General features: G+C 69.1%; 104 protein-coding genes, 1 tRNA gene and 1 riboswitch (2 of these 106 running past the window's edge). Of the genes, 66 read left to right on the forward strand and 39 right to left on the reverse strand.

All coding sequences use genetic code 11. The annotated features are described in order from the left end of the window. Positions 1-996, forward strand: partial view of a threonine--tRNA ligase gene (thrS, locus tag Q7J39_RS09540; RefSeq protein ID WP_304823450.1) — the 3' portion only. The gene continues 987 nt to the left of window position 1, outside the view; 996 of the gene's 1,983 nt are visible here — the last part of the coding sequence; its start codon lies beyond the left edge, outside the window; it ends in the stop codon at positions 994-996. Next, positions 993-1,931 (forward strand): glycosyltransferase family 2 protein, encoded by a 939-nt coding sequence (locus Q7J39_RS09545; protein ID WP_304823453.1) that lies wholly within the window; start codon positions 993-995, stop codon positions 1,929-1,931. Before thrS ends, Q7J39_RS09545 begins: the two co-directional genes overlap by 4 nt. Positions 1,932-1,938: 7 nt before the next feature. Here Q7J39_RS09545 and Q7J39_RS09550 read toward each other — a convergent pair whose 3' ends face one another. Continuing rightward, on the reverse strand, positions 1,939-2,838 hold the full coding sequence (locus Q7J39_RS09550; protein WP_304823456.1) for a hydroxymethylglutaryl-CoA lyase: 900 nt from the start codon (positions 2,836-2,838) through the stop codon (positions 1,939-1,941). After that, positions 2,835-4,514: a glycosyltransferase family 39 protein gene (locus tag Q7J39_RS09555; RefSeq protein WP_304823460.1), complete on the reverse strand. Its 1,680-nt coding sequence runs from the start codon at positions 4,512-4,514 to the stop codon at positions 2,835-2,837. The genes Q7J39_RS09550 and Q7J39_RS09555 overlap by 4 nt, the downstream gene beginning before the upstream one ends. 55 nt (positions 4,515-4,569) lie before the next feature. On the opposite strand from Q7J39_RS09555, the gene Q7J39_RS09560 reads away from it, so the two are divergent. From Q7J39_RS09560 to Q7J39_RS09570, 3 genes are all read left to right on the forward strand, one after another. Next, positions 4,570-5,307: a glycosyltransferase family 2 protein gene (locus Q7J39_RS09560; RefSeq protein WP_304823463.1), complete on the forward strand. Its 738-nt coding sequence runs from the start codon at positions 4,570-4,572 to the stop codon at positions 5,305-5,307. 96 nt (positions 5,308-5,403) lie between these two features. Next, positions 5,404-5,832: a hypothetical protein gene (locus tag Q7J39_RS09565; protein ID WP_304823466.1), complete on the forward strand. Its 429-nt coding sequence runs from the start codon at positions 5,404-5,406 to the stop codon at positions 5,830-5,832. Between the two features lie 144 nt (positions 5,833-5,976). Next, the gene (locus tag Q7J39_RS09570) at positions 5,977-6,285 is read left to right on the forward strand and encodes a helix-turn-helix domain-containing protein (RefSeq protein WP_304823469.1); all 309 of its coding nucleotides are present in this window, start codon (positions 5,977-5,979) and stop codon (positions 6,283-6,285) included. Here the strand turns inward: Q7J39_RS09570 and Q7J39_RS09575 are convergent. Further along, complete coding sequence (locus tag Q7J39_RS09575; protein ID WP_304823472.1) at positions 6,282-6,614, reverse strand: hypothetical protein; 333 nt, start codon at positions 6,612-6,614, stop codon at positions 6,282-6,284. The genes Q7J39_RS09570 and Q7J39_RS09575 overlap by 4 nt on opposite strands. 42 nt (positions 6,615-6,656) lie before the next feature. Continuing rightward, positions 6,657-7,274, reverse strand: a complete 618-nt coding sequence (gene phaR, locus Q7J39_RS09580) for a polyhydroxyalkanoate synthesis repressor PhaR (RefSeq protein ID WP_304823475.1) — start codon at positions 7,272-7,274, stop codon at positions 6,657-6,659. Positions 7,275-7,450: 176 nt separating this feature from the next. On the opposite strand from phaR, the gene Q7J39_RS09585 reads away from it, so the two are divergent. From Q7J39_RS09585 to Q7J39_RS09595, 3 genes are all read left to right on the forward strand, one after another. Continuing rightward, a complete protein-coding gene (locus Q7J39_RS09585; protein WP_304823478.1) occupies positions 7,451-8,626 on the forward strand; it encodes an acetyl-CoA C-acetyltransferase in 1,176 nt (391 codons plus the stop codon). 64 nt (positions 8,627-8,690) lie between these two features. After that, positions 8,691-9,416: a beta-ketoacyl-ACP reductase gene (locus Q7J39_RS09590; RefSeq protein ID WP_304823481.1), complete on the forward strand. Its 726-nt coding sequence runs from the start codon at positions 8,691-8,693 to the stop codon at positions 9,414-9,416. Between the two features lie 101 nt (positions 9,417-9,517). Further along, on the forward strand, positions 9,518-10,282 hold the full coding sequence (locus tag Q7J39_RS09595) for a DUF4908 domain-containing protein (RefSeq protein ID WP_304823484.1): 765 nt from the start codon (positions 9,518-9,520) through the stop codon (positions 10,280-10,282). Positions 10,283-10,405: 123 nt separating this feature from the next. Here the strand turns inward: Q7J39_RS09595 and gloB are convergent, their stop codons facing one another. Then, entirely contained in the window at positions 10,406-11,152 is a 747-nt protein-coding gene (gloB, locus tag Q7J39_RS09600) for a hydroxyacylglutathione hydrolase (protein WP_304823487.1), read from the reverse strand. An 81-nt stretch (positions 11,153-11,233) separates the two neighbouring features. Between gloB and Q7J39_RS09605 the strand changes: the two genes are divergently transcribed. The 3 genes from Q7J39_RS09605 to Q7J39_RS09615 all read left to right on the forward strand — a co-directional run bounded on the left by Q7J39_RS09605 (position 11,234) and on the right by Q7J39_RS09615 (position 14,752). Continuing rightward, positions 11,234-11,989, forward strand: a complete 756-nt coding sequence (locus tag Q7J39_RS09605; RefSeq protein WP_304823493.1) for a class I SAM-dependent methyltransferase — start codon at positions 11,234-11,236, stop codon at positions 11,987-11,989. 84 nt (positions 11,990-12,073) lie between these two features. Then, the gene (locus Q7J39_RS09610; protein ID WP_304823496.1) at positions 12,074-12,418 is read left to right on the forward strand and encodes a P-II family nitrogen regulator; all 345 of its coding nucleotides are present in this window, start codon (positions 12,074-12,076) and stop codon (positions 12,416-12,418) included. Positions 12,419-12,799: 381 nt separating this feature from the next. Further along, on the forward strand, positions 12,800-14,752 hold the full coding sequence (locus Q7J39_RS09615) for an FkbM family methyltransferase (RefSeq protein ID WP_304825006.1): 1,953 nt from the start codon (positions 12,800-12,802) through the stop codon (positions 14,750-14,752). Here the strand turns inward: Q7J39_RS09615 and Q7J39_RS09620 are convergent. Next, positions 14,721-14,903 (reverse strand): hypothetical protein, encoded by a 183-nt coding sequence (locus Q7J39_RS09620; protein WP_304823499.1) that lies wholly within the window; start codon positions 14,901-14,903, stop codon positions 14,721-14,723. The genes Q7J39_RS09615 and Q7J39_RS09620 overlap by 32 nt on opposite strands. Before the next feature lie 101 nt (positions 14,904-15,004). Between Q7J39_RS09620 and Q7J39_RS09625 the strand changes: the two genes are divergently transcribed. Together Q7J39_RS09625 and Q7J39_RS09630 are read left to right on the forward strand one after the other, a co-directional pair. Then, the gene (locus Q7J39_RS09625) at positions 15,005-15,637 is read left to right on the forward strand and encodes a hypothetical protein (protein WP_304823503.1); all 633 of its coding nucleotides are present in this window, start codon (positions 15,005-15,007) and stop codon (positions 15,635-15,637) included. Positions 15,638-15,998: 361 nt separating this feature from the next. Then, positions 15,999-16,736: an extensin family protein gene (locus Q7J39_RS09630; RefSeq protein ID WP_304823506.1), complete on the forward strand. Its 738-nt coding sequence runs from the start codon at positions 15,999-16,001 to the stop codon at positions 16,734-16,736. A gap of 14 nt (positions 16,737-16,750) precedes the next feature. Here Q7J39_RS09630 and Q7J39_RS09635 read toward each other — a convergent pair whose 3' ends face one another. Genes Q7J39_RS09635 through Q7J39_RS09645 form a run of 3 tightly spaced genes read right to left on the reverse strand, consistent with a single transcriptional unit; the run spans position 16,751 to position 18,553 of the window. Further along, positions 16,751-17,494: a class I SAM-dependent methyltransferase gene (locus Q7J39_RS09635; RefSeq protein ID WP_304823509.1), complete on the reverse strand. Its 744-nt coding sequence runs from the start codon at positions 17,492-17,494 to the stop codon at positions 16,751-16,753. A gap of 46 nt (positions 17,495-17,540) precedes the next feature. Beyond that, positions 17,541-17,921, reverse strand: a complete 381-nt coding sequence (locus Q7J39_RS09640) for a VOC family protein (protein WP_304823512.1) — start codon at positions 17,919-17,921, stop codon at positions 17,541-17,543. Between the two features lie 14 nt (positions 17,922-17,935). After that, positions 17,936-18,553 carry an RNA polymerase sigma factor gene (locus tag Q7J39_RS09645; protein ID WP_304823515.1) on the reverse strand — a complete coding sequence of 206 codons (618 nt, stop codon included), beginning with the start codon at positions 18,551-18,553 and terminating at the stop codon, positions 17,936-17,938. A 119-nt stretch (positions 18,554-18,672) separates the two neighbouring features. Between Q7J39_RS09645 and Q7J39_RS09650 the strand changes: the two genes are divergently transcribed. Together Q7J39_RS09650 and Q7J39_RS09655 are read left to right on the forward strand one after the other, a co-directional pair. After that, positions 18,673-19,434, forward strand: coding sequence for a hypothetical protein (locus tag Q7J39_RS09650; RefSeq protein WP_304823518.1), 762 nt, complete (start codon positions 18,673-18,675; stop codon positions 19,432-19,434). A gap of 51 nt (positions 19,435-19,485) precedes the next feature. Beyond that, positions 19,486-21,117 carry an NAD(P)/FAD-dependent oxidoreductase gene (locus tag Q7J39_RS09655; protein ID WP_304823521.1) on the forward strand — a complete coding sequence of 544 codons (1,632 nt, stop codon included), beginning with the start codon at positions 19,486-19,488 and terminating at the stop codon, positions 21,115-21,117. Here the strand turns inward: Q7J39_RS09655 and Q7J39_RS09660 are convergent. Continuing rightward, the gene (locus tag Q7J39_RS09660) at positions 21,114-22,457 is read right to left on the reverse strand and encodes a hypothetical protein (RefSeq protein WP_304823524.1); all 1,344 of its coding nucleotides are present in this window, start codon (positions 22,455-22,457) and stop codon (positions 21,114-21,116) included. The genes Q7J39_RS09655 and Q7J39_RS09660 overlap by 4 nt on opposite strands. A gap of 17 nt (positions 22,458-22,474) precedes the next feature. Next, entirely contained in the window at positions 22,475-22,816 is a 342-nt protein-coding gene (locus Q7J39_RS09665; protein WP_304823527.1) for a helix-turn-helix domain-containing protein, read from the reverse strand. A gap of 149 nt (positions 22,817-22,965) precedes the next feature. Here Q7J39_RS09665 and Q7J39_RS09670 point away from each other — a divergent pair, with 149 nt between their 5' ends. Further along, positions 22,966-26,016, forward strand: coding sequence for an autotransporter domain-containing protein (locus tag Q7J39_RS09670; protein WP_304823530.1), 3,051 nt, complete (start codon positions 22,966-22,968; stop codon positions 26,014-26,016). Between the two features lie 10 nt (positions 26,017-26,026). Then, positions 26,027-26,305: a hypothetical protein gene (locus tag Q7J39_RS09675; RefSeq protein ID WP_304823533.1), complete on the forward strand. Its 279-nt coding sequence runs from the start codon at positions 26,027-26,029 to the stop codon at positions 26,303-26,305. 111 nt (positions 26,306-26,416) lie between these two features. On the opposite strand, the gene metW is transcribed toward Q7J39_RS09675, so the two are convergent. Both metW and Q7J39_RS09685 read right to left on the reverse strand, forming a co-directional pair. Beyond that, positions 26,417-27,076: a methionine biosynthesis protein MetW gene (metW, locus tag Q7J39_RS09680; RefSeq protein WP_304823536.1), complete on the reverse strand. Its 660-nt coding sequence runs from the start codon at positions 27,074-27,076 to the stop codon at positions 26,417-26,419. Further along, on the reverse strand, positions 27,073-28,230 hold the full coding sequence (locus Q7J39_RS09685; RefSeq protein ID WP_304823539.1) for a homoserine O-acetyltransferase: 1,158 nt from the start codon (positions 28,228-28,230) through the stop codon (positions 27,073-27,075). The genes metW and Q7J39_RS09685 overlap by 4 nt, the downstream gene beginning before the upstream one ends. Before the next feature lie 111 nt (positions 28,231-28,341). Between Q7J39_RS09685 and Q7J39_RS09690 the strand changes: the two genes are divergently transcribed. The 4 genes from Q7J39_RS09690 to Q7J39_RS09705 all read left to right on the forward strand — a co-directional run bounded on the left by Q7J39_RS09690 (position 28,342) and on the right by Q7J39_RS09705 (position 31,764). Further along, positions 28,342-28,833 (forward strand): histidine phosphatase family protein, encoded by a 492-nt coding sequence (locus Q7J39_RS09690; RefSeq protein ID WP_304823542.1) that lies wholly within the window; start codon positions 28,342-28,344, stop codon positions 28,831-28,833. 1 nt (position 28,834) lies between these two features. Continuing rightward, on the forward strand, positions 28,835-29,176 hold the full coding sequence (locus tag Q7J39_RS09695) for a DUF952 domain-containing protein (protein WP_304823545.1): 342 nt from the start codon (positions 28,835-28,837) through the stop codon (positions 29,174-29,176). Next, complete coding sequence (locus Q7J39_RS09700; protein ID WP_304823548.1) at positions 29,173-30,213, forward strand: quinone-dependent dihydroorotate dehydrogenase; 1,041 nt, start codon at positions 29,173-29,175, stop codon at positions 30,211-30,213. Before Q7J39_RS09695 ends, Q7J39_RS09700 begins: the two co-directional genes overlap by 4 nt. A gap of 66 nt (positions 30,214-30,279) precedes the next feature. Then, positions 30,280-31,764, forward strand: a complete 1,485-nt coding sequence (locus Q7J39_RS09705) for a HAMP domain-containing sensor histidine kinase (protein ID WP_304823551.1) — start codon at positions 30,280-30,282, stop codon at positions 31,762-31,764. 174 nt (positions 31,765-31,938) lie between these two features. Here the strand turns inward: Q7J39_RS09705 and ggt are convergent, their stop codons facing one another. Further along, positions 31,939-33,645 (reverse strand): gamma-glutamyltransferase, encoded by a 1,707-nt coding sequence (gene ggt / locus Q7J39_RS09710; protein ID WP_304823554.1) that lies wholly within the window; start codon positions 33,643-33,645, stop codon positions 31,939-31,941. A 130-nt stretch (positions 33,646-33,775) separates the two neighbouring features. Between ggt and Q7J39_RS09715 the strand changes: the two genes are divergently transcribed. The 3 genes from Q7J39_RS09715 to Q7J39_RS09725 all read left to right on the forward strand — a co-directional run bounded on the left by Q7J39_RS09715 (position 33,776) and on the right by Q7J39_RS09725 (position 37,827). Then, complete coding sequence (locus tag Q7J39_RS09715; RefSeq protein WP_304823558.1) at positions 33,776-34,771, forward strand: P1 family peptidase; 996 nt, start codon at positions 33,776-33,778, stop codon at positions 34,769-34,771. 99 nt (positions 34,772-34,870) lie between these two features. Next, positions 34,871-36,127: a hypothetical protein gene (locus Q7J39_RS09720; RefSeq protein WP_304823561.1), complete on the forward strand. Its 1,257-nt coding sequence runs from the start codon at positions 34,871-34,873 to the stop codon at positions 36,125-36,127. A 50-nt stretch (positions 36,128-36,177) separates the two neighbouring features. Continuing rightward, positions 36,178-37,827, forward strand: coding sequence for a glycosyltransferase family 4 protein (locus tag Q7J39_RS09725; protein ID WP_304823564.1), 1,650 nt, complete (start codon positions 36,178-36,180; stop codon positions 37,825-37,827). Between the two features lie 101 nt (positions 37,828-37,928). Here Q7J39_RS09725 and Q7J39_RS09730 read toward each other — a convergent pair whose 3' ends face one another. Next, on the reverse strand, positions 37,929-38,516 hold the full coding sequence (locus Q7J39_RS09730; RefSeq protein ID WP_304823567.1) for a class I SAM-dependent methyltransferase: 588 nt from the start codon (positions 38,514-38,516) through the stop codon (positions 37,929-37,931). 25 nt (positions 38,517-38,541) lie between these two features. Next, the gene (locus Q7J39_RS09735; RefSeq protein ID WP_304823570.1) at positions 38,542-39,189 is read right to left on the reverse strand and encodes a class I SAM-dependent methyltransferase; all 648 of its coding nucleotides are present in this window, start codon (positions 39,187-39,189) and stop codon (positions 38,542-38,544) included. A 181-nt stretch (positions 39,190-39,370) separates the two neighbouring features. Between Q7J39_RS09735 and Q7J39_RS09740 the strand changes: the two genes are divergently transcribed. From Q7J39_RS09740 to Q7J39_RS09770, 8 genes are all read left to right on the forward strand, one after another. Beyond that, positions 39,371-39,447, forward strand: a tRNA-Arg gene (locus Q7J39_RS09740). A gap of 101 nt (positions 39,448-39,548) precedes the next feature. After that, positions 39,549-40,145 carry a DUF6538 domain-containing protein gene (locus Q7J39_RS20890; RefSeq protein WP_370690038.1) on the forward strand — a complete coding sequence of 199 codons (597 nt, stop codon included), beginning with the start codon at positions 39,549-39,551 and terminating at the stop codon, positions 40,143-40,145. Positions 40,146-40,357: 212 nt separating this feature from the next. Beyond that, on the forward strand, positions 40,358-41,827 hold the full coding sequence (locus tag Q7J39_RS09745) for an alkaline phosphatase (RefSeq protein WP_304823573.1): 1,470 nt from the start codon (positions 40,358-40,360) through the stop codon (positions 41,825-41,827). A gap of 421 nt (positions 41,828-42,248) precedes the next feature. Beyond that, a complete protein-coding gene (locus Q7J39_RS09750; protein WP_304823577.1) occupies positions 42,249-42,416 on the forward strand; it encodes a hypothetical protein in 168 nt (55 codons plus the stop codon). Next, the gene (locus tag Q7J39_RS09755) at positions 42,413-43,933 is read left to right on the forward strand and encodes a thymidine phosphorylase family protein (RefSeq protein WP_304823580.1); all 1,521 of its coding nucleotides are present in this window, start codon (positions 42,413-42,415) and stop codon (positions 43,931-43,933) included. Before Q7J39_RS09750 ends, Q7J39_RS09755 begins: the two co-directional genes overlap by 4 nt. A 2-nt stretch (positions 43,934-43,935) precedes the next feature. Further along, the gene (locus Q7J39_RS09760) at positions 43,936-44,817 is read left to right on the forward strand and encodes a ribose-phosphate diphosphokinase (protein ID WP_304823585.1); all 882 of its coding nucleotides are present in this window, start codon (positions 43,936-43,938) and stop codon (positions 44,815-44,817) included. A 183-nt stretch (positions 44,818-45,000) separates the two neighbouring features. Further along, positions 45,001-47,808 carry a cation-translocating P-type ATPase gene (locus Q7J39_RS09765; RefSeq protein ID WP_370690049.1) on the forward strand — a complete coding sequence of 936 codons (2,808 nt, stop codon included), beginning with the start codon at positions 45,001-45,003 and terminating at the stop codon, positions 47,806-47,808. A 30-nt stretch (positions 47,809-47,838) separates the two neighbouring features. After that, a complete protein-coding gene (locus Q7J39_RS09770; protein ID WP_304823588.1) occupies positions 47,839-50,214 on the forward strand; it encodes a xylulose 5-phosphate 3-epimerase in 2,376 nt (791 codons plus the stop codon). A 70-nt stretch (positions 50,215-50,284) separates the two neighbouring features. Here Q7J39_RS09770 and Q7J39_RS09775 read toward each other — a convergent pair whose 3' ends face one another. Together Q7J39_RS09775 and Q7J39_RS09780 are read right to left on the reverse strand one after the other, a co-directional pair. Then, on the reverse strand, positions 50,285-51,487 hold the full coding sequence (locus Q7J39_RS09775; protein ID WP_304823591.1) for an acetate/propionate family kinase: 1,203 nt from the start codon (positions 51,485-51,487) through the stop codon (positions 50,285-50,287). Next, positions 51,484-52,446, reverse strand: coding sequence for a bifunctional enoyl-CoA hydratase/phosphate acetyltransferase (locus Q7J39_RS09780; protein WP_304823594.1), 963 nt, complete (start codon positions 52,444-52,446; stop codon positions 51,484-51,486). Before Q7J39_RS09780 ends, Q7J39_RS09775 begins: the two co-directional genes overlap by 4 nt. Before the next feature lie 266 nt (positions 52,447-52,712). On the opposite strand from Q7J39_RS09780, the gene Q7J39_RS09785 reads away from it, so the two are divergent. Together Q7J39_RS09785 and Q7J39_RS09790 are read left to right on the forward strand one after the other, a co-directional pair. Next, entirely contained in the window at positions 52,713-53,360 is a 648-nt protein-coding gene (locus Q7J39_RS09785) for a hypothetical protein (RefSeq protein WP_304823597.1), read from the forward strand. A 101-nt stretch (positions 53,361-53,461) separates the two neighbouring features. After that, the gene (locus tag Q7J39_RS09790) at positions 53,462-54,682 is read left to right on the forward strand and encodes a hypothetical protein (RefSeq protein WP_304823600.1); all 1,221 of its coding nucleotides are present in this window, start codon (positions 53,462-53,464) and stop codon (positions 54,680-54,682) included. A 29-nt stretch (positions 54,683-54,711) separates the two neighbouring features. Here the strand turns inward: Q7J39_RS09790 and Q7J39_RS09795 are convergent, their stop codons facing one another. From Q7J39_RS09795 to tauD, 3 genes are read right to left on the reverse strand one after another with little or no spacing between them, the layout of a single operon-like run. Continuing rightward, a complete protein-coding gene (locus Q7J39_RS09795; protein WP_304823603.1) occupies positions 54,712-55,425 on the reverse strand; it encodes a hypothetical protein in 714 nt (237 codons plus the stop codon). Between the two features lie 56 nt (positions 55,426-55,481). Continuing rightward, a complete protein-coding gene (locus Q7J39_RS09800) occupies positions 55,482-55,880 on the reverse strand; it encodes a hypothetical protein (RefSeq protein ID WP_304823606.1) in 399 nt (132 codons plus the stop codon). Further along, positions 55,877-56,755 carry a taurine dioxygenase gene (tauD, locus tag Q7J39_RS09805; protein ID WP_304823609.1) on the reverse strand — a complete coding sequence of 293 codons (879 nt, stop codon included), beginning with the start codon at positions 56,753-56,755 and terminating at the stop codon, positions 55,877-55,879. Before tauD ends, Q7J39_RS09800 begins: the two co-directional genes overlap by 4 nt. A gap of 86 nt (positions 56,756-56,841) precedes the next feature. Between tauD and Q7J39_RS09810 the strand changes: the two genes are divergently transcribed. The 13 genes from Q7J39_RS09810 (at position 56,842) to Q7J39_RS09870 (ending at position 73,381) form a co-directional block, all read left to right on the forward strand. Beyond that, on the forward strand, positions 56,842-57,111 hold the full coding sequence (locus Q7J39_RS09810; RefSeq protein ID WP_304823611.1) for a hypothetical protein: 270 nt from the start codon (positions 56,842-56,844) through the stop codon (positions 57,109-57,111). 31 nt (positions 57,112-57,142) lie between these two features. Continuing rightward, positions 57,143-57,379 carry a carbohydrate porin gene (locus tag Q7J39_RS09815; RefSeq protein ID WP_304823614.1) on the forward strand — a complete coding sequence of 79 codons (237 nt, stop codon included), beginning with the start codon at positions 57,143-57,145 and terminating at the stop codon, positions 57,377-57,379. A 59-nt stretch (positions 57,380-57,438) separates the two neighbouring features. After that, positions 57,439-59,349: a methyl-accepting chemotaxis protein gene (locus Q7J39_RS09820; RefSeq protein ID WP_304823617.1), complete on the forward strand. Its 1,911-nt coding sequence runs from the start codon at positions 57,439-57,441 to the stop codon at positions 59,347-59,349. Positions 59,350-59,573: 224 nt separating this feature from the next. Further along, positions 59,574-62,270: a TonB-dependent receptor domain-containing protein gene (locus Q7J39_RS09825; protein WP_304823621.1), complete on the forward strand. Its 2,697-nt coding sequence runs from the start codon at positions 59,574-59,576 to the stop codon at positions 62,268-62,270. 71 nt (positions 62,271-62,341) lie between these two features. Beyond that, positions 62,342-64,030, forward strand: a complete 1,689-nt coding sequence (locus Q7J39_RS09830) for a CocE/NonD family hydrolase (RefSeq protein ID WP_304823624.1) — start codon at positions 62,342-62,344, stop codon at positions 64,028-64,030. A gap of 83 nt (positions 64,031-64,113) precedes the next feature. Further along, positions 64,114-65,139 carry an aromatic ring-hydroxylating dioxygenase subunit alpha gene (locus Q7J39_RS09835; protein WP_304823627.1) on the forward strand — a complete coding sequence of 342 codons (1,026 nt, stop codon included), beginning with the start codon at positions 64,114-64,116 and terminating at the stop codon, positions 65,137-65,139. A gap of 9 nt (positions 65,140-65,148) precedes the next feature. Continuing rightward, positions 65,149-66,267: a CapA family protein gene (locus tag Q7J39_RS09840; protein WP_304823629.1), complete on the forward strand. Its 1,119-nt coding sequence runs from the start codon at positions 65,149-65,151 to the stop codon at positions 66,265-66,267. A gap of 72 nt (positions 66,268-66,339) precedes the next feature. Next, entirely contained in the window at positions 66,340-66,822 is a 483-nt protein-coding gene (locus Q7J39_RS09845) for a TRAP transporter small permease (protein WP_304823632.1), read from the forward strand. A gap of 8 nt (positions 66,823-66,830) precedes the next feature. Further along, positions 66,831-68,123 carry a TRAP transporter large permease gene (locus Q7J39_RS09850; RefSeq protein ID WP_304823635.1) on the forward strand — a complete coding sequence of 431 codons (1,293 nt, stop codon included), beginning with the start codon at positions 66,831-66,833 and terminating at the stop codon, positions 68,121-68,123. Between the two features lie 2 nt (positions 68,124-68,125). Next, complete coding sequence (locus Q7J39_RS09855; protein WP_304823638.1) at positions 68,126-69,244, forward strand: 2-hydroxyacyl-CoA dehydratase family protein; 1,119 nt, start codon at positions 68,126-68,128, stop codon at positions 69,242-69,244. Continuing rightward, a complete protein-coding gene (locus tag Q7J39_RS09860; protein ID WP_304823640.1) occupies positions 69,241-71,550 on the forward strand; it encodes a CaiB/BaiF CoA-transferase family protein in 2,310 nt (769 codons plus the stop codon). The genes Q7J39_RS09855 and Q7J39_RS09860 overlap by 4 nt, the downstream gene beginning before the upstream one ends. Before the next feature lie 5 nt (positions 71,551-71,555). Further along, positions 71,556-72,866, forward strand: coding sequence for a 2-hydroxyacyl-CoA dehydratase subunit D (locus Q7J39_RS09865; RefSeq protein WP_304823643.1), 1,311 nt, complete (start codon positions 71,556-71,558; stop codon positions 72,864-72,866). 20 nt (positions 72,867-72,886) lie between these two features. Beyond that, positions 72,887-73,381, forward strand: a complete 495-nt coding sequence (locus tag Q7J39_RS09870) for a MarR family winged helix-turn-helix transcriptional regulator (protein WP_304823646.1) — start codon at positions 72,887-72,889, stop codon at positions 73,379-73,381. A 112-nt stretch (positions 73,382-73,493) separates the two neighbouring features. Here the strand turns inward: Q7J39_RS09870 and Q7J39_RS09875 are convergent, their stop codons facing one another. The 5 genes from Q7J39_RS09875 to Q7J39_RS09895 form a co-directional block, all read right to left on the reverse strand. Beyond that, entirely contained in the window at positions 73,494-74,420 is a 927-nt protein-coding gene (locus Q7J39_RS09875) for an aldo/keto reductase (RefSeq protein ID WP_304823649.1), read from the reverse strand. 68 nt (positions 74,421-74,488) lie between these two features. Beyond that, the gene (locus tag Q7J39_RS09880) at positions 74,489-76,885 is read right to left on the reverse strand and encodes a PAS domain-containing hybrid sensor histidine kinase/response regulator (protein ID WP_304823652.1); all 2,397 of its coding nucleotides are present in this window, start codon (positions 76,883-76,885) and stop codon (positions 74,489-74,491) included. A gap of 74 nt (positions 76,886-76,959) precedes the next feature. Then, positions 76,960-77,745, reverse strand: a complete 786-nt coding sequence (gene eutC, locus Q7J39_RS09885) for an ethanolamine ammonia-lyase subunit EutC (RefSeq protein ID WP_304823655.1) — start codon at positions 77,743-77,745, stop codon at positions 76,960-76,962. Next, positions 77,745-79,118 carry an ethanolamine ammonia-lyase subunit EutB gene (locus Q7J39_RS09890; RefSeq protein ID WP_304823658.1) on the reverse strand — a complete coding sequence of 458 codons (1,374 nt, stop codon included), beginning with the start codon at positions 79,116-79,118 and terminating at the stop codon, positions 77,745-77,747. Before Q7J39_RS09890 ends, eutC begins: the two co-directional genes overlap by 1 nt. 186 nt (positions 79,119-79,304) lie before the next feature. Further along, complete coding sequence (locus tag Q7J39_RS09895; RefSeq protein ID WP_304823661.1) at positions 79,305-79,460, reverse strand: hypothetical protein; 156 nt, start codon at positions 79,458-79,460, stop codon at positions 79,305-79,307. A gap of 300 nt (positions 79,461-79,760) precedes the next feature. Between Q7J39_RS09895 and Q7J39_RS09900 the strand changes: the two genes are divergently transcribed. The 6 genes from Q7J39_RS09900 to Q7J39_RS09925 all read left to right on the forward strand — a co-directional run bounded on the left by Q7J39_RS09900 (position 79,761) and on the right by Q7J39_RS09925 (position 86,572). Beyond that, a complete protein-coding gene (locus tag Q7J39_RS09900; protein ID WP_304823664.1) occupies positions 79,761-81,548 on the forward strand; it encodes an FAD-dependent oxidoreductase in 1,788 nt (595 codons plus the stop codon). Then, complete coding sequence (locus Q7J39_RS09905; RefSeq protein ID WP_304823667.1) at positions 81,536-83,383, forward strand: 2-oxoacid:acceptor oxidoreductase subunit alpha; 1,848 nt, start codon at positions 81,536-81,538, stop codon at positions 83,381-83,383. The genes Q7J39_RS09900 and Q7J39_RS09905 overlap by 13 nt, the downstream gene beginning before the upstream one ends. Beyond that, positions 83,380-84,435 carry a 2-oxoacid:ferredoxin oxidoreductase subunit beta gene (locus tag Q7J39_RS09910; RefSeq protein WP_304823670.1) on the forward strand — a complete coding sequence of 352 codons (1,056 nt, stop codon included), beginning with the start codon at positions 83,380-83,382 and terminating at the stop codon, positions 84,433-84,435. The genes Q7J39_RS09905 and Q7J39_RS09910 overlap by 4 nt, the downstream gene beginning before the upstream one ends. Before the next feature lie 97 nt (positions 84,436-84,532). Next, positions 84,533-85,087, forward strand: coding sequence for a UDP-4-amino-4,6-dideoxy-N-acetyl-beta-L-altrosamine N-acetyltransferase (gene pseH / locus Q7J39_RS09915; protein ID WP_304823674.1), 555 nt, complete (start codon positions 84,533-84,535; stop codon positions 85,085-85,087). Positions 85,088-85,332: 245 nt separating this feature from the next. Continuing rightward, positions 85,333-86,046: a hypothetical protein gene (locus Q7J39_RS09920; RefSeq protein WP_304823677.1), complete on the forward strand. Its 714-nt coding sequence runs from the start codon at positions 85,333-85,335 to the stop codon at positions 86,044-86,046. A 61-nt stretch (positions 86,047-86,107) separates the two neighbouring features. Continuing rightward, entirely contained in the window at positions 86,108-86,572 is a 465-nt protein-coding gene (locus Q7J39_RS09925; protein WP_304823680.1) for a hypothetical protein, read from the forward strand. A gap of 7 nt (positions 86,573-86,579) precedes the next feature. On the opposite strand, the gene Q7J39_RS09930 is transcribed toward Q7J39_RS09925, so the two are convergent. Further along, on the reverse strand, positions 86,580-87,275 hold the full coding sequence (locus Q7J39_RS09930) for a glycosyltransferase family protein (RefSeq protein ID WP_304823683.1): 696 nt from the start codon (positions 87,273-87,275) through the stop codon (positions 86,580-86,582). A gap of 46 nt (positions 87,276-87,321) precedes the next feature. Here Q7J39_RS09930 and Q7J39_RS09935 point away from each other — a divergent pair, with 46 nt between their 5' ends. After that, positions 87,322-88,707 (forward strand): AMP-binding protein, encoded by a 1,386-nt coding sequence (locus tag Q7J39_RS09935; protein WP_304823686.1) that lies wholly within the window; start codon positions 87,322-87,324, stop codon positions 88,705-88,707. On the opposite strand, the gene Q7J39_RS09940 is transcribed toward Q7J39_RS09935, so the two are convergent. The 5 genes from Q7J39_RS09940 to Q7J39_RS09960 form a co-directional block, all read right to left on the reverse strand. Further along, entirely contained in the window at positions 88,704-89,243 is a 540-nt protein-coding gene (locus Q7J39_RS09940; protein WP_304823689.1) for an HD domain-containing protein, read from the reverse strand. The two genes, Q7J39_RS09935 and Q7J39_RS09940, sit on opposite strands and share 4 nt — an antisense overlap. Before the next feature lie 224 nt (positions 89,244-89,467). After that, positions 89,468-89,830, reverse strand: a complete 363-nt coding sequence (locus Q7J39_RS09945; protein ID WP_304823693.1) for an MmcQ/YjbR family DNA-binding protein — start codon at positions 89,828-89,830, stop codon at positions 89,468-89,470. Positions 89,831-89,890: 60 nt separating this feature from the next. Then, positions 89,891-90,871 carry an NAD(P)/FAD-dependent oxidoreductase gene (locus Q7J39_RS09950; protein WP_304823696.1) on the reverse strand — a complete coding sequence of 327 codons (981 nt, stop codon included), beginning with the start codon at positions 90,869-90,871 and terminating at the stop codon, positions 89,891-89,893. Continuing rightward, positions 90,868-91,266 (reverse strand): thiol-disulfide oxidoreductase DCC family protein, encoded by a 399-nt coding sequence (locus Q7J39_RS09955; RefSeq protein WP_304823699.1) that lies wholly within the window; start codon positions 91,264-91,266, stop codon positions 90,868-90,870. Before Q7J39_RS09955 ends, Q7J39_RS09950 begins: the two co-directional genes overlap by 4 nt. Positions 91,267-91,601: 335 nt before the next feature. Further along, on the reverse strand, positions 91,602-91,832 hold the full coding sequence (locus Q7J39_RS09960) for a GFA family protein (protein WP_304823703.1): 231 nt from the start codon (positions 91,830-91,832) through the stop codon (positions 91,602-91,604). Between the two features lie 206 nt (positions 91,833-92,038). After that, positions 92,039-92,232: riboswitch (cobalamin riboswitch) on the forward strand. A 153-nt stretch (positions 92,233-92,385) separates the two neighbouring features. Between Q7J39_RS09960 and Q7J39_RS09965 the strand changes: the two genes are divergently transcribed. The 6 genes from Q7J39_RS09965 (at position 92,386) to Q7J39_RS09990 (ending at position 100,526) form a co-directional block, all read left to right on the forward strand. After that, positions 92,386-94,362, forward strand: coding sequence for a TonB-dependent siderophore receptor (locus Q7J39_RS09965; protein WP_304823706.1), 1,977 nt, complete (start codon positions 92,386-92,388; stop codon positions 94,360-94,362). Positions 94,363-94,458: 96 nt separating this feature from the next. Further along, positions 94,459-95,310 carry a hypothetical protein gene (locus Q7J39_RS09970; RefSeq protein WP_304823708.1) on the forward strand — a complete coding sequence of 284 codons (852 nt, stop codon included), beginning with the start codon at positions 94,459-94,461 and terminating at the stop codon, positions 95,308-95,310. Further along, entirely contained in the window at positions 95,310-97,427 is a 2,118-nt protein-coding gene (locus Q7J39_RS09975) for an alpha-galactosidase (protein ID WP_304823711.1), read from the forward strand. The genes Q7J39_RS09970 and Q7J39_RS09975 overlap by 1 nt, the downstream gene beginning before the upstream one ends. Beyond that, a complete protein-coding gene (gene galK, locus Q7J39_RS09980; RefSeq protein WP_304823714.1) occupies positions 97,424-98,557 on the forward strand; it encodes a galactokinase in 1,134 nt (377 codons plus the stop codon). The genes Q7J39_RS09975 and galK overlap by 4 nt, the downstream gene beginning before the upstream one ends. Continuing rightward, positions 98,554-99,558: a UDP-glucose--hexose-1-phosphate uridylyltransferase gene (locus Q7J39_RS09985; protein ID WP_304823717.1), complete on the forward strand. Its 1,005-nt coding sequence runs from the start codon at positions 98,554-98,556 to the stop codon at positions 99,556-99,558. Before galK ends, Q7J39_RS09985 begins: the two co-directional genes overlap by 4 nt. Next, positions 99,555-100,526 carry an aldose epimerase family protein gene (locus Q7J39_RS09990; protein WP_304823720.1) on the forward strand — a complete coding sequence of 324 codons (972 nt, stop codon included), beginning with the start codon at positions 99,555-99,557 and terminating at the stop codon, positions 100,524-100,526. The genes Q7J39_RS09985 and Q7J39_RS09990 overlap by 4 nt, the downstream gene beginning before the upstream one ends. A gap of 3 nt (positions 100,527-100,529) precedes the next feature. On the opposite strand, the gene Q7J39_RS09995 is transcribed toward Q7J39_RS09990, so the two are convergent. Continuing rightward, positions 100,530-101,756: an MFS transporter gene (locus tag Q7J39_RS09995; protein WP_304823723.1), complete on the reverse strand. Its 1,227-nt coding sequence runs from the start codon at positions 101,754-101,756 to the stop codon at positions 100,530-100,532. 169 nt (positions 101,757-101,925) lie between these two features. On the opposite strand from Q7J39_RS09995, the gene Q7J39_RS10000 reads away from it, so the two are divergent. From Q7J39_RS10000 to Q7J39_RS10010, 3 genes are read left to right on the forward strand one after another with little or no spacing between them, the layout of a single operon-like run. After that, positions 101,926-102,819 carry an aldo/keto reductase family oxidoreductase gene (locus Q7J39_RS10000; protein ID WP_304823726.1) on the forward strand — a complete coding sequence of 298 codons (894 nt, stop codon included), beginning with the start codon at positions 101,926-101,928 and terminating at the stop codon, positions 102,817-102,819. Continuing rightward, positions 102,816-103,883 carry an LLM class flavin-dependent oxidoreductase gene (locus Q7J39_RS10005; protein WP_304823729.1) on the forward strand — a complete coding sequence of 356 codons (1,068 nt, stop codon included), beginning with the start codon at positions 102,816-102,818 and terminating at the stop codon, positions 103,881-103,883. Before Q7J39_RS10000 ends, Q7J39_RS10005 begins: the two co-directional genes overlap by 4 nt. After that, on the forward strand, positions 103,880-104,983 hold the full coding sequence (locus Q7J39_RS10010) for a YeiH family protein (RefSeq protein ID WP_304823731.1): 1,104 nt from the start codon (positions 103,880-103,882) through the stop codon (positions 104,981-104,983). Before Q7J39_RS10005 ends, Q7J39_RS10010 begins: the two co-directional genes overlap by 4 nt. Here Q7J39_RS10010 and Q7J39_RS10015 read toward each other — a convergent pair. The 3 genes from Q7J39_RS10015 to Q7J39_RS10025 form a co-directional block, all read right to left on the reverse strand. Continuing rightward, a complete protein-coding gene (locus Q7J39_RS10015) occupies positions 104,976-105,572 on the reverse strand; it encodes a DUF3501 family protein (protein ID WP_304823735.1) in 597 nt (198 codons plus the stop codon). The genes Q7J39_RS10010 and Q7J39_RS10015 overlap by 8 nt on opposite strands. A gap of 3 nt (positions 105,573-105,575) precedes the next feature. Next, complete coding sequence (locus Q7J39_RS10020; RefSeq protein WP_304823738.1) at positions 105,576-106,940, reverse strand: heterodisulfide reductase-related iron-sulfur binding cluster; 1,365 nt, start codon at positions 106,938-106,940, stop codon at positions 105,576-105,578. A gap of 192 nt (positions 106,941-107,132) precedes the next feature. Beyond that, positions 107,133-107,549 carry a rubrerythrin family protein gene (locus Q7J39_RS10025; protein WP_304698448.1) on the reverse strand — a complete coding sequence of 139 codons (417 nt, stop codon included), beginning with the start codon at positions 107,547-107,549 and terminating at the stop codon, positions 107,133-107,135. A 266-nt stretch (positions 107,550-107,815) separates the two neighbouring features. Here Q7J39_RS10025 and Q7J39_RS10030 point away from each other — a divergent pair, with 266 nt between their 5' ends. Next, positions 107,816-109,315: an NAD(P)/FAD-dependent oxidoreductase gene (locus tag Q7J39_RS10030; protein WP_304823741.1), complete on the forward strand. Its 1,500-nt coding sequence runs from the start codon at positions 107,816-107,818 to the stop codon at positions 109,313-109,315. 3 nt (positions 109,316-109,318) lie between these two features. Here Q7J39_RS10030 and Q7J39_RS10035 read toward each other — a convergent pair whose 3' ends face one another. Together Q7J39_RS10035 and Q7J39_RS10040 are read right to left on the reverse strand one after the other, a co-directional pair. Then, positions 109,319-110,014: a universal stress protein gene (locus Q7J39_RS10035; protein WP_304823744.1), complete on the reverse strand. Its 696-nt coding sequence runs from the start codon at positions 110,012-110,014 to the stop codon at positions 109,319-109,321. Between the two features lie 83 nt (positions 110,015-110,097). Beyond that, positions 110,098-110,955 carry a hypothetical protein gene (locus Q7J39_RS10040; RefSeq protein ID WP_304823747.1) on the reverse strand — a complete coding sequence of 286 codons (858 nt, stop codon included), beginning with the start codon at positions 110,953-110,955 and terminating at the stop codon, positions 110,098-110,100. A 113-nt stretch (positions 110,956-111,068) separates the two neighbouring features. On the opposite strand from Q7J39_RS10040, the gene Q7J39_RS10045 reads away from it, so the two are divergent. Both Q7J39_RS10045 and Q7J39_RS10050 read left to right on the forward strand, forming a co-directional pair. Next, the gene (locus tag Q7J39_RS10045; protein WP_370690050.1) at positions 111,069-112,364 is read left to right on the forward strand and encodes an SLC13 family permease; all 1,296 of its coding nucleotides are present in this window, start codon (positions 111,069-111,071) and stop codon (positions 112,362-112,364) included. A 249-nt stretch (positions 112,365-112,613) separates the two neighbouring features. After that, complete coding sequence (locus Q7J39_RS10050; protein WP_304823754.1) at positions 112,614-112,871, forward strand: hypothetical protein; 258 nt, start codon at positions 112,614-112,616, stop codon at positions 112,869-112,871. On the opposite strand, the gene ppc is transcribed toward Q7J39_RS10050, so the two are convergent. Beyond that, positions 112,868-113,079 carry the final stretch of a phosphoenolpyruvate carboxylase gene (gene ppc / locus Q7J39_RS10055; RefSeq protein ID WP_304823757.1) on the reverse strand. 2,473 nt of this gene lie beyond the right edge of the window, so the window shows 212 of its 2,685 coding nt (coding positions 2,474-2,685); its start codon lies beyond the right edge, outside the window — the gene reads right to left on this strand; it ends in the stop codon at positions 112,868-112,870. The two genes, Q7J39_RS10050 and ppc, sit on opposite strands and share 4 nt — an antisense overlap.

The following is a 113,079-nucleotide window of genomic DNA, read 5'->3' on the forward strand; positions in this document are numbered from 1 at the left end:
CTGAAGCCGATGAACTGCCCGGGCCACGTGCAGATCTTCAAGTTCGGCCAGAAGTCCTATCGCGACCTGCCCTTGCGCATGGCCGAGTTCGGCGCCTGCCACCGCTATGAGCCCTCAGGCTCCCTGCACGGCCTGATGCGGGTGCGCGCCTTTACCCAGGACGACGCCCACATCTTCTGCCGCGAGGACCAGATCGAGGAGGAGACGGCGAACTTCATCGAGCTGGCCAGTTCGATCCATGCCGACTTCGGCCTGACGCGCGACCACATCACGCTGGCCACGCGGCCCGAGGTGCGGGCCGGCAGCGACGAGTTCTGGGACAAGGCCGAGGCCCAGATGCTTTCGGCGGCCCGCAAGGCCGGTGTCGAGCCGGTGATCGCGGAGGGCGACGGCGCCTTCTATGCGCCCAAGCTCGACTTCGTGCTGAAGGACGCCATCGGCCGCACGTGGGTCTGCGGCACGATCCAGCTGGACTACGTCCTGCCCGAGCGTCTCGACGCCGAGTATGTGGCCGAGGATGGCTCCAAGCAGCGGCCGGTCATGCTGCACCGGGCCATCTGCGGCTCGCTGGAGCGCTTCATCGGGGTGCTGATCGAGAACTACGCCGGGGCCTTCCCGCTGTGGCTGGCGCCGACGCAGGTGGTGGTCGCCACAATTACGTCCGACGCCAATGATTATGCCCTTCAGGTCGCTCAAGAATTGCGCGCCGCGGGTCTGCGGGTTGAAACCGATCTTCGCAATGAGAAGATCAACTACAAGATTCGCGAACACAGTCTCGGCAAGACCCCGGTGATCGCCGTGGTCGGCCGGCGGGAAGCCGAGGAGGGCAAGGTGGCGTTGCGGCGGTTTGGATCGGACGGGCAGGAAATCCTTTCGCTCGCTCAAGCCGCGAAGACTCTTGCCTTGGAAGCCTTAGCGCCCGATGTTGCCCGCTCCACCACGGGGGCGGCGTCCGTTTCCCCTCGTGAACCGGTCGGGGCCAGGGAGGCTGGATGAACGGCATCGCCGCACCGATCGTCGCTTACGAATCCGCGCCAACGCCTGAATTCGTAAGGCCGCGCCGCAAGGTGTCGGTGGTGATGGTTGTGTTCATGACCGGTGCGGCGCTTGAAGAAAGTGTCGCCTGCGTGCTGGCCGATCCCGCGGTCGATGAGTTCGTCATCGTCGACAACGGCTCGACTCGCATGGAGGCGGCGCGCCTCACCGGGGTCGCCGACCGCGACCGCCGGGTGGTGTTGATCAACGGCCAGGGCAATGTCGGTTTCGCGCGTGGCGCGAATCTCGGCGCCAAGGCCGCCAGCGGCGACGTCATCGTCTTCCTCAATCCCGACGCCTTCCTACAGCCGGGCTGCGTCACCGAGCTGGTGCGGGCTATCGAGGGCCGCCCGGTGCCCTGCATCGTCGGCGGCCGGGTGCTGAACACCGACCGCACCGAACAGCGCGGCGCGCGCCGTGGCGATATCACGCCGATCAGCGCCCTGATGAGCCTCAGCCACCTGGCCAAGCACGTGCCGGCCTGGAGTCGCTACGAGGTGCATTGGGAGAACGACGCCGCGCCCGAGGGCGTGGCCGCCATCCCCACCATCTCCGGCGCCTGCTTCGCCATGCGCCGCGCGGACTTCGACGCCGTCCAGGGCTTCGATGAAGGCTATTTCCTGCACGTCGAGGACGTGGACCTGTGCTGGCGGGTGCGCCGCGCCGGGGGGATCGTGCTGTTCCAGCCCAAGGCCGAGGTGGTCCACCTGGGCCACACCAGCCACGCGAGCCCCATCAAGGTGGAGTTCCACAAGGGCGTCGGCCTGGCGCGCTATTTCCGCAAGCGGGCGGGGAATATCTCCGAGACCCTGCTGGCCTGGCTGCTCTCGCCGATCATCGTCTGCACCGCCGTCGCGCGCCCCATGATGTGGCGCTTTCGAGGACGCACCACCTAGATCGCGCCTAGGCCGGGAACAGCCCCGCCCGCGCCACCGACGAGGTCGGCGGCTTTCCGAGCAGTTCTGACACCCATTTCGCCGTACTGATCAGGCCGGGCAGGTCATAGCCGGTCTCGAACCCGGCCCGCTCCAGCATGTAGACCAGATCCTCGGTGCCGATGTTGCCTGTGGCGTCGGGCGCGAAGGGGCAGCCTCCCAGCCCGCCGCAGCTGGCGTCCAGGATGTCGACGCCGGCCTCCACGCCGGCATAGGCGTTGGCCAGGCCGGTGTTGCGCGTGTCGTGGAAGTGCAGGCGCAGTTTCTTGGTCCCGATCACCGCCTTCACCGCCTCGACCCGGGCGCGCACAGTCCAGGGATCGGCGACGCCGATGGTGTCGGCGAGCGCGATTTCCGCGATGTTCAGGCTGGCGGCTTCCCGCGCCAGGGCCACCACCAGGTCTTGCGACACCTCGCCGTCGAAGGGGCAGCCAAAGGCCACGGAGAAGGTCGCGCTGATGGGCGGTCCACCCTCGGCGTCGCGGCGCGCGGCGATGGCGGCCAAGGCCGCCATCTGCTCCGCCGTGCTGGCGCCTTGGTTGCGGATGCCGAAGCCGTCGGTGGCGCAGACCACCACATTGGCCTCGTCACAGTTGGCGGCCACGGCCCGCTCCCAGCCCTTCATATTCAGCACCAGGCCGATGCGCGAGCGTCCGGTCGTGGTGGGCAGGTCGGCCATAACCTCCTCGGCGCCAGCCATCTGCGGCACGCGCTTGGGATTGACGAAGGAGACCGTCTCCATTCGCCGGGCGCCGGCGGCCTCCAGCCTGCCGATGAAGGCCAGCTTCTGATCGACATCCAGCAGGGCTTTTTCGTTCTGCAGCCCGTCGCGGGGCCCGACCTCGACGATCTCGATGAAGCGGCTCATGGCGCGGGCTCCGGAAGCTGCGGTGGTGGGGCGTAGATGCGCAGGGTGGTCTCGTCGCCGTTGGAATAGTCGAGGCCCTTGATCTCGCCGATCTGCCGGGGCTTCAGGCCGCGCGCCTTGATGGCGGCGTCGAAGGCCTGCTGCTCGCGGCTTTCCACCACGGCGGGTCGATTGTCGGCCAGGGCCTCGGCGGCCTGGTCGGGGCCGCCCAGGTCCGTGGGGGTGCCGAGCGCGAAGACCAGGCTGGGCTCGGCATAGCCCGCCACGGCCACGGGGGCGGGGGCGATCCCCTGGCGGGGTAGCAGGCGGGCCCGGGCCAGGGCGTGCTCCGTGCGCTGCGAGAGCCACAGCGGCTCCAGCCGCGGCGCCAGGCCGGCGGCCAGGGCCGTATGGCCCAGGATTCCCAGGGCGCCCGCCGTGACCAGCGCCGTCACGGCGCGGCGCTTCATCAACAAATAGGCGCCTGTGAAGCCCGTCGCCGCGATCAGCCCCCCCGCCACCAGGGCGGCGGGAATATCGGAGGTGTCGCCGTACTCACGCAGGAGGTAGCCGACGCCGGCCGTCAGCAGCGCCGCCACCAGGGCCGAGAGCGCGGCGCCGATCCAGCGCACCCTCGCTCCCAAGGGCTCGCTGAGGGCCGCCGCCACCAGCCAAGCCAGGGCGCCGTAGGTGGGCAGGGTATAGTGGACCAGCTTGGTGGGGGTCAGTTCGAAGACCAGGAAGGCTGGAACCAGCCAGGCCAGGGCGAATCGCACCCCCGGCTCGGCGCGATGCCGCCAGCCATAGGTGAGCGCCGCCGGCAGCAGCAAGGTGGCCGGGAAGAACAGCAGCAGGGTGGCGAGGGTATGGTAGCCGGGCGGCGCGCCATGGCTTTCCTGGCCGCCGGCCAGCTTCGGCGCCAGGTCCCCCACCAGGGCTGCGCTCCAGAACCCGCCGTCGGTGGCCACGGTCACGGCCCAGGCCCAGGGCCCGATGACCGCGGCGAACAGGATCAGACCCCAGCTCCAGCCCAGGCTCTTCAGCCAGGGCGCCTTGCGGTCCCAGACCCAGAGCGCGATGGCGGTGAGCGCCACCACCATCAGTCCCACCGGACCCTTGACCAGCACCGCGGCCGAGAGGCCCGTCCAGAACAGCAGCCGGGTCAGCCGCCCGGCTGGGGCGCCGTTCAGACTGCCCGCATAGATTCGGGCCAGCGCCGCGACCGCCAGGGTCGTTGTGCCGCACAGCACCGCGTCGGTCTTGGCGATGAACGCCTCCGACGACAGCAGGAAGGTCGAGGCCAGCGTCGCGCCGGCCAGCAAGCCGGTAGGCCCGCCGAAGAACACCGCGGCGCCCCAGGCGCAGGCCGCCGCCGCCAGCATGGCGCCCAACAATGATGGGATGCGATAGGCCCAGATGTCCCGGGCTTCGGCTTCGGACAGCAGGGCCACCGATCCGGCCTGCAGCCAGTAGATGCCCACCGGCTTCTTGAAGCGGGGCTCGTTCTGGAAGCGGATGACCACGAAATCGCCTGTCTCCAGCATCTGGGCTGTCGCTTGGGCGAAGCGTGATTCGTCGCGATCCAGCGGCGGCACGGCGAAAACGCCGGGCAGGCCCGCCAGGAAGGCGATCAGGGCGGCCAGGGCTGGCCCACGCCAACCTCGGCTCCAACGTTCGATGATGCCGTCCAGAGTCATGACGGCTTGATAGCACGATCCTTCCAGGCGCCGACTTTTCCGGTAAGGAGAGACCATGGCCAGACCCGCAGCCTCAGCGCCCGACATCTCCGTGGTGGTTCCCGTCTTCGACGAAGAGGGCGCCGCGCCCGATCTGGCGCGGGAAATCGCCGCCGCGTTTGCGGGGCGACGTTACGAGATGGTCTTCGTCGATGACCGTTCGCGGGACGGGACCGTCGCGGCGCTGACGGCGCTGAAGGGCGACATCCCGCAACTTCGCATCCTGACCCACAGGTCCAATTCCGGCCAGAGCCGCGCCATCCGCACCGGTATCCTGGCGGCGCGCGGCGACATCATCGTCACCCTGGACGGCGACGGACAGAACGACCCCGCCGACGGCCCCAAGCTGGTGGACGCGCTTCTGGCGGGACCCGCGAACCTCGCTCTTGTGGGCGGCGAACGGGTCAAACGCCAGGACAGTCAGGCCAAGAAGATCGCGTCAAAGTTCGGTAACGGCGTGCGCAAACGCATGCTGAAGGACACCGCCAACGACACCGGCTGCGGCCTGAAGGCCTTCCGCCGCGAGGCCTTTCTGAGGCTTCCCTACTTCGATCACATCCACCGCTACATCCCCGCCCTGATGATCCGCGAGGGCTATCAGGTGGACTTCGCGCCGGTGAACCACCGCCATCGCCAGACCGGCGCATCGAAGTACACCAACTTCGGCCGCCTCATGGCCTCGGTCTCCGACCTGCTGGGGGTGATGTGGCTGCAGACGCGGTCACGCAATCCCGGCGGAGCCGACGAAGTCTAGCCGCCCCTGCTCGGTGAACCGTCTTTGCGCTCCGGCCCAAAACGGTTAACCCTTGCGCGTCGCCGGAGCTGCCGGCCGCGTTAGGGGGCTTTCGCGATGTTCGCCGCGTTTCCGCTGCTGGTCCTGCCGGTGCTGGTCTACAATCTGATCGCGCTGACCCTGACGGGAGGCTTCTCCGCCTTCGACGCCTCGACGCGGATGAGTGAGGAGCTCTTCGTCATCCAGATGACCTCGCGGGCCGCCTGGCCGGTCAGTCTGGGGGACCTGCTGCTGGCCGCCGCCCTGGTGGTGCTGTTCATTGAGCTGCTGAAATCGACCACCAGCCGGCGGATCGCCATCGTCAATCACTCGCTGTCGATGATCCTGTTCATCGTCTGCCTGGTGGAGTTCCTGCTGGCGCCGGCCTTTGCGACCTCCACCTTCTTCCTGCTGACGATCATGGTGCTGCTCGACGTGCTCGCCGGCTTCATCGTCACCATCGTCTCGGCGCGCCGAGACGTGGACTTCAGCCCCGACGGGGTCTGAAGGCGGCCTCCGCTAGGTGAGCGCCGTGAAGATCAGGGCCACAACAGCGACGTCGAACATGCGGATGAAAGCGAACATGGGGCGCCCCGTTGGGATGGTCTCCGGGGACTTCAAGCAAGACCGGCGCCAGAGCCGGCGTGGCTGATGGCGCTTTTCTTCGACACCGCCTGGTTTGACGCCCAACTGGCCGAACGCGGCCTCTCACGGCGCGTGATGGCCGCCGCCGCCGGCATGGGCGAGGCCGACCTCACACTGGTGTTCAAGGATCAGCGGGAGTTGTCCGCGGCGGAGGTCGCCGCCTTTGCGGAGCTGCTGGGCGTGGCCCCGACGGAGATCGCCCTGCATGCCGGCGTCTCCACACCGCTATCCGGCGCCGGTCCGGAAGCGCGCATCGCAGGCCTGGAACGGCGGGTGGCGGCGCTGGAGGCGGAGCTTGCCCGCCTGAGGCGCTAGATTTCGGTCTTGCCGATAGAGCCCTTCCGGGCGCGGCGGTCAGCCTTGCCGGACCATTCGGTTGCCCCATAGACACTTCTTGCCGCCCCGAGCGTCTCGGGTCCGCCGCGCAGGCCGCGCTTCTGGCCGTCCTGTCCCATCAGCTGGGCGCTGAACATGCTGGCGCCGTCCGCCGAATGGTCGGGAGTTGGCCGCACGGGCTCGCCCGTGACGATGGCGGGGACGCTGCGGTCCTCGGTGTCGTGCGGGTCTTCACGTTCGTTCACCCGGGCCCGGTGGGTCCGGCGCGCCTGGGCGGCTCTGCGAAGAGGGTCGATGGGCGAGGTCATGAGGTGTGATCCTGACTCCCCCTTCGTTAAAAAACTGAGGCGCTAGGTTTTCGAGATCAGTTTCTCGATCTGCGCCTGCATCTCCTCCATCCGCTGCTTCATCTCGTCCAGGGCCGGATCGGCCGCCGGAACGGGCGCGGGGTCCGGCGCCCGCGGCGCCGGGGTCGTCTCCTCGGTGCGGGCGTAGGCGAAGGGCGAGAACATCTTCATGGCCCGGTCGAACATGGCCAGGTTCTGACGGATCTGGTCGTCATAGACGCCGATGCCGGCGCCTTGGCCAAGGGTCGAGAACTGGGAGCGCATGCGCTCCTGCTGCTCGGCGAAGGTCGACAGCGAAAGCTCCAGATACGAGGGCAGGAAGGCCTGCATGGAGTTGCCGTAGAACCCGATCAGCTGCCGCAGGAACTGGATGGGCAGCAGGTTCTGGCCCTCGCGCCCTTCTTCCTCGACGATGATCTGGGTCAGCACCGAGCGGGTGATGTCCTCGTTGGACTTGGCGTCATAGACCACGAAGTGGACGCCCTGCTTGACCATGTCCGAGAGGTGTTCGAGCGTCACATAGGAACTCGACGCGGTGTTGTAGAGCCGCCGGTTGGCGTACTTCTTGATGACCACCCGGTCTTCGTTGGACTTGCCGCTTTTACCCTGAGCGTCCGCCATCCCAAATCCTTCTTTGAACCCGCCCCCCGCGGCGCGCCCCTATCTTGCGGCGCAGTATCGCGGATGCGAGGGCGTTCGCAAAGCGCGCTCCGGTCGCAGGCAGACGATTTCACCCCCTTGCTCATTCTCCAGCGGTTCTCGATAGATAGACGCTCAAGCGCTTGAAGGAGCCTGCCATGTCCGATGTCGTCATCGTCTCGGCCGCCCGCACCCCGGTCGGATCGTTCAATGGGGCGCTCTCCGCCCTTCCGGCGCATGAACTGGGCAAGATCGCCATCCAGGCCGCCATCGAGCGCGCGGGTATCACCGCCGCCGACGTGGAGGAGGTGATCATGGGCCAGGTGCTGCAGGCCGGCGCCGGGCAAGGCCCCGCCCGCCAGGCCTCCATCAACGCCGGCATCCCGATGGAAAGCCCGGCCTGGAGCCTCAACCAGCTGTGCGGTTCGGGCCTGCGCGCCGTGGCGCTGGGCGCCCAGCAGATCGCCGACGGCTCGGCCGGCATCGTCATCGCCGGCGGCCAGGAAAGCATGAGCCAGTCGCCCCACGCCTCGCAGCTGCGGACCGGCACCAAGATGGGCGACACCACCTTCGTCGACACCATGGTCAAGGATGGCCTGCTGGACGCCTTCCACGGCTACCACATGGGTCAGACCGCCGAGAACATCGCGTCGCGCTGGCAGATCACCCGGGGCGAGCAGGACGAATTCGCCGTCGCCAGCCAGAACAAGGCCGAGGCCGCCCAGAAGGCCGGCAAGTTCGTCGGCGAGATCGCGCCGGTCACCATCAAGGGCCGCAAGGGCGACACCATCGTCGACCAGGACGAATACATCCGCCACGGCGCGACGCTGGAAAGCGTCGCGGGCCTGCGCCCGGCCTTCAACAAGGAAGGCTCGGTCACCGCCGCCAACGCCTCGGGCCTCAATGACGGCGCCGCGGCCCTGGTGCTGATGAGCGCCGAGGAAGCCAAGAAGCGGGGCCTGAAGCCGCTGGCCCGCATCGCCTCCTGGGCCTCGGCGGGCGTCGACCCTGAGATCATGGGCACCGGCCCCATCCCCGCCAGCCGCAAGGCCCTGGAAAAGGCAGGCTGGTCCGTCAGCGACCTCGACCTCATCGAGTCCAACGAGGCCTTCGCCGCCCAGTCGATCTGCGTGGTGCGTGACCTGGGGCTCGACCCGGCCAAGGTGAACGTCAACGGCGGCGCCATCGCCATCGGCCACCCCATCGGCGCCTCGGGCGCCCGCATCCTGACCACCCTGCTGCACGAGATGAAGCGTTCCGGCGCCAAGAAGGGCCTGGCGACGCTGTGCGTCGGCGGCGGGATGGGCGTGGCCATGTGCGTCGAGCAAGTCTAGCGGCTATCGCCGAGCGCCGGATCAACCGCGCGCCGGCCATTTTGAGCTTTAGGGAGATATGGGAATGGCGAGAGTCGCATTCGTCACGGGCGGGACCCGGGGCATCGGCCGGGCGATCTGTGAACGCCTGAAGGCCGACGGGATGAGTGTGGCCGCCGGCTACTCCGGGAACGAGGACGCCGCCGCCGCCTGCGCCAAGGAGCTCGGCGTCATGGTGGTGAAGGGCAATGTCGGGAATTTCGAGGACTGCGAGCGGGCGGTGAACGTCGTGATGGCCGAGCTCGGTCCCATCGACGTGCTGGTCAACAACGCCGGCATCACCCGCGACGGTGTGTTCCACAAGATGAAGCCCGAGCAGTGGTCGGAGGTCATCCGGGTCAATATGGACAGCGTCTTCAACATGACCCGCCACGTGATCGAGGGCATGCGCGAGCGGGAGTGGGGCCGGATCATCAACATCTCGTCGATCAACGGCCAGAAGGGCCAGATGGGCCAGACCAACTATTCGGCCGCCAAGGCCGGGGTGATCGGCTTCACCAAGGCCCTGGCCCTGGAGAACGCCCGCAAGGGGGTGACGGTCAACTGCATCGCGCCCGGCTATATCGACACCGAGATGGTGCAGGCCGTGCCGGAGAACGTGCTGGCCTCGATCATCAGCCAGATCCCCGTGGGCCGGCTGGGCAAGGGCGAGGAGATCGCCGACATGGTGGCCTTCCTCGCGGGCGAGCACGCCGGCTACGTCACCGGCTCGACCCTGTCGTTGAACGGCGGCCAGTACATGGCGGGGTAGGGCGTTTCAGCCACACCTTACAGATCAAGGCGTTCGGAGCTTGGCCCTAGGCCTATTGGCGTCCAAAAAGCGCCCCAGTCGTCGAGCATCACACCCCCCTGATGAGAAGCGAAACCCCGGCGCCTGCCCGCAAGCTCGCCTTCGCCATGGCCCTGGCCGTGACGGGGCTGGTGGCTGAGCCGGCCTGGGCGGGACCGGACAATCTGCGGGAGAGCCTGTTTGGCCAGCCCCCGGCGGCGGGGCGCAACGCGTCGCCCCCCGTGGCCCGCTATGTCAGCCAGGAAGGCGACGTCTTCGTCCTCGACCGCAGCCAGAACCGACCGCTGCTGAAGTTCCAGGACAGCCCCGAGGTCTGGGCCCTGAGGCCCCAGCCCGCGCCGCGCGGCGACATCATCTACAAGAACGACCTGGGCGAGCCGGTGCTGCGCGCCACCCGCCTGGGCGGACTGACTCTGTTCACCGAGGACCGGCCCGGCGGCACGGCGGCGGCCCTGGCCGGGGGCGGTCCCGCCCTGCGGCTGCCGACGTTGGGCCCCCAGCAGCTGCTGGAGCGCCTGGCCCAGGCCAGCGCCCGGGCGACGCGGGCGGCGCGGCGGCTGATCCCCTTCGAGGCCGACGCCTCGCCCTCCTCCTCGGCCCTGGTGGCCGACGCGGCCCTGGTGACCTCCGAGGCGGTGATCCGGATGTCCAAGCGGCCCAATGGCCCGGCGATGATCGCCCGGTTCCGCAAGGTCTCGCTGGTGGAGGGCCACAAGCCCGGCGCCAGCGTCCAGCAGGGGGTCATGAAGATCACCATCACCCCCAACGACGGGCTGGCCGGCCGGCCCTCCTCCGACAGGATCATGGCGGCGGCCGGCGGCCGCTGACATGTTGGTCGCCGTGGAGGGAGGAGAACGCCCTCAACAGGCCGCCTCGCCCCAACGAACCCCTATCTCATAAGGCCCACGGGCGGCCGACATCGGCCGACGGGTGACCGTCGAGGTCCCACGCTATCCCTTGAATGCGTCCTTGGCCGCGCGCACCGCGCCGAAGGCCTCGTGCGGCGCCACCCCCGGCCTCAGCAGGGGCGCGCGCAGGAAGGGGTTGGTGGCCTTCTCCAGGCCGATGGTGGTGGGCACGGTCGGTTCGCCGCGCGCGCGGGCCGCGAAGATCGCTTCGGTGCGGGCCTTCAGCACGGGATCGGAATCCACCGACAGGGCGAAGCGGGCGTTGGACGCGGTATATTCGTGGGCGCAGTAGACAGCGGTGTCATCGGGCAGATCGGTGAGGCGCGACAGGCTGTCCCACATCTGGGCGGGCGTGCCCTCGAACAGCCGGCCGCAGCCCAGCGCGAACAGGGTGTCGCCGACGAAGGCCACCTGGTCGGCGGCGTCGTAGAAGGCGATGTGACCGAGCGTATGGCCGCCGGACTCGATCACCTCGAACCGCGTCTCGCCCAGGTCGACCGTGTCGCCGCCGGCCACCTTGCGGTCGACGGGCGACAGCCGCTCCACCTCGGCGGGACCCACCACCGCGCAGCCGGTGGCGGCCTTGATCGCCGCGTTGCCGCCGGCGTGGTCGGGGTGCCAGTGGGTGTTGAGGATCAGATCCAGCTTCCAGCCCAGCTTGGCGAGCTGCGCCAGGATGGCGTCGGCGTCCGGGGTGTCGATGCAGGCGGCCAGGCCCGTGGCGTCGTCGCGCACCAGGAAGCCGTAGTTGTCCGACAGGCAGGCGAACTGATGGATGGTGACCGACATGGCGACGTCTCCCAGGGTCTCTTGTCCCTCGGACTTAGGTTGGGGCTCGCGATAAGTCGAGGCTGGCCCTAAATCTAGCCCATGCGCCGCGACGTCCTTGAGCTCCGACAGTTCTACGCCTCCAAGCTGGGGCGGGCGGCGCGCGAGATGACCGCGCGCAAGGTGCTGGAGACCTGGGGCGACGGCCACGGCCTGGATATCCTCGGCCTCGGCTACGCCACCCCGTTCCTGGGGTCCCTGCGGCCCACGGCGCGTCGGGTGGTGGCGGCCATGCCGGCCCAGCAGGGGGTGGAGATCTGGCCGGCCGGCGATCGCAACCTGGCGGCCCTGACCGCCGAGGACGCCCTGCCGTTCCAGAACGCCTTCTTCGACCGCATCCTGGCGGTCCACGCCCTCGAGGAGAGCCCCGATCCGGTGGGCCTTCTGCGGGAGGTCTGGCGGGTGCTGTCGCCCTCGGGCCGGGTGATCGTGGTGGTGGCGGCCCGCAACGGCCTGTGGGCCAATGCCGAGGCCACCCCCTTCGGCCACGGCCGACCCTATACCCGGGGCCAGCTGGCCGAACTGCTGCGGGAGGCCGAGCTGGAGCCGTCGGGCTGGACGCGGGCCCTCTATGTGCCGCCGGTCCCCTGGATGACCGGCTGGGCCGAGGGGTTCGAGCAGGCCGGCTCGCGGCTGTGGCCGGGGTTCGCCGGCCTGGTGCTGATGGAGGCGGTCAAGCAGAGCTTCGCGGTCAAGCCCCGCGCCCACCGCGCCCGGGTCCGCGTGGCCCGCCCCGCGCTCAATCCGCTGCCGGCCGGCCGGGCGCCTGTTTCGCGGGCGCCGTCCCAATCTGACTAGAGCCCCCCTTGGAGCGGGAGGCGGTTCGCCCTAGCTTGAGGGTTCAAGCGGCCGCCATAAGACGGCCCAGCTGGAGTTTCGCCCATGAAAATGATCGTCGCGATCATCAAGCCCAGCCGCCTCGACGCGGTGCTGGACGCCGTCACCGAGGCCGGGGCCTCGGGCCTGACCGTCACCGAGGTGCGCGGCTACGGCCGCCAGCGCGGCAAGACCGAGGTCTATCGCGGCGCCGAGTACGAGGTGAAGCTGCTGCCCAAGGTGAAGCTGGAGATCGCCGTCCCCGACGACATCGCCGAGCGCGTCATCGAGGCGGTCTCCCGCACCGCCAACACCGGCAAGATCGGCGACGGCAAGGTCTTCGTGCTGGATCTGGAACAGGCCCTGCGCATCCGGACGGGCGACAAGGATGCGGCGGCGATCGCGGGGTAGGGACGGGCTACCCTCCTGCGGACCGTCAGGGGCGGGCCTGTCCCGATCACCCGTGGTCACGAAGGCTGAGGGAGCGGGCAGATTGGCGGGTGAGATTCGGGTGGTTCCTGGGGGCCGTTCAGTCTCACTGATGTGTCGGACGGAAGACCTGGAATCGCCAACCGCACGAACGTCGCCAGCGCCGCGCCGACCCGAGCCTAGCCCATCCACCCCAGCGCCAAGAGAATTGCTCGACGGAATTGCCGTGTTCGAAACACAGATCCGAATATTGTATCGGTTTGCTGACCTATTTCTCCGCCGATACGCGCCGCCGCGAGCTTCCTATGTCTCGCCATGTAATCCAATGTTTCTAGAATTGGAGGATGCGCTGTGGTGAAACTGATGGATAGCGGAAGAACCTCTGAGCAGGACATTGCGTTTCTTCAGCGCCTGAAAGAGCCTGACACCTATCGTGCGCTCCAGCTGCTCAAGCTATCGAGATCCCAGCTGCGGCAGGATCTATTTGCGCTCGCTGAGAGCGAATTCAAGCGAGATGGGTACTTCGTCGAATTCGGCGGAACGAACGGATCTGACCTCAGCAATACATACCTTCTGGAAACAAGCATGGGCTGGCGCGGGATTGTCGCCGAGCCGGCAAGGTGTTGGCATGAGGCTCTGAGAATCAATCGGAAATGCCATATCGAAACTCAATGCGTGTGGAGCGAGTCGGGGCTCTCCGTAAATTTCAATGAATCCGAACTGGCCGAACTCTCCACTATAGAGGAATTTTCTACATCCGATTATCACTCAAAGAGCCGGCAGGCCGGGACCCATTACGAGGTTTCGACCATTTCCCTCGTCGATTTGCTGAAGAAATATGATGCGCCACGGCGCATTGATTATCTTTCAATCGATACTGAAGGAAGCGAGTTTGACATACTCAACGCCTTTGATTTTGATGCCTATGATATTCAAGTCATTACGTGCGAACATAACTTCACACCAAATCGCCGTAAGATATTCGATCTGCTTACGTCCCGCGGATACGTCAGGAAGTATGCGAGCCTATCCAGCTTTGACGATTGGTATGTGAAGTCTGACATTTCGCCGCGGCGCGGAACGTCCAAGCCAAATGCGAAAAAGCCTCGCGACGACGGCGCAAGGCAGCGCGCCGCAAGCTCTGCTGACGCAGATCATCATGTCGCGATCGTAGAGCCCATGTTGAACAGCCAATCAGGACATTGGCTGAGACAGATCGAGGCGACAGCTTCCCTCTTGCCGGATACCCGTGTTGTGGCCCATGTTCACCGGCTGTTCATGGGCGTCTCAGAGGTGGACTCTATTGAGATAGATCCATTATTTCCAAGGACGGTGTATTCGAGTATCGCGCCGGAATGGAAATCCTGGGGGAAATACAACGACCTGTTCATTGGCGAGATCGTGGATGGTCTCTCCCCCAGAGATCACCTGTATGTTCCGGGCGTAGATGTGGATGTCGCGGCCTCGTTGTTGAGGTGTGTGCGGGATCGTGGCCTTCATGCAATGCCGGCGCTGAACTTGAGGTTCTACGCCCTGGCTCAGACCATAATTACGCCTGAGCATCCGACCTCCACTGTTATGAAGGCCTTGGCTGCAGAGCCAGGCGCCGCAAGCCGCCTGCATGTGCTCACCGAACTTCCCGAACAGCTGGCCTATGTGCGCGAGGCCTGGGGCATCGAAGGGGAGTGGTTCCCCTACGTTCAGCCCACCCTCCTGATGGACGTCCAAGGCGCCGCCCCCTTCGAGGCTCCGGCGAGATACCGGATCGGGGTTTTTGGTAGTGGACGGGCCGAGAAGGGACTGAATCGGCTGCCGGCGATCATCACGTCGTTTCGCCAACGCGAGCCGGACCTGGCGGACAGGGTGACCTGGGTGGTGCAGTCCTCGGGAACGACCCCAGACGCCATACTGGCGCTGAAGCCCGTGATCGAGTTCGCCAAGGAGAACCCTGGCCTGATCGAGCTCCATAGCGACACCCTCAGCAGCGCCGACTATGATGCGCTCCTGGAAAGCACCGACATCCTGCTCCTCCCGTACTTGGCGGGGCTCTATCGCCTTCGGGGCTCGGGTGTGGCCGCCGAGGCGATCTCTTCCGGCAAGCCCTTTGTGTATTCGAAGGGCTCCATTCTGGGATCCATGGCGGGGGAGTCGGCCTTGCCTGCGGGCAGTGCGTTCGGATTTGCCGATGCGCTGGCCCGCATGTGCAGAGAGCTGAATGATTTCAGGGCCAAATCGGCGGTAGCGAAGGCCGCGCTGCGCGACGTCATCCAACAATCGACATTCATCAGGCGTCTTTCGGCGCCCGCCCAGGGGTGAATGATCGGGCCGCCGCCGCCGGCAGGGCCGCGATGTCGTCGAAGATGGCGCAGGGCTCCAAGGGGCTGGTCGCGCAGGCGCCATCGCAGCGTGACGCCATCTGGGTGAGCGTCGCCTCCAGCTTCTCAAGCTCGACGCGTCTGCGCCTCATCTCCTCCGCGTGGGCCGGCAGAAGATCGCGGGCGTCTCCGCAGACCGACCGATCCCCGTCAAAGCTGCCGAGTCGCTGAATTGCGGTGACAGTGCACTCAAGTGAAACGGCAGGCGCTTGCGAACGATTACGGCGTCGGGGCGATCGAGGGCGCAGCCATCGCAATTCGACTTTGCGACCGCCTTGTCTCCCGCCGCCATCCGCGGAAAATAGCGCGCCATGAGCAGCCGGTCGCCCAGGCCCTCGGTCCCGAACCCCAGAGCCGTCCTCCTGGCCGAGGTCTGGCGTTCGTGAGATCGGCGTCGGTCTGCCCCAGCGTCCTGCGGATCGCGCTCGTCGGCTCGCTCGCCACCGGCAAGCCTGTCCCCAAGGATGCCGACGTCCTTATCACGCTTGAGGACGGCGTGGACCTGGGACCCCTGGCCAGCGTCGGGCGGCGTCTGAAGGGCAAGGCCGGGAGCATCAATCTGGGCGCGGACATTTTCCTGTGCCGGCCGGACGGTCGCTACTTTTGCCGCATCTGTGGATTCAGAGAGTGCCATCCGCGGGTGGCCTGCCATGCCCGCCACTGCGGCGGGCGCGACCACCTTTGCGATGACCTCGACATCCTGACCCTGTCATCAGAGCTCATCCTGGCGCCGCCGCTGGTCCTTTGGCCACGCCTTGAGCGGCGCGCCGTGCTGCCAGACGATGTAGAGCAGCTGCTGGTCACGCCTCTGGCGGCGGAGGGCTGACGCGCCGCCTCGCCAATCCTGTTCCGCCTTGCGGGCGTCACGGCCGGAAGACTTGGAACCCCACGAACCCCACGAACGGTGGGCCGACCTGGGATGCTGATGGACCTGGGACCGCAGCCTTAAGCGGAGTGGACAACGGCTGGCGACGGCGATGTCGCGATCGCGAGCGCGGTCACGGAATTCCGTCCGTCATCCCGGACGCCGATAGGCGAGCCGGGACCCAAGGGCCCAGCCCGCCGCCCCTCGGTCCCGGCTCGCCGCTGCGCTTCGGCCGGGATGACGATGTGGGGCCTCCAGGTCGGGGGGCGGCGCTCCCTTGACCGCAATTACGCCGTCCTCCCGAGGGAGGGGGTTGGGCGTCATGAAGTTCGTGTTGCCCGTCCTGACGCCGCCCTCCGCCGAGGCCCAGGCCCTTGCGGGGGTCAGCTCGCTGCTGCTCGACATGGCGCTGGTGGCCGTGCTGCTGTTCATGGTGGTCGATCGGACGGCGCCGCCGCAGGACCTGCCCTGGAAGCCCTTCTCCCTGGACCAGCCCCTCGGCCTGGCGACGTCGGGCAAGCTGGCGCGGATCGCCGCCGACCCGGTCCGCTGCAAGGCGGCGCTGGCGGCCGGTGGGGTCGAGTTCACGGAGACGCCGGCGAAGCGGGACGGCTTCTGCTCGACCCTTGACGCCGGCCGGGTGGGCGGCGCCGAGCTGTCGCCGGCGGGGCCGGTGATGACCTGCCGGCAGACCCTGGCCTTCACGCTCTGGAAACGGCAGGTGCTGCGCCCGGCGGCGCGGGACATTCTCGGCGCCGAGGTCGCGGCCATCGACCACTACGGGACCTATGCCTGCCGCCGGGTCTACGGCCAGGGCGAGGGCCGGGTCAGCGAACATGCCCATGCCAACGCCCTGGATTTCGCCGGGGTCCGGCTGCGCGACGGCCGCCGGGTGACCGTCGCCGCCCATTTCGACGAGGAGGGCGCGCGCGGCCGGTTCCTGCGCGCGGTGCGCGACGGGGCCTGCGAGGTGTTCCGGGTGACGCTGAGCCCGGACTACAACGCCGCCCACCGCGATCACCTACATCTGGACATGGGGCCCTTCCGCACCTGCCGGTGAGGCGGGGCGCCCGCCTAGGTCTTCACGGCCTCGATCAGGAAGCGGGTGTAGGTGAACCGCAGGGGCTGGCCGGCGCGGGCCTGCAGGGCAAGGAGCGGCTCGAGGTGGCGCTCGAGGTCGAAGCCGCTCACCACCCAGGGTATGGCCTTGAGGAAATAGACCACGGCGCCGACGTCGGCGAAGGTGACGGGGCCGCGCCAGACCTCGGCGCGCCGGACCCCGAAGCCCAGGGCAGTGAAGGCCTCGGCCACCCGCTCCAGGGTATTGTCGGGATAGGGCAGGTCGGCCCCGAAGGCGGCGGTCAGGTCGGCCAGGTTGTCGCCGCCCACCTGCTGGCTGAGGAAGACGCCGCCCGGCTTGAGGATGCGGGCCATCTCGGCGGCCCGGAAACCCCCATGGCGATTGAGCACCAGGTCGAAGGCGCCGTCGGCGAAGGGCATGCCGGAGCCGGTATTGCCCTGGAACACCGGGACGCCCAGGGGCTCCAGGCGGCGCCGGGCCACCGGCAGGTTGGGGACAAAGCCCTCCACCGCCGTCGCCCGGGCGGGGAAGGGCGCGAGGCTGGCGAAGATCTCGCCGCCGCCGGTGGCCACGTCCAGGATGTCGAGGGCGGCCCCGGCCGCGGCCCTGGCGAGGGCGAGATAGTTCCAGGGCGGCTCGGCCTCCTCGAAGCGGCCCGCCAGATAGGAGAAGTCCCATCCCTCGAAGGGGGCGGCGGCGTCCTTGCGCCACTGGGCCAGGTGTTGATCGGCGGTCATGGCCAAGTCTCGCGGTCGCGGCGCGGATCCGCAAGGGGCGGCCGCCCTAGCGGGGGGCGTCCTGCGACTGATACATTGAGACCATGTGCCCATCCGGATCGGTGAAATCCGCCGTCCATCCGCCGGGCGCGTGGCTGACCGGCGTGACGATGGTGGCGCCCTGCTCGGCGAGGCCGGCGACAATGGTGTCGATGCCGCCGTCGGCGAGATCGAACACCAGGATCGGGGAATTTCCGGGCCGGCTCTCGGTCTGGAAGAAGATCAACTCGACGTCGCCGGCCGTCTTGGCCGAGAGCCAGTCCTTGCCGGACCCGTCGTCGCCCATGTTGGTGACCTCCAGGCCCAGGACGTCCCGATAGAAGGCCTGGGTGCGCGCGATGTCGGTGACGTAGAAGCAGACGCTTCCAATGCGTGTTTTGCCGAACATGTCTCTCTCTCCGTTTAGCTGCTGACCCCACCCTGTTGCCGCGGCCCGCCGAATTGTGAGGACAGGACGATCAGGTGGCCGTCAGGATCGTGCGTTCCAAGGGCGACGCCGTCTGACCGGACGAGCCGGATCAGCGCCTGGCGCAGAAGGCCGAAGGCGAGCTCGCCTTGCAAGGCGCCGTCGCCCGGCAGGGTGCGCAGCCCCGACCGGCGCCAGCGCTGGCGAATCTCGCTGATCCGCTTGCGGAAGGCGGCCTCCGACAGGCGCAGCAGCCAGGCGATCTCCGCTCGGGTGTGGCCGGTCACCACCAGCAGGGCCGTCGTGCGAAGGGCGGGCGGCAGGGCCGAGACGAACCCGCGCCACTCCGCCGGCGCCTGGGGATCCTGCACGGCGATGGCGGCGGCGTAGGCGGTGTCGCGCTGTCGCCGGCGCACCGCCGAGCGCGCCTCGCGCAGGGCGTGATTGCGCAGCACGCCCCCCAGCCAGCGGCCGTTCTCTTCGCGGGCCATGTCCGCCCGCCCGGCCTCCACCGCCGCCAGCAGGGCGGTCTGTAGGAGATCCTCCGCCTCGCCGGCCCGCCGCGTTCGCCGACGGGCGGCGCGCAGCCATCTCAGATAGGTCTGCCTGTCCATCGTCTCCCAGCCCCGATGAGGCGCGGCCGCCCCGCGGTCGGCCAGCCTGTTCTTAGAGCCTTTCGGGATCCGGTGGAGTCCCCTGACCCGTTCCGACCTCGGCCGTGTAATCTCCGCCCATGGACGGAATCATCGAGCCACGTCGCGAGACGGCCGAGCGGCTGCGGGGCTATTTCGAGGTTCAGCTGCGGTTCGCCGAGACGATCAGGGCGCGCACGGCGCGGCCGCTGGCCGACACGCTGCGGGAGGTCACCAACCTGCACCGGCGGTTTGGGCTGGGCCGGGCCCAGGCGGGGCCGGCGTCGGAGGGGTGGGCGCGCTATGCCGCGGGCCTGGCGCGGTGCGGGTCCGCCGCCGAGCGGCTGGACTGGACGGTCGGCTTCTTCGCCGACGCCCCGCCCGAACCGCGCGGCGCGCGCCGGTTCGGCTGCTTTAGCTATGAGCTGCAGGACGAGGATCAGGTCGTGCGCATCCATTTCAGCAACCGCGACAGCGGAGGCGATCTCGGCCCGCTCGCCCGGGCCAAGGCCGACCGGCGGAGGTCGGAGTTGCGGGAGATGTTCGGCCATGTCCGGGCGCACCATGAGCGGGCCCGGGCGGTGCGGGGTGGGTCCTGGCTCTATAACCTGGAGGCCTATCGCCGGCTGTTTCCGCGCGACTACGGCGCGTCGGCCTTCGAGCCCGAGCGGGTCCGGCTGGATGGAACCTCCAGCTGGGGCCAGCTGCTGGACTTCCGGGGGACCGTGAAGCCCGCGGTGGCGCAGGCCCTGCTGGACAATATCGGCCATGGGGACATCGCCGCGCCCTGGAGGGCGTTTCCGCTGCGCGCCCTCAGCGTGGAGAGCCCGATCGCGCCCTTCTACCGGCTCTACGGGGTCTAGTGTCGGCGCCGCACAGGTGCGCGCGCCGCCGGGAGGCGCTAGAAACCGGCCATGCTGCGGATCTCCGAACTCAAGCTGCCTCTCGACCATCCGCCCCAGGCGCTGCCGGCGGCCATCGCCGCGCGGCTGGGGGTGGGGGAGGGCGACCTGCTGTCCTGGTCGGTATGGAAGCGGGCCCACGACGCCCGCAAGAAGGCGGCGATCCTCAAGGTCTATATCGTCGACGTCGAACTCGCCGACGAGGCCGGGGTGGTGGCGCGGATGGCGGGGGATCCGCACCTGCGGCCGACGCCGGATACGTCCTACAGGCCCGTGGCCAGGGCGCCGGCGGGCGCGCCGAGGCCGGTGGTGATCGGCGCCGGGCCGTGCGGGCTGTTCGCCGCCCTGATCCTGGCGGAGATGGGGTTTCGCCCCATCATCATCGATCGCGGCAAGGCCGTCCGTGAGCGGACGAAAGATACCTGGGGCCTGTGGCGGCGCGGCGAGCTGGACCCGGAGTCCAACGTCCAGTTCGGCGAGGGCGGGGCCGGGACCTTCTCCGACGGCAAGCTCTACAGCCAGGTCAAGGACCCGCGCCACCTGGGCCGCAAGGTGCTAACCGAGTTCGTGGCGGCCGGGGCGCCGGCGGAAATCCTCACCGAGGCGCACCCGCACATCGGCACCTTCCGCCTGGTGACCATGGTGGAGTCCCTGCGCGCCAAGATCGAGGCCCTGGGGGGCGAGTACCGGTTCGGCCAGCAGGTGACCGACGTCGAGATCGAGGCGGCGGCGGACGGGACGCGGCGTCTGCGCGGACTGCACCTGAAGGGCGGTGAATTCGTGGCGGCCAGCCAGGTGGTGCTGGCGGTGGGCCACTCCTCGCGCGACACTTTCGCCATGCTCCACGACCGGGGCGTCCACATCGAGGCCAAGCCGTTCTCCATCGGCTTTCGGATCGAGCATCCGCAGTCCTGGATCGACAAGGCCCTGTTCGGGCCCTGCGCCGGCCATCCGGACCTGGGGGCGGCGTCCTATTCGCTGTCGCACCACTGCGCGAACGGCCGCACGGCCTACAGCTTCTGCATGTGCCCGGGCGGGACGGTGGTGGCGGCGACCTCGGCGCCCGGCCGCGTGGTGACCAACGGCATGAGCCAGTATTCGCGCAATGAGCGGAACGCCAATTCCGGCTTCGTGGTGGGGATCGATCCCGCCGACTATGGCAGCGACCACCCCCTGGCCGGGATCGCCCTGCAGGACGAACTGGAGCGCGCGGCCTTCACAGCCGGCGGCGGCGGCTATCACGCGCCCGGGCAGCGGGTGGGGGACTTCCTGGCGGGCCGGGCCTCGAGCGACCTGGGCAGCGTGGTCCCGAGCTACAAGCCGGGCGTGGCGCCCACCGACCTGGCGGCCCTGATGCCGGACTATGTGGTGGTGGCGATGCGGGAGGCCCTGCCGGTCTTCGGCCGCAAGATCCCGCGCTATGATGATCCCGACGCCCTGCTGACCGGGGTGGAGACGCGGACCTCCTCGCCGATCCGCATCACCCGGGGCGCCGACTTTCAGAGCCTGAACCTGGCGGGGCTGTTCCCGGCCGGCGAGGGGGCGGGCTATGCCGGCGGCATCCTCTCGGCCGCCATCGACGGCATCAAGGTGGCCGAGGCCGTGGCGCGGGCGATGGTGGAGACGAAGGCCTCGGTCTCCTAACCCAGGAAGTCGCCGGGCGGCGGCGGGGCGTGGCTCACGCCGGTCACCGTGATGTCGGCGGGTGGGCTAGAGTCAGGCTTAGGGTCGGGGCGCGCGCCGCCGCCGGCCAGGTGGCTGAGCAGGCCCGCGACGCCCGTGCCCGCCACTGTCAGGAAGCCGTCGCCCTGGTTGTCGCCGTCGAGGTCGACTTCCACGCGGAAGCCGGGGACTGGGGGCGGCAGGCGGCCGGGGAAGGTGAAGCCGCGCACGCTGCTGAGCACGTCGTCCTGGGCGGTGGCGTTGAGCAGGTTGATCGCGTGGCCGTTCGCGGCTGTCAGCCGGTCGCCGAGGGTGAAGTCGAGGATCGTGCCCAGCGAATGCTGCGGCGGCGCGGCCTCGGCCCTGGCCTCGCGCGGGACCTCGATGATGAAGGTGTCGTCGCCCGCGCCGCCGATGGCCACGACCTGGGCGCCCAGGTGGAGTTGGTCGTCGCCGGCCCCGCCCTCCAGCAGGTCGACCTGGCCCGCGCCCGCGCCGCCGCCTGAGAGGGTGTCGTCCCCGGCGCCGCCCTCCAGGTGGTCGGCGCCGCCGCCGCCATCGAGGCTGTCGTCGCCCGATCCGCCCGCCAGTTCATCGTTCCCGTCGCCGCCCTGAAGGGTCTCCTGGGCGGCCGCCTGCGCCACCAGGGTCGGTTCGGCGGTCCTGGTCGCCTCCGAGCCGGTGGGGATGTCGGTCGGCTTGATCTCGTCCTGGGACGCCTGGGCCTTGGGGGCGTCCTCCGTGGCGGTGACGGCCGCCGCGTCGCCGGGGGATGTGTCGTCGGCCGGGGCGGCCAGGCGCTCGAAGCGCTGGTGTTCCTCGGCGCTGGCGGCGGGGGCGACCAGGGTAGCGGCGACCGCGAAGGCGGCCAGCATGTCGGCCGGGGTGTCCTGCTGGCCCGCGTCCGGCGCGTCGTGGGCCTGGGCGGTCATGTCGAAGAAGGCGGCGGCCACCACCAGGGCGATGAAGGTCTGGGCCTGACGGGCCGCCATGGGCACCACCACCTCGCCCTGTCCGTCGCGCCAGTCGGCCCCCAGCAGGCGATCGACGGCGGTCCACAGGGTGTCGTCCGCCTCCACAACATCGGCGGCGGCGTCGTGGATGACGAATTGGCCGTTGATGCGGGCGACGTGGACCAGAACCTCGTCATTCTCGTCGGTGATCACGCACCAGGGGTCGCCGGCGTCGGTGGCCCCGTAGACCACGCGCACATGGATTCCGTCCGCCGCCAGCCGGTCAGCCAGTTCCGACAGCCGGGCGCGCTCTCCGGCGGACCAGCCGCCGGTGTCGGCGCGAGGCGTGAACGGAACGACGTTGCTCATGGGGCCAGGGCGGTCCTTCAGGTCCCGAAGGCGCGCTGGGCGTCGGGCGTGATCTGGGCGGCGTCCCCGAACAGCAGCCGGTTCAGCTCAGGCTCGTAATAGGCGAGCAGGGTGCGGGCGAAGTGGGCGGGATCAAGGCCGACCGCAAGGGCCCAGGCGCCCTGCATCTCGATCGGGACGCGGCCCAGGCCGCTCTCCACCTGCGAGACGAAGGTGTAATAACGCATGCCCACCCGCTCGGCCAGTTCGGCCTGGGTCATGCCGGCGGCCTCGCGCCCGGCCTTCAGCCAGCGTCCGGCTTCCTGCCGCAGGGCCTTGGTGGCGGCGGCGCGGACCGGATCAACCGCGGCTCTGGGCATCGAACTTCAACTCCTGGATTGCGCCATCTTGCGGCCGCAATCGGGCCGATATACAGTTCTTACGAAACACATTCATACGCGACGTATAAAGCCTCGTCGCTGACCATAGACGCCACCCGCCCTTTCGTCCTCTTTTTTCCGGAAACCGCATGTCGCTTCGTCACCTCCTGCTCGCCGCGGCCTCTCCCCTGTGCCTGATGGCCGCGCCCGCCTGGGCCGAGACCGCGATTTCCACGGCGGTGACCGCACCGGTCGCCACGGCCACGGCGGCCAGCGGCGCCCGGGACGACGTGAAGGTGACCTCGGCGGGATCGATCAAGGTCACCAGCGGCGCGGCCCTGACCCTGAACAGCAACAACAACGTCACCCACGAGGGCGCCCTCTCGATCTCCGACGCCAGCAACGCCACCGGCCTGGCGATCGTCGGCGGCAATACGGGCGAGGTGAAGCTGTCGGGGTCGATCGTCATCGACGACACCACCGAGATCAAGGACACCGACTCTGACGGGGACATGGACGGCCCGTTCGCGGTCGGCTCCAACCGGGTCGGCGTGCGGGTGACCGGGCCCGCCACCTTCCATGGCTCCATCACCCAGACCGCGGGCACGATCACCGTGGAGGGTAACGATTCAGCCAGCGTCGCGCTGGAGAGCGCCATCGACGGGTCCCTGCAGACCGCGGGGTCCATCTCGGTGATCGGCGACCGTTCCTATGGGCTGCACGCCCTGGGCACGGTCGGTGGCGACGTGGTGGTGACCGGAGCAGTCACCGCCCAAGGCAAGGACTCCGTGGGCGTGGCCCTGGACGACAATGTCGGCGGCAAGCTCTCCATCAACTCCGCCATCGGGGCTTCGGGCTACCGGTCCACGACGCGGGGGACCGACGCCGTGGTGGCCAAGCTGGACGCCGACGATCTGCTGATCGGCGGACCGGCGGTCCGGGTGCGCGGCGACCTGTTCGGCGGGATGCTGATCGGCGGCTCCGGCTCGGCCAGCGCCTACGGTTCTGCGCCGGGTGTGTTGATCGGGTCGGAGGCGCGCAATGTCCGCCTGGGCGTGCTGGGGACCGACGCCTTCGGTTTCATGAACAAGGGCACGGTCCAGGGCGCCGGCATCTATGACGGGGTGACCGCGGTCGGTGTGAAGTTCGGCGGCCTGGGCCGTACGGTGACGGTGGACGGCGGCATCTGGAACTCCGGCTCGATCCTGGCCACCGGGGTCAAGGCCAGCGCCACGGCCTTCTGGATGGGCGCCGGCGCCTCGAGCGCCAATCTCACCAACGCCGGGGTGATCAAGGCCAGCACGACGGCCACCGAGGCCAACGACATCGCCGCCATCCGCATCGACGCCGGCGCCTCGCTGCCCTATCTCGCCAACAGCGGCTCGATCAGCGCCGTCGTCAGCGGCTCCAAGGCCACCGCCACCGCGGTGCTGGACGCCTCGGGGTCGCTGCGGACCCTCGAGAACATCAATTCCATCGCCGCCACCGTCACCGCCACGGACACCACGGTCCCGGTCACCGGGCGGGCCATCGCCCTCGACCTGCGGGCCAATACCGCGGGCGTGACCCTGCGCCAGTACGCCAACAGCGACACCACCATCACGCCCACCATCACCGGCGACGTGCTGTTCGGGTCGGGGGCGGCGCGGCTGGAACTTCTGGCGGGCGTGCTGAACGGGGCCGTGGCCTTCGGCGCGGGCGCCGACAGCCTGGTGATCAACGGCGGGGCCAAGCTGACCGGCGCGCTCACCGACGCCGGCGGCGGCCTGACCGTCGACATCGTCAAGGGGCGGCTGACCGACACCAGCACCGCGACGGTCAACCTCACCAGCCTGAACCTCGGCGCGGCCGGCGAGCTGGTCTTCACCGCCGATCCCAAGACCGCCAAGTCCACCCAGTTCAACGTCGCCGGCGCCGCGACCCTGGCGACGGGGTCGAAGATCGGCCTGGGCTTCGCCTCGAAGCTGGAGGCGCCCGCCAGCTTCACCCTGATCAGGGCCGGCTCCCTGACCACCGGGACCCTGGATGACAGCCTGCTGGGGGACACCCCCTATCTCTACAAGACCACCCTGCGGGTCGACGCGCCCACCACCAGCCTGGTGGCCGATGTGCGCCGGCGCACGGCCGCCGAGGCCAACATGACGGCGTCGGAAAGCGCGGCCTATGACGCGGTGTTCGCCGCCTTCGACAAGGACACCGCCGTCCGCGACGCCCTGCTTGGCAAGACCACCCAGGCGGGCTTCCAGGCCCTCTACGACCAGTTCCTGCCCGACCACTCGGGGGGGCTCTTCCACACCCTGGCGGCGGCCTCCGACGCCGCGGGCCGGGGCCCCGACGCCGACGCCTCGCTGAGCGACGAGGGGGGTGGGCTGCGCGCCTGGACCCAGGAGATCGGGGTGATGATCAAGCGCGACGTCGACCGTTCCACCGCCTACGACGCCGGCGGCTTCGGCATCGCGGCGGGGATCGAGGCGCCCGACACCGCCCTGGGCGCCATCGGCCTGCAGACCAGCTTCCTGAATGTCGATGTCGATGAGGCCGGCGCCGCGGGCTCGGAGTCGCTCAGCGGCACGGTGCTGTCGGCCGGGGTCTACTGGCGCGAGAGCCTGGGCCAGCTGACGGTGGGGGCCGGGATCACCGGCGGCTACGCCAGCCTCAAGAGCGAGCGGGTGCTGAGCGACTCCGGCTTCACCCGCGCCGCGTCCTCCGACTGGAATGGCGCGACCGTGGCCGCCCACGCCCATGTGAACTGGCACCTGGAGGGTGACACCTTCTATGCCCGGCCCCAGGCCACCCTGGACTACTTCCTGCTGAAGGAAGGCGACCGCACCGAGACCGGCGGCGGCGACGCCGTGAACCTGGCCATCGACGAGCGTTCCTCCAGCCAGATCGCCGCCTTCGCCGGCGTCAGCGTCGGGGCGAAGTTCGGCGTGAAGGGCTATTTCCGCTGGGGTCCGGAACTGACCGCTGGCTGGCGGCAGGTCTCGGGCGACGGCGCCGACGCCACCACGGCCCGCTTCGTCAGCGGCGGATCGGCCTTTACCATCGCGTCACCGGAACTCTCGGGCGGCGGAGCGGTTGTACGCTTGGCCCTGCGTGGCCAGAGTGACTACGTCGACTTCGCGCTGGAAGGCGGCGGAGAGATTCGCGACGACTACGAGGCCTATGACGCCCGCATCGTCGCCCGCATGGTGTTCTGAAGGGCGCGACATGATCCATCTCGCCGGAGGATTGCTGGCCGTGGCGGCTGTCCTGGTCTGCATTGCCCGCCACACCGCCGGAAAGCCGCCCCTGTGGCGCTCCAAGGTGGCCTTCGCGGGCTCGGTGCTCTGCTTGATCATCGGCGGCGTGCTGGTGGCGTTGGCCCCTCGGGCGCTGGGCGAGACCCCGGTGGCCGTCGTCGCCGCGCTCTGCCTGTTCGAGGGCGGCATGGCGCTGATCAGCCTGATGGCGGCGGCCGGCGCGCGCCAGCCGAGGTGGCTCAGCTAGACGCGTTTCAAGTTCCCCCCCGGACCCTCATCCCAGATTTCTGGGATCCGGATCACAAAGCCCCCCCGCCGATGATCCGGGCCCTGGCGCAAGCCAGGGTGAGCGGGAGACCTACTTGGGGAAGAGCTCGCCGTTCCCCGCCGACGAGGCCGCTTCGGCCGCGCCCTTGCGGCTCAGCAGGAACAGCGCGGTTTCCGAACGCCAGTTCTCCAGAGCCCGGGTCGGGTCGATGGGCCGCGCGGGCTTGCCGGCGTTGAGCGCCGAGCAGGCCTCGATGCGCAGGTCCAGATCGTCGCAGAGTGCGGTGAAGTCGTGCAGGGTGCAGAGGTGGATGTTTGGCGTCGACCACCAGGGCTCGGGCAGGGCCTTGGTCTCGGGCATGCGCCCGTGGACCATCAGCGACCATCGCACCCGCCATTGGCCGAAATTGGGCAGGGACACCACCGCCCGGTCGGCGATGCGCAGCAGTTCGTTGAGCACGTGCCGGGGCTCGCGCATCTGCTGCAGGGTCTTGGACAGGATGGCGTAGTCGAAGGCCTGGGTGGGGAAATGATCCAGGTCGCGGTCGCCGTCGCCCTGAACCACCGCCAACCCCCGCGCCAGGCAGGCCGAGACGCCCTGGCTGGAGATCTCCAGGCCCTGGCCGTCGACGCCCTTCTCCCGGGTCAGCAGCTCCAGCAGTTCGCCCTCGCCGCAGCCGACGTCGAGCACGCGGGAACCCGGACGCACCAGGCGCAGGATCTCCTTGAAGTCCTCGCGGGTGGTCTTCACGCCAGGCCCCGCTTCTCGGCGGCCGAGGCCAGGAAGCCGCGCAGGGCGCTATCCAGGGCCGGCTCGTCCAGGAAGATGGCGTCGTGGCCCTTGTCGGTGGTGATCTCTGCGAAGCTGGCGCGGCAGCCGGCGGCGTTCAGGGCGCGGACGATGTCACGGCTCTCGGCGGTGGCGTAGAGCCAGTCCGACGAGAAGGACAGCACGCAGAACCGCACATTTCGGGCCCGCAGGAAGGCGTTGGCCAGCACCCCATCGTGGCCGCCGGCCAGGTCGAAATAGTCCAGCGCCCGGGTGATGTAGAGGTAGGAGTTGGCGTCGAAGCGGTCGACGAAGCTGGCCCCCTGGTGGCGCAGGTAGCTCTCCACCTGGAAGTCGGCGTCGAAGCCCCAGGACAGGCCGTCGCGCTGCAGCTCGCGGCCGAACTTCCGCTGCAGGGCGGTCTCCGACAGATAGGTGATGTGAGCGGCCATGCGGGCCACGGCCAGGCCCTTTTCCGGGCGCACGCCCTCGAGCTCATAGGCGCCGCCGCGCCAGTCGGGGTCGGCCATGATCGCCTGGCGGCCCACCTCGTGGAAGGCGATGTTCTGGGCCGAATGGCGGGCCGCGGCCGCCACGACGATCGCCGAGAACAGCCGCTCGGGATAGTCGGCCGCCCATTGCAGGACCTGCATGCCGCCCATCGAGGTGCCCACCACGGAGAACAGGGTCTCGATGCCGAAGGACTCCACCAGCATGGCCTGGGCGCGGACCATGTCGGCGATGGTGATCATCGGGAAGGCCAGGCCGTAGGGCTTGCCGGTCATCGGATCCAGCGACGAGGGACCGGTGGAGCCCATGCAGCCGCCGATGACATTGGGGCAGATGATGAAGTAGCGGGCCGGATCCAGCGGCAGGCCCGGGCCCACCACGGTGGTCCACCAGCCGGGCTTGCCGGTCACCGGATGGGTCGAGGCCACATACTGGTCGCCGGTCAGTGCATGGCAGATCAGCACCGCGTTGGATTTGTCGGCGTTCAGCGTGCCGTAGGTTCGGTAGGCCATCTCCAGGGGGGCCAGGACCGCGCCGGAATCCAGGCGCAGCGGACGGTCGGCCGGCGACCTCCAGGTCCCGCCGTCGGTGGGGGTGGCGAGGGTGGCGTGGCCGACGTCGCTCATGCGCCCGCTTGGACCGCCAACCACTTTCGCTGTCAACCGCTTCGCGTCGGCGGCGAGGCCCGCTATGAACCCATGCGTGATCCCACGCATGGGTGGGGCGACGGAGAGACCATGGACCGGCTGATCCTCCTGCGGCACGGCGAGGCCGAGCGCGACGCCCCGAGCGGCGACGATTTCGACCGCCGGCTGGTCCGGCCTGGGATCGCGGCCAGCGCCGCCATGGGCGAGACCCTGGCCGATCTCGGCTTCTGCCCGGACCTGGTTCTGGTCTCGGCCGCCGCGCGGACCCGCGACACCTGGGAGGCGCTCTGCAAGGCGTTCCCCAAGGCGCAGGCGCGGTTCGAGGACAGCCTCTATCTCGCCGAGCCCGAACGGGTCCGCGCGCTGGCGCAGGCCGCCGGCGCCACCTGCGGCACGGTGATGGTGGTGGGACACAATCCGGGCCTGCAGGATCTGACCGTTCAGATGCTGAAGGCGGGCGGCGCGCCCCCGGCCCTGATCGCCAAGGCCCAGAACGGTTTCCCCACCGCCGCCGCCGCGGTCTTCCTCTTCGACCACGCCGGCCGCCCGTCCTATGACGGCCTGTTCTTCCCGGGGCGGTGACATGACCCGCATCTACAAGATTCTCACCCGCGCCGAGTGGGCGGCTGCGGCGCGCGCCGGGAGCTTCCTGGGCTCGGCGGTCGACCTGGCGGACGGCTTCATCCACTTCTCCACCGGGGCCCAGGCCGGCGAGACTGCGCGGCGCTACTTCAAGGACCTGACCGACCTGGTGGTGCTGGAGGTGGAAGCCGACGACCTGGGGCCGGCCCTGCGCTGGGAGCCCTCGCGGGGCGGCGACCTGTTTCCGCATCTCTATGACGTGCTGACGCCCGGCCAGGTGCTGGCCGTGACCGAGGCGCCGCTGGGGCCCGACGGCGTGCCCGTGCTGGGAGACCTCGCATGATCCACGACCTCGCCGCCCGCGCCCTGTATGTGCTCGATCCGGAGGACGCCCACGGGGTCACGATCAAGGGCCTGGCCCTGGGCCTCGGCCCCCGCGCCCGCCGCGACGACCCGATCCTGGCCACCACGGTGGCGGGGCTGGCCCTGCCCAACTGCGTCGGCCTGGCGCCCGGCTTCGACAAGAACGCGCAGGTGTTTGGCCCCATGCTGGCCGCGGGCTTCGGCTTCGTGGAGTGCGGGACGGTCACTCCGCTGCCCCAGGCCGGCAATCCGCGCCCGCGGCTGTTCCGGCTGACGGAAGATCAGGGCGTCATAAACCGCATGGGCTTCAACAATCAGGGCCTGGAGCCCTTCGCTGCCCGGCTGGCCAGGCGCGGACCCGGGGTCATCGGGGCCAATATCGGCGCCAACAAGGACGCCACCGACCGCATCAGCGACTACGTCACGGGGCTGACCCGGCTGTGGGGCCTGGCCTCCTATTTCACCATCAACATCTCCTCGCCCAATACGCCGGGCCTGCGCGCCCTGCAGACCAAGGCGGCGCTTGAGGAGCTGCTGGGCCGCCTGGCCGAAACCCGCGATCGCCTGCCGGCGGAGGGTAGGGTTCCGATGTTCCTGAAGGTCGCGCCGGACCTGGAGGCGGGCGAGGTGGAAGCCATTGTCGAGACGGTGATCGCCAACGGCCTGGCCGGTATCATCGTCTCCAACACCACCATCAGCCGCCCGAACCTGCGCTCCAGCCAGGCCGGCGAGACCGGCGGCCTGTCGGGGGCGCCGCTCAGGGCCCTGGCCCAGCAGATGATGGAGACTTTCCATTCCGCCGCCGGAGGCCGGGTGGCCCTGATCGGGGCCGGCGGTATCGCCTCGGGCGACGACGCCTATGCCCGTATCCGCGCGGGGGCCAGCGCGGTGCAGCTCTATTCGGCCATGGTGTTCGGCGGGCCGGGCCTGGTCACCCGTATCAAGACCGATCTGGCCCGACGCCTGAAGGCCGAAGGCTTCGCCTGCGTGGCGGACGCCGCCGGGGCAAAAGGCTAGATTCGCGCGTGACGCGAACAGACGTCGCGTTGCCGAAAGCCCCACGGTGAAGTAGGGGGAAGGCTCATGGCGGACGCCCCTCAGCCTCAGGCGCCCCCGAGGCGAACCAGACGGCGGTTCTTCTGGCCGGGCGGCCTCTCCGCGCGTCTGCTGATCCTGACCATTCTGTTTGTCGCCTCGGCCGGCGCCCTGGCCCTGCCGCCGGCGCTCGCGGCCTTCGAGGAGCAGTGGCTGCTGGACCGGGTCCGCGCCGCCGAACTGGCCACCATCGCCCCCGACGTCGCCCCCGACCGGGTGGTGAGCGAGGCCTTGGCCGCCCAGCTGCTGGAGGGCGCCGGCGTGCAGCGGGTGGCCATCCAGACCGAGGGCATGCGCCGTCTGGTGCTGCAGGGGCCCAAGCTGGAACGCGCGCCCTATCTGGTGGACCTGCGCGACCAGGCCCCGGTCTCCTGGCTGGCGGCGCCCTTCCAGACGCTTCTAGGGGGCGGCGAGGGCCGCATGGTGCGGGTGATCGCCGAGCCGCGTATCCGCAAGGCCGACTTCATCGAGATCGTCGCCCCCGACGCCGTCCTGAAGCAGGAGCTGACCCGTTACCTCTGGCAATTGCTGCTGGTCATGGCCTTCGTGGCCATGGTGGCCGGCATCTTGGTCTATCTGTCCCTGGCCTTCTTCCTGGTGCGGCCGATGCAGCGGATCACCCACGCCATGGAGCGGTTCCGCGCTGATCCCGACGATCCCGCCTCGCACCTCGAGCCCTCCGGCCGCCGCGACGAGATCGGCCGCGCCGAGGTGGAGCTGGACCTGATGCAGGCCGATCTGCGGGTGGCGCTGAACTCGCGGGCCCGGCTGGCGGCCCTTGGCGAGGCGGTGGCCAAGATCAATCACGACCTGCGCAACATGCTCACCAGCGCCCAGATCGCCTCCGAGCGGCTGGCGGCGTCGCGCGACCCCAAGGTCGCCCAGGCCCTGCCGCGCCTGGAGCGCGCCCTGGACCGCGCGGTGAAGCTGGCCACCGATGTCCTGGTCTATGGCAAGACCCAGGAAGCGCCCCCCGACATCGGCGCCCTTGCCTTCGCGCCGGCCCTGGAGATGGCCGCCGAGGAGGCGCGGCTGTCGCCCGAGGGCGTGCGGCTGGCGACGGAGATCGACCCCGCCGACCAGGTCACTGCCGACCCCGACCACCTGCACCGCATCGTCGCCAACCTGCTGCGCAACGCCCGCGAGGCCATCGAGGCGCAGGAGGGGCGCACGGCGTCCGGCGTGGTCACGGTGTCCCTGACCCAGGCCGAGGGCGCGACCCTGATCCGGTTTTCCGACAATGGGCCCGGCGTCTCGAAGCGCGCCCAGGAAAAGATCTTCCAGCCCTTCGCGGGCTCCAGCCGGCCGGGCGGCGCGGGGCTGGGCCTCGCCATCGCCCGCGAGCTCGCCCAGGGGCACGGCGGCGACCTGGTGCTGGCCTCCACCGGCGACCAGGGTTCGGTGTTCGAGCTGCGCCTGCCGGGAACGCCGCCGCGGCTGAAGGCGAAGCGGGCAAGAGCGAAGAGCACTTAGATATCCTTCTCCCCTTGCGGGAGAAGGTGGCCCTGCGGAGCAGGGTCGGATGAGGGGTCGATAGGCCTATCGGGTTAGGGCGGTCGGACAATGGTCGGAGAGGGGAGCGTGACCCCTCATCCGACCGGTCTCCGACCGGCCACCTTCTCCCGCAAGGGGAGAAGGAAGCTTGTCCTAAGGCGCCTTCGCGATTCCCTCGCGCCGGGGGTCGGCGGCGCCGACGAGACCGTTCGGCGTCATGACGATGGCGTGGAGGCCGGAGTCCTCGCCGCCGCCGGGCTTCAGCGCCACGCCCTTGGCGGCCAGGCCGTCGACGACGCCCGGCGCGAACTTGGCCGGCTCGGAGGCGTAGGTGTCGCCGCGCGCGATCAGGTTGGGCAGGGCGATGGCCTGGTCGATGGGCAGCTTCCAGTCGAGGAAGGCCACCAGGGCCTTGAGGTTGTAGGCCAGGATCGCCGAGCCGCCGGGCGATCCCACCGCCGCCACGAACCGGCCCTGCCTGTCCAGCACCACGGCCGGCGCCATCGAGGAGCGCGGACGCTTGCCGCCGGCCACGGCGTTGGCGGCCGGGACGCCGTCCTTCTCCTTCGGCGCGAAGGAGAAGTCGGTGAGCTGGTTGTTGAGGAAGAAGCCGTTCACCATCCGGCCGTTGCCGAAGACGCTCTCCACTGTGGTGGTCATGGAGACCGCGTTGCCGGCCGCGTCGACGATCACCAGGTGCGAGGTGCCGCCGGGCTCCATCGTGGCGTCGGGCGCGCGGACGCCGGCGCCCTTGGGCTTGCCCGGCGCCGGGGCGGGGCCGGCGGTCTGCAGGTTGATCTGGGCCGCGCGGCCGGCGGCGTAGGCGGGGTCCAGCAGGCCGGCGGTCGGCACGTCCACGAAGTCGGGGTCGCCCATGTAGCGGTCGCGGTCGGCGTACATCAGCCGGCTGGCCTGGGAAAACAGGTACCAGCCCTGGGTGTCGTTCGGATGGGCCGCGATGTCGGTGTGTTCCAGGATGGCCAGGCCCTCCAGCACGGCCGGACCGCCGGACGGGGCGGGCGGAGTGCAGACCACATAGACGCGGAACGGGCGGCAGGTGGCGGCGGTGACCTTGGGCTTGTAGGCCGCCAGGTCGGCCAGGGTCATGGCGCCCGGCTGCTCGCCCTGCTGCAGACGCGTGACGATGGCGGCGGCCACCGGGCCCTCCAGGATCGCCTTGGGGCCCTCGGCGGCGATCTTGCGCACCGTGGCGGCATAGGCGGGGTTCTTCAGCGTATCGCCCGCCTTCATGCGGGTCCCGTCGGGATTGGTGAAGTAGGCCACCGCATCCGGAGCGCTGGCCTGGGGGAAGCGGCCAACGATCATTCGGGCCAGGCGGGGGCTGACCGTGAACCCGTCGTCCGCCAGCTTCTCGGCGTCGCCGAACAGGCTGTTCCAGGCGAGCTTGCCGTGCTGCGACTGGGCGAGCGACAGCATGGCGACCGCGCCGGGCGCCCCCGACGATCGGCCGCTCATCAGGGCGGTGACAAAGGGCAGGGGCTTGCCGGTCTCGTCGAGGAAGAGGGCGTCGGTGGCGGCGGCCGGCGCGGTCTCGCGACCGTTGTAGGCGGTCACCTTGCGGGTCTTGGCGTCGTAATAGGTCATGAAGGCGCCGCCCCCGAGACCCGAGCTCTGCGGCTCCACCAGGCCCAGAACCGCCTGCACGGCGACGGCGGCGTCCACCGCCGAACCCCCGCGGCGCAGCACATTGACGCCGGCCTCCACCGCCAGCGGATTGGCGGCCGCCACCATGCCGGAGCCGACGCCGGGCGCCGGGGCCGAGGGGGCGGGGTTGAGGCTGGCGCAGGCGCTGGCCAGGCTGGCCAGCAGGACGATGCTCAGGCGCTTGAATTGCGACACGGAAGGACCACGCGGAAATGAGGGAACTGGAAATGGAGCGGCGTCACCATAGCGAGGCCTACGTGGACAACAAACCGCAAGCCATGCTTCTGGTTCGATCATGAGCCAAAAGCCTCCCGCCGCTCCTGGAATGCGCAACCTGATCACCGATGTGCCCGGCCTGACCGTGGGCCAGGCCCAGGACCTGGCCGCCCGCACCGGCGTTACGGTGATCCTGCCCGACGACCGTGCGGTGGCGGCCTGCGACGTGCGGGGCGGCGGACCGGGCACGCGGGAGACCGACGCCCTGGCGCCGGAGAACCTGGTGGAGGCTATCGACGCCATCGTGCTGTCGGGGGGCTCGGTCTACGGCCTGGCCGCCGCCGACGGCGTGGTCTCCTGGCTGGGTGCGCGGGGCCGGGGCTATGGCCTTGTGAACCGTCCCGGCGTGCCCAAGTCGCCGGTGGTGCCCGGCGCGATCCTCTACGATGTCGCGAACGGAGGGGATCGGGATTGGGGCGAGGACCCACCCTATCGCCGCCTCGGCCGCGAGGCTGTGGAAGCCGCGGGGCTGGACTTCCAGCTCGGGACGACCGGCGCAGGGACCGGCGCCATGGCCGGCTCGCTGAAGGGCGGGACCGGCTCGGCCTCGATCATCGCCGCCGACGGGATCGCCGTGGGGGCGGTGGTCTGCGTCAACAGTTTCGGCTCGGTGGTCTCCGGCGACAACAGAACCTTCTGGGCCGCGCCCTTCGAGATGGGGGTTGAGTTCGGCGGCCTGGGTCCCGCTGGCCTGTCGGCGCGGCCCGACATCTGGGACCTGGCCAAGGCCGACCCGCAGGCGCGGATGAACACCACTATCGCCTGTGTGGCCACCGACGTGGTGCTGACCCCGGCCCAGGCCAAGCGGGTGGCGGTGATGGCCCAGGATGGCCTGGCGCGTTCGATCCGCCCGGTCCACGCGCCCTTCGACGGCGACGTGGTCTTCGCCATGTCCACCGGCCTGCGCCCCCTGGAGGGTGGCGACTTCACGATCGCCCGCATCGGGGCGCTGGCCGCCGACTGCCTGGCCCGCGCCGTGGCCCGGGCGGTCTACGAGGCCACGCCGTGGCCGGGGTCGGACGTACGCTGCTGGCGCGATCTCTGAGGACCTGCGCGAACGCAGAACGTGTCTTCATTATTGCCGAATGTCTTTGGTAAGCTGAGCCGTTAGGTCACCCGCCTTTCGAGGTTCAGGAGACGTCCAATGGCTTGGATTAAGACGACGGCGGCGGTCAGCGTGATCGCCCTCACCGCGGGCGCGGCCGACGCGCAGCAGAAGCAGGTCGTGACCGGCCCCGTCGCGACCTACTGGATGAGCGGCCAGACGGTGTCCGGCTTCGGCGCGGGCATGGGCAGCGGCAAGCCGTCCATGGGCCAGATGATGGCGATGGCGGGCGGCGGCGGCGGGGCCAGCAAGACCCTGACCTTGCAGCTGGGCTCCTCACGCAAGCCGGCGGGCGAGCCCAGCGCCGAGCACCTGCCGCCCCAGGGCCTGCGGGCCGGTCCGACCCTGCCGCTGACGACGCCGCGCGCCCAGCCGGTCCAGCGCACCGAGGAGACCCCGAGCTTCTCCCGCGACTATCAGAAGCCCAAGGGCAGGATGCTGATCTTCTGGGGCTGCGGCGAGCACGCCCGCCCCGGCCAGCCCATCGTCATCGACTTCGCCAAGATGGCCGACGGGAAGATGCCCCCCGGCCTGGAGGCGATGAGCCGAGGGCTCAACGTCACGCCGATGCAGCCGCCGTCCCCCAGCCGCAACACCACCTATGGCGAGTGGCCCAACGAGAAGAGCCGCGCCAGCGTGCCGGGCAATGGCTCCCTGTTGGGCGAGCACCTGATCCGCGGGACCTATTCGCCGGACATCCGCTTCAGCCTGAACGCCGCACAGGACTTCCTGGGGCCTCTGAGCCTGACCACCAACGCCATCGGCGCCACTGGCGCGGGCCAGCTCGGCTGGGGCGCGGTCGCGGGCGCCCAGGCCTATCTGGCGACCGCCATGGGCGGCGGCCAGGACGACACCGTGGTGCTGTGGACCTCCAGCGAGGTCCAGGCCTCGGCCTTCTCCCTGCCGGACTATCTCAGCAACGGCGACATCAGCCGCCTGGTGGCGTCGCGGGCCCTGATGGGGCCGCAGACCACGGCCTGCACGATCCCGCAGGAGGTGGTGAAGGTCGCGCCCCAGGCCATGGTGCAACTGGCCGCCTACGGGAACGAGACCAACCTCTCCTATCCGGAGCGGCCGAAGGACCCGAAGGTCGCCTGGAACATCGAGTGGGCGGTGAAGGTCCGCTACAAGTCGCAGACCGGCGGCCTTCTGGGCATGGAAATGCCGGGCGCACGTCAGCAGGGTCAGCGGCCGGTCATGCTCCCCGGCGGCCAGGAGGCTCCGCCGCCCACCCCGGCCGAGGCCATCGGCGGCGCCTTGCTGCGCGGTCTGGGAGGTCGTATTCCCCGCTTCTAATCGGGCGGGAACGGCCCTCTGAACATAGGGGCGGGCCTTTGGCGTCGCGATTGGCGATCTACCATCCGTCGGGCCAGTTCAATCTGGTCAACAACCCGTTCGGCAAGGACGTCGCCAACCTCGAGCTGTTCCGGGCGCTCGCGGCCCATGGTGGGTTCGACCAGGTCAGCTTCCTCAGCCAGGCCAGCCTTTCCGACGCCGACCTGCGCAAGGGCCTGTTGGGGGACTCAGCCGGTGGGGCGGCGCTCACGACCGGCAGCCTGCTGGCCCAGGGCGCCGTGGCCCAGTCCGGCGTCATGCTGCGCGGCACGCCGTCGCTGTCGGACATCTCCTGGCTGCGGCGCCGCGCGGTGGGAGACCGAGCCTACAGCCTGATGGGCCTGGTTCACACCCTCGCGCCGCCGGCCCTGCGCGCCGAGATGGCCACCGCGCTCACCTCCCCGATCCAGCCCTGGGACGCGCTGATCTGCACCTCGCCCTCGGTGCAGGACGCGCTCCATCGGATGTTCGATGAATGGTCAGGTTTCCTGGCCGACCGCTTCGGGGGCGCCGGGAACCCCAAGCCCTATCTGCCGCTGATCCCGCTGGGGGTCGACCAGCCGGTCATCGCGGCCCGCGCCGACCGCCCGCAGGTCCGCGCCCAGGTCCGCGAGGAGCTGGCGGTCGGGCAGGACGACATCCTGGTGCTGTGGCTGGGCCGCCTCTCCTTCTTCGAGAAGGCCGCGCCGCAGCCGATGTTCCGCGCCATCCAGGAGGCCGCCCAGGCCAGCGGCGTGAAGGTTCACTTCGCCATGGTCGGCTGGTTCCCCAACGGCGACCAGGACCGCGCCCGGTACCAGGCCGCCGCCCAGGCCTATGCGCCGTCGGTGGCGGTCCACTTCCTGGACGGCAACGACCAGGGCCGGGTGGGGTCGTTCTGGGCCGCCTCGGACATCTTCATCTCGCTGGTGGACAACATCCAGGAGACCTTCGGCATCACCCCGGTGGAGGCCATGGCCGCGGGCCTGCCGGTGGTGATCAGCGACTGGGACGGCTACCGCTACACCGTCCAGGACGGAGAGCAGGGCTTCCTGATCCCCACCCTGGGCGGACCGCCGGGCGGGGTCAGTGTCGCCGCCGCCGAACGCCATGTCCTGGGTCTGGACTCCTACCAGCTCTATGTCGGCGCCTTGGCCCAGCACACCGCGGTCCATGTCGGCCGGGCGGCTGACGCCATCGCCGCCCTGATCGCCTCGCCTGACCTGCGCCGCAAGATGGGGGCCGCGGGCCGCCAGCGCGTGCGCGAGGTGTTCGACTGGCCGGTGGTGGCCCGCCAGTACGCCGCCCTGGCTGACGAGTTGACCGCGATCCGCGAGGCCTCGCCGCCGGACAGCACCCAGGGCCGCTTCAACCCGGTGAAGGGCGATCCGAACCGCGACTTCGGGGGCTTCCCCACCGACGTTCAGAACCTGGAGACCCTGCTCCACGTCCGCCCGGGCGTGACGGCGGCCGATGTCGACCGCGCCATGGGGCTGGAGCTCGACCGCTTCGCCGGGTCCTGGCGCTGCACCGGGCCGGAATGCACCCAGGTGCTCGACATGCTGGGCGCCGAAAGCCGCTCGGTGAAGTCGGTCCTGCTGGCCTTCCCGACCGAGCGCCGCCGGCCGGTTCAGATGGGGCTGATGTGGATGTGCAAGCTCGGCATGCTGGACTGGCTGTAGGGCCGCCCGGGAGGCTAGCTAGTCGTTGTTCAGGAGCGCGAACGCCGGGTAGCCAGCAATCGTGAAATCCCGCCGACTGAGTTCTGGGAAGGTCTTGACCATCAGGTCCCAGCACCCTTCCAAGCCTTTGGAGTCGCGCACACCAGCTTGGTGCCGCCCTTCATCAGAGGTCCGGAGCGGGGAATAACGGCGACCGGCCGTAGGTTCTTCGAATTCTCCAGCCCGTCGATCACCCCCTCGGTGACATCAGGAAACCAGTCGTGGAGATAGTCGTCTATGACCACCACCGCCTCCTCCGCGAGATGCGAAGACACCAGGATCATGTCGCTGAGGACAGCGTCACGGGTGTGATCGCCGTCGATATGGGCGAAGCGCACCGGAGCGCCGAGTAGGCGGATCCAGTCGAGGGTCGGAATCTTGGTCGAGTCCGTCTTGACCAGCCGCACATTGGCGGGCTCCTCAGTCGGAAGCAGGGCCTTCAGCTGGGCCGTGAGGTCCTGGAGCATCGAACCCGGGAATATATCGACGCCGAGTACAGACTCCTGCGGCCGGGCGGCCAGCGCCATTCCAATGAAGGTCTTGCCCTGATAGGCGCCGATCTCCGCGAGCGATCCGAGAACCTGACGGTCCTTCTGATCGGTCAGGATGGCGGTAATCGCCCTGGCCGCCCGCCGCCAACGGCGAACCATTCTTCGTGCTGCATGACTCTGGTCCCTAGGCCGCGATCTTGCGGGCGTAGAGTTGCCGGATCGTCAGGTCATGCATCACTACCATCTTTTCCTGGAAGACGTTCAGGAAGCTGTCGATGGCGATCTTCGGCTGGTTCAGGATGTGCGGGTCCAGACGCCAGAGATAGTCGTCGAACATCATGATCCCGCCCACCTTGAGGACATGGAAGGCCATGATGGAGTCTGTCAACACGTCGGGCGCGTGGTGGGATCCATCGACATAGACCAGATCGAAATACGGCGCTCGCCGCTCAGCGATGACCTCGGCTAGGCCGAGATTGGACAGGTTCTTATACTTTTTGACCGTCACCTTGTGCGCGGCCTTGGCGCTGGCGATCGTGACGTTGCGGTCAAAGCGCCGCTCCACCTCCGGCATCGACGACTCGAAGCGGCCGCCCACCTGATGCTCGTCGCCGCCGCTCCAGCTGTCGACACAAGAGACCTCCAAGGCCGCGCGCGCGCTGAGGACCTCGATCATCCAGCAGGTCGACCGGCCCTCGTAGGAGCCGATCTCCAGGATCGTTTCGATCCGGTTTTCGGAGAAGATCTTCCGCCAGTTGGCGACGTTGTAGCGCAGCCAGTCGGTGGTGAACTCGTACGCGTCGCCGGCTTCGGGCGCCGAAGTGTCGGTCATCTGGATCGCCTCTTGGGCGGACTCCGGGCCCACCTCTTGTTTCGCCGTCCCGTATGTTTGCTCTCTCCTGGCGCGTCAAGTTGACGAAAGCCGCCGCGCCCACCGCGAAAGGTGCGAGATCGTGGTTGAATCGCGCCCGGCGAACCGCTAGATACCCGCCCTTCGCCGAAAGGCGATGTGCGCGCCCGTAGCTCAGCTGGATAGAGCATCAGACTACGAATCTGAGGGTCGGACGTTCGAATCGTTCCGGGCGCGCCAAACTTCTCCCCGCCATTGAAAACACTGCGGTTTCATCGATGGGAGAACCGTCTGCGGACGATTGCTACACAACTCCGCTACACAGTCTCGCCCGAGATGAGATGCTAAGCGCCTCTAAACGCTCAGGAAAAGGAGGATCGGACTGTTACACAAACGATCTACACGTTCGAACGAATCTCGTGCGCCGTGGTGCTCTCATCTACTACCGGCGACGCGTCCCGACGCTGCTAGTAGGGATAGTCGGCAGGGCTGAAATCTGGCGATCGCTGAATACGGACAGCCTCACCGTCGCGTTGCGCCGATCCTATTTGGTCGCGGCAGCTATTGAGCAAGCCTTCGAGGTGGCGCGTGCGGGTGCCGGGCTGAGCGTTGATGAAGTGGTCTATTCTGGAGTGATCCATCAGCCGGAGACTTCAGTTGAGACGCCACCTCCGGAGATGCCTTCTCGGTTTGTGGAAGCGGACCTGCCCGGCGGGGCGAGCCTCAAGGCGGTCTACGACGCCTACATGTCCGATCCCACGCGAAGCTGGTCGCCAAGGACACGTTTCGCATACTCGACTCCCCGTCGAGTTGCGCTCGCGGTCCTCGGCGAGGAGACGCCGGTCCGGGCCATTACTCGCGCGCAGTGTCGGGATTTCATTGAAACGCTACGCTGGCTGCCGCGCCACGCCTCCACCGGGACATACCAGCGGGACTGAGCGAGCCCCAGGGCTGAGACCTAGGGCTCTGCGGCGATCGATGCTCACTCGTCTCGGAAGTGAATCCATTCAGCCCCCAACGGATTTCCTGAGACTACGACTCTGAGGGTCGACGTTCGAATCGTTCCGGGCCCTCCAAATTTTCTGAGGCGTCGCCAATGTGTTGCGAAGCCCTGTTAGGCGGGGCCCGGCCGAGTCTCGCCGGAGTTCCCATGCGCCCAAACTCATCCCGTCGTCCGCTCGGTCTGGCTCTCGTCGCGGTCCTGTCCGCCTTGGGAGCGCCCGGCGCCACCAGCGCGGCGGGGCTCAGCGCCCGCCAAGTCGCCGATCCCGACTACAGGGCTTCGGACGCGGCCCTGCAGCAGGCCATAAGGGCGCCGGCGCCCGGGACCCGGGCGCGAAACGTCATCCTGTTCATTGGCGACGGCATGGGGGTGAGCACGGTCACCGCGGCGCGGATCTTCGAGGGCCAGGCGCGCGGCGTCGACGGCGCCTCCAACCGGCTGGCCTTCGACCAGCTCCCCTATGCGGCCTTCTCCAAGACCTACTCCCAGGACGCCCTGGTCACCGACTCCGCCAATGGCGCGACAGCCCTGCTCACCGGGGTCAAGACCCTGAACGGCGTGGTGTCGCTCGACGGCTCGGCCAAGCGGGGCGACTGCGCCTCGGCGGCGAGCGCCAGGGTCGCCACCCTGGCGGAGCTGGCCAAGGCCAGCGGGCTGGCGACCGGCGTGGTGACGACGACCCGGCTGACCGACGCCACCCCGGCGGCGGTCTACGCCCACGCGCCGCAACGCAACTGGGAGAGCGACGCCGACATGCCGACCGCGGCGCGGCAAGCCGGCTGCGTCGACATTGCCCGCCAGCTCATCGAGGCGGGGCCTGGCGCGCGGCCCGACGTGGTCCTGGGCGGAGGGCGGGGCAAGTTCACCCCGGTCGAGGCGGGCGGGGAGCGGAAGGATGGACGCGACCTGATCGACGCCTGGCGGCGCGGTTCGACCGGCCGGGTCGCGACGCCCAGAACCGGAGCGGAACTGTCCACCCTTGATCCGAGCGCCACCGACAGCCTGCTGGGAATCTTCGGCTCCGACAATCTGCCCTACGCAGGCGCCATCTCCGGACCGGAGGCGCCGCCGAGCCTGACGCAGATGACGTCGGCGGCGATCGCGGTGCTGGCGCGCAAGCCGCGCGGCTATTTCCTCGTCGTCGAGGGGGGCAACATCGACAAGGCCCACCATCGCAACGACGCCTTCCACGCCCTGGGCGAGACCGCCGAGCTATCGCGCGCCGTCGCCGCGGCGATGGCCAGCGTCGATATGACCGACACCCTGATTGTCGTGACGGCCGACCATAGCCACGGCCTGGTCATCTCCGGCTATCCGCCGCGGTCCGCCTCGATCCTTGGCGCGGTTCCCCGGGACGACGGCGAGGCGCGCGCGGGGGATGGCATTGTATTGGCGCGCGCCCTTGAGGCGGCGACGCACCAGGGCGACAATCCACTGACCACGGCTCATGCCCGTCGATCGGATGTGTTGGTCGAGGATCGCGTGTTCCGCCGGATCGAGCTTGACGAGGATGCCTTGCCAGTCGCCCTCGGTTCGGGACACCTTGATGGGCGGCGGCGGCAGGGTCACGCCATCCTGCTCCAGCGCCGCGGACATCAGGTCCCGGATCACCTTTGAGCGCCCGCCACGGGACGCCGCGTAGGCGTCGAACGCCTCGGCCAAGGCGTCGTCGATGCGAAAGCCAAACTGCCCCATCGCGCGGAACGCCCCGTACCTCTGTGGGAAGAGGGTATTCAGCGGCTTCCAAGTTCTTGGTCAATACTGTGCATGATCGAAGGGCAGATATAGGTGGCGGTTCGCGTGACTTATTGGCGTAAATTGTCAGAACGACATGACTTTAGTGTGACGGTGATGTTGAATTGTCGAAATTGACATCAATTCATCACGAAGCGGCGCGCGACATTCTTGGGCGACCACAGGTTGTTCAACTCTCCCAGATCCCCCGCGGCCTGGCGATATGATGTCGCTCAAGACGCCGCAAAGCGCGGCCCATTATACGGGGTCAAGTTTTCGCGCATGTGGGTGGAAGCAGGGGTGAATGACGAAAGCCAGTCTGACGTTTCTGGGCGGCGCCGTGACCGGTTCCCGCCACCTGCTCCGGCTCGGGAGGGGCCTGGTTGGCTGTGGTCTGTTCCAGGGCCTGAAGGCGGAACTCGGCTGGGACGGCGAGATCCCGGCTGAAGGTGACGAGCGGGGCCTGTCGTGACCGGCGGTCAAGCCACGGCTCTGCCCACCCTGACGGCTCGGCGCCTGGGGCTGCTGTCGCAACACGACGCCATTGTGCTGATGCGTGAAGATAGCCCTGTCTGCCGGTCGGAGGGGCATGCGCCGCGCTCGCAGGTGCTGCTGATGGCTCACGGCCGAGAGGTGACGGCGACGCTCTATCAGATCACCGGCGGCGATCTCGTGCAGGCGGACGAGGCGGGCCTCTCCGAGGCGGCCTGGGCCCGGCTTGGGGTTGTGGACGGGGATCATATCCATGTGCGCCATCCCTCCGCCCTGGCCTCGATGTCCAGCGTGCGCCGGCGCGTGTACGGCAAGCGGTTGGACGCCGGCGCCATGGTCGAGATTATCGCGGATGTCGCCGCCGGCCGTTACACCGACGTCCATCTGTCCGCCTTCCTCACGGCGTGCTCGGCTCTGCCGCTCGATCGCGACGAGGTGGTCCATCTGACCCGCGCCATGGTGCAGGCGGGCGAGCGGCTGACCTGGGATTCGCCGATCGTGATCGACAAGCACTCGGTGGGTGGGCTGCCCGGCAATCGCACCACGCCAATCGTCGTGGCCATTGTGGCGGCGAACGGCCTGGTGATCCCGAAGACCTCCTCGCGCGCCATCACCTCTCCGGCCGGGACCGCCGACACCATGGAGACCCTGACCAAGGTCGACCTGGATCTCGCCGCCATGCGTCGGGTGGTGGAACAGGAAGGCGGTTGCCTCGCCTGGGGCGGGGCCGTGCGGTTGAGTCCGGCCGACGATGTCCTCATCCGGGTCGAACGGGTGTTGGACATCGACACGGAGGGCCAGCTGGTCGCCTCGGTTCTGTCGAAGAAAATCGCCGCCGGATCCACCCACGTGGTGCTCGATATTCCGGTGGGGCCAACGGCGAAGGTCCGCTCGCAGGACGACGCCGACGCCATTTCGGACTCCCTTACCTATGTGGCGCGGTTGTGCGGCGTGGAGGTCCGATGCGTGCGCACGGATGGCGGCCAGCCGGTCGGCCGCGGCATCGGTCCAGCCCTGGAGGCGCGCGATGTGCTGTCCGTGCTTCGGGGCGCGCCGGACGCGCCGGCGGACTTGCGGCGCCGGGCCTGCCTGCTCGCCGGCGCGGCCCTGGAGCTGGCGGGGCGTTGCGGCGCCGGTGAGGGAACGCACCTGGCCGAGCGCACGCTTGCCGATGGTCGGGCCTGGGAGAAGTTCCAGCGGATCTGTGAAGCCCAGGGGGGCCTGAGGGAGCCGCCGCGTTCTACCGTCAGCCGGCCATTGGTGGCTCCGCGGGCCGGCCGCGTGGTGGCCATCAACAACCGAACCCTGGCGCGGCTCGCCAAGCTGGCCGGCGCCCCGGACGCCAAGGCCGCGGGCGTCGATCTGCACGTCCGCCTGGGCGACGAGGTCGCCGCGGGCGAGCCCCTGATGACCGTCCACGCGCAAGCTCCCGGCGAACTGGCCTACGCGTTGGACTATGCCGCCGCCAATCCCGACATACTGAGCCTCGAGCCCTGACCTTGCGACTCCTCGTGCCCCTCCCCGGAAGCGAAGCGTTCTCGGCCCAGGTGGCCGCTGCGGGTCGGAACGTCGAGCTTGGGAGGTTGGAGTTTCGGCGCTTTCCGGATGGCGAACGTTACGTGCGGATCGACGCCGACCCCAGGGGGCGGCCGGTCGATATCGTCTGCCAGAACGCCGACGAACACTTCCTGACGGTCGCGTTCGTGGCCGACGCCCTGAGGGAGCTTGGCGCTGGAGAGATTACGCTGGTCGCGCCCTATCTGGGCTATATGCGCCAGGATGCGCGTTTCCGTCCGGGCGAGGCGGTAACGTCGCGGACGTTCGCGCGGCTGGTCTCCTCGACGGTCGATCGGCTGGTCACCGTCGATCCGCATCTTCATCGGTTCGCAAGCCTCGATGAGCTTTACGACATCCCCTGCGTCGCGCTGCGCGCCGCGCCGCTGATCGGTGACTGGATCGTCCACGAAGTGGCCAATCCGCTCATTATCGGCCCTGATGCCGAGAGCAAACAGTGGGCGGCGGAGATCGCGGCGAAAGCCGAGGCCCCATTCGCTGTCCTTTCCAAGCGCCGGCGAGGGGATCGGGAGGTGGAGATATCCGTGCCGGATCTCGGGCGCCACCGCGGTAGGCAGCCCGTCCTCATCGATGACATCGCATCCTCCGGCCGCACCCTGACGGCGGCCGCCGAGGCGTTGGGCCTGCAGGGCTTCCCGGCGCCCGTTTGCGTGGTCGTCCACCCGATCTTCGCGGGCGACGCCTTCGCCAAGACCTCAGAGGTGTTCAGGCGCATCGTTTCAACCGACACCCTGCCGCACAGCTCGAATGCGATCACTGTGACATCGCTGATCGCCGCCGCCCTGGCGGGAGAGCGCCAGGTCTGAAAGGCGGCGGTCGGTTTCGCCGACTCGCCGGCGCGGGACAGGGCGAAGTTGAAGGATCATTTGAGTGACCTGCGTCAAAGCCGGCCGAGCCAAGGCCTGTGATGGTCTACTGTCTCGAGGCGGCCTCCGCTGAGGCCATTGGCGCGCCCCGGGCGCGCCTCGCCGGCATGAGGGAGGTTTCCACTGGCTCAGACCGGACAAGGAGAGCCGCCGACAGGGACTGCGGCGCCTGAGCGTCGCGCCGGCCGCGATTGGCATGCCCTGGCGATCGAAGACTCCCTCACAGAGCTGGACAGTACGGCCAAGGGCCTGTCGTCCCGAGAGGCTGAGGCCAGACTGGCGCGATATGGCGCGAACCTGATCCCGGAGCCCCAGGGACCCGGGTCGATCCGCCGCTTCCTCCAGCAATTCCAGAATGTGCTGATCTACGTCCTGTTGGCCGCCGCTGTCGCAGCGGCGCTCATGGAGCATATGAAGGACGCGCTGGTCATTCTGGCCGTCATCCTGGTCAACGCCATGGCGGGGTTTATCCAGGAGGGCCGCGCCGAGCGCGCCCTCGCGGGCATCCGGCGCATGATCGACCCGAATGCCTCCGTCCTGCGCGACGGCCTCCGGGTGACGACGCCTGCGGATCAGGTGGTTCCCGGGGATGTGGTGCTTCTGGAGGCCGGAGATCGCATTCCCGCGGACCTCCGACTGATGCGCGCCAGCAACTTGCGGATCGAGGAAGCGGCCCTCACCGGCGAGGCCGTCGCCGTTGAGAAGAGCGTGGCGCCCGTGAGCGCCGACGCTGTGCTCGGTGACCGGACCTCCATGGCCTTCTGCGGAACCCTCGTCGCGACCGGCTCGGCGCAGGCGCTTGTGGTGGCGACAGGCGCCGCAACCGAACTCGGCCGGATCAGCGGCCTGGTGGCGCAGGTGAAGCGCCTGCCGACCCCCCTCGTGCGCCAGATGGACCACTTCGCGCGCCAGTTGACGGTGGTCGTGGCTGTCCTGGCCGCTGTGACGTTTCCGGTCGCCCATTGGCTCCGCGACTTCAGCACCGTGGATTCGCTGATGATCATCGTGGGTCTCGCGGTCGCGATGATACCGGAAGGGCTGCCGGCGGTGATGACCATCGCCCTGTCCATCGGCGTCACCCGCATGGCCGGGCGACAGGCCGTGATCCGTCAGATGCCGGCGGTTGAGACGCTAGGATCGGTGTCGGTGATCTGTTCCGACAAGACCGGAACGCTGACACGCAACGAGATGACCGTGACGTCGGTGGTGCTTGCCGGCGGTGTGGTGATGGTCGGTGGCGTCGGCTACGCGCCGGTTGGCGACATCACGATCGACGGTGTGCGGCCCTCCCCCGACCAGTGCGCCATGCTCGCACAGGTGGCCGAGGCCGCCGCCCTCTGCAACGACGCCCGAATCGAACAGACGGCGGAGCATTGGGTCCCCCATGGCGACCCAATGGAGGCGGCGCTCATCGCCTTGGCCGGAAAGATCGGGGCTCTGTCGCCCGGCTTGACGCCCAGCGCGCGCCGGCTCGTCGAGATTCCGTTCGATTCCAGGCGCCGGTACATGGCGACGCTGCAGGAATTTGAGGATGGCGCGCGCGCGATCTTCGCCAAGGGCGCGCCCGAACGGCTGCTCCAGATGTGCAGCCGCCAACTCCAGGCAGGTGGCGAAGGCCCGCTCGACGCGACCTATTGGGAGAATGCGATCAACGACCTCGCCCACGGCGGGCGTCGCGTCCTGGCCCTGGCCTCCAAGGCCGCGACGGCGGATGCGATCGCGCTGAGCCCCTCCGACCTCGATGAGGGCCTCGTGCTGCTGGCGGTCGTGGGCATCATCGACCCGCCCCGCGAGGAAGCGCGCGCCGCGATCCTGGAGTGCCGTGAGGCCGGAATAGCCGTGAAGATGATCACCGGCGACCATGCCGCCACGGCGGTGGCGATCGCGCGCGAGCTCGGGCTTGCCGATGATCCCAAGGTGGTCTCCGGCGCCGAGATGGCCAGCCTGTCGGATGAAGACTTGGTCGGTGTCGCGCAGGACGCCGTGGTCTTTGCGAGAACCAGTCCGGCCGACAAGCTGCGCCTGGTCCAGGCGCTGCAGAGCCTCGGCCATGTGGTCGCCATGACGGGCGACGGCGTCAACGACGCCCCGGCGCTGAAGCAGGCTGACGTCGGCGTCGCCATGGGTCGGAAGGGCACGGAGGCGGCGAAGGCCGCCGCCCAGATGGTCCTGGTGGACGACAACTTTGCGTCGATCGTCGCGGCGGTGCGAGAGGGCCGCACCGTCTATGACAATCTGAAGAAGGTCATCGCGATGGTGCTGCCGACCAACGGCGGCGAGACCGGCGCGCTCCTCGTGGCCCTGGTCTTCGGATTCACCCTGCCGATCACCCCGATCCAGATTCTCTGGGTGAACATGGTGACGGGGGTGGCGTTGGAGCTGACGCTGGCCTTTGAACGCACGGAGCCGGGCGCCATGCGGCGATCACCGCGTCCGCGCGCGGAGCCGCTGCTCACGGGACAGGTCTGGTGGCAGTTTCTCTATGTGTCGGCGATCTTCGTCGCCGGAACCACGGGCGTCTTCTTCTGGGCGATGGGGCAGGGGGGCGGCGTCGAGCATGCCCGGACACTTGTCGTGAACACCCTTGTCGTGATGCAGGTCTTCTATCTTTTCTCCGCCCGCTACATCCATGGGGCCTCGATCACCTGGCGGGGCGTCCTGGGCGCCCCCGCCGTCCTCATGGGCGTCGCCGTGGTTGTCGTCAGCCAGCTGGTTCTGACCTATGCGCCCTGGTTCAATTCGGCCTTCGGCACCCGGCCGATATCGCTCGCAGAGGGCGCGATCGTCATCGGCATTGGCGTCGCGATGCTGCTGGTGACCGAGCTTGAGAAGGCGGTGCGCAGACGCATCCTCGCGACTTCGAGGGATGCGCGGGCGGGCGCCTCCCCCAGACCGGCGCCCCCTGGCCAAACCCGTTCGGTTCGCCTGTGAGCGCCCAACTCGGCAGACCGGAGACGCACCATGGCTAGGCAACCGTCAGCGGCCTGCGACCAGTGGAGGGGAGGCTATGGCGTCATCCAACACACGCCGCAGACCTGCGCCCGCATCGCGGCCATGGCCTCTCAGCTCGTGGCCGCCAACCATGCGCCGAGCGAGGACGCCGTCTACGCCACGCTGATGGCGGCCGATCGGATCGCCAGCGCGACCCTGTGGGTGGTGGCGCACATGACCTACGCTCACAGGGTCGACCTCTCCGGCGCCGCCTTGCTGGCCGACGACTTCAAGCCAACGCCCGAGGGGCATACCGGCGGCGCCTTGAACGTTGCGCCGGCCTATGTCGGTTACCTCACGGCCAACCTTCTCACGGCCAGGACGAGAGGCTGGCTTCTTGGCCAAGGCCACTGTGTCGCCGCCATTGAAGCCGCCAACTGCCTGATCGAAAACCTCTCGCCAGCGCAGGTCGGGCGCTACGGCCCGGACGAGGCGGGGCTCAGTCGGCTGTGCGCCGACTTCTACAGCTACGAGATCGACGCGGCGGGGCGCCCCGCCGCTCCGCTCGGGAGCCATGTGAATGCGCACACCGCCGGTGGGCTTTCGGAGGGAGGATACCTCGGGTTCGCCGAGATTCAGTATGTCCACATGCCGCTTCCGGGCGAGAGCCTGGTCGCCATCCTGAGCGACGGGGCCTTCGAGGAGCAGCGGGGGAGCGACTGGTCGGAGCGCTGGTGGCGAGCCGAGGACTGCGGCCTGGTCGCCCCGATGATGATCCTCAATGGACGGCGCATCGAGCAACGCACCGAGATCGCCCAGGATGGCGGCGCGGACTGGCTCAGCCGACACCTGGCCGTCAACGGTTTCGACCCCTTCGAGATCGACGGTCGAGATCCTGCCGCGTTCGCCTGGGCCATACTGGAATCCGAACGCCGGCTCGAGGAGGCCTCGCGGAGCATTCAGGACGGCGGGTCCGTCTATCCGGTGAAGCTTCCCTATGCGATCGCCGTCACCGAGAAGGGGTTTGGCTTTCCAGGCGCAGGGACGAACCGCGCCCACAACCTCCCCCTGGAAGGATCGCCGCACCGGGACGACCAGGCGCGCGCGGAGTTCAACGCGGCGGCTCAGGCGCTGTACGTGCCGGCCGACGCGCTTGCTGTCAGTCGGCAGAACTTCGCCGCCCATATCCGGCAAGCGCGCCCGAAGGAGCGGGACAATTCCCTGGCGTCGCGCCACCCGCCCTCGCCCGCATTGCCGCCTGTCACGGCGCCGCCGATGGGCGAGGCGGCCTCCTCCATGGCCGCCATCGACGCATGGTTCGTGGCCTTCGCCCAGGCCAACCCCTCCCACCGGTTTCGGATCGGCAATCCTGACGAGCTGAAGAGCAATCAGATGGGGGGAACGCTGGACCTGCTGAAGCATCGTGTGAATCGGCCCGAGGCCGGGGCCCCGGAATCGGTCCACGGGGCCGTGATCACCGCGCTGAACGAGGAAGCCGCGATCGGCGCCGCGTTGGGCAACAAGGGCGGCCTCAACCTGGCGGTCTCCTACGAGGCCTTCGCGGTGAAGATGCTGGGCGCGCTCCGCCAGGAGATAATCTTCGCACGCCAGCTCATGGAGGCCGGACGACCACCGCAGTGGATCGGCGTCCCTGTGATCGCCACATCCCACACCTGGGAGAACGGCAAGAACCAGCAGTCCCACCAGGACCCTACGATCGGCGAGGCCCTGCTCGGCGAGATGTCGGACATCTCCCGGGTCATGTTCCCGCCTGACGCGGCCACGGCGGCGGAGGCGTTGCGGCAGATCTACGGCGCGCGCGGCGTCATCGGCTGTGTCATCGCCGCCAAGCGGCCGACACCGTGCATCTTCGATCCCGCAGCGGCCCGGCGCGCCTTTGAAGCCGGCGCGATCACCGTCGACGGCGATTCAGACCCAGAGCTGCAACTCGTCGCCATGGGCGCCTATCAACTGGCGGAGGCGGCGCGCGCCGCTGCCCGTCTGCGCGAACGCGGGCGGCGCGTACAGGTCACCTGCATCGTGGAGCCCGGTCGTCTGCGCGCGCCGCGCGACGCCTTCGAGGAAGCGTTCGTGGTCGCGGAGGGACCGCTTCGGACACTCTTTCCGACGGGCCTTCCGCGCCTCCTCGTCACCCACACCCGACCGGAACCCTTGATCGGCATATTGCGCCGTATCGACGAAGGGCCGGGGCGCTTGCAGGCCCACGGCTATATCAGCCGGGGCGGGACCCTCGACGCCGCAGGCATGCTGTTCGCCAACCGGTGCACCTGGGCTCATCTGGTCGCCAGCGCGGCGGCGCTCTTGCAGACGGAGGTGGCACAGTTTCTGAGCGGGGCCGAAGCCGCAGCCGTCACCGGCGCGGGCGATCCGCGGGCGGTGCGCTGAGATCTCGCCCCGCTGAAGCCGCCGGGCCAGCCTTGATCATGTCAGCGCGACCTGGCTTGCCTGCGCCTGCTCATGCAGATGGCGCCTCGTCGAAGGCCCCGCTTGGCTCCAGCAGGCCGGCCACCCCGCGCGCGATGATCACCTGTTCGTCCGTCGGGATGACCAGCGCCGTCACGGCGCTCTCGGGAAGGCTGATCCGCCGCGCTCCGGCCGCGTTGGCCGTGTCGTCCAGGCGAACCCCCAGCCAGCCGCATTGCGCGATGATCCGCGCGCGGATCTCGGCGGCGTTCTCGCCGACCCCGGCGGTGAAGACGAGCGTATCGAGCCCGCCCAGGGCCGCGGCTAGGGAGCCGATCTGGCGCGCGATGCGATAGACGTACACCTCAAGCGCCTGGCGCGCGTCGGGCAGGGGGCTGGCCAGCAGGGTGACCATGTCGCCGCTCAGGCCGGACAGTCCGAGCAGGCCCGATCGATTGTAGAGCAGGTCGGTGACCGCCTCGACACTCATGCCCTTGGCCTGCATCAGGTGCAGAACGATCCCGGGATCCAGGGATCCGCTGCGGGTGCTCATCGGCGGCCCCTCAAGGGCGGAGAACCCCATGGTCGTGGCGACGCTCTGGCCGTCGCTGAGGGCGCAGAGCGATACGCCACTGCCGAGGTGGCAGACGATGGTGCGGCCGCCGGCCGCGGGCCCTTCCTGCGCCCGCAGGGCGCTGGCGATGTATTCATAGGACAGGCCATGGAAGCCATAGGCCAGCAGGCCCTCGGCGATGAGGTCGCGGGGGAGGGCGTACAGCCGCGCGACCTCCGGCTGGCCGGCGTGAAACGCGGTGTCGAACACGCCCACCTGGAGCGCATCGGGGAAATGGGCGGCGGCCATGTCGACGCCGCGCAGATTGAAGCCCTGATGCAGGGGTGCGAGGGGCGCCAGCGCTTCGAGACCCTGTAGGACGGTCTCGGTCAACACCGTCGGCTCATGGAAGTGCAGGCCGCCGTGAACGATCCGGTGCCCGACGGCGACGACACCCTCGCCCCACCCGGCGCCGTCCAGCCAGCCGAACGTCCGCGCCAGCACCGCCTCCAGGCCCCGCGTATCAGTCCAGGTCTCCGCCGCCAGCCGAGCCGGCCCGGCGTTGACCTTCAGGTGCGGCGTCCCGCCGAGCCCCGACACCTGCCCTGAGAGGCGGAGCGGCGTGTTGGCTTCGACCTCGTAGATCGCGAACTTCAGGCTGGATGACCCGGCGTTCAGCGTCAGCAGCCGCCGCCCGGTCATCGCAGGTATTTGCCGGGCTTGTGCTGGCTGACCAGTATGGCGAGCGCACAGGAGGCCAGGCGTGAGGCCTCGGGGTCGGCGCGGCTGGTCAGGATGATCGGGACGCGGGCGCCCATGATGATCCCCGCCGACTGCGCATTCGACAGATAGAACAGTTGCTTGGCGAGCATGTTGCCAGACTCAATGTCCGGGACGATCAGGATGTCGGCTCGCCCCGCAACGGCGGATTTGATGCCCTTGGCCTCGGCGGCTTCGAGGGAGATCGCGTTGTCGAAGGCGAGCGGCCCATCCAGTACGCCGCCGACAATTTGACCCCGATCCGCCATCTTGCAGAGCGCGGCGGCGTCGAGGGTCGAGATCATCTTCGGGTTCACGGTCTCGACGGCGGACAGGATGGCCACCTTCGGTTCGACGATGTCCATCGCGTGCGCGCAGTCGATAGCGTTCTGGACGATGTCCCGCTTGGTCGCCAAGTCGGGCGCCACGTTGAGGGCGGCGTCGCTGACCAGCAGGGGCCGGGGGTAGGTCGGCACGTCCAGGACAAAGACGTGGCTCATCCGCCGGTCGGTTCGCAGCCCGGAATGACCGGCCACGACGGCTTCCAGCAACTCGTCGGTGTGCAGGGCGCCCTTCATGATCGCCGCCGCCTCGCCCCTGGCGGCCAGTTCGCAGGCCCGCGCCGCGGCCTGGTGGCTGTGTTCGACGTCGATCAGCTCCAGTCCCTGCAGGTCCAGCCCCGCGGCCTGGGCCGCCGAACGAACCCGCGTGATCGGCCCGATCAGAATGGGGTCGATCAGGCCGCGCCGCGCCGCCGCAACCGCTCCGGTCAGTGAGAGGGCGTCCACCGGGTGAACCACGGCGGTTCGCAGCGGGGGCTGGGCCTCAGCCATCCGCATCAACCGCAGCAACTGGGTGCCTGCGGCTTTTGACCGTTCGGCGGCGTTCACTTCGTTCGTCACGACAGTCCTAACTCCGAGTAGGTCGGGTCGGCGCAGATCCGACCTTTCGGCCCAGGCGATCCTTACGGGGGCCTGAATTGGGCGCCATTGACGCCGATCAAGCCATCATCGCCCGTCGTCCATAGCTGGTCAGACTTCCTCGGCGTTTTAAATCCTGATGAGACGTTTGGCTCCGCCCCGGCCGCGGCTTCACCGCTTCTCGTCGCGAATTCTTGCGCCGGCCGGAGATCGCGACGAGGGTCAAGGTTCAGGAAGCGGGGACCCCCATGCCGATCCATTGCACCAGACTGGCCGCCGGTGTCGGCGTCTTGGCCCTGCTGAGCGCCTGCTCGCCGCAACCGGCCGCCAAGGCGCCTCCGGCGGCTCCAACCCCGGTCTCGGCCCTGCGTTCGGCGCCGGAGTTCGCGGCCTGCACGTGGCAGGAGGTGAAGGGCGCCAGGCTCGCCATGCAGGCCTTCGCCTGCGGGCCCGAGCAGGGTGGAGGCCACATCGAGGCCGACGACAGCCTGCCGGGCTTCCAGCTGGTCTATGCCGGCCCGCCGGTCGAGCGCCGTCCCGTGGTGCGGACCTTCGCCAAGCCGGCCAACGCGCCGTTGGAGGCGATCCTGCCGGCGATCCGCGCGGCGTCGGCGGGTCCCCACACCGCCACCTGCGCCTTCGCACCGGCCCGGGGCTATGACGCCCAGGGCAAGGACCGCTTCGTGCTTGAGCCCACCGGGGCCGCCAAGGCCGTCTGGGAGGCCAGTGAGGCGGTTGAACCCGGAGAGCCGCCCTGTGGTCCCATGGGGGTGTCGGCGGCCGGCGACCGCTACTTCAAGGTCATGCCGGGCCACCCTGAGCTCGTTGTCTACGCCGACATGGGCAGCGAGATTCAGATCTTCGATCCCGAGACCCTGAGAGTTGTCGCGCCCTGAATCCACCTGCGCCATCGCGCTTGACTCGCCATGTTTGTTCATCTTCTGTTCCGGAGTAGGGCAGGGGCTGAGGGGAGGGGCGCATGGGACTGTTCGATATATTGGGCGGCAAGGGCCGCCGGGACAGCTTCGCCAAGCGGGTCATGGAGCGGCTGCGGGAGCAGGGATGGCTCCAGCCGATCTCCTACGATCCTGAGGGGTTTACCCTCTGGCTGGGCGAGCCGGCCGGTGTGGTCGCGTTGCACCGCATCTTCCATGACTGGTCGAAACATCCGCGCCGCGCCGAGGCGGCGACCTTCGACGAAGCTATCGCCTTTATCCACGACCTGGGGCCGCCACCGCCCTTCGAGACGGCCGCTCCCATGCTTCGCCCCGCCATTCGCGGACGCGCCGTGGTCGAGGCGGTGCTTCGCGATCCCACCAACGCCGATGGGACGTCGGTCCCGACGTCCCAAGCCCTTGGCGAACACCTGACCTGCCATGTGGCCCTTGATCGCCCCAGCAGCCTGACGCTGGTGGATGGCGAGGCGCTGAAGGCCTGGGGCCGCACCTTCGAGGAGTGCCTGGAGATCGCGCTGAGCAATCTCCGAGCGTCCAATCCGGTCCGGTTCGAGCGGCACGAGCTGGGGTTCCTGTTCGCCATTTGCGAGGACCACAACGAGGCCGCGCGCTTGATGACGCCAGAGGTGTTCACGGGCCTGGAGTTGGAGGGCGATCCGGTGGTGGTCGCCGCGGCGCGCAACTGTGTTTTGGTCGCTGGGGCCAAGGACATCAAGGCGCTCACGCTGATCGGCGGGTTCGCGCCCAACTATCTGGAGGATCATGGCTGGCCGCTGTCCTATGCGCCGATGATCCTCCGGGAGGGCCAGTGGCGCGGGTTCAGGCCCTCGCATGGCCCGGTCGAGATCGCCGATCTTCATGTGCGGCAGCGGCTGTTCGACTACGCCGAACAGCGCCCCATGCTCGATATCTCCCTGGAGAACCGAGGCGTCTCCGAGGACGTCGCCGAACTCACCCTGTTTCCGACCGAGAACGGACTTGTGAGTCTGGTCCTGTGGAGCGCCGCTCGGATGTTGCTGCCAGAAGCTGATTTTGCGGTCATCCGCCTCGACAAGGGGCATGTGGTGGTTCGCGCCTGGGGTGATGTGGCGGCGGCGTGCGGCTTGGCGCCGTTCGAGTCGTCGACAGCGGCGCCCTATTTCCTGGCCGCAGCGTGGCCGGACGGCGAGGCCCTGGCGCGCCTTGAGGTCGCGCCGGAGCCGGAGTGGGCCAGGGGGCGCGGGCTTGGGATCGCGAACGGGCGTCTGACGGTGTTTGGCTAGTCAGCGAGGTCCCCGCGCTCCTCCCTGACCTACTGCGGCCCAGGCAGGCGGGTGGTCATCGGAATGTCTGGGTCGGTCGGCGGCGGGACGGCCGGGGCCGGCGCTGGCGGCGCGGCGACGACCGGTGGCGCGGCCAGCGGCGGCGGGGTGATCGGCGCGGGCGCCTCGGGCGCCGCCGCCGGGCGGGTCACGGGCGCCGACTCGGTCCTGATCGTGCGAACGATCGTGGTCAGTGGCGGCGCGACCGCAGGCTCGGCGATCGCGGCGGATGCGGGCTGGTCCGGCAGAGGCGCGGGCGCTTGCGGTGGGGCCACAGCAGCCAATTCCGGCGCCGGCGGCTCACGGCGCAGCAGCATCAGGCCGGCCACCACGATCGCGGCGATCAGCACTCCGATCCCGGCCACGGGCGGGAAGGGCAGGCCGCGGCCCCGCCCTTTCGGCGCCGAGCGGGCGCCGACCGGATCCGGGACGCTCACCAGGATCGGAGTAGGCGGCTCGACGGCCGGAACCGGTCCCTCGGGCGCGGGCGGCGGTGAGGGCGGTGATGGCGCGGGGGAGGGGCGCGGGACCAGTCCGCCGGTCAGGACATTGCGCGGCGCAAGGCTGGGCGCCGGCACGCGGATCTGGTTCGAGGGCCTGACGGGGCGCTTGACCGGCGTGCTGAGGCTAAAGGTGGTCGGCGGCTGCCGGCCCCAGGCGCCACGGGGCGTCCCGAACGGGTTATCGTCCTGGGCGGGCGGCATCTCATCTCCATCGGTCCCCCGACCTGCCGATGTCGTGCCTCGCGACTTGGACGGTTCTATGACGGGCGCGGTGCGAACAGCCTGCGGAATCGCTCCACCACCACCGGCGACATGGCCGCCAGCACACCGCCGGCGTCGGCCACCCAGTTGCGGATGGCCACCTCCGAGGACAGGCCGCGCGCATACTGGGTGGCCGCCAGGGTCAGGGCGAACGCCAGGTAGCCCATGGCGATCCTGCGGAGGGGGGTGCGCGGCATGGCCGCGAGGCCCGCGCAGGCCGCCACATAGAAGGCCGCGAAGTGCTCCAGATAGTGTGAGTGCAGCAGCTTGGGCGTCAGCCAGCCCGGCGCGATCGAGGCCAGGAAGATGGCCAGCAGGGTCAGGCCGAACCCCAGCCGCGCCAGGACCGCCAACAGGCCGCTGTCGGGATAGTGCGTCCCGGCGGGCTCGCTCACGCGGCAGCCGCCTTCATGCCGGCCGGCATGCGCAATCGATGGTAGGGCCGGTCGCCCAGCACCGTGGCGCGGTTCATGATCCGGCGGTGAGGCAGGTAGTCATTGACGGCGTAGTGCTGGGTCACCCGGTTGTCCCAGAAGGCGATGGCGTTGTCGCTCCAGCGCCAGCGGACCAGGAATTCCGGCTTCTGGATGTGCTCGAACAGCATGTTCAGGATCGCGTCGCTCTCCTTGCGGCGCAGGCCTTTGATGCGGTCGGTGAAGCCGTAGTTGATGAACAGCCCATCTTCGCCGGTCTCGGGATGCGTGCGCACGACCGGGTGCAGGACCGGCGGATTTTCGGCCAGGGCCTTGGCGTGCTTCTCGGCGCCGGCGCCCGCCGCCACGATTCCCTGCTGCGGGAAACCGCGGGCGAAGTCATGGACGGCGTCGAGCCCCGACAGGAACTCGCGGAAGGTCGGCGACAGGGCCTCATAGGCCGCCTTCATGTTCGACCAGATGGTGTCCCCGCCGCTGGGGGGCAGATGCTTGGCGTAGAGGATCGAGGCCATGGGCGGGGTCTGGATGAAGGTGACGTCGGTGTGCCAGCTGTCGTTGTCGGTGGGGTTGTCCTTGTGGTTGTCGAGGATGAACAGCTCCGGAGCCTCGGGAACGCCGGGATAGAGCGGGTGGGTATGCAGGGCCCCGAACCGCGCGGCGAAGTCGCGATGCTGAACAGGGGTGATGTGCTGATCCTCGAAGAAGATCACCTGGTGGGCCAGCAGGGCGGCGCGGACCTCGCCAAGTTGTTCGTCGTCCAGCCGCTGGGACAGGTCGATCCCGCCGATGACAGCGCCGATGGTGGGGGTGAGCGGTGTCACCTGGAACTTGGCCATGCTGGATCTCCCTGAGGGCCTTATCTAAGCGCGCCTTGGCCCGGCTTGCCAGGGTGGCCGGCGGGGAATCATGGCACCTTGCGGCGATGTCCAGCCCGCCCGGCCTTCCCGAGTTCGACCTGCCGATGATCTTCGCCGACAAGGTGGCGGGCCTGGGCTTCCAGTCAGGCGTGTTCCGGGTGGCCCTGGCGGCCAATGTCTCCAACACGCTGGGGGTGAGCGAGGTGGTGAAGTCCGGCTTCCTGATCCTCAGTCCCGAGGGCATGCTGGAGCTGCGCAGCCAGGTGGACCAGCTGCTGGGCGAACTGGAGCGACGGGGCTTGATGAACCTCAAACCCGACAAGCTGGACGGTTAGAGACCCTTTGCGGCCAAGGGCCGGCGATCCCGTGCCGCGCACTGCGGCCGGGGCCTATCTGCTGCGGGAACAGCCGCTGAGCGGCGGCGTGGGCGATCTCCGGGCGATCGCGGGCTTCCAGCGCCTGGGCGTCTCGGGCGGTGTTCAAGACAGGGTCGCCCCGCGCCTGATGCTGCAGCCGAGCGTCCAGTACGTGGTCCATCCCGGTGGGACTCGCGACGCTGGTCCGGTTGTGGTCCTCGCCCTGCGCGTGTCCATGGATTTGTAACCACTTGTCGTTAACCAGGATCGCATTGTTGGTGCGCGTCGGGCTAGGGACTGATTTTCATGGGCTTCATTTCCAATCTGCGTCTGTCGGCCAAGATCATGCTGATCGTCGCCATGCTGCTCAGTCTCACGGCCGGCATGACCGCATTCGCGGTGATCAAGGCCAACGGGATGGCCGCGGCCACCAAGCATCTCATTGAAGACCCGGTGAAGGGCAATGCGCTCGCCGCCCGCGCCGAGGGCGCCTTCACCCGCATGCACCAGATCGCCTACGAGACCGTGGTGGAGACCGACGATGGTCAGCTCCCCGAACTGCAGAAGGAATTCGACGCCCAGGTCGCCGAGGTCCGCGCCGCCCTGAAGGACATGAAGCCGCTGATCGAGGACGAGCACGTCGCGCCCTTCAAGGTCATGACCGACAGCCTCGAGACCTATGTGGCCTTGAACAAGGAGCTGCAGGAGCAGCGGATGATCCACCTGCTGTTCGACTGCGAAAGCACCCTGCAGGACAAGATGACCCCTGTGTACGATCAGGCGGACGCCGCGATCACCCTGCTCAACCGTCAGCAGCAGAAGGACATCGACCAGTCGGCGGTCGACGCGGCCAAGGATTCCCAGGCGGTGTTCTGGTGGCTGGTCGGCGTCGGCGGCACGGGCGCCCTGCTGCTGGGGGCGCTCTCCATCTACATCTCCCGCAAGGAAATCGCTGGTCCCATCGCCGGCATGACCCAGGCCATGGAAAACCTCGCCGGCGGCGACCTCACCATCCACGTCTCGGGCAAGGAGCGCCGTGACGAGATCGGCGCCATGGCGCGGGCGGTCCAGGTGTTCAAGGAAAACGGCCTGGCGCTCACCACCGCCGAGGCCGAGAAGGTCCGCATGGAGGCCCAGAGCGCGCAAGAGCGCCAACGCGCCGAGGCCGAGCGCGCCGCGCTCGCCGCCGAACAGGCCCATGTGGTGGAATCGGTGGCCGAGGGGCTGTCGCGGCTGTCCGATGGCGACTTGCTGCATCGTCTGCCCGACGACTTCCCGGTGGCCTACATCAAGCTGCGTGACGACTTCAACCGCGCCATCGGCGGGCTTGAGGAAGCCATGCTGGTGATCGCGGCCAATGCGTCCAGCATGCAGAACGGCGCCGGCGAGATCAGCAACGCCGCCGACGATCTGTCGCGCCGCACCGAACAACAGGCCGCCAGCCTGGAAGAGACCGCCGCCGCCCTCGACGAGATCACCGTCACGGTGAAGAAGTCCGCCGCCGGCGCCGAACAGGCCAATGACGTGGTTAACGCCGCCCGCGGGGACGCCGAACGCTCCGGCGTGGTGGTCAACGAGGCGGTCGACGCCATGGGTGAGATCGCGTCTTCGTCCAGGCAGATCAGCCAGATCATCGGCGTCATCGACGAGATCGCCTTCCAGACCAACCTGCTGGCCCTCAACGCCGGTGTCGAAGCCGCCCGGGCCGGCGACGCGGGCCGCGGCTTCGCGGTCGTGGCCTCCGAGGTGCGGGCTTTGGCCCAGCGCTCGGCGGAAGCGGCCAAGGAGATCAAGACGCTGATCGCGGCGTCCACCCGTCAGGTGGAGAGCGGCGTGCGCCTCGTCGGCGAGACCGGCACGGCGCTCGCCGGCATCGTCAACAAGGTCAGCGAGATCTCGGGCCTGGTCTCGGAAATCGCCGCCTCGTCCCAGGAACAGGCCACCGGCCTCAACCAGGTCAACGCCGCGGTCAACCAGATGGACCAGGTCACCCAGCAGAACGCGGCCATGGTGGAGCAATCCACCGCCGCCAGCCACAGCCTGTCACAGGAAGCCCAGGAGCTGAACCGCCTGGTGGCCCGCTTCAAGACCAGCGGCGGCCACGCCGCGCCCCAGGCCGCCCGGCGTCAGGCGCCGGCCCACGCCCCGCGTCCGCAGATGCGCGCCACCTCCCAGGTGGCCCAGCGCCCGGCCGACGACAGCTGGGAAGAATTCTAAGACCGAAATTCGACCCGCAACCTCCTCCACCGCGGTTCGTCAGCAAGGCCCTTCCCCTCCCCAGGGGGAGGGCTTTTCCTTGCTCGGATATTCACGGCCGAGCTTTCCCGCGCGACCCGCTTGCGCATATTTAGTTTGTCGAACATACTAATTGTCAGAACAACGGTTGAGCGATGGCTCCATCGGCCCGCACAAGACGGGACAACACGCCATGGGAGGGCGTCATGGGTATGAAGCGGTCAGTTTCACTGCGTCTCGGTGCGTCCATTCTGGCTCTGACGGCGGCGGCCGCAAGCCAAGCCTGGGCCCAGGAGGCCACCGAGGTTTCGGAAATTGTCGTCACCGGCACCTCGATCCGGGGTGTGGCGGCCACCGGGTCTCCGGTCACCGGCGTCGATCAGGAAGAGCTCAAGGCCTCGGGCGTGGCCTCGGCCAGCGAGGTCACCAAGCTGTTGCCCCTGGTGCTGAACCTCGGCGCCGATGAGGCCCGCAACTCCTTCACCGGCGGCGCCCAGGACGCGGCGGCCAACGGCACAGCGGTGCGCACCGTCAATCTGCGCGGCATCGGCCCGGAAGCCACCCTGCTGCTGTTCAACGGCCGCCGGCTGGCCCCCAACGGGGTGATCAAGGCGCTGTCGGACGTGGACCAGATCCCCACCGTGGCCCTGGCCCGCATCGAGGTCGTGGCCGACGGCGCCTCGGCCATCTACGGCTCCGACGCGGTGGCCGGCGTGGTCAACCTGATCACGCGGAAGAACTTCGACGGGGCTGAGACCGCCTACCGTTACGGGGCGGCCGACGACCTCTACCAGCGGGTCTATTCGCAGACCTTCGGCAAGACCTGGAGCGGCGGCAGCGCCTTCTTCGCCTACGAGCACAACGAGCGCAGCCACCTCTCCGGCGCCGACCGGCCCTGGGCCAGCCAGGATCGCCGCGCCCGTGGCGGCAGCGACGCCCGCCCCTTCACCGCCGCGCCGGGCAATATCGTGATCAGTGGCGTCCGCTACGCCCTGCCCAACACCAACGGCGTCGGCGTCAGCCCGGCCGCCTTGGTGGCCGGAACCGCCAACCGCTACGACGAGGCCGCCCACGCCGACCTGCTCCCGGCCCAGGAACGCGACACCATCCTGTTCAACGTCCACCACAAGGTCGATGACCGGCTGGAGCTCTGGTACGAGGGGTTCTATTCGCGCCGCAAGTTCGATCTGGCCGCGCCGCCGGCCCTGTTCAGCCTGTCGGTCCCCAACACCAATCCGTGGTTCGTCGCCCCGGCCGGCGTGACGCCGACGCCTACCAGCGAAACCGTCGAGTACCGCTTCCTGGACGACCGGCAGCCCAACTCCACCGGCTGGGAAAACTCCCAGCAGAACGCCGTCGGTTTCGTCTTCGACATCACCAACGATTGGCAGATGCAGGGGTCCTTCGACCACGGCGTGGACCGGGGCTTCCAGTCGCGGCAGAGCGTGCTGAACAACACCATCCTGACTGCCGCCCTGCGCTCGTCCAACCCGGCGACCGCCTTCAATCCCTTCGGCAACGGGACCTTCAACCGGGGCGCCAACGCCGCCTTGGTGGAGTTGATCGACGGCGAGCGCGACCAGTACGGCACTGCGATCAGCAAGAACTTCCAGATCAAGGCCGACGGCCCGGTGATGGATCTGCCGGCCGGTACGATGCGGCTGGCCGTGGGCGCGGCCTACAACAACAACAGCTTCCGCCAGTCGCTGTTCGCCACCAATGTCGCCGCCAACGGCAGCGTCACCTCCAAGATCGTGGTCAACCGCCGCAACGTGCGCGGCGTGTTCGGCGAGCTGTTCATTCCCCTGGTGGGGGGCGACAACGCCCTGCCGGGCATCGCGCGGCTGGACCTGTCCCTGGCTGGCCGGGTCGAGGAATATTCCGACTTCGGACGGACCTCCAACCCCAAGGTCGGCCTAGTCTATTCGCCCTTCGCGGGCTTAAGCCTGCGGGCCACCTACGGTACCTCGTTCCGCGCGCCCTCCCTGGTGGACGGCGCCGACCAGATCCAGAACATCTTCATCCAGAACCTGACCGATCCGACCTCGGGCACGGGCACGACCCGGGGCGTCTTCTACAATGGCGGCAACTCCAAGCTCGGCCCGGAGGAAGCCACCACCTGGTCCTACGGCCTGGACTGGAACCCGTCGTTCCTGAGCGGCCTGCGGCTCTCGGCCACCTACTACAAGATCGACTACACCAACCGCATCGACGTGGTGCCCAACTCCGCGCTCACCCAGGCTGCGGTCTACGGCGTCTACGCCCTGCGCCGTCCGGCGGCCTCCGATGTGGCGGGCAATGCGGCCTTCAACGCGCTCGTCGCCACCTTCATGTCGAGCCCCGACCTGCAGAACCCGGTGGAGGCGGTGACCAACATCAACGCCATCATCGACGGCCGCCGCCAGAACCTGGGCAGCCTGAAGCAGGACGGCCTGGACGTGAACATCGGCTACCGGATGGAGACCGGGGTCGGGGCCTTCGACGCCTCGGTGGACGTGGCCAAGATCTTCCACGTCAAGCGCCGCACCGCCGCCGGCGCGCCGGAGACCGACGTCAACGACATCTTCGGCAACCCGGTGGACCTGCGCGTCCGTTACGCCCTCGGCTGGAGCCTGGGGGGCTTCAGCGCCCACGCCTTCGCCAACTATGTGGACAGCTTCAAGAACACGGCGGTCACCCCCAATGTCGAGGCGCCCAGTCAGACCACCTATGACGCGACCCTGTCCTACGCCTTCCCGGAGACCGCGCCCTACCACCTGGACGGGGTGCGCCTAACCCTGTCGGCCCAGAACCTCACCGACGAGGATCCGCCGATCGTTCTCAACGGCACGGTGAGCTGGGACAGCCAGACCGCCTCGCCCATCGGCCGCCTGGTGGCCTTCGAAATCACCAAGAGCTGGTAGTTTCCTCTGTCCTTGGCGGCGCGGTTGTCCCCACAGCCGCGTCGCCGTCTTTTTGATTTGCGGAGTTCGCGATGCGCCTTTCAGCCCAATTGGCCTGGCTGGCCGCCGCCGCCCTCCTGATCCTAGGCTCGCCCGCCGCCGCCGCCGCCGCCGCCTTCGGCGAATACCACCCGGCGCCCCGCTACGACGAGGAGGTGGTCACCTCCCTCTACCTGCCCATGCGCGACGGCACGCGCATCGCGGTCTCCCTGCACCGTCCGTCCAAGGACGGCAGGCCGGTGGAAGCCCGCCTGCCGGTGATCTGGCACAATACGCTGGCCATCGACGCCGCCCGGACCGGCCCCCCGCCGCCTGGCCTCGCGAGCCTGACCCGCCAGGGTTATGTGGTCGCCGTGGTGGCGCGGCGCGGCAACGGCGCCTCCTTCGGGACCCGCCGGGGCTATGAGGACTTCACCGAAGGCTTCGACGCCTATGAGGTCACCGAGTGGCTGGCGGCCCAGCCCTGGTCGGACGGCAAGGTGGGGATGTTCGGCTGCTCCAACACCGGCGAGGCGGTGATGCACGCCATCGCGGCCCGGCCGCCGAGCCTGGCCGCCGCCTGGGCCGGCTGCTTCGCCTGGGACCGCTTCGACGGCCACACCCGCGGCGGGATCATCGCCCAGTTCGGCGCCGGCCCCAGCCGCACGGTGGAGCAGGACCTGCAGACCAATCCGGTCCAGGGCGACGAGAGCAAGACCCTGCTGCGCCAGGCCGCCGAGGAGCATCTCGCCTCCACCAACCTGCTGGAGCTGATGAAGGGCATGCCCTATCGCGACAGCTACTCCACCCTGGTGATGAGCCGCTTCTGGTACGAGGTCAGCCTGGGCGCCGTGGCCGACCAGGTGAAGCGGGCCAAGGTGCCGCTCTATGTCCAGGGCGGCTGGCTGGACGACTTCCGCACCCAGGGCCTGGTGACCATGGCCAACCTGCCGGGGACCCGGGTGGTGATCGGCCCCTGGCGGCACTGCCGCAACGAGGGGTTCGACCTGCAGTCCGAGCAGCTGCGGTTCTTCGACCATCACCTGAAGGGCATCGACACCGGCATCGCCACCGATGCGCCGATCCACTACTTCACCATGCACGGCGCCAAGGACGGCGCCTGGAAGTCGACGGTGACCTGGCCGCTGCCAGCCGCCCGGGCGACCCAGGTGTTCCTCGACGGCGGCAAGCTGACCGACCGGGCGGGCAGGAAGGCCACCACCTTCACGGTCACCTACGACGCCCCGTGCCCCGCCGAGCCGGTGGGCGCCTTCTCCGTCTCCTGCCATCCGGTGGGCGGGGTGAGCTTCACCAAAGGGCCTCTGAAGGCCGACACGGAAGTCACCGGCCACCCGATCGCCGACCTCTGGATCACCTCCAGCGCGCCGGACGCCAACCTCTTCGTGTTCGTGGAGGACGTGGCCCCGGACGGGACCATCACGGTGGTCACCGACGGCCGCCAGAAGGCCTCCCTGCGCAAGCTCAACCCCGCGCCGTGGCCGCTGCTGGGTCTGCCCTGGCATCGCAGCTGGAAGGAGGACGCCGCCGACCTGACGCCCGGCGAACCGGCCCAGATCACCTTCGACCTCCTGGCGGCCTCCTACGTCTTCAAGGCCGGCCACCGCATCCAGATCACCGTGGCCGGCGCCGACTACCGCGAACGCGCCCAGCCACGATTCACGCCCGCGCCCACCCTGACAGTGCTGGCCAAGTCGTCAGTGAGTTTGCCGGTTGTGAGGTGAAGGCGGCTTGACCCTCCCGTCGTGTCCGTAAATAGTATGTGGAACATACAAACGAACTTTTCGACCTATCTGGGAGCCGCGCCATGTTCATCCGCAATCGCTGGTACGTGGCGGCCTGGGACAAGGAGGTCAGCGCCAAGCCGCTGGCCCGCACGATCTGCGGCGAGAAGGTGGTGCTGTTCCGGCGCAGCGACGGGTCGGTCGCGGCCCTGGCCGACTTCTGTCCCCACCGCCTGGCGCCCCTGTCCCTGGGCGTGGTCGAGGGCGATGCGATCCGCTGCGGCTATCACGGCCTGCTGGTGGACGGGGCCGGCGCCTGCGTGGAGATGCCGGGCCAGGAGGATGCGCCCAGGCGGCTGTCGGTGACCCCCTATCCGCTGGTGGAACGCTACCGGTTCGTCTGGGTCTGGATCGGAGAGGCCGGCCAGGCCGATCCGGCCCTGATCCCCGACTTCTGGTTCTGCGAGGACGCCGGCTGGGCCTTCGACGGCGACGTCTATCCGGTGGCCTGCGACTACCGCCTGCTGGTGGACAACCTGATGGACCTCAGCCACGAGACCTATGTCCACCCGTCCTCCATCGGCCAGAAGGAGATCGTCGACAGCCCCATCGACACGCGGCTTGAGGGCGAGGCGGTGGTGGTGGAGCGTTGGATGCGCGGCATCGAGCCCCCGCCGTTCTGGCGCACATTCCTGGGCAAGGAGGGGCGCGTCGACCGCTGGCAGATCTGCCACTTCGCCCTGCCGTCGGCGGTGACCATCGAGGTCGGCGTGGCGCCCGTCGGGACCGGGGCGCCGGAGGGCGACCGCTCCCAGGGCGTGGAGGGCGTGGTGGTCAACTTCATGACGCCCGAGAGCGAGACCACCTGCCGCTACTACTGGGGCATGGCGCGGTCCTTCGGGGTTGGTGACGCGGGTCTGACCGAACGCATGCGCCAGAGCCAGGCCGGGGTCTTCGACGAGGACGTCGTCGTGCTGGAGGCCCAGCAGCGCAATATCGTCCTGCGCCCCGACCTGAAGCTGGTGACGTTGGCCATCGACGCCGGCGGGGCCCACGCGCGCCGGCTGATGGAGCGGGCGGCCCTGGAGTCCGCCAAGGCCCCGGCCTAGGCTCGCCGCATGACCCTGAGTCTGATGCTGGTGGGCGACCTCGTCCTTGACGAGCCCGAGGGCGATGTCTTCTTCGATCCGTCCCGCGCGGTGCTGGCCCAGGCCGACATCCTGGTGGGTCACGTCGAGGTGCCGCACACCGACCGCGGGACCGAGTCGGTCGGCGACATCCCGGCGCCCGGCGCGCCGCCGGAGAACCTGGCCGCCATCGGCCGGGCGGGGTTCAACATCGCCACCCTGGCCGGCAACCACATCCACGACCGGGGCGGCGAGGGCATCGCCGACACCATCGATGGCCTGGTGGCGGCCGGGATCGCCACCACCGGAGCCGGAGCTAATCTCGCCGCGGCGCGGGTCCCCGCCATCGTCGAGCGGGCGGGGCTCAAGGTGGGGGCGCTGTCCTACAACTGCGTCGGCCCCCGCGAGGGCTGGGCGAGCGAGCGCCGGGCCGGCTGCGCCTATCTCAAGATCATCAGCCACTACGAGCTGGAGGGCGCCAACCCCGGCGGCCCGGCCAAGGCCTATACCTTCGCCGACCCCGACACGGTCGAGGCCATGGAGGCCGACATCGCCGCCCTGCGGCCACAGGTCGACGTCCTGGTGGTGGCCTTCCACAAGGGGGTGGTCCATACGCCGTCGCACCTGGCCATGTACGAGCGCGCCGTGGCGCGGGCGGCCATTGAGGCGGGCGCCGACATCGTCACCGGCTCCCACGGCCACGTCATCCAGGGGGTGGAGACCTACAGGGGCAAGCCGATCTTCCACGGCCTGGGCAACTTCGTGGTGGTGACCAAGGCCCTGTCGGTGGAGGGCAATGACAGCCCCGAACGCAAGGCCTGGGCCATCCGGCGCAAGGCCCTGTTCGGCTTTGAACCGGACCCGGACTATCCGCTCTATCCCTTCCACCCCGAGGCCAAGAACCTGATCCTGGCCGACTGCCGGATCGGCGCGGATGGATCGGTCAGCGCCGGCTTCCGGCCGGGCTGGATGGCCCCCACCGGCCAGCCCGAGGTGCTGGGGAACGACGCGCGCGGCCAGGCGGTGGCCGACTATGTGGCGAAGATCAGCGCGGCGGTGGGATTGAAGACCAGCTTCGCCTGGGACGGCGACCGGGTGACCTTTTCCTGAGCGTTGACACGGCTCTCCGAAAACCGTTTACTCAACAAACGATATAATAGACAAACGAATTGGGAGGGCGTGGTGGAGAGTAGCGACAGGCTCGGTCGTCCGGCGGCTGTCTGCTTCGCCATTGGCGGCGTCGGCCTTTTCACCGCCCTGGCCGTCGACTTCCTCAGCGTCGTCGGCCGCCATTCCGGCCTGCCCTTCGCGGGCTCGATCGAGATCGTCCAGGTCTGCGTGGTGATCGCCACCTCAGCGGCCCTGGTGGGCGCCACCCTGGCCGGGACCCACGCCGCCGTCCACGTGATCACCGAACGCCTGGCGCCGGGGCCGCGCCTGATCCTGGCGCGGTTCGCGGCCCTGCTGTCGACCCTGTTCTTCGCCGCCCTGGCCATCGGGGGCTTCTGGCTGCTCGCCGACACCCTGCCGGGCGATGAGCGCACCGATCTGCTGCACCTGCCGCTGGCGCCGCTGCGGGTGCTCTGGTGCTCCGCCTGCGCCGTCGCCGCCCTGCTGTTCCTGGTTCAGGTGTTCCGGCCCAAGCTTCCGGAGAGCCACCTTTGAGCCCTGACATGATCGGCCTCGCGGGCGTCGCCGCCCTGCTGGTGCTGCTGGCCCTGGGCGCGCCGATCGCGGTGTCCCTGGGCATCGTGGGTCTCGCCGGCCTCGCCGTGGTGATCTCGCCGGAGGCGGCGCTGATCAAGGCCGGGGTCGTGGCCTTCGACATGGTCTCCAAGTACGAGCTGGGCGTCCTGCCGCTGTTCCTGCTGATGGCCCACCTGTGCTTCGCCGCCGGGGCCAGCCAGAACTTCTACGACTCGGCGGCCAAGTTCATCGGCCACAAGCCGGGGGGCCTGGCGCTCGCCTCCATCGTCGGCTGCGCGGGCTTCGGCGCGATCTCGGGCTCCAGCCTCGCCACTGTCGCCACCATGGGGCTCGTCGCCCTGCCGGAGATGCGCAAGCGGAACTACTCGCCGGCGCTGGCCACCGGCGCCCTGGCGGCGGGCGGCACCATCGGCTCGCTCACCCCGCCCAGCGCGGCCCTGATCGTCTATGGCATCCTCGCCGAGCAATCGATCGGCAAGCTGTTCACCGCCGCCATCATCCCGGCCGCCACCCAGGCCCTGTTCTACATGGCCGTCATCTGGATGCTCTGCAAATGGCGGCCGTCCCTGGGCCCCCCTAGCGAGCGCGTGCCATGGGGCGAGCGTATCGCCTCACTCAAGGGCCTGATCGATGTCGGCCTGCTGGTGGTGCTGGTGATCGGCGGTATCGCGGCGGGCTGGTTCTCGCCCACCGAGGCGGCCAGCATCGGGGCGGTGGGCGCGCTGGCCATCTGCGCCTGGCGGCGTCGTCTGTCGGTTCCGGCCCTGGCCAAGGCCGTCGGCGACACCCTGCGCACCACCGGCATGATCTACGCCATCATCATCGCGGCGATCATCTTCTCCACCTTCATCAGCGCCACCGGCTTTGGCGAGCTGATCAGCGGGGCCATCGCCGACGCCGGGCTCTCGAAGCTGGGGGTGATCATCGCCTTCGTCATCCTGCTGCTGGCGCTCGGCATGTTCCTCGACGGCCTGGCGATGATGACCCTGGTCATTCCGATCTTCCTGCCCATCACCCAGGAAATGGGTATCGACCCCATCTGGTTCGGCATCCTGATGGTGCGGACCATGGAGATCGGCTTCGTCCATCCGCCGGTGGGGATGAACGTCTATGTGATCCACAACCTGGCCCGCGACATCCCGCTGATGACCATCTTCAAGGGCATCGTGCCGTTCCTGATCTCCGACCTGGCCCATGTCGCCCTGATCGTCGCGGTCCCGGGCATGGCGCTGTTCCTGCCCAAGCTGCTCGGAGCCTGACGATGGCTGATGTCTTTGCGCCCTTCGTCGCGGCCCTCGAAGACCGCGAGGCCGCCGCCCGCGCCCACAAGGCCCAGGGCGGCAAGGTGGTGGGTTACCTCACCAACACCAGCCCCACCGAACTGATCGCTGCGGCCGGCGCCTTCCCCCTGCAGCTGGCGGCGGGCGCGGAGGCGACCCCGCTCGGCGACCGCTACATGGAGGATCTGTTCGACCCCATCGTGCGGGCCGTGTTCGAGGGCCTGCTGGCGGGCCGCTACGATTTCGTCGACGCCGTGGTCCTGCCGCGCACCTCGGACTCGGTGCAGCGTCTCTACTACTATCTCTGCGAGATCCGGCGGATGGGGGAGGCCAGCGTCCCCGAGCCGCTGCTCTTCGACCTGCTGCACACCCCCTGGTACTCCAGCGCCGAGTACAGTTTCAGTCGCATCACTGAGCTCAAGGCGGCCCTGGAACGAGCGACCGGGACCGCCGTCACAGACGCCGCCCTGACGACCGAGATCATCGCGGCCAACACCCGCCGGGCCGCGATGCGCGGGCTCGTCGCCCTGCGCCGCGCGGGCCGGGTGAGCGGGGTGCAAGCCAATCAGGTCTTCGCCGCCAAGGGCGCGATGGCCGGGGCCGACTTCGACGCGGCGCTGGCCGCTGTCCTGGCCGCGCCCGGGCCTGTGTCGGAGGCGCCCCGCCTGGTGATCGCCGGCAGCCCGCTGGACACGCCGGCCCTGCACGCCCTTGTTGAGGCCGCCGCCGGCCGGGTGGTGGGCGACTTCCATGAGTTCGGCGAGCCGATGATCGGACCCGACGTCGAGGCGGCCCCCGACCCCCTGCGCGCCCTGCTGGCCCACTATCATCGCGACGTGGCCTCCAGCCGCACCTTCCCCCAGTCGCCAAGGTCCCTGGTCGATTTCGCCCGCGCCTGCGGGGCGGCCGGCGTGATCTTCAACTTCTACGCCGAGGAGGAGGCGCTGACCTGGGAGTACCCGGCCCAGCGCCGCGCCCTGGAGGCCGAAGGGATCGCCACCCTCTGCTTTGAAGGCCAGCCGCACCGGGCCGACGGCGCCGCGCTCGCCGCGCCCCTCGCCGATTTCATCGGTAAGCTGATGGCCAAGGTCGCGGCGTGAGCGGCCTGCTCGCCGGCTACCGCGTCCTTGACCTGAGCGGCGCTCTGGGGGCTGCGTGTGGGCGGTTCCTTGCGACCCTCGGCGCCGACGTGGTCAAGGTCGAGCCCCCCGAAGGGGATCCCTCGCGAACCGACGCCCACGGCCGCCCCGATCCCGCCTGGATCGCCCGCAACCTCGGCAAGCGGTCTGTGGTGCTGGACCTCGACAGCCCCGACCTCAAGGCGCTCGCCGCCAAGGCCGACATCCTCATCGACGCCCTGCCGGCCTCCCGACGCGCGGCGCTGGGCCTGGACCACGCAAGCCTCAGCCAGGCCAATCCCGGCCTGATCGCCGTCTCCATCACCCCCTTCGGCTCCACCGGTCCCTATGCCGACTGGGCGGGTGGCGAGCTGGTCTGCTCGGCCCTGGGCGGCGCGCTCGCCGTGACCGGCTATCCCGACCGCGCACCGGTGAAGGAGGCCGCCGACGCCTGCGTCTTCCATGCCAACGGTTCGGCTGCCGCCGGCGCCCTGTTCGCGCTGGTTGAGCGGGCGACCTCGGGGCTTGGCCAGCACGTCGATGTCTCGGTCCAGGAGGTGGCGGCCAGTCGCAACACCAATGGCGTCCTGGCCTGGCAGTTCGACCGCAAGCTGCTGCCGCGAACCGGCGTTCAGATCGCCTATGGAATGGCCAAGATCCGCTGCATCTGGCAGCTGGCCGACGGCTACGCCTTCCACTCCCTGGCCTCTGGCCGCGCCGGCGCCGCGCCCAATGCGACCCTGTGCGCCTGGATGGTCGAGGCCGGGTTCGACTGCCCGATGGCCGGCGTCGACTGGCCCACCTACAACCGCTCCACCATCGCCCCTGAGACCCGCGCGCAGTGGGAAGCGGCGATGGACACCTTCTTCAGGACCCGCACGAAGGCCCAGGTCGCGGCCCGCCGCGAGATCAACGCCACCGTCGCCAACGAGCCCGGCGACGTCCTGGCCGACCCCCACCTGCTGGCCCGCGAGCTGTTCGCCAAGGCCGGCGACATCGTGGCGCCCAAGGCCTTTATCCGGGCCGGAGACCTCGCGGTCGGACCCGCGCCGGAGGTCGGCGAGCACACCGCCGCCGTGCTGGCGGACTGGCTCGCCGCCCCGACCGCTCCCCCCGTCGCCAGGCCCAGTTCCGAGCCCCCCCTGAAGGGCCTCAAGGTCCTCGACTTCTCCTGGGCCCTGGTGGGGTCGGTCACCACCAAGAACCTCGCCGACCATGGCGCCACGGTGATCAAGGTGGAGAGTTCGACCCGCCCCTGCCTGTCGCGCATCGATGTCCAGGTGGCGGCCTCCAAGCCTGGCCAGTTCGACGACAAGCCCTGGTTCATCCACATGAACACTTCCAAGCAGGGCCTGCGGATCAATATGAAGCACCCCCGCTGGCGAGAGGTGATCGACCCGCTGATCGCCTGGGCCGACGTGGTGGTGGAGAACTTCTCGCCCGGCACCATGGCCTCGCTGGGCATGGACTACGAGACCCTCAAGGCCCGCCGCCCCGACCTGATCATGCTGTCGGGCTCCATCTACGGCCAGACCGGGCCGCTGGCACGCACGCCGGGCGTGGACGGCACCGGGGCGGCGCTCTCGGGGCGCCTCTACATGACCGGCTGGCCCGACCGCCCGCCCGTCACCCCCAGCGCCGTACCCTATGGCGACCTGCTGCTGCCGCCCTACATGGCCGCCGCCGTGGCCGCGGCGATCGACCACCGCCGCCGCACCGGCGAAGGCTGCCACATCGATGCGTCGATGTACGAGGTCTGCGTGCAGCAGATGGCCGGCGCCATGCTGGAGGCCCAGATCGACGGCCCGCCCCAGCGCACCGGCAACGCCGACCGCACAGTCCTGTTGCAGGGTGTCTATCCCACCGCAGGCGACGACCGCTGGATCGCCATCTCGGCGGAGGATGAGGCGGCTGTCGCGCGACTCGCCGCCGTGATCGGCGCCGCGCCCACTGACGAAACCCTCGCCGCCTGGACGGCGTCCCAGGACGGTTACCTCCTGATGGCCCGCCTGCAGGCGGGCGGGATCGCCGCCGGCGTCGTCCAGACCTGCGCCGACCTGGTGGACCGCGACCCACAGCTCCGGGCCCGCGACTTCCTCACCTGCCTCGACAATCCGGTCCTGGGCGCCTTCGAGCACCAGAGCCTGCCCTACAAGCTTTCCCGCACGCCCGCTGTCATGACCACGGCGCCGGGCCTGGGCCAGCACAACCAAACCATCTGCCGCGACCTCATCGGTCTCTCGCCTGAGACCTATGCCGAGCTCGCCGCCGCCCAGCTCTTCGAGTAGCCGCCATGACCGACGCTTCCGACATCACCCGCCAGACCGGGGAACGCTCCTCCAAACGGCTGAACGCCACCGCGCTGGCCACCCGTTTCCAGCGCGAATTCGTCAAGGAGCTGCAGGAGCGGGTCGTCGAGAAGGGCGAACCCTTCGCCATCGTCCAGGCCGACACCCCGCATGAGATCTTCCACGTGATGGACATCCCCATGGTGACCAACCAGTGGTGGGCGGCCTACATCTCGGCCAAGCAGCTCTCGCCCTACTATTTCGAGGTGATGGAGCGGGAGGGCTTCCCGGCCTCGTCCTGCCGCTACTGCTCGCTGGGCCTGGCCTGCACCCTCGACAATGATCCGGAAAAGGCGCCCTGGGGCGGCCTGCCGCGCCCGACCGTGCTGGTGGCGCGGCTGACCTGCGACTGCATCCAGCGGGTCTTCTCGCTGTGGGCCGACGCCCTCGGCTCACGCTTCTATCCGCTGGAGGCGCCGGGCTGGGAGCACAAGGACGGCCAGTGGTTCACCAAGGGCAAGCTGGAGTGGGACGAGGTCTACACCGCCCAGCGCATCGACCTGCTGGTGGAGGAGATGAAGGGCCTGATCCGCTTTCTGGAGGCCGAGACCGGGCGGACCTTCGACAACGGCAAGCTGCTGGCCCTGATGCACAGGATCAACGAGCAGGAGGAGCTGATGGAGGAGGCCGCCCAGCTGGCCACCCGCACCCGCCCCTGTCCCGTCGGCATCGCCGAGCAGATGCCCAACGCCATGATCCCCCAGTGGCACCGCGGCGCCGACTGGGCCGTCGAGCACGCCCGCCTGTTCCGGGACGAGGTGAAGGCCCGGGTCGAGGCCGGCGCCTCGGTGGCCAAGAATGAGAAAATCCGGCTGATGTGGATCGGCGCCGGCCTCTGGCACGATCCCGGCTTCTATGACGCCCTGGAGGAGCGGTTGGGCGCCGTCTTCGTCTGGTCGATGTACCTGCCGTTCACCGGCGCCAAGTACATCCGCTACAATCTCGACGATCCGCTGCGCGCGCTCGCCAGCCGCATCTGCGGCATGAACGAGGTGCTGCACCTGCCGCCGTGGATGAACGACTGGATGGTCTCGGAGGCCAAGGCGTGTTCCATCGACGCTGCGGTGATCCTGCAGCCCACCACCAACCGGCTGTCGGTCTCGGGGACCAAGTTCACCAAGCTGGCTTTGGAAAAGGCCGGTATCCCGGTCTACGAAATGCCCGCCGACATGGTGGACGCGACGGAATGGAGCCACGAGAGAATGGTTGACGATGTCGCCCAATTCCTCAAGGAACGGACCGTCGCGCGGGAATAGCGCTGAAAGAAAACAACGCCATGCCGCCAGTTTCCCGTAAGGCCGACCCGATCATCGAAGCCCCGGCCGACGTCGATCTGGGCGTGCTGAAGGACGTCATCGGCTTCCGCATCCGGCGCATCCAGAACCACCTGTCGCGGGCCTTCATCGACCGGATCAACCGCAAGGAAATCCGGCCAGGCGTGTTCAGCGCGCTCGCCCTGATCGCCGCCAATCCGGGGCTGTCCCAGACGACGCTGGCCCGCGAGATCGGCTTCGACAAGGCCACCGTCGTGGCCCTGCTGGACAGCCTGGAGCGCCTGGGCTGGGCCGAGCGCAAACGCTCCACGGAGGACCGCCGCCGCCACTCGCTCTATGTGACGCCGCTCGGCGAAACCTCCCTGGAGGAGCTGCGCGAGGTGGCCGTGGTCAACGAGGCCAAGATCCACGTCGCCCTCGACAAGGACGAACGCGCCCAGCTGTTTGGCCTGCTGGACAAGCTCTACGTCGCCTGCTTCGCGGATGAAGAGATTTAGCAACCACACGTCATCCCGGTCGCAGCGTAGCGGAGAGCCGGGACCCAGGGGCGGTGCGCTGGGCCCCTGGGTCCCGGATCGGCCTGTCGGCCGTCCGGGATGACGAAATGGGTTACGCCTTGCCCACCAGCTTGGTCACTTCCGTCACCTGTTCGGGCGTCAGCTTCCAGTCGCCGGCCTTGGCGTTGGCGACGATCTGGTCGACCTTGGTGGCGCCGGCGATCACTGAGCTGACCACCGGATGACCCAGGATCCAGGCGAAGGCCAGCTCCAGCAGGGTGTGGCCATTGTCCCGCGCCCAGGCGTCGAGCTTCTCGATCTGGTCGAAGTTCTTGTCGTTCAGCGCCGCGGCGCCGCGCGGCCCCCAGGCGGCCAGGCGTGTGCCCTCGGGCGGGGCCTCGCCACGGCTGTACTTGCCGCTCAGCAGGCCCGATGCCAGGGGGAAGAAGGGCAGGAAGCCCAGGCCGAACTGCTCGCAGGCCGGCAGCACCTCGCGCTCCACATTGCGCTCCAGCAGGCTGTAGTTGTTCTGGGCCGAGACGAAGCGTTCCAGGCCTTGGGTCTTGGAGGTCCAATCGGCGTCGGCGATCTGCCAGCCGGAGAAGTTGGAATTGCCCAGGTACAGAACCTTGCCGTCGCGGACCAGGTCGTCCAGCGCCCGCAGGGTCTCGTCGATCGGGGTCTCCGGATCGGGGCGGTGCATCTGATAGAGGTCGATGCGGTCGGTGCCCAGGCGCTTGAGGCTGGCCTCCACGGCGCTCACCACATAGCGGCGCGAGCCGCCGGCGTTCTCGCCCATGGCGAACTTGGTGGCCAGCACGGCCTTGTCGCGCTTGCCCTTCAGGGCCGCGCCGAGGAATTCCTCGGACTTCGTGCCGCCATAGACGTCGGCGGTGTCGAAGAAGGTGATGCCATTATCGAGGGCGGCGTCGACGACCGTCTGGGTTTCCTCGATGCTGATCCGCATCCCGAAATTGTTGCAGCCCAGGCCGATGGCGCTGACCTTCAGGCCGCTGGTCCCCAATCGCCGCTGTTCCATGTCGCCGCTCCCAATGCATTTTGTTTGAATGCGGGGACCATAGGACGCGAAGGCGCGGCCGCGCTAGCTCAGGCGCAGCTGACGATGTCGAGTTGATCGGCGTCGGCCTCGTCCAGCACGGTCTGGATGGCGATCAGCAGGCGTTCTAGCTCGAGGGGCTTTGGCACCAGGACATCCATGCCGGCGGCGGTGTACTCGGCCGCGTGGTGGGCCATGGCGTTGGCGGTCAGGGCGATGATCGGCGTGCGGCGGCGGTTGTCGGCCTGTTCCCACGCGCGAATCAGGCGGGTGGCGGTGGGGCCGTCCATAACCGGCATCTGCACGTCCATCAGGATGGCGTCCCAATCGCCGCTGGCCGCGGCGGCGACCGCTAGCTCCCCGTTGTCGACGCAGGTGACCTCTATGCCGACCTGAGCCAGCAGGGTGCGCAGCACCAGCTGGTTCATGGGGTTGTCCTCCGCCGCCAGGATCCGAAGGGCCGAGCCGTCCCGCAGGGGCGGGGCCTCGAAGCTGTCGTCGCGCACGGCCTGGCCGTGGGCGTCGCCGATGCGGGTCAGCGGCAGGCGCACGGTGAAGACTGAACCGCGGCCCGGCACACTGGCGGCCTCGATGTCACCGCCCATCAGGGTGGCCAGTTCGCGGCAGATGGCCAGGCCCAGGCCGGACCCGCCAAACCGCCGGGTGGTGGAGGCGTCGGCCTGGACGAACTTCTGGAACAGGGCGCCCAGCCGGTCGGCGGCGATCCCGGGGCCGGTGTCGGAGACCTTGAACACCAGGTGCGGCTCGGCGACCGAAACCTCCACGCTGACCTCGCCCCGGTCGGTGAACTTCACGGCGTTAGAGACCAGGTTGTAGACGATCTGGCGCACCCGGGTGGGGTCGCCGGCCCACACCCCGTGGGCCTCCGGGGCCACGGCGACGGCGAAGCTGACGTCCTTCTCGGTGGCCAGGGTGGTGAAGGTGGCGTGCGCGCCCTGGACCAGCTTTTCGATGTCGATGGTCGAGTCTTCCAGCTCCAGCCGGCCGGCCTCGATTCGCGACAGGTCCAGCAGGTCGTTCAGCAGGGCTAGCAGGGTCTCGCCGGCCTGGCGGATCACCGTCAGCCGCTCACGCTGAATATCCGGCAGCTCGTCTCGGGCCATGGCCTGGGCCATCCCCAGCACCCCGTTCAGCGGGGTGCGGATCTCGTGGCTCATGGTGGCCAGGAAGGCCGACTTGGCGTCGTTGGCGGCATTGGCCTCGTCGCGGGCCCGCTCCAGGGTCACATTCAGTTCGCGTAGCCGCTCCTCGGACTCCTTCAGGTCCTGGATGGACTGGGTGATCACCACGCAGCGCACCGGCCCCTCGCCGGCGAAGCGCGCGGCGGTCATCCGGAACCACTCGCCGTTGACGGCCTGGTAGGCGCGGATGAAGGACTTGGCCTTGCCGGACAGGATGCCGCGCAGGCCCCTGTCCAGGGCCTTGCCATGATTGCCAGGCAGGTTGGCCAGCACGTCGAACAGGTTGCGGCCCAGCGGATAGACGATGGTCTCGGTCAGTTCCGCGCCGCGGGCCCGGAAGGCCTGGTTGGCCGCGAGGATGGCGCCGGTCTCGTCGATGACGGTGAGCATCGCCGCCACCCCGTCGATCACGCCCCGGCTGAAACGCTCGGACTCCAGCAGTTCGGCATGGGCCTGCCGCTGGGCGGTGATGTCCTGCATGGCGCCGTGGATGGCCACGCACTTGCCGTCCACCATCTCCGGCTCACCGACGGTGCGGAACCAGAGGTCCTCGCCGCCGGGGGTGATCATGGGGCTTTCGAACTCGATCCGCTCGCCGGTCTGCATGGCCTGGCGGATATAGGTCCGAACCCGGTCGCGCTCCGTCTCCGGGTAGATCTCCAGGGTGCTGCCGGAGCTCTCGACCCGCTCTGAGCGGCCCAGCATGTCCTGGACCTCGCGGCTCCAGCGCACCACGCCGTTGCGCAGGTCCACCTCCCAGCCGCCCAGGCGGGCCAGATGTCCGGCCGACCGCAGGGAGGTAGAGGTGGCCTTCAGCCGGGTCTCGAGTTGCTTGGCCGAAGTGACCTCGGTCTGGACCGAGACAAAGCCGTCATGGGCGCCGGCGGCGTCGTAGGTGGGCCGGACATCCAGGTCGATCCAGAACTGGCGCTGGCGCCTGTCCTGCAACTGGATCTCGGCCCGGTACCCCTCGCCCGCGGCGATGTGGGCGCGCATCGCCGCGATGGTCTCGGGATCGGTGTGGGGGGATTCCAGCAGGGCGCAGGGGGTCAGGCCGCGGCAGTCGTTCAGGGCATAGCCGGTGATGGCGGTGAAGCCCTCATTGACCCAGTCGATGCGGCCGGCGGCGTCTAGCAGGATCGTGCCGTTGGAGGTCGCCCGGGCGATTTGCGCCAGGCGGCGATCGAGGTCAGCCGCGGCCTGCGGCGGCCATCCCTCAGCCCTCACCCTGTTGATCTTGCCCATGCTTAACTTTGTTACGCCGGGAATGAACAAAGGGGAAAGCCAGCGCGAATATTCGCCGCAGTCTGGCCCGTGCGTCAGACCGCCGGCCGTGGGGCCAGGCTCCCGGCGGTCAGGCTGACCAGGTCACTCTCATCCTTCAGCGCCAGGCCGGTCAGGCCCAGCCGCCGGGCCTCGGCGACATGCCAGGCCAGCTTGAAGGCGGCCTCGTCATAGGAGAGGCCGTCGGCACGGATATTGGAGATGCAGTTGCGCTCGGCGTCGGTGCGGCCCACCTGCGGACCGTGGGTCAGATAGACCCCCAGGCTGTCAGGGCTCGACAGGCCGGGCCGCTCCCCCACCAGCAGGGCGACCATGGATGCGCCCAGGATTTCGCCGATTTCGTCGCCCAGGGCCACGCGGGCCTGGGTGGCGATCACCACCGGCCCGAGGCTCCAGGCGGCGCGGTCGACATAGGGCGCGAGCGCCGCCACCAGCGCAACCGCGTGGGCATGGACCGCGGCGCTGGAGAGGCCGTCGGCCACCACCAGCACCAGGTCGGTTCCATGCGGTTCGGCGGCCTCCAGGGCGGTCCGACCGGCGTCCGACAGCTTCCGGCCCAGGTCCGGCCGGCGCAGATAGGTCGCCCGGTCCGGCGCGGCGCTGACCACCTGGACCGTGACATGGCCGAGCGCCCGCAAGCCTGCCGCGACCGCATCCCCCTCGAAGGGCGCGTGCACCGCGTCGCGGGCCTGGGCATGGGCGAGGGACAGGGCCAGGACCTCGCGGGTCGGCAGGGCGGGGCCGGCGCGGCCGAGCGCGATCCGCGCCGGGGTCAGGCCGGTCAGATGCGTCCACGGATCACGGGCTGGGGACTTGCCCATCAGGCGCCGGTCAACAGGGGATGGCTCGCGGTGGGCGGCAGCAGCCGCCCGTCCCCGCCGGTGATCTTCAGCCGCGCCAGCCAGGCCTCGAACTCCGGGGCCCGCTTCAGCCCTAGCAACTCGCGGACATAGAGGGCGTCGTGGAAGGAGGTGGACTGGTAGTTCAGCATCACGTCGTCGCCGCCGGGCACCCCCATGACGAAGGTGACGCCGGCCGTGGCCAGCAGGGTCAGCAGGGTGTCGATGTCGTCCTGATCGGCCTCGGCATGGTTGGTGTAGCAGACGTCGCAGCCCAGGGGCGCGCCCAGCAGCTTGCCGCAGAAGTGGTCCTCAAGGCCCGCCCGGATGATCTGCTTGCCGTCATAGAGGTACTCGGGCCCGATGAAGCCGACGACGGTGTTGACCAGCAGGGGATCGAAGGCCCGGGCCACGCCATAGGCGCGGGCCTCCAGGGTCTGCTGGTCCACCCCATGATGGGTGCCCGCCGACAGGGCCGAGCCCTGGCCGGTTTCGAAGTACATGACATTGTCGCCCACCGTGCCGCGCTTCAGCGACAGGGCGGCCTCGCGGCCCTCCTTCAGCAGGGCCAGGTTCACCCCGAAACTGGCGTTGGCGGCTTGCGTCCCCGCAATGGACTGGAACACCAGATCCACCGGAGCCCCGCGCTCGATCAATTCAAGGCTGGTGGTGACGTGGGCCAGGACGCAGGCCTGGGTGGGAATTTCAAACCGCCCGATCAGTCCGTCCAGCAGGCGCAGAAGTTCGCCGGTCGCCGCCAGGCTGTCGGAGGCCGGATTGACGCCGATCACCGCGTCGCCGCAACCGTACATCAGGCCGTCCAGCACGCTGGCGGTGATGCCGGCCGGGTCGTCGGTAGGGTGGTTGGGCTGCAGCCGCACGGCGAGGGTTCCCGGTAGGCCGATGGTGTTGCGGAACTTCGTCGTCACGCGGCATTTCGAGGCCGCCAGGATCAGGTCCTGATTGCGCATCAGCTTGCTCACCGCCGCCGCCATCTCCGGGGTGATTCCGGGCGCGAGGCGGGCCAGGACCGCCGGTGTGGTGGTCTGGGCCAGCAGGACGTCGCGGAATTCACCGGCGGTCAGGGAGGCGAGGGGGGCGAAGGCGGCCGCGTCGTGGCTGTCGCAGATCAGTCGGGTGACCTCGTCTGTCTCATAGGGGACCAGCGGCTGGTCCAGCAGGGCTTTCAACGGCACGTCGGCCAGGGCCAGCTTGGCGGCCACGTTCTCCTGGGCGCAGGAGGCCGACAGGCCCGCCAAGGCGTCCCCCGACCGCAGCGGCGAGGCCTTGGCCAGCAGGTCCTTCAGGTCCGGAAAGGTCCAGGTGGTCGTGCCCACGACCTGTCGATAGCCCATGGCGCGCCCCGCTTGAGGTGGCGATCATGGCGCCTTCGGGCAAAGCTCCCAACCCCGCTCATCCCGGCGAAGGCCGGGACCCAGGTGAAGCCCACTTTGATTTCAGGACGCGCCCAATTGAGCAGCGAGATAACACCGCGCCTCAGATGAATCTGGGTCCCGGCCTTCGCCGGGATGAGCGGGTTATTACAGAGCTCTCGCCAGCCGCATCGTCTCGGCGTTCTCGGCGCGGGCGCGGCGGTCGTTGATCTCGACATCGGCGCTGAGGGAGTCGGCGTAGGACACCTCGTCGTCGAACGGCGAGACGATGGCGTCCGGCAGCAGTTCCATTTCGTTCGGCATCGGACGCTTCTCCAAGGTTAGCGCTCGCCTGTCGCGGGAAGGCCAGATTGCCGTTCATCCCTCGTTAAGGAAAGCGTCATGAGACGTCGGGGTCGGACTCTCACGCAGTGTTGACCCCGCCGGCTGCGTTCGGGTGCGGCGCCGATTTCAGTGATCGATGATCAGAAAGCGTATTGGCCTGGGCGTGGAACGGTATTTAGATGATTTCCAACGCCGCGTCGGGGTCGGCGAAACGCTTTCCTGCCAAGGGGAGAGCGCTTCGCAACTGCGAGAGTAGAGCGTTGCGGGAAGGAAATTGTTTTGCAGCGCACCAGTACCGATGGGCCTGACTATTTTCACAAGGTCGTCGATTGTCAGTGGGCCTGTCCGGCCCATACGCCGGTCCCCGAATATATTCGCCTGATCGCCGACGGCCGCTACTCAGACGCCTATATGGTCAACTGGCGGTCCAACGTCTTCCCGGGGATCCTCGGCCGCACCTGCGATCGCCCCTGCGAGCCGGCGTGCCGCCGTGGCCGGGTGGAGGACGAGCCCGTCGCCATCTGCCGGCTGAAGCGGGTGGCCGCCGACAACAAGACCGACATCACCGCCTTCCTGCCCCAGGTCGCGCCGCGCAACGGCAAGACGGTGGCCCTGGTGGGCGCCGGCCCCGCCGCGCTCACCGTGGCGCGAGACCTCGCCCCCCTCGGCTACCACGTCGTGGTCTTTGACGGCGACGCCAAGGCCGGCGGCATGATCCGCCGTCAGATCCCGCGCTTCCGTCTGCCGGAAGAGGTGATCGACGAGGAGGTCGGTTACATCACCGGCCTCGGGATCGACATGCGCCTGGGCCAGCGGATCGACAGCCTCAAGAGCCTGCTGCAGGACGAGACCTACGACGCGGTCTTCGTCGGCACCGGCGCCCCGCGCGGCCGCGACCTGGACCTGCCCGGCCGCAAGGAGGCCGCCGCCAATATCCATATCGGCATCGACTGGCTCTCCAGCGTCGCCTTCGAGCACGTGGAGCGGATCGGCAAGCGGGTGATCGTGCTGGGCGGCGGCAACACCGCCATGGACTGCTGCCGCACCTCGCGCCGGCTCGGCGGCGAGGACGTCAAGGTCATCGTCCGCTCCGGCTTCGACGAGATGAAGGCCTCCCCCTGGGAGAAAGAAGACGCCCTCCACGAGGATATCCCGATCCTCAACTTCCTGGTCCCCAAGGAATTCACCCACGACAATGGTCGCCTCACCGGCGTGATCTTCGAGAAGGTCGTGGCCCAGTTCGACGAGAGTGGCCGCCGCAAGCTGGTTGCCTCCGGCGAGCCCGACCAGCACTTCGAATGCGATGACGTGCTGGTGGCCGTCGGCCAGGAGAACGCCTTCCCCTGGATCGAGCGCGACCTCGGTCTCGACTTCGACGAGTGGGGCATGCCCAAGGTCGATGAGGTCACCTTCCAGTCCACCCTGCCCAAGGTGTTCTTCGGCGGCGACTCCGCCTTCGGACCCAAGAACATCATCTGGGCCGTGGCCCAGGGCCACGACGCGGCGATCTCCATCGACAGGTTCTGCCAGGACCAGGACGTCCGCGACCGGCCGCCGCCGGGCACGACGATGGTCAGCCAGAAGATGGGCATCCACGAGTGGAGCTATGACAACGACATCTCCAACGATCTGCGCCATCGCGTGCCGCTGCGGGGCAAGGACGAGTCCCTGAAGAACGTGAAGCTGGAGGTCGAACTCGGCTTTGATCTGCAGCTCGGTCTCGCCGAGGCTCAGCGCTGCCTGAACTGCGACGTCCAGACGGTGTTCGCCGAGCCGATCTGCATCGAGTGCGACGCCTGCGTCGATATCTGCCCGGTGGACGCCATCACCTTCACCGCCAATGGCGAGGAGGGTGACCTGCGGATGCGGCTCAGCGCTCCGGCCCTCAACCTCACCCAGGACCTCTACGTCTCCGGCGAGCTGAAGACCGGCCGGGTGATGGTCAAGGACGAGGACGTCTGCCTGCACTGCGGGCTGTGCGCCGAGCGTTGTCCCACCGGCGCCTGGGACATGCAGCAATTCACCCTTGAGATGACCCACGCGGGGGAAAAGCCATGCGCCCGCTAGAGGCCGTCAACGACTTCGTCGTCAAGTTCGCCAACGTCAACGGCTCGGGCTCGGCCAGCGCCAACGCCATGTTCGCCAAGTCCTTCCTGCGGATGGGCGTGCCGGTGGCGGCCCGCAACATCTTCCCCTCCAACATTCAGGGCCTGCCCACCTGGTACGAGGTCCGCGTCACCGAGGCCGGCCACCAGGGCCGGCGCGGCGGGGTGGACATGATGGTGGCCATGAACCCACAGACCTGGGACCGCGACCTCGCCGAGATCGAGCCCGGCGGCTACCTGTTCTACGACTCCACCAAGCCGCTGCCGCCGTCGAAATTCCGCGAGGACATCACGGTGGTCGGCGTGCCCCTGACCCGGATGTGCAACGAGGCCTATTCGGTCCCGCGCGAACGCCAGCTGTTCAAGAACACCATCTATGTCGGCGCGCTCGCCGCCCTGCTGGACATCGAGATCGCGGTCATCGAGCAGCTGCTGGCCGAGCAGTTCGCCGGCAAGGAACGGCTGATAGCCGCCAATGTCGCGGCCCTGCACATGGGCGCCGACTATGTGAAGGCCAACCTGCAGCCCCTGGGCCTGCGGGCGCGCCGCGCCGACAAGGTGGGCGACCGCATCTATGTCGAGGGCAACATGGCCGCCGGCCTGGGCGCCGTCTATGGCGGGGCCACGGTCTGCGCCTGGTATCCCATCACCCCGTCCACCTCCCTGGCCGAGGCCTTCACCGAATTCTGCGGCGACTACCGGACGGACCCTGCGACCGGCAAGGCGCGCTACGCCATCGTCCAGGCCGAGGACGAGATCGCCTCCATCGGCATGGTGGTGGGCGCCGGCTGGAATGGGGCGCGGGCCTTCACTGCCACCTCCGGTCCCGGCATCTCGCTGATGCAGGAGTTCGTCGGCCTGTCCTATTTCGCCGAAATCCCGGCGGTGATCTTCGACGTCCAGCGCGGCGGCCCGTCCACCGGCATGCCCACCCGCACCCAGCAGTCCGACATCCTCTCGGCCGCCTATGCCAGCCACGGCGACACCAAGCACGTCCTGCTGCTGCCGCAGGATCCGGGCGAATGCTTCGAGATGGGGGCTCTGGCCTTCGATCTCTCCGACCGCCTGCAGACCACCATCTTCGTCATGCTCGACCTCGACATCGGCATGAACGAGTGGCTGACCGAACCCTTCGCCTGGGACGACAGCCGCACGCTCGATCGCGGCAAGGTCATGACCCATGACGAGCTGGAGGCCGGCCGCGACTTCGGCCGCTATCTCGACGTCGACGGCGACGGCATCCCCTTCCGCACCTATCCCGGGACCCACCCCACAAAGGGCGGCTATTTCACCCGCGGCACCTCGCGCAATCCCTATGCCCGCTACAGCGAGGAGGGCAGCGTCTATGTCGACAACGTCCAGCGCCTGCTGCGGAAGTTCGAGACCGCCAAGGGCCTAGTCCCCGCTCCGGTCCGCCGCGACGCCGCCAGGCCCACCCGCACCGGAGTGATCTATTACGGCTCCACCGGCGCGGCCATGGACGAGGCCCTGCAGGTCATGGAAGCCCAGGGCCGCCACGTCGACGCCCTGCGCGTTCGCGGCTTCCCCTTCGCCGACGAGGTGTTCGACTTCATCGCCGCCCATGACGAGGTCTTCGTGGTGGAGCAGAACCGCGACGGCCAGCTGCGCACCCTGATCATGAACGAGGGCGGGGTCGATCCGGCCAAGCTCACCGCCGTGCTGCACTATGATGGCACGCCGATCACCGCCCGCTTCATTACCGGCGAGATCGCCGGGCGCCTCACCCCGGCCGAGCCGACGCCGGAACGCCGTCAGGTCCCGGAGGCCGCCGAATGACCTACATCACCAAGCCTCAGCTACATCACCCCCGCCTGGTGGAGAACGCGCTGGGCAAGACGCGGCGCGACTACGAGGGCTCGGTCTCCACCCTCTGCGCCGGCTGCGGCCACGACTCGATCTCGGCGGCCATCATCCAGGCGGCCTACGAACTGGACCTGCCGCCGCACCGGGTCGCCAAGCTGTCGGGGATCGGCTGCTCGTCCAAGACTCCGGACTATTTCCTGGGCGCCTCCCACGGCTTCAACACCGTGCATGGCCGCATGCCCTCAGTGCTCACCGGCGCCAACCTGGCCAATCGCGACCTGATCTATCTCGGCGTCTCGGGCGACGGCGACAGCGCCTCCATCGGCTTCGGCCAATTCGCCCACGCCATCCGGCGCGGCGTGAACATGACCTATATCGTCGAGAACAATGGGGTCTACGGCCTGACCAAGGGCCAGTTCTCCGCCACCTCCGACAAAGGTTCGAAGTCCAAGAAGGGCGTGGTCAACCACGACAGCGCCATCGACCTGGTCAGCGTCGCCCTGCAGCTGGGCGCCACCTTCGTCGCCCGCTCCTTCTCTGGCGACAAGGCCCAGCTGGTGCCGCTGATCAAGGCGGCGCTCAGCCACCAGGGCTCGGCCTTCATCGACTGCATCAGCCCCTGCATCCAGTTCAACAACCACGCGGGCTCCACCAAGAGCTTCGACTATGTCCGCGATCACAACGAGGCGGTGAACACCCTGGACTTCGTGGTGCCGCGCGAGGCGATCCACTTGGACTATGAGCCGGGGACCAACACGCTCGTCACCCAGCACGACGGCTCGGTGCTCAACCTGCACAAGCTGGCCGAGCACTACGATCCCACCGACCGCATCTCGGCCATGGCCTATCTCGCCGGCCGCCAGGCCCAGGGCGAGGTGGTCACCGGCCTGCTCTATGTCGACCCCAAGGCCACCGACCTGCACGAAGGCCTGGAGACCGTGGAGACGCCCCTCAACCAGCTCACCGACGCCGAACTGATCCCGGGCTCGAAAGTGCTGGAACGCCTGAACGCCAGCCTGCGCTAGCGCCACCCTGCCCTCTCCCCCTATGCGGGGGAGAGGGCAGGGTGAGGGGGCCTGTCGGCCATTCCATCGCCGCGCGAATTGCGCGATCCTCACCCCCATGACCGTGGCCCTCCGCGCCCTGACCCCCGACGACAGCGACCGCCTGCTGGCCTGGCGCAACCTGCCCGAGGTGGCGCGCTGGATGTATTCCGACCACGAGATCACGCGTCCCGAGCACGACCGCTGGTTCGCCGGCCTCGCTGGTGATCCGAGCCGCAAATACTGGATCATCGAACTGGACGGCGAACCCGTCGGCCTGGCCAACCTCGCCGACATCTCGCCCGCCAACCGCAAGGCCGCCTGGGCCTACTACCTCGCCAGCCCGTCGGTGCGCGGCAAGGGGGTCGGGGCCTTCGTCGAGGTCTTCGTCCTCGACCACGTGTTTCGGACGCTGGGCCTCAACAAGCTCTGCTGCGAGGTGCTGCTGGAGAACGAGGCCGTCTGGAAGATGCACGAGTCCTTCGGCTTCCAGCGCGAGGCCCTCTACCGCGCCCACGTCTGGAAGGCCGGCCAGCCCCACGACGTGGTGGGGCTCGCCATCCTCGCCGCCGACTGGGCCAAGGCCCGCCCGGCCAGCGTCGAGCGCCTGCGGGCGCGGGGGTTTGAGATCTGAGCCTGCCGCTCGAACAGTGGCTTCCAAGGTCAGAGAATTTGTTCTCTATTTGTTCTTGACAGAGCAGCCCTTCCGTGAGACGTTCGTCCGTGCGAAATCACTGCGCCTCGCCACCCGCCTCGGCGGACAATGGCTGCAGCAAGAACGCGCTTTGAATCCTGTTACTGCGCGTCGTTAGAGGCAGAGCCTCCGCCCGTTGAGGGAGGGGACGCGTGTGACCTCCATTCTCATTCACGGAGAAGAAAATGGCCCTCGCGCCACGCGGTCAATCGCGCACCGTGCCGGATCCCGCCGGCGATTTGTACGACCAGGAGATGGACAAGCTAAGGGCGAAGCGGGAGGCGGAAGATGGTGGCTTTCGCTCGCCACTCGACGTCGCCCAAGATGCATTTCACGACTTCCAGAACGGCCCGGAGATTCCGCGGCCAAACCTGGCGGAGTCGTTCATTCCGGTTGTCGGACCTGCCTGGGAAGCGGTCGCCGACCTTCAGGACGGGGACTATGGCGGCGCGGCTTTCAACGGGCTGATGGCGGTTACAGACGCCCTGCCCGTTGGTGTCGCCGTCAAGGGAGTCCGGGCCGCCAGCAAGGGCATTACCGTCCTCAAGAAGGGATCCGTCACCGCAGGCGCGGCAGCCAAAAAGATTCGCAGGGCTGGCCTAGCCACCAAGGGCGAAGAGATCCACCACACCATTCCGCTCAATGGGACCAGTCGGAGCGCTCAAGATTGGCGCAACCACTATGCTCTGCTGAAGACGCTTCCGGTGGAGCAACATCGTCGACTTACGGGCAGTTGGATGGGAAAGCCAAGGTACGATCCGGTCCGACAGTTCTGGTATGGAACGACCGATTGGATGAAGGCCCTGCCGACCGGTGTTGCTGGCTATGCGGCTGATACTTGGGACAATCTCAACCGGGCATCCGATCCGGCGAGTCCGAGGTCTTTCCCCAAACGCTAGGTCTCCCCTTGCGTGCTAGATCATTCCGGTGTTCACTATACGTTCCAGATCGGGGGCGCAGATGAAAGCGGCGGACGCGGGGCTTGAATTTCCGGTTCTGGGCTTCACACCCGACCTTGAGATCTGGGCGTTCCAAGACCTGAATATCCTCACATCGTGCGGGCCGAAGGCGCTCAAGGACAACATGCACGTCGGCATGGAACTTGTGGACGCCAAGGGTCGACGCTGGATCGTCCGGTCGGCAACCCGAACAGGACGAGCGGAATCCTGGTTCGCCTGGGCGATCTCAAGGTTGCTTTCCACACCGCAGTCCCGCGTCGAGCTCGAGCTGGAGACGCTTGAGCCCCTGTCGCTCAGGGAGGTGCAGGCGCGAGTCTGCGCCTCGTTGGAGGCCTTTCCCGAGGACTACGGTCAGTACGACGAGTCCGACAACGTTCTGGCGCCGCTGCTCGCGCAGGTTCGGGCCACCAAGGACATCGGCAGCCTCCCGGAGTTGCTGGGGCTGGACAGCTTCATGGCCTATTGAGGCGAGATCAGACGGCCTTGGAACTGTTCCAGTCCAGCGCCGCGATCTCCGCCATGCCGAAGTCGGGGTTGGCGGCGTGCAGCGTCCCGTAGACGTGGCGCACGAAGTCCAGGTCGTCCGGGTGGTCCACGGTCCAGCGCAGGTGGGCCAGGGACGGGGTCTGGGACAGGAACTCGAGCCGGAAGCGCCGGGGGTTCCGGTACAGGAACGGGGTCACGTGCTCGCGCTCATAGGGGTCGGTCGCCTCGAAGAGCGCGGTGCGCAGGGCCTGGGCGGTCATCACCTCGATGTCCAGGCCGTGGGGATAGGTCCGCACCTCCGGGGTATTGCTGGCATAGTCGGCGCGGGTCGCCGCCCGGTGGTCGATCACCGCGTCCAGCACCCGCCAATCCGTGAGCGGACAATCGGCGGTCATCCGCACCACCGTGGCCGCCTCCGGGAAGGCCTCCAGCGCCCGCCCGAACCGCCCCAGCACGTCGTCGAGGGCGCCGCGCACCACCGTCAGGTCCAGCCGCGCGGCATAGTCGGCCAGCGCGTCGTCGCTGGCCTGGTCGCTGGTGGCCAGCACCAGTTCGTCCATCCGCCTCGACCGCCGCAGCCGCTCCACCTGGCGGCCCAGCATCGGCATGCCGGCCACCTCGGCCAGCACCTTGCCGGGCAGCCGGGTCGAGCTCATCCGCGCCTGGAGAATGCCTAGGATCATTTCACCACCTTAACGGCGCCGCCCGCGTCGCGGTAGGCTGGCGGCCATGAACCTCTATGACCGCCTCATCACCGCCTCCGACGCGCCCTGCTTCCTGCTGCCGGACGGCGCGCAGATCACCTATGGCGAGCTCAATGCGGGCGCGGCGCGCCTTGCCGCCCTGCTCATCTCAAGAGGCGTGGTCCCGGGCGACCGGGTGGCGGTGCAGACCGAGAAGACGCCGGAAGCGGTGATGCTCTATCTCGCCACCCTCAAGGCCGGCGCCGTCTTCCTGCCGCTCAACACCGCCTATACCGCCAGCGAGGTGGACTACTTCCTCACCGACGCCGAGCCGCGGGTCTTCGTGCAGGACGCCGTCGCCCTGGCCGCCGAGGCCGCCGCCCACGCCCCGCTCGCCACCAGCGTCCCCCGCGCCGACGAGGATCTGGCCTCGATCATCTACACCAGCGGCACCACCGGCCGCTCCAAGGGCGCCATGCTGACCCACGGGGCGCTGTTCGCCAACGCCACCGCCCTGCACGAGGCCTGGGGGTTCACCCCGGCCGACGTCCTGCTGCACGCCCTGCCGATCTTCCACGTGCATGGCCTGTTCGTGGCCCTGCACTGCGCCTTCCTGTCGGGGGCGCCGATGGTCTGGCTGGCCAAGTACGAGGACGCTCCGCTGCTGGCCGGCCTGGCGAAATCCACGGTGATGATGGGCGTCCCCACCTTCTACACCCGCCTGCTGGCCAACCCTGGCTTCACGCGGGCCGCCGCCGCCCACATGCGCCTGTTCATCTGCGGCTCCGCCCCCCTGCTGGAGTCGACCTTCGCCGCGTTCGAGCAGCGCACCGGCCAGCGAATCCTGGAGCGCTACGGCATGAGCGAGGCGGTGATCATCACCACCAACCCCCTGGCGGGCGACCGCATCGCCGGCAGCGTCGGCTATCCCCTGCCGGGCGTGGACCTGCGCATCGGCGGCGGCGAGGAAACCGGCGTCATCGAGATCAAGGGCCCCAGCGTCTTCTCCGGCTACTGGCGGATGCCCGACAAGACCGCCGAGGACTTCACCGCCGACGGCTACTTCATGACCGGCGACGTGGGCCGCCAGGACCCTGACGGCCGCGTCTGGATCTCCGGCCGCGCCAAGGACCTGATCATCTGCGGCGGCTACAACGTCTATCCCAAGGAGATCGAGCTGATCCTCGACGAACTGCCCGGCGTCACCGAGAGCGCCGTCATCGGCCTGCCGCACCCCGACTTCGGCGAGGCCGTCGCCGCCGTGGTGATCGGCGCCGGCGACGAGGCCGCCATGATCGCCACGCTCCGCGAGCAGCTGGCCGCCTTCAAGGCGCCGAAACGCATCTTCTTCGTGGCCGACCTGCCCCGCAACGCCATGGGCAAGGTGCAGAAGAACCTGCTGCGCCAGACCTATGCGGGGACGTTCGGCTAACGCTTCGGCGAAGAAAACACCTTCACCACCTGGTCCTCGAAGCTCTCCAGGCTGTCGACGTCGAAGCCGGGGTCGAAGGCCGGCGCGTCCCAGCGGTCCACCAGCTTCTCGGCCATGGCGTACCAGCTCTCCTCGCGGAAGTTTTCCCGCAAGGTGCCCGGCTTGCCCAGGAACTCGTAGTAGTAGGCGCCCTGGAAATCCTGGTGCCAGTAGATGGCGTGATAGATGTCGTCGCTGACGTAGGGCTTCAGCATCTCGGCCGCGATCGGCCCGTGGTTGGGGATCGACAACACCTTGCCGATGTCGTGGCACAGGGCGGCCACGACCTCCTCGTCGGTGGCCCCGTCGCGGCGCGCCAGGGTCCCGGCCATCAGGCTGTGGGTCAGCTGGTTGGCGGCGAAGCCCAGCTCCATGGGCTCCAGTCGGCGCAGGGTGTCCATGATCTGCATCGGGGCGGTGGTCTGCTGATGGACGCGATGCCCCGCGCCGATCACCTTCCAGTGTTCCTGGGTCCCCTGGCGCATGTCGGTGAACATGGTGCTCTCCCTTTGATCTCGTTGGGATCAGCCTAACCCACGATCCTCCACACAACCAAGCGTCCTTCTCCCCTTGCGGGAGAAGGTGTCGGGCGAAGGCCCGACGGATGAGGGGTCGCACCGGTCTATCGGGTTGGGGCCGTGGGAAGCGCGCGGAGAGGGGAGCGTGACCCCTCATCCGACCGGTCTCCGACCGGCCACCTTCTCCCGCAAGGGGAGAAGGATCAGGGTTTCACCAGCCGCTTCGGCGCCGCCAGCCGCCAGCTGGTCTCCAGCCGCCCCGCCACATGGTCCCAGTCACAGTCGACGAGGCTCATCCCCACCCAGCCCGACGGCCACAGATAGGCCGGCTTGCTGAACAGCTCCGGATCGGCCTCGATCAGCATCTCGGCCTCGTCGCGGCCGGAGGTCTTCACGCAGACCACGGTCATGCCGTCCCCGTGATGGTCGTGGCGGAAATAGGCGAACATCTTGCCCGCCACCCGGAAGGCCGGGATGCCGTGGCTCACCACCTCGTCGGTCTCGGCGAGCGCCAGGGCCAACCCCCGCAGCCGGGCCAGCACAACCTCCGGATCGGCACTCAACATTCCCCGCCCCCACCACCGTCGTCTCGGCTTGTCCCGAGGACCCATGATCTCCGCTACGGATCAGATCGCAAGGTCTCCCCGCCTCACCTCGACCGGCGCGGGCGCGGCCGCGATTGCGCGGGCCAGGGCCAGGCCCGACAGCCAGGCGCACTCCACCCGCGGTCCCACCAGCCAGTCGCCGCAAACCCCCAGGCCGGTTTCCGGCGACCACAGGGCCTGCGCCCCGGCCGCCCCGGAGCGGGCGTAGCGCCAGCGGTGGGCGGCGAGCGACAGGGGCGCGGGCCAGTCGACCCCCGCCAGCTCGGCGAAGGCGCCCGCCAGCCGATCGGCCACCGCCTCGGCCGGCAGCTCCAGATGGGCCGCCGACCAGTCCGGGCTGGCCTGGATCACCCAGGCCTCGGGGCCGCCGCGCCCCGGCTTGGCGCTGTTGCGCGCGGCCCAGCCGATCGTCCCTTGGCTGCGCAGGATGTCGGCCGCCACCGGCAGCGGTTCGGCGAAGGCCGCCATCACCGTCCAGCAGGGTTGGGCCGGGGTCGCCCGGGCCAGGCTCGCCCCCGCCGCGTCGTGGCCGTCCAGCAGCACCGCGGCCTGCTCGGCGGGCACAGCCACGATCACCACATCGGTCTCCAGCGGCGGCGCCCCGTCGGCGATCAGGGTCCAGCCCGCCTCGCCCCGGACCATCGCCTCCACCCGGCGGCCCCACACCACGTCCAGGGGCTGCGCCAGGGCGCGGATCGGCGCGTTCATGGCCGGGGTCCCCACCCACGCCCCCTCGCCGGCCGCGGGCCAGGGCGCGCAGACCCCGGCCAGGGCCCAGGCCCGCACCTGGGCCTGAAATCCCGGGTCCCGGGCGGTGAAATACTGCGCCCCATGGTCAAAGGTCACCTGGCCCAGGGGCGTCTCCACCCGCCGCGCCGACATCCGCCCGCCCGGTCCGCGGCCCTTGTCGAGCACCGTGACCGCATGGCCGGCGCGGCTCAGGACCGTGGCGCAGGCCAGGCCCGCCAGGCCCGCCCCGATCACCGCGACGCGCCGCGTCACGTGCGCGCCCGGTCGCGGCCTCGGTCGTCGGGGCCGGGTCGGCGGGGGCCGCCCAGCAGGGCCTGCAGCCAGGGCCGGATCTTCAGGAAGCCGAGATAGAGACGCTCCAGCCGCGCCAGCACCCGCGGCGACCGCGCCATCTCCCCCAGGGGCCGCAGCGGCGGCACGGCGCGCCACATGGCGGCGAAGGCCTCGGCGCCCGACAGCAGCGGCCCGCCCGGCGCCTGGGCGTGGAACCGCAGTTTCATGGCCGCGCGGTCGATCGGGCAGGGCTCGCCGATCGACAGGTCGACGAAGGCGACCTTGCCGCCCAGGGCGCGCAGCACCGCGATCTCGTTGCGGCACAACGGACAGTCGCCGTCGTACCAGACCGTCACCTCAACCGGACCCGCCATCGCCTTGCGCCTCCAACGCCTCCGTCGGTACGGCGCCGCTTGGCGGAAGGATGCAGGTCGGCGGGCCTGATGGGCCCGGCCCTGTCACCGAATTCCCCGAGGACCCAGGGGCCCAACCCCTCAACCGTCATCCTCGGGCTTGTCCCGAGGACCCCCGCCTCGGATCAGAGGGCAGGGCGCCCGCCGTCCGGCCTCGCCGCGACCACGCCCCCTCAGTCCAGATACCGCTCGCTCACCGCCCCATCCAGATGCCGCACCCGCGCCGCGGCCAGAACCTGCAGGTCCATCAGCCGCGCATTCACCCCCATCCGGTTCACCCCCGGGTCGTTGGCGCTCTAGTGGGTGACGCAGCCGCAGGCGACGCAGCGATGAAACCCGATCGACCGGTCATCCCACTCATAGACCTCGGTCGCCCCACCCTCGATCCGCACCTGGGCAGGCTCGTAATAGGCCCACAGCACCCCATAGCGCCGGCAGATGGAGCAGGTGCACTCGGTCACCTCAACGGGCGCGGCCTCACAGGTGAGGCGGACGGCGGCGCAGTGGCAGGTGGCGAGGGTGGGCATGGGGGCTCAGACGGCCACGGGATCCCATGCCCGACAACTGGGCAGAGCGCGCCCGCATAGCCTACGACAAGATTGACGCTGCTCGGTCCACCTTAAGCGCTGGAACATGGCTCTATTCCGCGAGACGACGTCAATTGAAAGTTTGGCTAAGCTGGCGGGAACGTTAGGGCTCCCCCCCACATTGACCCCCACCCCACCTTCGCCCTAAACCCCCCCCTGCGACAGGTTCTCCGCGAGGAGATGAAAAGGGAACTCAGGTGAGACACCTGGGCTGCCCCCGCAACTGTAAGCGGCGAGCCCGCGCGCCATCAGCCACTGGGTCCTTCGGGGTCTGGGAAGGCGGCGCGCAATGGGCGTTGACCCGTGAGCCAGGAGACCTGCCTGACGCAGTCGTCCTTCGACCGGCCGGGGTGCGCCGAGCGAACGGGGATTAGTCCCGAGAGGCGACGTTTGTTGGGCCGTGGCCCGGCGATCGTGCGCCCTGATCCCCACCCCGGGGTCGTGACGTCTGTCGCCTGGTGGCGGCTCGTCGTCAGATGAAGGGGCAAGACCCGTGAAGACCTATCTCTACTCGACCACCGCCGCCGCCGCGTTCGCCGTGGCTGTTCTCACCTCGACCTCGGCCCTGGCCGGCGACAAGGCTCCCACCCCCGACGCCGCCGGGGCCGAGGCCGCCAATCCGGTCAGCGAGCTGATCGTCACCGCCGCCCGCGGGCCGCAGGACCCGGCCAAGGTCGGCCAGTCGGTGACCGTGCTGAACGCGGCCGTCATCGCGGCCAGCCAGCAGGTGCTGGTCTCCGACCTGGTCTCGCGCACCGTGGGCGTGGCCTATTCCCGCAACGGCGGGCCGGGCGGCATCACCACCCTGCGCATCCGCGGGGCGGAGGGCGACCAGACCGTGGCCGTGGTGGACGGGGTGAAGATCAACGACCCCTCGGCGCCGGGCGGCGGCTACAACTTCGCCAACCTGCTGACCGGCGACGTGGCGCGCCTCGAGATCCTGCGCGGCGCCCAGTCGACCCTGTGGGGCAGCCAGGCGATCGGCGGGGTGATCAACATCGTCACCGCCGAGCCGACCCGGGCCCTGGAGGGCGGGCTGCAGGCCGAGGTGGGCACGCAGAACAGTTCCTATGTGCGCGGCGCGGCCGGCGGGATCAGCGACCACCTGGTCTGGCGGCTGTCGGCCAGCCACGACCAGACCGACGGGGTGTCGGCCGTGGCCGGCGGGGCCGAGGATGACGGCCACCGGGTCACCGCGCTCAGCGGCCGGGCCCGGGTGATCGCCAGCGAGGCGCTCTCGCTCGACCTGCGGGCGGTCTATACCCAGAGCCGCAACGACTTCGACGGCTTCCCGGCCCCGCTCTACGCCTTCGCCGACACCGCCCAGTATGGCGAGATGGAGGAGCTGGTGGCTTACGCCGGCCTCAACGTCGCGCTGCTGGACGGCCGGTTCCGCAACCGCCTGGCCTTCGGCTACACCAATTCCGACACCCTGAACTATGACCCGGCCCAGGCGATGACGCCGGTCACCTTCGACTCCACCGGCCGCAACAGGCGCTGGGAGTACCAGGGGACCTTTGAGATCGCGCCCACCTGGACCGCCACCTTCGGCGCCGAGAGCGAGGCGGCCAGCTTCCGCACCCGCGCGCCCTCGGCCTTTGCGCCCAACCCGCCGACCGCGCGGGCGAAGGTGGGGATCGACAGCCTCTATGCTCAGGTTCGTGGGGACCTCGGCGATCACCTGTCGGTCAGTGTCGGCCTGCGCCGCGACAGCCACGACACCTTCGGCGACCACAGCCTGGGACAGCTGGCGGCCGCCTGGTCGGTGGGGCAGGGCACGGTGCTCCGCGCCAGTTTCGGCCAAGGATTCAAGGCCCCGACCCTCTATCAGCTCTACAGCGAGTACGGGAACCTGGGCCTGGCCGCCGAGCAGGCCGACGCCTGGGACGTCGGGATCGAGCACACGGTGGGCGAGGGTTGGCTCGTGGTGTCGGCCACCGGTTTCGCCCGCGAGACCGAGAACCAGATCGACTTCGTCTCCTGCGCCTTCGGCTCGCTGACGGCCATCTGCAACCCCGGCGGGGCGCCCCGCTTCGGCTACTACGCCAATACCGCAAAGACCGCTGCGCATGGGGTTGAGCTGGTGGCGGCGGTCGAACAGGGCCCCTTCAGCCTCGACGCCAACTACACCTGGACCCATACCGAGAACCGCTCGGCGGGCGCCAATCAGGGCAAACAGCTGGCCCGCCGGCCCGAGCACCAGGCCAACCTGGCGGCCACCTACGAATGGCCGGTTGGTCTCTCCACGACGGCCGCCATTCGGTATGTCGGGGCCAGCTTCGACAATGCCGCGGGCAGCTACACCCTGCAGAGCTTCACCCTGCTGGACCTGCGGGCGGCCTACCCGGTGAACGAGACCTTCGAGGTCTATGGCCGGGTCGATAACGTCTTCGACGACAGCTACGAAACGGCCCGGAACTACGGGACTCAGGGGCGCACCGCCACGGTGGGCGTGCGCGCCAAGTTCTGATGCGATAAGGGTTTGCGGCGGGGCAGCGCCCCCGCCGCGGCTCTGTCTGGAGGACGGGTTGGCCGCCCAAGGCCAGCCGGCGCCCCTGAGCGTGCATTGAGCGTCTGGCCTGCGCCCGGCGCGCCCGGCTATGGTCGGGTGATGAACAACTTCGAAACCGTGGCGGCCTGGATCAAGGCGAGGGTGGCCCGCGATCCGCCCCTGGCCAGCGAGCCCGAACTCGGCACGCTCCTGCGGGTCCTGGCCATCTGGCGATCGCGGCTGATCGCCGACGCCCTGCTGCGCCGGGAGGGCGCCAAGATCCTCAGCGGCCCCTTCGCCGGCATGGACTATGTCGGCGAGGCCACCGAGGGGGCGCTCGCCCCCCGCCTGCTGGGCTCCTACGAATCCGAACTGCACCCGGCCATCGCCCGGTTCGCCGGCGAGGACCTGGACTGCATCGTCGATGTCGGCTGCGCCGAGGGCTACTACGCCGTGGGCCTGGCCCGGCTGATGCCGCGGGTCACCGTCTACGCCTACGACATCGTGGAGAAGGCCCGGCGGGCCTGCGCCGAGCTGGCCGCCAAGAACGGCGTCGCCGACCGGGTGGTGGTCCGCGAGACCTTCACCCCCGAGGGCTTCGAGGAATTCGCCGACCGCAAGTGCCTGGTGATGATGGACGTCGAGGGCGCCGAGGACGACCTGCTGCGCCCGGATCTCTCCCCGGCCCTGGCGAAGATGAGCCTGATCGTCGAGACCCACGACGTCTATCGGCCAGGCGTGCTGGAACGGCTGCGGGAGCGCTTTGCCGCAACCCACGACATCCAGCGTCTGAACCCGCAGGGCAAGAGCGTGCCCCTGCCAGACTGGCTGGCCGCCCAGGGGCACCTGGACCACCTGATCGCGGTCTGGGAGTGGCGCATCCGGCCCACCCCGTGGCTGGTCATGACCCCCAAGGCGGCCGTCTGATGGCTCAGGGATTCCGGCTGGATGGCGGGGGCGAGAGCCTGGTGTTCCTGACCACGGAGGCGGGCGCCCCGCGGTTGGTCTATTGGGGCCCGGACCTCGGTCCCGCCGACCCGCTCCCGGCCCTGGCGCGGCTGTCGATCCGCGCCATCCCGCACGGCATGCTGGACGGCGGCGAGCGGCTGACCTGGCTGCCGGAAGCCGGGCAGGGGTTCACCGGCCATCCCGCCCTGTTGGCCCACCGCAATGGCGCCGAGCTGGTCAGCCAGATGACCTTGCGCGACGTCGACCTCGCTCCGGGCGCCGCGACCCTGGTGCTGGGGGACGCAGCCGCCGGCGTCGAGCTGACCCTGACCCTCACCCTGGAGGCCGCCACCGGCGTGCTCACCAGCCGGGCCAAGCTGCGCAATCTGGGCACGGAGCCCCTGACCGTGGACTGGCTGGCGGCCGGCGCCTTCGACAGTCCCCACAACGACCTGCTGCTGTTCGACGGCCGCTGGACCCGCGAATTCGCGCCGGTCCGCCAGACGATCTCCACCGGCCTGATCGCTAAGGAAAACCGCACCGGCCGCACCTCCCACTACGCCCCGCCCTTCGCGGTGGTGGGCGAGACCGGCTTCAGCGAGACCCGCGGCGAAGCCTTCGCCCTGCACCTGGCCTGGAGCGGCGACCACCGCATCTTCGCCGAGCGCCTGCGGGACGGCCGCATCCAGCTCCAGGCCGGCGAACTGCTGCACCCCGGCGAGGTGATCCTGGGGCAGGGGGAAAGCTACGAGACCCCGGCCCTCTACATGGCCCGCTCGGCGACCGGGCTGAACGGTCTCTCCGACCGGCTGCACCCCTTCGTCCGCGACGTCATCCTCGGCGGCCGGCTCCGGGGCAAGACCCGGAAGGTGCACTACAACGGCTGGGAAGCCATCTATTTCGACCACGACCTGGCCACCCTGAAGGGCCTGGCCGACCTCGCCGCCCAGGCCGGCGCCGAGCGCTACGTCCTGGACGACGGCTGGTTCAATGGCCGCCCCGACGACCGCTCGGGCCTCGGCGACTGGACGGTCGACCCGGCCAAGTATCCTGACGGCCTCACCCCGCTGATCGATCACGTCCGCGGCCTGGGCATGGACTTTGGCCTCTGGGTCGAGCCGGAGATGGCCAATGCCGAGTCCGACCTGCTGCGGGCCCATCCCGACTGGGTGCTGGGCGATCCCGGCCGTGACCAGCCCCTGGGGCGCGGCCAGTACGTGCTGGACCTGACTCGGGCCGAGGTGGCCGACAATATCTTCGGCCAGATCGACGCCCTGCTGCGCGACAACGCCATCGGCTATCTGAAGTGGGACATGAACCGCGACCTGACCCACGCGCTCAGCGGCGGGCGGGCGGCGGTCCACAACCAGACCCTGGCGGTCTATGCCCTGATGGACCGCCTGCGCGCCGCCCACCCGCACGTCGAGATCGAGAGCTGCTCGTCGGGCGGCGGTCGGGCCGACTACGAAATTCTCAGGCGCACCGACCGCATCTGGACGTCAGACTGCAACGACCCCATCGAGCGCCAGGCGATCCAGCGCGGCTTCTCGATCTTCTTCCCGCCCGAGGTCATGGGGTCTCACGTGGGCGCGGCCGCCAGCCACACCACCGCGCGCACCGCCAGCCTCGACCTGCGAGCCATGACCGCGCTTGGCGGGCATATGGGGATCGAGGCCGACCTGCGGGCCTTCACCCCCGAGGAGCGAGCGCAACTGGCCGCCGCCATCGCCCTGCACAAGACCCTGCGCGCCGACCTGCATGCCGGCCGCACCCTGCGCCTGGAACATCCCGACTGCCTGGCCTTCGCCAATGTGGGGGCGGCCAGCGTGCTGGTCTCCGCCGCCCAGGTGGAAACCTCGAAGGCCGCGGCCCTGGCGCCTCTGCGCATGGTGGGCCTGGAGCCCGAGGCGGACTATGAGATCACCATGCTCAACCCGCCCGAACGGCCCTTCGCGGTGATGAAGCGGCGCATTCCCCTGGTGAAGGGCGACACCCTGGTCGCCAGCGGCGCGATGCTGGCCGGGACGGGCCTCCCCCTGCCGGTGATGCGGGCCGGCGAGATCGCGGTCTTTCGCCTGACGCGGATCGCACCGTGAACCCTGCGACCCTGGCCGCCGACTTCCGCGCGCGCTTCGGCGCGCAGCCGCGCCTGTTCCGCGCGCCGGGTCGTATCAACATCATCGGCGAGCACACCGACTATTCCGAGGGATTCGTCCTGCCGGCCGCCATCGACCGCTGGTGCCTGGTGGCTGCGGCCCCCAACGGCCTGGCGCGGCTGCGCGCGGTCTCCCAGACCTTCGGCGAGGAGATGGAGGCCGACCTCTCGGCCCTGGCCCCGCGCGGAGACTGGGCCGACTATGTGGCCGGACCCGCCAAGACCCTGCTGGAGGCGGGCCTGGCCGTCGTGGGCGCCGACCTGCTGATCGCCTCGGACGTGCCGGTCGGGGCCGGCGTCAGTTCCTCGGCGGCCCTGCAGGTGGCGGTGACCCGCGCCCTGCTGGCGCTCTCCGGCCTAGAGGCCGATGGCGTCCAGGTGGCCTGCTGGACCCGGGCTTCGGAGAACCGCTTCGTGGGCATGCCCTGCGGGATCATGGACAGTTACGCCTCGGCCAACGGGATCGAGAACGGGGCCCTGATGCTGGACTGCCGCAGCCTGCAGGCCACGCCCGCTCCCCTGCCGGACGACGCGAGTTTCCTGTTGGTCAACTCCATGGTCAGCCACCGGCTGGTGGGCGGCGAGTACCGCCAGCGGCGCGAGGACTGCGAGGCTGCCGCCCGCACCCTCGGCGTCCCGACCCTTCGCGATTTGGCCGAGGCCGACCTGCCTGCCGCCCTGCGAAAGCTCAGCGGTGATGCCGCCAAACGCTGCCGCCACGTGGTGTCCGAGAACGCCCGGGTGGGCCGGGCCGAAACCGCCATGGCCGCCGGCGACCTCGCGGCCCTGGGTGCGCTGATGAACCAGTCCCACGCCTCCCTGCGCGACGACATGGAGGTCAGCCTGCCGGTAATCGATCAGCTGGCCGCCATCGCCCAGGCGACGCCGGGCGTGCATGGCGCCCGGCTGATGGGCGGCGGCTTCGGCGGCTGCGTCATCGCCCTGGTGGACAGCGCGGCGGCCGGCGACGTCCAGGCCGCCATCGCCGGGGCCTACGGCGCCGTGATCGGTGAAACCCCGGAGGCCTTCGTCTGCCGCGCGGTGGCCGGCGCGTCCGAGGTCTTCGCGTGAGCCGGCCCGAGAGGCGCCTCAACCTGCTGACCGGCGACTGGGTGCTGGTCTCGCCGCAGCGGGTCAGCCGGCCCTGGCAGGGGGCGGCCAGCGAGGCCGCGCCCCGCGAGCGGGTGGCCCACGACCCGGCCTGCTATCTCTGCGCCGGGGTGATGCGGGCGGGCGGGGTCCGCAACCCGAATTACGAGGGGGTCTACGTCTTCGACAACGACTATCCGGCCCTGTTGCCCGGCCTTTCCGAGGGCGTGTCCGACGACCCCCTGCTGGTGCGTGAGCCCGAGGCCGGGCTCTGCCGGGTGATCTGCTACAGCCCCGACCACAGCCTTACCATGGCGGGCATGAGCCCGCGCGAGATCGAGGCGGTGGTCGAGACCTGGACCGCCCAGTTCACCGAGCTCGCCGCCCGCCCGGACATCGGCGCGGTCACCATCTTCGAAAACCGGGGCGAGATGATGGGGGCCAGCAACCCTCACCCCCACGGCCAGGTCTGGGCCCAGCAGCACGTCCCCAACGAGCAGGTCCGCGAGGCCCAGCAGCAGCGTGTCTGGCTCGAGACCCACGGCGAGACCCTGCTGTCGGCCTACCTGGCGCGCGAACTGGCGGCCGGTGAGCGGATCATCTGCGCCAATGACGCCTTCGTGGCCCTGGTCCCCTTCTGGGCCGCCTGGCCCTTCGAGGCCATGGTCCTGCCGCGCCGGCCGGTCACCGGTTTGGACGACCTGACCCCGGCCGAGCGCGCCGGTCTGGCCGACATCCTCTCGCGCCTGACCAAGGCCTATGACCGGCTGTTCGACGTCGCCTTCCCCTACACCATGGGCTTCCACCAGCGGCCCGCCGACGGGGGTGACCACCCGCACCTGACCCTGCACGCCCATTTCTATCCGCCCCTCCTGCGCTCGGCCTCGGTGCGCAAGTTCATGGTCGGCTACGAGATGCTGGCCATGCCCCAACGCGACCTGACGCCCGAGGAGGCCGCGGCGCGTCTGCGGGACCTGACATGAACGCCCCCATCACCATGAAGCCGCTCAGCCATCTGCCCGATGGCCGGATGGTGGACGCCTATACGCTCAACAACGTCCATGGCGTCTCGGTGCGCATCCTCACCTATGGCGGCGCCATCCAGTCGATCCGCAGCCCCGACCGTGACGGCGAGCTCGACGACATCGTCCTCGGCTATGACCACCTGGAACGCTACCTGGAGAGCCCCCGCTATTTCGGCTGCCTGGTGGGGCGCTATGCCGGGCGCATCGCCCGCGGCCAGTTCTCCATCGACGGCTGTGACTACGACCTCGACCGCAATGAGGGCGGAAACTGTCTGCACGGCGGCCGCGTCGGCCTCGACAAGACGGTCTGGGCCGCCAAGGCCCAGGAGACCCGGGTCGGCGCCAAGCTCACCCTGACCCATGTCAGCCCGGACGGCGACATGGGCTTCCCCGGCGAGCTTGCGGTCCAGGCGGTCTACGAGCTGACCCGGGGCAATGAGCTGCGGCTGGAGATCTCGGCCACCACCACCGCGCCGACGGTGGTGAACCTCACCAACCACACCTACTGGAACCTGGGCGGGCTGAACTCGCGGCACGTCCGCGACCACGAGCTGCAGATCCTGGCCGAGGGGGTTCTGGTCACCGACGAGGCCCTGGTCCCCACCGGTGAGATCATGGCGGTCGCCGGGAGCGAGCTGGACTACCGCCAGCCCCGCCCGCTGACGGTCGACCTCGACCACACCTTCGTGCTCGCCGACAAGAAGCGCGGCGTCCTGGCGCCGGCCGCCTGCCTGACCCACCAAGGCTCGGGCCGGTCCCTGCAGATCGACACCACCGAGCCCTGCCTGACGGCCTATACCGGCTGGGGTGGCGTGGCCCTGGAGACCCAGCACGCGCCGGACGCCCCCAACCACCCCCACTTCCTGCCCACCCTGCTGCGCCCCGGCGTGGTCCTGAAGACCACGACGGTGTTCAAGCTGGGCTAAGTCCTACTCCGCCGCGACGATCCTCGGCACCCAGAGGTGGATCCACAGCAGGGCCAGCAGGTAGGCGGCCGCGACGATGGCGAACATCGGCAGGTAGCCGCCGCCATTGTCCAGGGTCCAGCCGGTGAAGGTCTGGATGCCCAGGCCTCCCAGCGTGCCCGCCGTCGCCCCGATGCCGATCACCGCCCCGATCACCTTGGCCGGGAAGACGTCGGCGGTGAAGGCGAAGATGTTGGTGGAGAAGGCCTGGTGGCCGGCCAGCGCGATGCCCAGGACAAGCGCCGCGATCCAGTAGCTCTGGGCGCCGAGCGCCAGCGGGATCGGCAGCACCAGCAGCGCCCCGCCCAGCATCACCCCCTTGCGGGCCAGGTTCACATTCACCCCGGCGGCCAGCAGCCGGCTGGCGATATAGCCGCCCGCGAAGGAGCCGCAGGCTGCCAGGCCGTAGACCAGGGCCAGCGGCGGGCCGAGTTCTCCCAGGCCCAGGCCGAACTGACGGTGGAAGAAGTCCGGCCCCCAGAACAGCAGGAACCACCAGCCCATGTCGGTGAGGAACTTGGCGCCCGCCACCGCCCAGGTGCGGCGGTCGCCGAGCAAGGACAGCCAGGGGGTGCGCGCGCCCTCGACGGCGGCGACGTCCACCTGGCCGGCCTCCTCCACCGCGTCGCTGCGCTTGCCCATCACCATCCAGGCCGCCAGCCAGACGAAGCCGATGCCGCCGGTGATCAGGAAGGCCGCCCGCCAACCCAGGGCCAGGGCGAGGGCCGGCACCAGAAGGGGCACGAAGATCGCCCCCAGGTTCGGCGCGGCGTTGACGATGCCCATGGCCAGGGACCGTTCCTTGGCCGGGAACCAGGCCGTGGTGGTCTTGATGGCGGCCGGCGTATTGACCGTCTCGGCCACCGCCAGCACCACCCGCGCGCCGGTGAAGTGGCCGATGGTGTAAGCCACGCCGTGGGCCATGGCCGCCAGGCTCCACACCCCGACCCCCCAGGCGTAGCCCTTGCGGACGCCGACCCGGTCGACGAACCAGCCCGCCAGCATCAGCGAGCAGGCCGTGGCCAGCTGGAACTTCTCGATGATCCCGGCATAGTCGCTGTTGGTCCAGCCGAGGTCCTGTTCGAGGACCGGCTTCAGCAGGGCGATGATCTGGCGGTCGGCGTAGTTGATCGCGCTGGCGAAGAACACCAGGCCCAGAACCACCCAGCGCAGGTTGGATGCGGCGGCCATCTCAGGCGCTGCGTTTCGAAAAAGGCATGGTCGCTATCCCCCGGGCGGCGTCGCCGAAATATTTGAATTTCGGCGCAGGAGGAACTTGCAGTTCCGCCCGCCGCCGATCATTGGTGCGCTTCGCAGCTATTGATCATATTTTTTATTTTGCGGCCGGCGTCCAGAACCCATGACCAAATTGTCCCTCGGAAAGAGCTCGCTCGCGGTGTCGCCCCTGGCTTGGGGGATGTGGCGCTTCAAGGGCTCGGACGTGAAGGCCGCCCGCGCCCGGGTGGAGGCCGCCATCGCCGCGGGGATGACCTTCCTCGACACCGCCGACATCTACGGCCCCGACAATGGCGAGCCCTTCGGCGCCGCCGAGGCTCTGTTCGGCCAGGTGCTGAAGGAGGCCCCCCAGCTCCGCGAGCAGATCGTGCTGGCCAGCAAGGGTGGCATCGTCATGGGCACGCCCTATGACTCCAGCGCCGGCTATCTGGAGAGCGCCGTCGAGGCCTCGCTGTCGCGCATGGCGGTCGACAGGATCGACCTCTACCAGATCCATCGCCCCGACCACCTGGCCCACCCGGCCCAGGTGGCCCAGGTGCTGACCCGCCTGCGTCTCGCCGGCAAGATCGGCGAGGTGGGGCTCTCCAACCACACGGCCGCCCAGGTTTCCGCCCTGCAGGCGCACCTGGCCTTCCCCATCGCCTGCGTGCAGATCGAGTTCTCGCCCCTGGTGGTCGGCCCGCTCTATGACGGGACCCTGGATCAGGCCCTGGAGACCGGTATGGGCGTCATGGCCTGGTCGCCCCTGGCGCAAGGCCGTCTGGCCGATGGTCCGTCAACGGACGAACGGGTGCTGGCGGTCCGCGCCGAGCTGGACAAGGTCGCCGCCGCCCACGGCGTCTCGCGCACCATCGCGGCCTATGCCTGGCTGCTGGCCCACCCGTCGAAACCGATCCCGATCATCGGCTCGCAGCAGCCCGCGCGCATCGGCGAGGCCACCCGGGCCCTCGATGTCGAGCTGACCCGGCCGGAATGGTACGCCGTCCTCACCGCCGCCCGTGGAGTTCCCCTGCCGTGACCCAAGCCCCCTGCGAAGTTTCCTGGTTCTCGGCGCTGTGTGACGACGACTATGAGTTCCTGGGCGTGCCCGACCCGCGCCTGGCCTCGAGCTGGGAGCATTGCCGCAACATCGCCCTGACGGCGGAGAAGGGCGGCTTCGACAATATCCTGCTGCCGTCGGGCTATGGCCTGGGGATCGACACCCTGGCCTTCGCCGCCGGCATCGCGCCGATGCTGCAGCGCATGCGCCTGCTGGCCGCCATCCGCTGCGGCGAGATGTGGCCGCCGCAGCTGGCCCGCCAGCTGGCCACCATCGACCAGATGCTGAATGGCCGGCTGACCGTCAACATCATCTCCAGCGACATGCCCGGCGAGACCCTGCCCAGCGCCCCGCGCTACCAGCGCACGGTCGAGACCATGCACATCCTGCGCACCCTGCTGAACGGCGAGGCGCTCGATTTCGACGGCGAGTTCTACAAGCTCAAGGTGGAGCCGCCGCGCATCCGCACGGTGTCGGGCCAGTCGCCGCAGTTCTATTTCGGCGGCCTCTCGGAGGACGCCCGCGAGGCGGCCGCCAAGGGCTGCGACGTCTATCTGATGTGGCCCGACAAGCAGGAGGCGGTGAAGGAGATCCTCGCCGACATGACGGCCCGCGCCACCAAACACGGCCGCAAGCTGAAGTTCGGCTACCGCGTCCACGTGGTGGTCCGCGAGACAGAGTCTGAGGCCCGCGCCGCGGCCGACCGCCTGCTGTCGCACCTCGATGCGCCGGCCGGCGACGCCATCCGCGCCAAGTCCCTGGACAGCCAGTCGGTGGGGGTGCGGCGCCAGGCCGAACTGCGCGAGGGCGCCTCGGACGACGGCTATGCCGAGGCCAACCTGTGGACCGGCATCGGCCGCGCCCGCTCGGGCTGCGGCGCGGCCATTGTCGGCGATCCGGACCAGGTGCTGGCCAAGCTGCAGGCCTACCAGGCCATGGGCATCGACGCCTTCATCCTCTCTGGCTATCCGCACGCCGCCGAGGCTGATCTCTTCGCCCGCCACGTCCTGCCCCGGCTGAACCACGGGCCCCTGCTGCCGTGACCCCGACCCCGAAGGAGCCCGAACAGCACGAGTTCGCCTTCGCCTCCTTCGACTCCCTGGAGGGGGTGCCGGTCCTCAGCTCCGCGCCGGCCGGCACGCCGGGCTATCTGCGCCTCTACCGCGCCGCCCAGGCGATCCTGCCCGGCGGCCTGATCGCCGTGGTGGTGGCGCTGGCCGCCTCCTGGCTCTCCGACCACTACGGCGCGCCGGTCATGCTGTTTGCCCTGCTGCTGGGCATGGCGGTGAACTTCGTGGGCCAGGACCCCCGCTGCCGGCCCGGCATCGACTTCATGGGCCGCACGGTCCTGCGCCTGGGCGTGGCCCTGCTGGGGGCCCGGATCACCCTCGATCAGATCAACTCCCTCGGCGGCCAGGTGCTGGTGATCGCCGCCGGAGGTGTGATCGTCACCATCCTGGCCGGCTGGGGCCTGTCGCGGGCCTTCAAGCTGAAGCCCGACTTCGGCATCCTCACCGGCGGCGCCGTGGCCATCTGCGGCGCCTCGGCGGCCCTGGCCCTATCGTCGGTCCTGCCGCCCTCGCCGACCCGCGAGCGGGACACCACCCTGACCGTGGTGGGGGTCACCACCCTGTCGACCATCGCCATGGTGCTCTACCCGCTGATCGCCGCGGCGCTGGGCCTGACCCACACCCAGACCGGGGTCTTCCTGGGCGCCACCATCCACGACGTGGCCCAGGTGGTGGGCGCGGGCTACGGCGTGTCGAAGGAGACCGGCGACACCGCCACCATCGTCAAGCTGTTCCGCGTCGCCCTGCTGCTGCCCACCATCGTGATCGTCGCCCTGATGTTCCGCTCCAGGATGGTCGCCGGCCCCTCGGGCAAGCGGCCGCCGCTGGTGCCGATGTTCCTGCTGGGCTTTGCGGCCCTGGTGGCGGTCAATTCCTCCGGCGTGGTGGCGGCCGGCGTCATGGAGCAGACCAGCGAAGCCTCGCGCTGGTGCCTGGTCACCGCCATCGCCGCCCTGGGCGCCAAGACCTCCCTGGGCGAGCTGGCCTATGTCGGCTGGAAGCCGGTGCTGCTGATCGTCGCCGAGACCGCGGTGGTGCTGGCCTGGGTGCTGGCCTTGTTGCTGCTCAGCTAGAAAAGTCCCGCGCCAGCTCCGCCCGCGTCGCCGGGCTGAGCAGGGCCAGGTGACCGTAGCCCTCGTGGGCGCAGCCGATGGCCACGGTCACCGCGGGGTCGCGGAATACCGCCAGGTGCTCGGGCTTCAGGCCAAACCGCAGGAAATGCACGGAGGAGGTCTTTCCGTCCTCCCGCGTCCGTTCCACGTCGCCCTCGGGGACGCCCATCACCCGGTCCTCGCCGACCTGGACAAAGAAGTGGTCCTCCACCCCGCCCAGGCGGGCGAGCGTCGCGGCGCGGCGCACCTCGTCCTCGATCTCGAACATCACCGTGGCCACCAGTTCGCGCCCCTGCGGGATCAGCGGATTGTAGGCCGCCAGCTCGTCGGCCAGCTGGGCGTCGCCGCCCTTCTCGATCAGCAGCATCTCCTGGACCTGGAACAGCATCGTCTCGAAGCTCTCGAAATAGAACGAGCAGATCGGCCCCAGGTCGATGCGGCGCAGGCGCTTGGTGGGCAGCAGGGCCTTGCGGCGCTCGGCGCGGACCTTGGCGAACTCGGCGTCGGGGAGCAGGTCGGCCTTGGTGATCTGGCGCTGGCTGAGGGGCATGGGTTATTCCTGGAGGCCGTAGGCGCGGGCGAAGATCTCGATGGGGTGGGACTGGCGCGGCTGGGCGGCGTCGCCGGTCTCGGCGATCAGCATCTGGCCGATGTGCTTGCAGGCCAGGGGGCAGTCGGAACAGAGCTCAGCATTGGCCTTCTGCGCCACCTGCCGGGTTGTGGGCTTGCCCACCTTCAGGGCGGCGGGCCGGGTTTGCTTCATGATCCCGAAGGTGCCGCCATGGCCCGAGCAGCGCTCCACCACATCGACCTTGGTGCCGGGGATCAGCCGCAGCAGGTCGGCCGACTTCTGGCCCATATTCTGGGCCCGGGCGTGGCAGGCGTGGTGCACCGTCACCCCGCCCTCGACGGTGCTGAGGCCCGGCGTCAGGCCCTCGGTGCGGGCGATGTCGAGGACGTATTCGCTGATGTCCCGCGTCGCCGCCGCCAGCCGTCCGACCTCGTGGTTTCCGGGGTGCATCAGCGGCCATTCGAACTTCATCATCAGGCCGCAGGAGGCGGTCAGCGCTACCACGTCATAGCCCTGGGCGATCCAGGGCGCGAAGGCCCGCGCGATGCGCTCGGCGCGGCCGGCCACGTCCTTCAGGTCGCCGGCCTCCAGCTGCGGCATGCCGCAGCACTCCGGGTAGATCGCCACCGTCTCGACGCCCTGCAGCGCCAGGACGCGCGCCGCCGCCACGGCGGTGTCGGGCTGGTTGTAGTCCACGAAACAGGTGGCGTAGATCACCGCCTTGCGCAGGCCGAAGGCGGGCCCTTGCGGGTTGGCCGGCACGGGCGCGTTCAGGAGGTCGGTGGCGGTCTTGGCGTGATATTTCGGCAGCTCGGCCTCGGCGTCGATCTGCGCGATGGCGTCCAGCAGCTTGCGCAGCGGGGTGTTCTTGCGCGCCGTGGCCCAGTTGGCCAGGCCGGCCACCGGCTTGGCCAACTTGCCGTTGCGGTCGGTGTGGCCCAGCTGGTCGCGGATGAAGTCGGTCTGCCCGGCCCGCCGCTTGGCCGCCCGATAGCGCAGGATCAGGTGCGGGATATCGATGTCGAATTCGTGCGGCGGCACATAGGGGCACTTGGTCAGGAAGCACATGTCGCACAGCGTGCAGGCCTCATCGACCTTGGCGTATTCCGCCTTGGGCACGCTATCGAGCTCGCCCGTGGGCGCCTCGTCGATCATGTCGAACAGCCGCGGGAAGCTGTCGCACAGGTTGAAGCAGCGCCGGCAGGTGTGACAGACGTCGAACTGCCGCTCCATTTCCTTCTCGACGGCGGCCAGGTCGTAATAGGCCTCGTCGCGCCAGGCGATGGGATGGCGGAACGGCGCATCGAGGCTGCCCTCCCGCGCGGTGGTTTTCGGGCTCTCGTCCACCAGGGACCTCCAATATCGGAGTCCTTCTCCCCTTGCGGGAGAAGGTGTCGGGCGAAGGCCCGACGGATGAGGGGTCGCGCTTCCCCATCCGCCTGAGCTTTCGATACGCTAGCTGGAGAGGTCTGCGCGACCCCTCATCCGACCCGGCTCTGCAGGGCCACCTTCTCCCGCAAGGGGAGAAGGAACTGCGCCCTAACCCAGCGTCTCAAGCGCCCGCTGGAAGCGACCGGCGTGGGACTTCTCGGCCTTGGCCAGGGTCTCGAACCAGTCGGCGATCTCGTCGAAGCCTTCGTCGCGGGCGGTGCGCGCCATGCCCGGATACATGTCGGTATATTCGTGGGTCTCGCCGGCGATGGAGGCCTTGAGGTTCAGCTCGGTGCCGCCGATCGGCAGGCCGGTGGCCGGATCTCCAACCCCCTCCATGAACTCAAGGTGCCCGTGGGCGTGGCCGGTCTCGCCCTCGGCGGTGGAGCGGAACACCGCGGCCACGTCGTTATAGCCTTCGATGTCGGCCTTCTGGGCGAAGTAGAGATAGCGGCGGTTGGCCTGGCTTTCGCCGGCGAAGGCGTCCTTGAGGTTCTGCAGAGTCTTGCTGGTGGCGAGGGTCATCTGGTCATCTCCCTATGAGTCGAAGGGTGTCCGGGCGTCGAGGCCCAGCCTTGCTCACCGGCCACTATGGGCGAATTGCGGCATAGACCTAATCGAATAAATCTATCCACATCATAGAGATGCTCGATGTATTCCGGCGCGCGCCGGATCGGGCTTTCATTTGTGATCGGTGATAAGTTATCTTGATCTTGATCAAGGCCGGTCCGTTCGCGGACCTGAACCTTGGCGATGAGGAAACCGCGCCCCGGCGCCATGGGATCAGAGACATGTCCGAAGCCGCCACCCTGACGCGCACCGCCCAGAAGACCGAGCATTTCGACGTCCTGATCGTCGGCGCCGGCATCTCCGGGGTCGGCGGCGCCTATCACCTGGCCAAGGAGCGGCCGGGAACCAGCTTCGTGGTGCTGGACAACCAGGACAAGTTCGGCGGCACCTGGACCACCCACACCTATCCCGGCATCCGCTCCGACAGCGACCTCTACACCTTCGGCTACCACTTCAAGCCCTGGGTCGGCGCCCCCATCGCCACGGCCGACGAGATCCTGCGCTACATGGGCGAGGTGATCGAAGAGAACGATCTGGACCGCCACATCCGCTACAAGCACCGCATCGTGAGCGCCGTCTGGTCCAGCCAGGACAACCTCTGGACCCTGGAGGCCGAGCGCACCGACACCGGCGAGCGCCTGCGCTTCACCACCAACTTCCTGTGGATGTGCCAGGGCTATTTCCGACACGCCAAGGGCTACACCCCCGAGTGGGAGGGGATGACCGACTACAAGGGCAAGATCGTCCATCCCCAGACCTGGCCGGCCGACCTCGACTACAAGGGCAAGAAGGTCCTGGTCATCGGATCGGGCGCCACGGCGGCGACCCTGGTCCCGGCCATCGCCGGCGACTGCGAGCACGTCACCCTGCTGCAGCGCTCGCCCACCTATTTCATCCCCGGCCGCAACGCCAACGAGCTGGCCGACACCCTGCGCGAACTGAAGATCGACGAGAAGTGGATCCACGAGATCGTCCGTCGCAAGATCGTCCATGACGGCGACGCCTTCGCCCGCCGCGCGGTGGAGGATACCGAGGCGGTCACCGCCGAGCTGCTGGGGGGCGTGCGCGCCTTCCTCGGCGAGGACTTCGACGTGGCCAAGCACTTCACCCCCCGCTACCGCCCCTGGCGCCAGCGCATCGCCTTCATCCCGGACGGCGACCTGTTCCGCGGCATCGCCTCGGGCAAGGCCTCGGTGGTCACCGACGAGATCGACCGCTTCACGGAAAAGGGCATCCTGCTGAAGTCGGGCCAGGAGCTGGAGGCCGACATCATCGTCACCGCCACCGGCTTCGAGCTCTGCGTGCTGGGCGACATCGACTTCACCATCGACGGCAAGCAGCTGAACTTCGCCGACACCGTCACCTATCGCGGCATGATGTTCACCGGCGTTCCCAACATGGTCTGGGTGTTCGGCTATTTCCGCGCCTCCTGGACCCTGCGGTCCGACATGGTGGCCGAGTTCGTCCTGCGCCTGCTCGATCACATGGACAAGAAGGCCGCCAAGAAGGTCGAGGTCGCCCTGCGTCCGGAAGACAAGGACATGCCGCTGCTGCCCTGGATCGACCCGGAGAACTTCAACCCCGGCTACCTGATGCGCGGCATGCACCTGCTGCCCAAGAGCGGCGACAAGGCCGAATGGCGCCACAGCCAGGACTACCTCACCGAAAAAGAGCAGTTCCCCGCCATCGACCTCGACGACAAGGCCTTCGCCTATAAGTAGCCGTCAGCAGACGAGGACCGGGGTGCGGATACCCCAGACCCCGCGGGCCTCGATCTGTTGAAGCTGGGCCTGGACGTCGTGCAGCAGCACGGCTCGCGAGACGATCACCAGGTCGACGGCGGCGCGCTCGATATATTGGGCGGTCGCCTCGTCGAGGCCCACGGCCTCGAGAATGAAGGCCTCGGCGTCCTCCGACGGCAGGCTGGCCCGCGCCCAGCGCAGCTTTTCCGAGGCGTCCTGGCCGGGCGGCTGGATGACCGCCAGGTCGATGTCCAGGTCTGAGAGACCGGGATGGGCGGCGAGGAACTCCACCGACCGGCGATGGCTCATATCGGCGTCCAGCAGCACCAGGGCGCGGGCGATGGGCAGGAAGATCTTGGAGGTCAGGCAGACCGGCCTGGCGGTGGCGCGGATCACCGTCTCCACGCTTGATCCGAGGGTCGCGCGCTCGTCGTGGCTGTGTTCGCCGCGCTTGCCCATCACGATCAGGTCAGCGTCCTGGGCCGCCACATAGCTGGCGAACTCGCCGCGCACCTCGGCGGCGGTGGCGTCCAGAGCGCCTTCGCCGTGCAACCGGTCGAGGGCGTGGTCCAGTCGCGCCTTGGCCCTTGGCGGGGCGTGGGCCGCGCGGTCGTCATCGACGTGAACCGCTCGGACCGTGGCGTCCAGGCGGCCGGCGAACAGGCCGCGTGATCGCACACGCTGTTGGAATAGACGGACCTGTCGATGCAGGCGAGGACATCGGACATCGCGGCGCTTTCGTTGGCGGCCTGGCCTGCGGCCTAGTCGCGCCACTCGCTGAGGGTTTCGCCGGTGTCCCCGTCGAGGAAGGCGACCCGGTCATAGGTCACGGCGTAGAGGCAGATTGGCCGATGGTCGGGCGACTCGCTCCAGCAGTGGCTGGCGCGGCCGTCCTGGAACCCCACCAGGCGGCCCTCCAGCCGCAGCCGATAGCTGTGCGAGAGGATGGCGGTGTCGGCCTTGTCGACCTTGCGCACGTACTCGTAGGGCCGCGCCCCGCGCTGTTGCAGGCGCGAACTTCCCGCGTCGAACAGCTGGACGAGCGCCAGGGTCTGGGCGGCCGGCGGGGTCGGGGTGGCCGGAAGCTCGGTCTTCCGTTTGGGCGGGCAGGACTCCGACATGGCCCAGGGCCGCGGCGCCCAGAAGCCTTCCACGGCCTCGATCTTGGACGCCTCCGGCAGCGCCTTCACCAGGGGCAGGGTCGACAGGTCCACGGGCCGGGCGACCAGCCGCAGCGCGCTCTTGTCGATGTCGTATTCCGCGAACGCCTGGGCGCCGTCCGCCCCCGTGCGGGGCCCGTCGCAGCCAAAGGGGATGTCCAGGCGGAAGGTCCGCCCCACCAGGGGTGAAGTGCCTGTCGCGGGCTTCGCGCCGGTCGCGAAGGCGTTCGCGGCCAGATTGGCCGCCTCCACCAGTTCGGTCCGAGTCAGCGCCGGGGGCGGTTCCACCACCGGGTTGGCGGGCGGGGTGACCGCGACGGGTGGCGGGGGCGTGGGCGCAGGCGCCTCGGGGCGCCACAGCACCGCATAGAGCAGAATGGCGGCCAGCACGCCGGCCATGATCAGGGGCGCGATCAGCGAGAGTTTGCGGCGGGGCGTCGCCGGTCTATGATCGGACATCGGTCAACCTTAGCAGACGGCGGCGGCGTTTTGACAGTTCCTCAGAGATTTCTGAGCGCATGGCTCAGAAATGGGGGGCGGCCGTCACTGTTGGCCTGTGGCGCGGCCAGGCCATGACCGCGAATCAATTGATCGCACTCACTGTGCTGATCTCGGTGGTGGTCGCCCTCATCTGGGGCAAGCTTCGCTCCGATGTGGTGGCTCTGGCCGGCGCCGCCGTCCTGCTGGCCACCCGGACGATCCGTCCCGTGGAGGTCCAGGGCGCCTTCGCCAGCCCGGCCATCATCGCCCTGGCCAGCCTGTTCGTCATCGCCTACGCCATGGAGCTGTCGGGTCTGCTCGGGCTGGTCATCCGGTACGCCACCCGCATGTGCGCCAGGCTGGGGGCTCTCGGTCTCTGGCTGATGATCGCCGCCTGCGGGGTGGCCTCGGCCTTCCTGAACAATACGCCCATCGTGGTGCTGTCGGCGCCGGTGGTGCGCGACGTGGCCCAGTCCCTCAGCCTGTCGCCCAAGCGATTCCTCATCCCCCTGTCCTACGTCACCATCATGGGCGGGGCCTGTACCCTGATCGGCACCTCGACGAACCTGCTGGTCAACGACATGGCCCGCAGCGCCGGACAGCCCGGCTTCGGCATGTTCGAGGCCACCCCCGTGGCCCTGATCGTGGCGGTCGTGGGCGGGGTCTACCTCTTCCTGTTCGGGGGCCGGCTGCTGAGCGGGGCCAGTGAATCGGACACCCCGGAGGCGCTTCCCGCCAAGGCGGCGCAGGCCGCGGGGGATGATCCGGATCTGGTGCCCACCGGTCGCGAATTCCGGCCCTTCGAGGCGATCACCTCGCTCACGGTCTTCGTGGCCGTGGTGGCGGCGGCGGCCTTCGGGATCGCCCCCATCGCGGCCTCGGCCTTCGCCGGCGCCGTGCTCCTGGTCCTGCTGCGGGTGATCAGCGTGGATGACGCCTACAAGGGGCTGCGGCCGGAGATCCTGCTGCTCATCGCCGGCATGGTGGTGGTGGGTCTGTCCCTGGAGGTCACCGGCCTCGCCTCCCTGGCCACCAACGCCTTGGTGGGCTGGGTCAAGGTGCTCGGGCCCGGCCTGGCGCTCGTCCTGCTCTACGGCGCGACCCTGCTGCTCACCGAGATCCTCTCCAACGCCGCCGTCGCCGTGCTGCTCACGCCCGTGGCCGTCGCCCTGGCCGAGAGCCTCGGGGTCAGCCCCAGGCCCTTCCTGGTGGCGATCATGATGGCCGCCAGCGCCGCCTTCGCCACCCCCTTCGGCTACCAGACCAACGTCCTGGTCTTTCAGCTCGGCCGCTATTCCTACATGGACTTCGTGAAGATCGGCGTGCCGCTCAACCTCCTGACCTGGGCGGTCGGTGCCGCGGTCATCCCGCTGTTCTTCCCCTTCTGAGCGCTTTCAATGGCGCATTATATCAGCAACTTGCGACCATCACGCAATTGTCAAGCTGCGCAGGGCGCCGCATCGACGGTTTTCGCTCTACTATCGCTTCGTCACGTGAAAAAAGTTGGGGCCTGTATGCTGGATATGACCTCCGAAACTGTTCTGGTTGTTTGCAATGATTCAAAACTTGCAGACGAATTGCTGGAAGCCTTGTTCCGGAATGGCGTGGATGCTGTCGGCCCGGTTGACAGTGCGAGGATGGCGCTGGCCGTCGCCACCCACGGCCAGCCGACCTTGGCGGTGATCGCCAATCCCCCCACGGGCCGTCGCGGCGCGGTGGAACTGGCCCAGGCCCTGGAGCGCGACTGGGGCATCCGATCCTGGATCCTGGACGACGCGGTGTCGGAGCGCGACCGGACGGCCGGCGACCTCGCCTGGTCGGCCAACCCCCGGCAGATCGAGGGCCTGCGCCGCGTCCTCGGACGATCCGACGAGATCGACGCAGTCTGCCTCTAACCCGAGTTCCTCAAGCCCGCCGCCACGCCGTTGATGGCCAGGTGGATGCCCTCGCGGACCTCGGGCGTGTCCTCGCCCGCCCGGCGGCGGCGGATCAGTTCGATCTGCACGTGGTTGAGCGGGTCGATATAGGGCAGGCGTGAGCGGATGATCGCCGCCAGGTCGGGGTTGTTCTCCAGCAGGGACGACTGGCCGGTGATGGCGAGCA

Source organism: Phenylobacterium sp. (assembly GCF_030651185.1).
GTDB lineage: Bacteria > Pseudomonadota > Alphaproteobacteria > Caulobacterales > Caulobacteraceae > Phenylobacterium.

Bases quoted from the DNA above. Each gene is read 5' to 3' on its own strand.
- Q7J39_RS09545 (WP_304823453.1), top strand. From the start codon at position 993: ATGAACGGCATCGCCGCACCGATCGTCGCTTACGAATCCGCGCCAACG.
- Q7J39_RS09550 (WP_304823456.1), bottom strand. From the start codon at position 2,838: ATGAGCCGCTTCATCGAGATCGTCGAGGTCGGGCCCCGCGACGGGCTG.
- Q7J39_RS09555 (WP_304823460.1), bottom strand. From the start codon at position 4,514: ATGACTCTGGACGGCATCATCGAACGTTGGAGCCGAGGTTGGCGTGGG.
- Q7J39_RS09560 (WP_304823463.1), top strand. From the start codon at position 4,570: ATGGCCAGACCCGCAGCCTCAGCGCCCGACATCTCCGTGGTGGTTCCC.
- Q7J39_RS09565 (WP_304823466.1), top strand. From the start codon at position 5,404: ATGTTCGCCGCGTTTCCGCTGCTGGTCCTGCCGGTGCTGGTCTACAAT.
- Q7J39_RS09570 (WP_304823469.1), top strand. From the start codon at position 5,977: ATGGCGCTTTTCTTCGACACCGCCTGGTTTGACGCCCAACTGGCCGAA.
- Q7J39_RS09575 (WP_304823472.1), bottom strand. From the start codon at position 6,614: ATGACCTCGCCCATCGACCCTCTTCGCAGAGCCGCCCAGGCGCGCCGG.
- phaR (WP_304823475.1), bottom strand. From the start codon at position 7,274: ATGGCGGACGCTCAGGGTAAAAGCGGCAAGTCCAACGAAGACCGGGTG.
- Q7J39_RS09585 (WP_304823478.1), top strand. From the start codon at position 7,451: ATGTCCGATGTCGTCATCGTCTCGGCCGCCCGCACCCCGGTCGGATCG.
- Q7J39_RS09590 (WP_304823481.1), top strand. From the start codon at position 8,691: ATGGCGAGAGTCGCATTCGTCACGGGCGGGACCCGGGGCATCGGCCGG.
- Q7J39_RS09595 (WP_304823484.1), top strand. From the start codon at position 9,518: ATGAGAAGCGAAACCCCGGCGCCTGCCCGCAAGCTCGCCTTCGCCATG.
- gloB (WP_304823487.1), bottom strand. From the start codon at position 11,152: ATGTCGGTCACCATCCATCAGTTCGCCTGCCTGTCGGACAACTACGGC.
- Q7J39_RS09605 (WP_304823493.1), top strand. From the start codon at position 11,234: ATGCGCCGCGACGTCCTTGAGCTCCGACAGTTCTACGCCTCCAAGCTG.
- Q7J39_RS09610 (WP_304823496.1), top strand. From the start codon at position 12,074: ATGAAAATGATCGTCGCGATCATCAAGCCCAGCCGCCTCGACGCGGTG.
- Q7J39_RS09615 (WP_304825006.1), top strand. From the start codon at position 12,800: ATGGATAGCGGAAGAACCTCTGAGCAGGACATTGCGTTTCTTCAGCGC.
- Q7J39_RS09620 (WP_304823499.1), bottom strand. From the start codon at position 14,903: ATGAGGCGCAGACGCGTCGAGCTTGAGAAGCTGGAGGCGACGCTCACC.
- Q7J39_RS09630 (WP_304823506.1), top strand. From the start codon at position 15,999: ATGAAGTTCGTGTTGCCCGTCCTGACGCCGCCCTCCGCCGAGGCCCAG.
- Q7J39_RS09635 (WP_304823509.1), bottom strand. From the start codon at position 17,494: ATGACCGCCGATCAACACCTGGCCCAGTGGCGCAAGGACGCCGCCGCC.
- Q7J39_RS09640 (WP_304823512.1), bottom strand. From the start codon at position 17,921: ATGTTCGGCAAAACACGCATTGGAAGCGTCTGCTTCTACGTCACCGAC.
- Q7J39_RS09645 (WP_304823515.1), bottom strand. From the start codon at position 18,553: ATGGACAGGCAGACCTATCTGAGATGGCTGCGCGCCGCCCGTCGGCGA.
- Q7J39_RS09650 (WP_304823518.1), top strand. From the start codon at position 18,673: ATGGACGGAATCATCGAGCCACGTCGCGAGACGGCCGAGCGGCTGCGG.
- Q7J39_RS09655 (WP_304823521.1), top strand. From the start codon at position 19,486: ATGCTGCGGATCTCCGAACTCAAGCTGCCTCTCGACCATCCGCCCCAG.
- Q7J39_RS09660 (WP_304823524.1), bottom strand. From the start codon at position 22,457: ATGAGCAACGTCGTTCCGTTCACGCCTCGCGCCGACACCGGCGGCTGG.
- Q7J39_RS09665 (WP_304823527.1), bottom strand. From the start codon at position 22,816: ATGCCCAGAGCCGCGGTTGATCCGGTCCGCGCCGCCGCCACCAAGGCC.
- Q7J39_RS09670 (WP_304823530.1), top strand. From the start codon at position 22,966: ATGTCGCTTCGTCACCTCCTGCTCGCCGCGGCCTCTCCCCTGTGCCTG.
- Q7J39_RS09675 (WP_304823533.1), top strand. From the start codon at position 26,027: ATGATCCATCTCGCCGGAGGATTGCTGGCCGTGGCGGCTGTCCTGGTC.
- Q7J39_RS09685 (WP_304823539.1), bottom strand. From the start codon at position 28,230: ATGAGCGACGTCGGCCACGCCACCCTCGCCACCCCCACCGACGGCGGG.
- Q7J39_RS09690 (WP_304823542.1), top strand. From the start codon at position 28,342: ATGGACCGGCTGATCCTCCTGCGGCACGGCGAGGCCGAGCGCGACGCC.
- Q7J39_RS09695 (WP_304823545.1), top strand. From the start codon at position 28,835: ATGACCCGCATCTACAAGATTCTCACCCGCGCCGAGTGGGCGGCTGCG.
- Q7J39_RS09700 (WP_304823548.1), top strand. From the start codon at position 29,173: ATGATCCACGACCTCGCCGCCCGCGCCCTGTATGTGCTCGATCCGGAG.
- Q7J39_RS09705 (WP_304823551.1), top strand. From the start codon at position 30,280: ATGGCGGACGCCCCTCAGCCTCAGGCGCCCCCGAGGCGAACCAGACGG.
- Q7J39_RS09715 (WP_304823558.1), top strand. From the start codon at position 33,776: ATGCGCAACCTGATCACCGATGTGCCCGGCCTGACCGTGGGCCAGGCC.
- Q7J39_RS09720 (WP_304823561.1), top strand. From the start codon at position 34,871: ATGGCTTGGATTAAGACGACGGCGGCGGTCAGCGTGATCGCCCTCACC.
- Q7J39_RS09730 (WP_304823567.1), bottom strand. From the start codon at position 38,516: ATGGTTCGCCGTTGGCGGCGGGCGGCCAGGGCGATTACCGCCATCCTG.
- Q7J39_RS09735 (WP_304823570.1), bottom strand. From the start codon at position 39,189: ATGACCGACACTTCGGCGCCCGAAGCCGGCGACGCGTACGAGTTCACC.
- Q7J39_RS20890 (WP_370690038.1), top strand. From the start codon at position 39,549: ATGCTAAGCGCCTCTAAACGCTCAGGAAAAGGAGGATCGGACTGTTAC.
- Q7J39_RS09745 (WP_304823573.1), top strand. From the start codon at position 40,358: ATGCGCCCAAACTCATCCCGTCGTCCGCTCGGTCTGGCTCTCGTCGCG.
- Q7J39_RS09750 (WP_304823577.1), top strand. From the start codon at position 42,249: ATGACGAAAGCCAGTCTGACGTTTCTGGGCGGCGCCGTGACCGGTTCC.
- Q7J39_RS09770 (WP_304823588.1), top strand. From the start codon at position 47,839: ATGGCTAGGCAACCGTCAGCGGCCTGCGACCAGTGGAGGGGAGGCTAT.
- Q7J39_RS09775 (WP_304823591.1), bottom strand. From the start codon at position 51,487: ATGACCGGGCGGCGGCTGCTGACGCTGAACGCCGGGTCATCCAGCCTG.
- Q7J39_RS09785 (WP_304823597.1), top strand. From the start codon at position 52,713: ATGCCGATCCATTGCACCAGACTGGCCGCCGGTGTCGGCGTCTTGGCC.
- Q7J39_RS09795 (WP_304823603.1), bottom strand. From the start codon at position 55,425: ATGCCGCCCGCCCAGGACGATAACCCGTTCGGGACGCCCCGTGGCGCC.
- tauD (WP_304823609.1), bottom strand. From the start codon at position 56,755: ATGGCCAAGTTCCAGGTGACACCGCTCACCCCCACCATCGGCGCTGTC.
- Q7J39_RS09810 (WP_304823611.1), top strand. From the start codon at position 56,842: ATGTCCAGCCCGCCCGGCCTTCCCGAGTTCGACCTGCCGATGATCTTC.
- Q7J39_RS09820 (WP_304823617.1), top strand. From the start codon at position 57,439: ATGGGCTTCATTTCCAATCTGCGTCTGTCGGCCAAGATCATGCTGATC.
- Q7J39_RS09825 (WP_304823621.1), top strand. From the start codon at position 59,574: ATGGGTATGAAGCGGTCAGTTTCACTGCGTCTCGGTGCGTCCATTCTG.
- Q7J39_RS09830 (WP_304823624.1), top strand. From the start codon at position 62,342: ATGCGCCTTTCAGCCCAATTGGCCTGGCTGGCCGCCGCCGCCCTCCTG.
- Q7J39_RS09835 (WP_304823627.1), top strand. From the start codon at position 64,114: ATGTTCATCCGCAATCGCTGGTACGTGGCGGCCTGGGACAAGGAGGTC.
- Q7J39_RS09840 (WP_304823629.1), top strand. From the start codon at position 65,149: ATGACCCTGAGTCTGATGCTGGTGGGCGACCTCGTCCTTGACGAGCCC.
- Q7J39_RS09850 (WP_304823635.1), top strand. From the start codon at position 66,831: ATGATCGGCCTCGCGGGCGTCGCCGCCCTGCTGGTGCTGCTGGCCCTG.
- Q7J39_RS09855 (WP_304823638.1), top strand. From the start codon at position 68,126: ATGGCTGATGTCTTTGCGCCCTTCGTCGCGGCCCTCGAAGACCGCGAG.
- Q7J39_RS09865 (WP_304823643.1), top strand. From the start codon at position 71,556: ATGACCGACGCTTCCGACATCACCCGCCAGACCGGGGAACGCTCCTCC.
- Q7J39_RS09870 (WP_304823646.1), top strand. From the start codon at position 72,887: ATGCCGCCAGTTTCCCGTAAGGCCGACCCGATCATCGAAGCCCCGGCC.
- Q7J39_RS09875 (WP_304823649.1), bottom strand. From the start codon at position 74,420: ATGGAACAGCGGCGATTGGGGACCAGCGGCCTGAAGGTCAGCGCCATC.
- Q7J39_RS09880 (WP_304823652.1), bottom strand. From the start codon at position 76,885: ATGGGCAAGATCAACAGGGTGAGGGCTGAGGGATGGCCGCCGCAGGCC.
- eutC (WP_304823655.1), bottom strand. From the start codon at position 77,745: ATGGGCAAGTCCCCAGCCCGTGATCCGTGGACGCATCTGACCGGCCTG.
- Q7J39_RS09890 (WP_304823658.1), bottom strand. From the start codon at position 79,118: ATGGGCTATCGACAGGTCGTGGGCACGACCACCTGGACCTTTCCGGAC.
- Q7J39_RS09895 (WP_304823661.1), bottom strand. From the start codon at position 79,460: ATGCCGAACGAAATGGAACTGCTGCCGGACGCCATCGTCTCGCCGTTC.
- Q7J39_RS09905 (WP_304823667.1), top strand. From the start codon at position 81,536: ATGCGCCCGCTAGAGGCCGTCAACGACTTCGTCGTCAAGTTCGCCAAC.
- Q7J39_RS09910 (WP_304823670.1), top strand. From the start codon at position 83,380: ATGACCTACATCACCAAGCCTCAGCTACATCACCCCCGCCTGGTGGAG.
- pseH (WP_304823674.1), top strand. From the start codon at position 84,533: ATGACCGTGGCCCTCCGCGCCCTGACCCCCGACGACAGCGACCGCCTG.
- Q7J39_RS09920 (WP_304823677.1), top strand. From the start codon at position 85,333: ATGGCCCTCGCGCCACGCGGTCAATCGCGCACCGTGCCGGATCCCGCC.
- Q7J39_RS09925 (WP_304823680.1), top strand. From the start codon at position 86,108: ATGAAAGCGGCGGACGCGGGGCTTGAATTTCCGGTTCTGGGCTTCACA.
- Q7J39_RS09930 (WP_304823683.1), bottom strand. From the start codon at position 87,275: ATGATCCTAGGCATTCTCCAGGCGCGGATGAGCTCGACCCGGCTGCCC.
- Q7J39_RS09935 (WP_304823686.1), top strand. From the start codon at position 87,322: ATGAACCTCTATGACCGCCTCATCACCGCCTCCGACGCGCCCTGCTTC.
- Q7J39_RS09940 (WP_304823689.1), bottom strand. From the start codon at position 89,243: ATGTTCACCGACATGCGCCAGGGGACCCAGGAACACTGGAAGGTGATC.
- Q7J39_RS09945 (WP_304823693.1), bottom strand. From the start codon at position 89,830: ATGTTGAGTGCCGATCCGGAGGTTGTGCTGGCCCGGCTGCGGGGGTTG.
- Q7J39_RS09955 (WP_304823699.1), bottom strand. From the start codon at position 91,266: ATGGCGGGTCCGGTTGAGGTGACGGTCTGGTACGACGGCGACTGTCCG.
- Q7J39_RS09960 (WP_304823703.1), bottom strand. From the start codon at position 91,832: ATGCCCACCCTCGCCACCTGCCACTGCGCCGCCGTCCGCCTCACCTGT.
- Q7J39_RS09975 (WP_304823711.1), top strand. From the start codon at position 95,310: ATGGCTCAGGGATTCCGGCTGGATGGCGGGGGCGAGAGCCTGGTGTTC.
- Q7J39_RS09990 (WP_304823720.1), top strand. From the start codon at position 99,555: ATGAACGCCCCCATCACCATGAAGCCGCTCAGCCATCTGCCCGATGGC.
- Q7J39_RS09995 (WP_304823723.1), bottom strand. From the start codon at position 101,756: ATGGCCGCCGCATCCAACCTGCGCTGGGTGGTTCTGGGCCTGGTGTTC.
- Q7J39_RS10000 (WP_304823726.1), top strand. From the start codon at position 101,926: ATGACCAAATTGTCCCTCGGAAAGAGCTCGCTCGCGGTGTCGCCCCTG.
- Q7J39_RS10015 (WP_304823735.1), bottom strand. From the start codon at position 105,572: ATGCCCCTCAGCCAGCGCCAGATCACCAAGGCCGACCTGCTCCCCGAC.
- Q7J39_RS10025 (WP_304698448.1), bottom strand. From the start codon at position 107,549: ATGACCCTCGCCACCAGCAAGACTCTGCAGAACCTCAAGGACGCCTTC.
- Q7J39_RS10030 (WP_304823741.1), top strand. From the start codon at position 107,816: ATGTCCGAAGCCGCCACCCTGACGCGCACCGCCCAGAAGACCGAGCAT.
- Q7J39_RS10040 (WP_304823747.1), bottom strand. From the start codon at position 110,955: ATGTCCGATCATAGACCGGCGACGCCCCGCCGCAAACTCTCGCTGATC.
- Q7J39_RS10045 (WP_370690050.1), top strand. From the start codon at position 111,069: ATGACCGCGAATCAATTGATCGCACTCACTGTGCTGATCTCGGTGGTG.
- Q7J39_RS10050 (WP_304823754.1), top strand. From the start codon at position 112,614: ATGGCGCTGGCCGTCGCCACCCACGGCCAGCCGACCTTGGCGGTGATC.